The sequence below is a fragment of the Paenarthrobacter sp. JL.01a genome (genome assembly GCF_025452095.1).
In the GTDB taxonomy this organism is placed as follows: domain Bacteria; phylum Actinomycetota; class Actinomycetes; order Actinomycetales; family Micrococcaceae; genus Arthrobacter.
This window is the reverse complement of the sequence record NZ_CP104877.1, coordinates 2918577-3033919: the sequence shown is the minus strand read 5'-3', so window position 1 is coordinate 3033919 and position 115343 is coordinate 2918577. Positions and strand designations below refer to the sequence as shown.

Below are 115343 nucleotides of genomic sequence, written 5' to 3'. Positions count from 1 at the left end.
ACCATGTCTGTGGTGAACACCGTTGATGCCGTAGTGACCACAGGCCGGCTGCCCGGGGTTTTCATCACCCTTCTGTTGGTGGCGCTGCTCATCCAGATCATCAAGCTCCTGCGGGCCAAGCGTGTCTGAGTCCGTCAGGAAGCACTGCTTCCTGACCATTGAGCAGGGCGCCGAGGAACTCAACGTTTCAGTAATCCGTCCACGCGTAGTCGATCCATCGCCAGCAGCAAGGACGCAGGGTCCCGGGCGTCTCGCAGGTCCACCGGACGCCGCCCATCAAGGGTGGGGGAGGGTACCATCATCCACGGCGCGAAATAGTTGTGTGGGATCCGCAGTTCCAGCGCCCGTTCGAAGAGGCCAGTCACCACGGGATTCAGAGAGACGTCGGGTTGGCCGGCACTAGCTGAGGGATTGCAGTCGCCTCTGCGCGGCCATCGGCTCCCGCCACAGCGTAAACGTGCGCAGCTCCGCACCGACGGTTTGGAGGGCAGTCTGTACTGCCAATGTTCGATGCTGACCAGATCTCCGGTGCCGATCACGGCCCGGTTCCGGGCTTCCCACCATACGTCCCGGGTGTACCAGCGTCCTCTGCCTCATGAAGCTCTTGAAACCCGCCGCCGTGAGCTGGTCGCCCTGGCCTATCGTTTCGGGCTGAGCCGCCCGCATATCTTCAGCTCTGCTGCCCGGTGCGTCGACCAGCTCGGCAATGGTTTCGACATTCTGGTTGCACGATCCCCTGGCGTCGGACTGCTCGGGATCGCTGCTTTCGCAGCTGTGGCCAGCGACTCGATGGGCGTTGAACTTGATGTGGTTGCTGAGGGTGCGTTTCCTCCGGATTACGTGGAGAGCCCTCGGTTCTGCTAATCCAACAGATTCGACGGGCTCAACTTTGACCCAAACCTTCCCTGTCCTGCTGTCAGACAGCGTATGCTACCACCGAGTAACGTTTGACTTGAAATTCCCGGCGTTTTAGGCATGTAGAGGTTGCGGAACGGTTACAGTTTGGCCAGCATGGTCCAACATCCGGACGCAATGTGGGTAGGCTTACACTCACATGTAGGCAACGTCACAGTAGGAAACTGTGCCTGCCTGGGGGAAACCACCAACCTTCCCCTGATCAACTTCCCGACTCATAGGAGGCGGAATGCGTTTTTCGCGCACTTCCAAAGCTCTAGGCGTAGCGGCGGTCATCGCCCTCGCAATGACCGGTTGCGGCGGCGGCAGCAACAATGACTCCGGTGCATCCGGAGGAAATCCCAACAAGGTCATCATCGCTGACGGTTCTGAGCCGCAGCGGCCGCTGATGCCGGCGGACATCAACGAGGTTGGCGGCGGAAAGATCGCGACGCTGATCTTCTCGGGCCTCGTCAGCTACGACCCCTCCGGCAAGCCGGTCAACGAACTGGCTGAGTCCATTGAGGCGCCTGACGCCAAGAACTTCACAATCAAGATCAAGAAGGACCAGAAATTCACCAACGGCGAAGCCATCACGGCCAAGACGTTTGTTGACTCCTGGAACTACGGTGCGGCAGCAAAGAACGCTCAGTTGAGTGCGACATTCTTTGAGAGCATCAAGGGCTACGACGAGACCAGCGCCAAGGGTTCAACCGTCGACACCATGTCCGGTCTGAAGGTTGTGGACGACACCACCTTCACCGTTGAGCTCAAGCAGCCCGAGTCCGACTGGCCGCTGCGACTTGGCTACACGGCCTTCATGCCGGTCCCTGCCGCAGCACTTGCAGACCCGAAGACCTACGGCGAAAAGCCGGTAGGCAACGGCCCGTACAAGATGGCAGAGAACGGTTGGCAGCACAACGTGCAAATCCAGCTCGTTCCCAATGCTGACTACAACGGTCCGCGCAAGGCCAAGAACGGTGGCGTGACGTTCAAGATCTTCCAGAACGATGACGCCGCGTACCAGGACCTCCTGGGCAACAACCTGGACATCCTCCAGACGATCCCGACGAGCGCCCTCGCCAACTTCAAGACGGACCTCGGTGATCGCTTCATCGAGAAGCCGTACGCCGGCAACCAGACCATCGCCATCCCGGAATACCTCCCGGAGTGGAGCGGTGAAGCCGGTAAGTTGCGCCGCCAGGCCATCTCCATGGCAATGAACCGTGAAGAGATCACGAAGGTGATCTTCAGCGGTGGCCGTCAGCCGGCGAAGGACTTCACGGCTCCCGTCCTGGATGGCTACAGCGACAGCATCCCGGGCTCGGACAACCTCAAGTTCGACGCCGCCAAGGCCAAGGACCTTTGGGCCAAGGCTGACGCCATCCAGAAGTGGGACCCGAACACCGTCTTCACCATCGCGTACAACGCTGACAAGGGTGGTCACAAGGCATGGGTTGAGGCTGTTACCAACCAGCTGAAGAACAACCTCGGCATCAAGGCAGAGGGTCTTCCGTTTGCTACCTTCAAGGAAGCCCGTGACCTCGCCACTTCCGGAAAGCTGACCGGTGCGATCCGTGCGGGTTGGCAGGCCGACTACCCGTCGCTGTACAACTTCCTGGGCCCGATCTACAAGACCGGTGCCGGCTCGAACGATGCCCGTTATGAGAACCCGACCTTCGACAAGGCCATCTCTGACGGTCTCTCCGCTCCTTCAGTTGCTGAGGGTAACAAGGCAATGAACAAGGCGCAGGAAATCCTCCTCCAGGATCTGCCGGCCATCCCGCTGTGGTACCAGGTGTCGCAGGGCGGCTGGAGCACAGGCGTCACGAATGTTGACTACGGCTGGGACGGCGTCCCGCTCTACTACAACATCACTGGCAAGTAAATGACGATCGGCGGCGGGGGCGCTCATTGAGCGCTGCCGCCGCCTTATCGCGTTTCACATCAATGACGCCCAACTCCGGTTGGGCGTCCTTGTGCAGACATCTTCGGATCTTGGCCGGGGCAGCCTGCACATCGATCGAAAAGGTTCTTCGATGAACAACTCCGCTGCACCCCTGGATCGGGTGCCCGCTGTTCGGGAGGTATCGCGCTAATGGCCACATACATCCTGAAACGATTCCTCCAGCTGATTCCCGTTTTCCTTGGAGCAACCCTCCTTGTGTACTTCCTGGTGTTCAGCCTCCCGGGTGACCCCATTGCTGCGCTCTTTGGGGATAAACCCGTCAACGAAGCAGTCGCGGCCAAGCTCAGGGCCCAATACAACCTTGACCAGCCGTTTATTGTGCAATACCTGCTCTACCTCAAGAGCATCTTTACTTTTGATCTTGGCCAGGACTTCTCCGGCCGACCCATTGCCGCGGTACTTGGTGAGGTGTTCCCGGTAACGGCCCGCTTGGCGATCATGGCGCTCATCTTTGAAGGCGTCTTCGGTATCGCTTTTGGTCTTGTTGCCGGACTCCGCAAGGGCAAGCTTTTTGACGGGACTGTATTGATCGCCTCCCTGATCGTCATCGGTATTCCGATCTTCGTTCTCGGCTTCCTTCTTCAGTTCTTCATCGGCGTCCAATTGGGGTGGGCTAAGCCCACCGTCAGTTCAGCTGCGACCGTACAAGACCTCATTCTTCCGGCGATCGTGCTGGGCCTGGCATCTTTCGCCTATGTCCTGCGCCTCACCAGGACCAGCGTCATCGAGAACATGAATGCCGATTACGTTCGGACAGCCACGGCCAAGGGGCTTTCACGCTTTAGGGTCGTCAACGTCCATATCCTGAGGAACTCCTTGATTCCGGTCGTCACGTTCCTCGGGGCCGATCTTGGCGCCCTTATGGGTGGCGCGATCGTAACTGAGGGCATCTTCAACGTCCCGGGCGTCGGCAACAGGTTGTACCGCGCAGTTCTTTCCGGGGAAGGACCTACCGTGGTATCAATCGTCACAGTTCTGGTCCTTGTTTACTGTGTCTCGAACCTGATTGTTGACCTTCTGTATGCCTGGCTTGACCCGAGGATCCGCTATGACTCCTGATAACAACCTGACGGGGCAGGACACAGCCCCGCGTCACATCGAGCACTTCGTTGCTGACCTCGAAGAGACGCCGCTGCAAGCCACCGACAAGGTGAAGGAGGACCAGGCGCCCTCCAGCCTCTGGGGTGAGGCATGGAAGAACCTGCGTAGGCAGCCGCTCTTTATCATCTCGGCCATCATGATCCTGGCTGTTGTTGTGGTCTCCCTGTTCCCCGGCCTGTTCTCACCGATCGACCCCTCTGGTGAAGCCTGCCAGCTTGCCAACTCTAACGGCGGACCGGTCAGTGGACATCCCTTGGGCTTCAACAAACAGGGTTGCGATGTCTATGCCCGTGTGATTTTCGGAACACGATCCTCTGTCACCGTCGGCCTGTTCACAACACTCGGAGTTGTCATTTTCGGTGGAACCATCGGTGCCCTTGCCGGCTACTACGGTGGCTGGGCTGATGCCCTTCTGGCCCGCCTGACGGACATCTTCTTTGCCCTGCCGCTGATCCTCGGCGCGATCGTCATGATGCAGCTCCCTGTATTCCGGGCCAACCGGACTGTATGGACGCTGATCCTCATTCTGATCACTTTCGGGTGGCCACAAATTGCCCGCATCACCAGGGGCGCCGTCATCGAGGTACGAAACGCGGACTTCGTGATGGCAGCCAGGTCGTTGGGCGTTTCGCGCTTCCGGTCATTGCTCCGCCACGTTCTGCCCAACTCCTTGGCTCCAATCATTGTGGTGGCCACCATCTCGCTGGGTACCTTTATCGTGGCTGAATCCACCCTGTCATTCCTGGGTATCGGTCTGCCCCCGAGTGTTATGTCGTGGGGTAATGACATCCAGGCAGCACAGGCATCGTTGAGGTCCAACCCCATGCCGTTGCTGTACCCGGCTATTGCACTTTCGATCACAGTCTTGAGTTTCATCATGCTGGGCGACGCCCTTCGTGATGCCCTCGACCCGAAAGCGCGCAAACGATGAAAGGCCAAGCGATGAACACATCGGTTCACATCAAGGAAGAACCAGCTGGCTCTGAACGTCCGTTGCTGGAGATCAAGAATCTGGCCATCAACTTCGCCACAAGCAACGGTGAGGTCAACGCCGTCAGGAACGCGCATTTCACCGTCATGCCAGGGGAGACGGTGGCGATTGTAGGAGAGTCCGGCTCCGGTAAATCCACCTCCGCCCTCGCCGCTATCGGGTTGCTTCCGGGCAATGGTCGGGTAGCCGCCGGAGAGATCCTCTTCGACGGCGAAGATATCGCCCACGCCAGCGAAAAGCGCATGATCGAGCTCCGCGGCAATTCCATTGGCATGGTGCCCCAGGATCCGATGTCCAACCTCAACCCAGTGTGGAAAATCGGGTTCCAGGTCAAGGAGACACTGAAGGCCAACGGTCTTCCCTCCGGGCCGGAAGACATCGCCAAAGTGCTGTCTGAGGCGGGGTTGCCTGACGCAGCGCGTCGGGCCAAGCAGTACCCGCACGAGTTTTCCGGCGGTATGCGCCAGCGCGCCCTCATCGCCATTGGCTTGTCCTGCCAGCCGCGCCTGCTGATCGCGGACGAGCCGACGTCGGCCCTCGACGTCACGGTCCAGCGCCAAATTCTGGATCACCTGGACAAGATGACGTCCGAGCTGGGGACCGCTGTCCTGCTTATCACCCACGACCTCGGCCTGGCGGCCGAGCGGGCTGACAAAGTCGTGGTGATGTACAAAGGCCAGGTCGTCGAGTCCGGACCTTCCCTGGAGCTGCTGCGTAATCCGAGGCACCCGTACACCAAGCGTTTGGTGTCTTCGGCGCCTTCCCTCGCATCGCGTCGTATCCAGGTTGCCAAGGAACAGGGCGTTGAGTCCGATGAACTCCTGGCACCCAGCGAGCCGGTGATCGTGGAATCAGCGCTCCCGGAGGAAGTGCTGAAGGTTGAGGAACTGACCAAGGTCTTCAAGCTCCGTGGCGGCATTGGCAAGACGACGGACTTCAAGGCTGTGGACTCGGTGTCGTTTTCCGTACGGCGTGGCACAACCACGGCAATCGTGGGCGAGTCGGGATCCGGAAAGTCGACCGTGGCCCAGATGGTGCTCAACCTGTTGGAGCCCACCTCGGGCAAGATCATTTTCGATGGTGTGGACACATCCACGTTGAACAGCAAGGACCTGTTCAAGTTCCGTCGCCGGGTGCAGCCGATTTTCCAAGACCCTTACGGCTCCTTGGACCCGATGTACAACATCTTCAGGACCATTGAAGAGCCGTTGCGGACCCACAAAATCGGTACCAAGGCCAGCCGTGAAAAGAAAGTGCGCGAGCTGCTGGACCAAGTTGCTTTGCCACAGTCCACAATGCGGCGGTACCCGAACGAACTCTCGGGTGGCCAGCGTCAGCGTATTGCAATCGCACGCGCCTTGGCCTTGGATCCTGAAGTCATCATCTGTGACGAGGCCGTGTCCGCGCTCGATGTCCTGGTCCAAGCCCAAGTCCTGAACCTCCTCGCAGAACTTCAGGACAACCTTGGGTTGACCTACCTGTTTATCACCCACGACCTCGCTGTGGTCCGGCAGATCGCAGACCACGTGTGCGTCATGCAAAAGGGCAAGCTCGTTGAAACGGGCAGCACGGACGATGTCTTCGACAACCCCCGCGAGGCCTACACGCAGGCCCTGCTGGACGCGATTCCCGGTGGTTCGCTGCTGCTGCCTCCCGAGGTGGCCTGACCGGCGTCGTAATTTCAAAGCAAGAGCCGGTGGTTCCCTTCAAAGGGAACCACCGGTTCTTGCCGTTAAGCTACTTGGCTGCCGAAGAGCTGTCGGGGCGCGCAGTGAGCCCCAAGGCCGTCAGCTCGCGGGCCAGTGCTACGCCGAGCTTTGCGTGCCCGGTAGGCCTGAGGTGGACGCCGTCCTGGAGGTCTCCGATGGCGTCGTAGCGGGTCAACCAGTCGCCGGCACTGACGAACGGAATGCCATGTTTGGCCGCGATCCGTCCCAGGAGTGCGTCCACTTCGGTCCGGCGTCCGCCGCCGTTGCTGACCCCGCGGGCCAAAGTGCCGATCATGGCCAGCCGGGAACCTGGGTAGCGGGTTTTCAGGGCAGCGAGCAAGCGCTCTGCGTTGCTGGTGATCTGTGCGTCCGTGGCCCGCTGGGTGGCATCGTTTCCGCCGCCTTCCACCACAATCAAGGGCGGCTCGCCGTAGGGGAGTACCCAGTCGCCGCGTTGCAGTGCGTCGATGTAGTTGCCCGTCTTGCCGTTGGTGGCCACATATCCGGTGCCACCCATTCCCACCACGTGCAGCTTGTACCCCAATGCGGCGATTCCTTGTTGTGGCCAGGAACCCGCAGGCATCGCTTGAGAATCTCCGATCAGCACTGCGGTGTGGCGTACATCGGCCAGCACCAGCTCGTTGCGGTTGTTCACGGGATTCTTGTAGAGGGAGCCAGCGGGCAGGTTCAGAGCGCTCGGTTCGGGCGCCACCCTGAGTGGTTTATCGGAGGCCGCCGTCTTGGCAGGCGCGGGCGCGACGGATGGAGCAGGGGCACTGGTTGGCGCTGGTCCGCAACCGACCGCGAGGACGCCGACGGCGATCAACGGTGCGATCATGCGGAACACGGCCGAAGATTGACGCATTGATTGGTCTCCGTGGGGCACTGGTTCTGCTGCAATCATCAGGCACTGGCGCGCGAAAATCCAGCATCTTGACTTGTGTTTACGAACACGTGGCCTCCTGTGACTGATGCCACAATCCAGCTACCAATAGCTTGCTTTTTAGGCTCATAAATGCATCTGCGTTTAGACTGGATGCAGGTGCCCTGTGTCCCGGGGTCTTTTCGCTGTGTGTTCCGATCAAGTCGATCAGGTATGCGCGCGGATACAAACAGCTGACTTCACCACTGAAACGAGTCATAAACGCATGTCTGAAACCATCACCAACACTGCGTCGCGGAGCGATCTGCGCAACGTCGCGATCGTCGCACACGTTGACCACGGTAAGACCACCCTGGTCGACGCCATGCTCAAGCAGACCAACTCCTTCGCTTCCCACGGTGAGGTTGAGGACCGCGTCATGGACTCCGGTGACCTGGAGCGCGAAAAGGGCATCACCATCCTTGCGAAGAACACCACGGTTGCCTACAACGGCCCGTCCTCCAACGGCGAGACCATCACCATCAACGTGATCGACACCCCCGGCCACGCCGACTTCGGTGGCGAGGTCGAGCGCGGCCTGTCCATGGTTGACGGCGTTGTGCTGCTGGTTGACTCCTCCGAGGGCCCCCTGCCGCAGACCCGCTTCGTGCTCCGCAAGGCCCTTGCTGCGCACCTGCCCGTCATCCTGCTGGTCAACAAGACCGACCGTCCCGACGCACGCATCGACGAGGTCGTCCACGAGTCCATGGACCTGCTCCTGGGCCTCGCCTCGGACCTCGCGGACGAAGTTCCGGACCTGGACCTGGACAAGGTCCTCGAAGTTCCCGTCGTGTACGCCGCCGCCAAGGTTGGCCGCGCGTCCCTCGAGCAGCCGGCCAACGGCTCGGCACCGGAGAACGAGGACCTCGAGCCCCTCTTCAAGACCATCATCGAGCACATCCCTGCTCCCACGTACAACCCGGACGGCGTGCTGCAGGCACACGTGACCAACCTTGACGCATCGCCGTTCCTTGGCCGCCTCGCCCTGCTCCGCATCTACAACGGCACCCTCCGCAAGGGCCAGACCGTTGCCTGGGCCCGCGCGAACGGTGAACTCAAGAACGTCAAGATCACCGAACTCCTGGCCACCAAGGCACTGACCCGCGTTCCTGCCGAAGAAGCCGGTCCCGGTGAAATCGTCGCAGTCGCCGGTATCGAGGACATCACCATTGGTGAAACCCTCACCGATGCCGAGAACCCGCAGCCGCTGCCGCTCATCACGGTTGACGATCCCGCGATCTCCATGACCATCGGTATCAACACCTCGCCGCTGGCCGGCAAGGTCAAGGGCGCCAAGGTCACCGCCCGCCAGGTGAAGGACCGCCTGGACAAGGAACTGATCGGTAACGTCTCCATCAAGGTGCTCCCCACCGAGCGTCCTGACGCGTGGGAAGTCCAGGGTCGTGGCGAGCTCGCCCTGGCCATCCTTGTTGAGCAGATGCGTCGCGAAGGCTTCGAACTGACCGTCGGCAAGCCGCAGGTTGTTACCAAGACCATCGACGGCAAGCTCCACGAGCCGATGGAACACATGACCATCGACGTTCCGGAAGAGTACCTCGGCGCCGTCACCCAGCTCATGGCAGCCCGCAAGGGCCGCATGACCAACATGGCCAACCACGGTACCGGCTGGTGCCGCATGGAATTCATCGTTCCTGCCCGTGGCCTGATCGGTTTCCGCACCCGCTTCCTGACGGACACCCGTGGTGCCGGTATCGCAGCCTCCATCTCCGAAGGCTACGAGCCATGGGCCGGTCCCATCGAATACCGCACCAACGGTTCGATGGTTGCCGACCGCGCCGGTGTTGTGACCCCGTTCGCCATGATCAACCTCCAGGAGCGCGGTTCCTTCTTCGTGAAGCCCACGTCCGAGGTTTACGAAGGCATGATCGTTGGCGAGAACTCCCGCGCCGACGACATGGACGTCAACATCACCAAGGAAAAGAAGCTCACCAACATGCGTGCTGCTTCCTCTGACTCCTTCGAGAACCTGACGCCGCCGCGCGAGCTGACCCTCGAAGAGTCCCTCGAATTCGCCCGCGAAGACGAGTGCGTTGAGGTGACCCCGGAAGACATCCGTATCCGCAAGGTCATCCTCGACTCCAACGAGCGCGCCAAGGCCAACCGCGCCCGCGCCAAGGCCTAGTCCTAACTGGTTCTGAACCAGCCCGGAACAGCTGCATGAAGAGGGGAGCCGCCGGTACCGTCCGTAGCATTGCTGCGGCCGTACCGGCGGCTCTTTTCGTTGCTGCGGCAGGTACGGCACTGCACCGGCAGTCGGGTGTCTGGTCCGGCGTCGAAATTTTCTGGGGAGTTGCTGCCGCGCTGCTGCTGCTCGCCTCAGTGCAGCTGTGGCTGGCGGCGTGGTTCCGCTCCATCCTCCCGACGGCGGTGGCAGGCGTGGTGGCCTATGCCGCCGTCGGCGTCTTGTCGTCTGCGGGACCCGGGAAGCAACTGGTGCTCGGCGATACGCCGGGGACGGTGTGGATTTACGGTATCGGCGCAGTGACGCTGGTCATGCTCGTGGCCGCCAGCCGGCTCCGGTCTACCGGGCCTGCCGCCTCGGCGGTGGCGGCGGAACCTCCTTCGCCGCGATGACCATCGCCAGGGGGATTTCGACGTCGGTTGTACGGGTCCGTACGGTGCAAACGGTGTCGTTGCTGGCAAGCAGGTAGCCCAGCGCGTCGGTGAGCCCGTCGTCGATCCTGTACCGCACCACCACCCTTATGCCCGGCGTTGCGTTGAGCAGGAATTGGCGTGGAGGCAAATGTGGCGGGTTCACCGTTTCATACTAAGACGCGGGCTAGGTTGGCGTGATCGCACTGTTGGATAATAGGCTCGGAAGTTGAGTGCCCGGCATGAAGCCGGCCGTATTACCCGGCCATCGCCGGGACAAATCGTGGAGAGGTCTGGGACGTGACGTACGTAATCGCGCAGCCGTGTGTGGATGTCAAGGACAAGGCATGTATTGAAGAATGCCCTGTCGACTGCATTTACGAAGGTGAGCGTTCCCTCTACATCCACCCCGACGAATGCGTCGACTGTGGTGCGTGCGAACCTGTGTGCCCCGTGGAAGCCATCTACTACGAAGATGACACCCCCGAAGAGTGGGCCGACTACTACAAGGCCAACGTCGAATTCTTTGACGACCTCGGTTCCCCGGGTGGCGCAGCGAAGATCGGCAACACCGGCAAGGACCACCCGTTCATTGCCGCACTGCCGCCGCAGAACCAAGACCACTAAGGACGGTTGCCTCCTTGATTTCCGCGGCCCCCGCCTTTGGCCTTAACCTGCCCGACTACCCGTGGGAGGCCATGGCTCCGTACGTGGCGACGGCGTCCAAGCACCCGGGTGGGGCAGTGAACCTCTCCATCGGAACCCCTGTGGACGCGACGCCGGGACTCATCCGTGATGCCCTGGCGGCGGCATCGGATGCCCACGGCTACCCTACGGTTCACGGCACTGAGCCATTGCGCCAAGCCGTCGTCGACTGGTTTGCAAGCCGTCGCGGAGTGCCGGGCCTGGATCCCAAGGATGTGCTGCCAACGGTCGGGTCCAAGGAACTGGTGGCCTGGCTGCCGTTCCTGTTGGGGCTGAGCGCCGGCGATGTCGTGGTCCGCCCCACTGTCGCCTACCCGACGTACGACATCGGTGCCTCCCTGGCAGGAGCTACGGCGGTTGCAGCTGACGATCTGGATGAGCTTGACCCGGCTACCCGTGCAAAGGTCCGCTTGATCTGGATCAACTCGCCGGGCAACCCCACGGGCAGCGTGCGCGACATCGATTCGCTGCGCCGGATCGTGGGCCAGGCCCGCGAACTGGGTGCAGTGGTCGCTTCGGACGAATGCTACGCGGAACTGGGCTGGGGCGAATGGGATGCCCAGCGCGGAGGGGAAGCCGTCCCCAGCATCCTGGATCCCCGGGTCACCGGTGGCTCCACCGAAGGCCTGCTGAGTGTCTACTCGCTGAGCAAGCAATCCAACCTTGCCGGCTACCGTGCGGCCTTCGTTGCCGGCGACTCGGCGATCATCGCCAACATGGTCAACAGCCGCAAGCATGCGGGCATGATCGTTCCGTACCCGATCCAGGAAGCCATGCGCGTCGCTTTGGGCGACGCCGGCCACGTCCTGGCCCAGAAGGAGCTGTACAGGGGCCGGCGTGAGCGTCTTGTTCCGGCATTGGAGCAGTTCGGGCTTCAGATCCATGAGTCGAAGGCCGGGCTTTACCTGTGGTCCACGGCCGGCGAAGCCACCTGGGACACGGTTGCGCGCTTCGCTGACCTCGGTATCGTGGTTGGGCCTGGCGTCTTCTACGGAGACGCCGGCAATGGGTTTATCCGCGTCGCACTGACCGGCACCGACGAACGCATTGATGCCGCTGTGGAAAGGCTTGTCGCCAACGCATAACAATGCTGTGACTTGCCCCACTTATGGCGTCATTCCGCCAGTAACCGGAGGCTACGGATTAGTTCCGCAGGGTTACTGGCGGTAGCTTTTAACTGACTATCAATGGTGGCCTTCTCTAAGAATGCACTCCGGGCGTTGGAGCCCTGCAACAGCAGGCCTTGCAACGGCGGCACCAGAAGGTGGTTGGACAAGCGTTCGATAGAGGCCCAAAGGCCTCATGAAGGGGACTCCATGACTGAGACCACCAGCGCGACACTGCGCCATGCCGGCGGCGAACTCGAACTGCCGCGCATCAAGGTTGTAGAAGGAAACGAAGGTTACGACGTTTCCAAGCTGCTGAAGCAGACGGGCGCCGTTGCCTATGACCCCGGCTTCATGAACACAGCGGCCACCACCTCGGCCATTACCTACATCGACGGCGACGCAGGCATCCTGCGCTACCGCGGTTACCCCATCGAGCAGCTCGCACAGCACTCGAGCTTCCTCGAAGTTTCCTACCTGCTGATCTACGGCAACCTTCCCACCCCCACGGAGCTGGAAGAGTTCGATCAGCGCATCCGCCGCCACACGCTCCTGCACGAGGAACTCAAGGGCTTCTTCGGCGGCTTCCCGCGCGATGCCCACCCGATGCCGGTTCTTTCTTCGGCCGTCTCGGCGTTGTCCACCTTCTACCAGGACTCGCTGGATCCGTTCAATGCCGAGCACGTGGAAGTTTCCACCATCCGCCTGATGGCCAAGCTGCCCGTCATCGCGGCGTACGCGCACAAGAAGTCCATCGGCCAGCCCATGCTGTACCCGGACAACTCCATGAACCTGGTGGAGAACTTCCTGCGCCTGAGCTTCGGCCTTCCGGCTGAGCAGTATGAAATGGATCCGGTAGTCGTCAAGGCTCTGGACCTGCTGCTCATCCTGCACGCCGACCACGAGCAGAACTGTTCGACGTCCACCGTTCGCCTGGTGGGCTCGTCCAACGCGAACCTCTTCGCTTCGGTTTCGGCCGGCATCAACGCCCTCTTCGGTCCCGCCCATGGTGGAGCCAACGAGGCCGTCCTGAAGATGCTCCGCCAGATCCAGGCCGACGGCATCAAGCCCGAGGACTACATGGAGAAGGTCAAGAACAAGGAAGACGGCGTCCGCCTCATGGGCTTCGGGCACCGCGTCTACAAGAACTACGACCCCCGTGCCAAGATCATCAAGGCAACGGCCCACGAGGTCCTGGGCAAGCTCGGCGGCAACGACGAACTGCTGGACATCGCCATGCGCCTCGAAGAGAAGGCTCTCGCGGACGACTACTTCATCCAGCGCAAGCTGTACCCGAACGTCGACTTCTACACCGGCCTCATCTACAAGGCGATGGGCTTCCCGGAGAAGATGTTCACCGTTCTCTTCGCCATCGGCCGCCTCCCGGGCTGGATTGCCCAGTGGCGCGAAATGATCAACGACCCCCAGACCAAGATCGGCCGCCCGCGGCAGCTCTACACAGGGGAGCCGGAGCGCAACTACCCGGCCAACTAGTCCGGCAATAACGACGGCGGCCGCCCACCTCGCGCAAGGTGGGCGGCCGCCGTCGTCGTTGGTTCAGGAAGCGTTGTAGCCGTAGGGGTTGTTCTTCTGCCAGCGCCAGTGGTCCTCGCACATCTGGTCCACTGTTTTGGTGGTCGACCAACCGAGGTCAGCCAAGGCAGAGGAGGCGTCGGCCCAGAAAGCGGGGAGGTCGCCTGCACGGCGGCCGGTGATCTCGTAGGGAATCGGCTGGCCCACGGCCTTCTCGAAGGACCGGAGAACCTCCAGCACGGAAGAGCCACGGCCGGAGCCCAGGTTCCACCGGCGGACGCCAGCGCGGTTGGCGATGTAGCTCAGGGCTGCTACGTGGCCCTCGGCAAGGTCCACCACGTGGATGTAGTCACGTTGTGCCGTGCCGTCCGGGGTGTCGTAGTCACCGCCGAAGACCATCAGCTTTTCGCGGCGTCCAACGGCTACCTGGGCGATGAACGGAACGAGGTTGTTCGGAATGCCCTGGGGATCCTCGCCGATACGGCCGGATGGGTGCGCGCCAACGGGGTTGAAGTAGCGCAGCAGTGCTATGTGCCAGCGGTCGTCCGCGTTGCCCAGGTCGGAGAGGATGTCCTCGATCTGTTCCTTGGTGCGGCCGTAGGGGTTGTTGGCGCCGATCTCCATCTTCTCGATGTAGGGGATCGGGTTGTGCTCGCCGTACACGGTTGCCGAAGAGCTGAAGACGATGGAGCGCACATCGTGCTTGTCCATGGCGCGGAGCAGGTTCAGGGTGCCCACGATGTTGTTGTAGTAGTACGCGAGGGGTTCCTGGACGGACTCGCCAACGGCCTTCAAACCCGCGAAGTGGATGACGGCGTCGATCTGGTGTTGGTCGAACACGGCCTCAACGGCAGGCTCGTCCACCAGGTCGACCTTGTGGAAGGCAGCAGTCTTGCCGGTCAGCTCGGACACGCGGCGGAGTGACTCCTCGCTGGAGTTCACCAGGTTGTCCAGCACGACGACGTCGTGGCCGGCTTCCAGAAGGGACAAGACGGTGTGGGAACCGATGTAGCCGGTGCCACCCGTGACAAGAATTTTCATGGTCCCTACGCTATCGGAAATCGAGGGCACGCCGCTCCGTGTTGAGCGGCGTGGAAGCACGTTCGTGCTAAAAACGATTAGTGCCCAAAATTGTTGATGCCGAAGCCCGGCGCCAGGAAGTCGTCCAAGCCGTATTCAGGATCATCGCCAGCGATGGCTTGGAGCGGGCCTCCCTCAGGGAGGTAGCGGATGAAGCCGGGTTGGCCGTGGGCTCAGTCCGTCACTATTTTGCCAGCAGCGATGAACTGCTCATCTTCTCTTTCGGAACGGTGATAGACCGCATCGCCGGGCGGCTCGAAGCAGCGCTGGCCGTGGTGGAGGAAGAAGGACCCGGCAGCCCGGGTCAGCACGCTGCCGTCCTGAATCTCCTGGGCCAGTTCCTGCCCCTGGATGAGGAACTTGCCGTCGATGCCTGTGTATGGATGGCCTTCCGGCACGCTGCGCGAATCAAACCCGTCCTGGCCCCGGAAGCTGAGCGGAGCCACAGGACGGTGGCGGCGATCGTGGGTCGACTGATCCTGCTCCTGAACCCCGGCCAGGCTGACCACCAGCAGTCGCTGGTTACCGAAGCTGAAAGGCTTCTGGCGACCATGGATGGGCTGTGCATGCACGCCCTGCTGCAACCTGAATGGATGACAGCCGAGGTGTGCAGTGATGTCCTCACGGCCCACCTGAGGTCGTTGTCGGGGCTTGCAGTGCCATAGCCGCCGGCATGGGACCCCTGCACCGGCATGGGACAGGGCCGCTGATCAGGAATAGACTGGGTGGTGTCGGTATCCTGCTGCGGAAGGTCTAGGGATGCACGTATCAGACGGCCAGGGTTGGCGTATCACCATGGACACGTCCGGACCGATGCTCATCGCACTGTACTTGCGCGACGTCGCGGGCCTGGACGGTGCGGGAAGGCCCAGCCTCTCCCATGCAGACCCCAAAGTACGGCACGCAGACCACAGCCACCTCACCTCCGATGTCGGCGGCATCAATGCCCTCAAGACCGAGTGGGAGGCATGGTGGGAACGGTTGTTGAAGTCCTATCCCAACCCGGTGTCGGAGCTGGCGCCCCCAAGCTTCAAGGCGTTCGGGAACTCCCCGGCGCTGCAAAGGGTGCTGCAGGCGCACTTCGGCTCGGCCTTGGGATGGGCGACGGACAGGATCGACGAATACGCCCGCCTGGAAGCCGAACGCGCGGCGAGCGGTACAACCGAGCTCCTCAGCGAGATGGTGGAGGACCGGCTGTTGGAGGTTGGGCGAAGTTCGCGGGACTTCGATCTCACCATCATCGAATTGCCGCTGAACGAACCCCGCGCGTGGTACCTCGAACCCAACACCATGATCATGAGCCACCGCCTGATGTCCCAGCCGGATGCCTTCCGCAGCTACGTCCAACCCGTCGTGGAGCTCCTCGCCTGACGGAGTTTTTGTACAGCTAATGCCCTTAAGAGAGCTTCTTAAGGGCATTAGCTGTACAAAAACTCAGGTGGGGGGAGCGGAGACCGTGATCGTGACCGTCTCCGAGGGAGCGGCCGCTGCATGCCAGCCATCGCGCTTCTCCCGGTTCCACGTCTGGCCCGCCACATCCACTTGGGTGATGGCCAAGGCCTTCGCATTTGCCACCGCCCAATGGGCCACGGCCCACGCCTGGGTTCCGGTCACTTCCAGCTGCACCGAGCGGCCCTGGACTGAGGCAGGCTGGGTGCCGAACGCCGTCGTGAGTTCATCGACGACGACGGCAGGGTCACCCGCCGCTTCGGGCATGCGCAGTTCGCAGTTCAGCGAGGATTCCGAATGCCCGGTCAGTGCTGAGGCGAAGGCCCGGCCCATCGGCTCATGCTGGGCGTACGCGCGGGGAAAGGCCGAGCGCTGGACTGCCTGCGCCGCCTGGGTGATTTCCATGGTCTCGTAGCCCGGGATTTTGACCAGTCCGTCGTAGAACGCGTTGGTGGCGTAAACGGGGTCCATGACCTGTGCTTCGGTGCCCCAGCCCTGCGACGGCCTTTGTTGGAACAGTCCACGGGAGTCCGGACCGGCTTCGTCACCGTAGTTGATGTTGCGCAGCCGGGATTCCTGCATGGCGGTGGCCAAGGCGATGCTCGCCGCCCTGGGCGGCAGCCCACGCTTGACGGAGATTGCCGTGATGAGCGATGCGTTGGCGGCTTGGTCCGTGGCGAGCTCGTGGCTTTCAGAACCGACGACGGCGGTGCAGCGCTCCGTGACCAGGGTCTCGGAGCGCTGCAGTACAGCCACGATCGCGTAGATGGCCCCTGCAACAAGGGCCAAGGCCAGCACCGCTACGATGGCGCGGCGGAACCGGCGCACTGCTGTCCTCCTGCTAGTTGGCGTGAAGTGCCTCGTTCAACTCCACGGTCTGGCCCTTGCGCGGAAGGACTTCCACGCCACCAGTGGTGGAGTTGCGGCGGAACAGCAGGTTGGGAACGCCGGAGAGTTCCACGGCCTTGATGATCTGGCTGGTGTCTTCGCCGTTCTCGTCCTTGGGGCCCGGCACGCGGACGCGGGTTCCGGCGGTGACGTAGAGGCCGGCTTCGACCACGGAGTCGTCACCGATGCTGATGCCCACACCGGAGTTCGCGCCGAGCAGTACACGCTCACCCAGGGCGATCTTCTCCTTGCCGCCACCGGAAAGGGTGCCCATGATGGACGCGCCGCCACCGACGTCGGTACCGTCGCCGGCCACGACACCGGCGGAGATGCGGCCTTCAACCATGGAGGTGCCCAGGGTTCCTGCGTTGAAGTTCACGAAGCCTTCGTGCATCACCGTGGTGCCTTCGGCCAGGTGGGCACCGAGGCGGACGCGGTCGGCGTCGGCGATGCGCACGCCCGTGGGAACCACGTAGTCGACCATGCGCGGGAACTTGTCCACGCCGTAGACCACCACGTTGCCGCGCTTGCGCAGGCGGGCGCGGGTCAACTCGAAGCCCTCAACCGCGGCGGGGCCAAAGTTGGTCCAGACCACGTTGGGGAGCTTTCCGAAAACGCCGTCCAGGTTGATGCTGTTCGGCTTGACCAAGCGGTGGGAGAGCAGGTGCAGGCGAAGGTAGGCGTCGGCAGTGTCCGCCGGGGCGGCGTCGAGGTCGATCTGTGCGAAGACCACCTTCTGCTCGGTACCGCGGTCGGCATCCTTGCTTTCCTCCGCCAGCGCCGTGAGCGCGGGGTCGGCGTTTTCGACGTCGCGCAGGGTCTCGGCTGCAACGCCGAGGGCCGGTGCCGGGAACCAGACGTCCAGGACCGTTGCTTCCCCTGAGGCCGAAGTGGCTATGGTGGCGAGGCCGAATCCGTAAGCTGATCGATCATTGGCGGGCGCGGTTGCAGGCGCAGCGGCGGAAGCAGTTTCAGTCATGGCCCAAGTCTATCCAGCAGGCAGAGGTGGGCTAAAACCGGTCTCACGCCGCAGAAGTCGCATTTGTTGGCATTAAGCTGAACGTGTGACCCCGAACCCTGCCCCCGCCCCCTTGACCTGCGCCAGGACGTTGCCCTCCTGACGGCCGCGATCATCGACTTCAACAGTGTCTCCGGCAACGAGACCGAACTGGCCGACGCCGTCGAGGCCGCCTTGCGGGCCATTCCTGCGTACGCGGTGGTCCGTGACGGAGACGCCATCATTGCCCGGACGGAACTTGGGCTGCCTGAGCGCGTCATCCTGGCCGGCCACCTGGACACCGTCCCCCTGCCGACGGTCGAGGGATCGTTGGGCACCGTCCCGGCAACCTGGGAATCGGGAACCCCGGGGGAGGGCGTGCTCTACGGACGCGGCACCACGGACATGAAGGGCGGCGTCGCGGTTCAGCTCGCGCTGGCAGCAACCCTGTTCGACGGCGGTCGGCAGCCGGATAAGGACGTCACCTTCGTGTTTTACGACCACGAAGAAGTGGAAGCGGTCAAGAGCGGATTGGGCAGGCTGGTCCGCAACCACGGGGAGCTGCTGACGGGCGACTTCGCGATTCTGCTGGAACCGACGCACGGCACGGTGGAAGGCGGGTGCAACGGAACCAGCCGCTTCGAGGCCACGACTTTCGGTGAAACAGCCCACTCGGCGCGTGCATGGATGGGCGTCAACGCGATCCACGCCGCTGCCCCGATCCTTGAGCGCTTGGCTGCCTACGAGCCCAAGACCATCAACGTTGATGGCCTGGACTACCGTGAAAGCCTCAACGCGGTGAAGATCAACGGCGGCACCGCGGGCAACGTCATCCCGGACCGTTGCGTGGTGGAGATCAACTACCGCTTCGCCCCTGACAAGACCCCCGACGAAGCCGAAGCCCACGTCCGCGAACTCCTTGAAGGCTTCGACGTCGTCCGCACAGACGCCGCTGCAGGCGCGCGGCCGGGACTCAACCACCCTGCTGCCGCGTCCTTTGTTGCCGCCGTCGGTGCGGAGCCCAAGCCGAAATACGGTTGGACCGACGTCGCGCGTTTCAGTGAGCTGGGCATCCCGGCGGTGAACTTCGGCCCCGGCGATCCGCTGCTGGCGCACAAGGACAACGAACACGTCGACGCCGATGCCATCCGTGAGTGCCTGCGTGCACTCCGGACGTGGCTGGCGCCGTCGGCCTGACCCTGACAAAAAGAAGGCCCGCAGCCAATTTTGGCTGCGGGCCTTCTCTATGGGTCGACTTACTTCTTGTCGGTGCCGGAAGCGTCCCGGTGGTCCGGACCCAGAACCACATTTTGGGCAACTGGATCATTGCCGGTGCCCTCAAGGCCTGTGCGGATAGTGGCCGATGCCACGCCTCCGGCAGCCTTCTTGGAGCCGCGGCGTTCGATCAGGATCGCGATGCGGGAAACCGTCAGGTTGATCAGGATGTAGATCGCAGCACCGACGAAGAACGCCGGAAACAGGAAGTTCGGCCCGAGGAAGTCGGCCATGATCTGGATCTTCCTCAGCAGTTCCTCGTAGCCCACGATGTAGCCGAGCGAGGTGTCCTTCAGGAGTACAACCAGCTGGGCTACCAGCGAGGGAAGCATGCGCCGGACTGCCTGCGGGAATTCGATGGACATCCGGGACTGGAAGCTGCGCAGACCGATGGCCAGCCCGGCTTCGCGCTGTCCCTTTGGCAGCGACTGGATACCAGCACGGAGGATCTCCGCGAAGATGGCGGCGTTGTAGAGAACCAGGCCAACCACGACTGCCTGGAACTGCCCCGTGGCGAACACCAGCAGGACGAACAACATCATGAGGACCACGGGCATGCCGCGGAGGAACTCAAGCACCACCTGGGTAGGAATGCGGACCCAGGGAATCAGCGAGATGCGCAGCAGGCAAAGGCCGATTCCCAGCGGGAAGGCGATGATCGCCGCCACCGCAGCAGCAGCAAGGGTGGAGAGGATGCCTTGGCCAATCAGGTTCCAGACATCCGGAGCCATGGGGCCGTAGAAGATTTCCCAGCGGTCGGCGTCGAAGATGCCTTGCTGGGCCAGGGTCATCACGGCGATGGCCAGGACGCCGAGGATGATCAGGATTCCGGCAGCGGAACCAATGAGCGAGTAAAGGCGGGCCTTGGGCCCGGGGACGTCGTACAGGACCGAGGTCATCGGGCAATCGCCACCTTTCGTTCGACAAAGTGCGCCAGGAGGCCAAGGGGAACCGTGATGAGGAGGTAGAAGAATGCCACCCCAAGAAGGATCCAGAGGACCTGGTTGCCGTAGTCATTCGAGAGCTGGCGACCGTAGCCGAAGAGCTCCAGGACGAAGAACGCGCCGGCTACCGAGGAGTTCTTGACCAAAGCGATCAGGATGTTGATCAACGGCGGGACCACCGTCCGAACGGCCTGGGGCAGGACGATGAAGCCCAGGACCTGGGTGAAGGTCATCCCGACGCTGCGGGCAGCTTCGGCCTGGCCAACGGGGACGCTGTTGACGCCGGAACGGACTGCTTCAGCGATGAAGGCGGCGGTGTAGCTGCTCAGGGCGATGATGGCGGCCACTTCGAACTGTTCGAATTTGACGCCCAGCCGCGGGAGAACGATGGCTGCGAAGAAGAAAATGATAGTCAGGGGGGTGTTACGGGCTACTTCAACATAGAACATGCTGAAGCCGCGGAGTGCTGCCACGGGGGAGACCCTCATGGCCGCCAGGAGTGTGCCGACAACGAGGGCAATGATTCCTGAAATTACGGAGAGATAAAGGGTTCGGAGAAATCCGTCCCAGTATTCGGGGAGGCTTGCTATGACGGCGTCCATGGCTTCCTTTGGCTGCAGCTAATCAGGGAACAGGGTCCTGGATTCATCAACTGCCGCCGTCCGGATGGGCGGCGGCAGTTGATTGGTCCCGACTAGTAGCGGTTGATCGCAGGAAGTTCAGGAGCGGTCTTGATGACCTTGCCTGCGGTGGCTTCCCATGCCTTCTTGTAGGTGCCGTCCTTTGCGAATCCCTCAAGCTGGTCGTTGATCCAGTTGCGGAAGACGGTGTCGTCCTTCTTCAGGCCGATGCCGTAGGGCTCCTTGGTGAAGGTCTGGTCCGAGGCGAGCTTGAAGGCGTCCGGTTCCTTGTCGACGTAGCCGGCGAGGATGACGTTGTCGGTGGTCACGGCGACAACCTGCTTGTTGCGCAGCGGCTCCAGGCAGGCGGTGTACGTGGCGGCCGGAACGACCTCGGCGCCGTATTTCTCGGCAATGGTCTTGGCCGGGGTAGAGCCGGTCACGGAGCACACCTTCTTGCCCTTGACGTCTTCGGGCTTGGTGATGGAGTTATCGTCCTTGTTCACCAGCAATGCCTGGCCTGCTTCGTAGTACGGGCCTGCGAAGGAGACCTTTTCCTTGCGGGCGTCGTTGATGGTGTAGGTGGCGATGACCAGGTCTACACGGCCCTGCTCGATGAAGGACTCGCGGTTCTGGGAGACGGTCTCCACCCATTCGATCTTGTCGGCAGCGATGCCCAGCTTGGCGGCGATGGCCTTGCCGATTTCAACGTCGAAACCGACCGGCTTTCCGTCCAGGCCCTTCTGTCCAAAGAGCGGCTGGTCGAACTTGGTACCGATCTTGATCGTCTTGGCCTCGCTCAGCTTCGCCATGGTGGTGCCGGCTTCGAAGCTCGCGGAAGCAACGGGGGGAGTGGTGGAGCTTCCGCCGCCACCACATGCGCTCAGCGACAGGGCAATAGCAGCAGAAGCGGCCACCAGGAGCGACTTCCTCCGGGTAATAAGAGACTTCATGATGTTCCTTTCATTGGATGGCCGCCTTACGGCCGGGGTGCGGGCGGTAAGGAGCTAGTGGGTCAAAAGCTTGGACAGGAAGTCCTTGGCACGGTCGCTCTTCGGGTTGGTGAAGAACTCCTCCGGGCTCGCGTCCTCCACGATCTGTCCGTCGGCCATGAACACCACACGGTCAGCGGCCTTGCGGGCAAAGCCCATCTCGTGGGTCACCACGATCATGGTCATGCCTTCCTTGGCCAGCTGGATCATGACGTCCAGGACTTCGTTGATCATTTCCGGGTCCAACGCGGACGTGGGCTCGTCGAACAGCATCACCTTGGGCTTCATGGCAAGTGCGCGTGCAATCGCCACACGCTGCTGCTGTCCGCCGGAGAGCTGCGCGGGAAGCTTCGGGGCCTGGTGTCCGACGCCGACGCGCTCAAGGAGCGCCATGGCTTCCTTGTCCGCGGTTCCCTTGGCTACCTTCTTGACCTTGATGGGCCCGAGGGTGACGTTCTCAAGAATCGTCTTGTGGGCAAACAGGTTGAAGGACTGGAAGACCATTCCGACGTCGGCCCGCAGGTGGGCGAGATCCTTGCCTTCTTCGGGAAGCTTCTTCCCATCGATGGCGATGTCGCCGTCGTCGATTGTTTCCAAACGGTTGATCGCACGGCACAGGGTGGACTTACCGGAACCGGAAGGTCCGATAACTACCACGACTTCACCCTTCCGGACCTGGAGGTTGATGTCCTTGAGGACGTGCAGTTGACCGTAGTGCTTGTTGACGCCATTCAGGGAGACGAGGGCATCGCCGGACGCTTGAGTAGTCATACGAAGAATCTAGCGAACAAAGAAGCAAATATGACCACGGTCACGGCAACTTCGTGAAGATCGTGACTGAACAGAAACCTGCTCCCCAGGCATATACCAGACTGCAATGCAAGAAGCGGGTCGCTGCGATGGAGCCGGCGCCAGGAGGCGCTAGCCTTGGGCAATGAGCATCAGCCAGCACTCAATTCCCAACCCGGATGCCAACGGCAACGGCAGGACCACCCATGTTCCCCTGCCTTCGGAGATCGCACCCGCCAAGCACAAGGGCTCCTTGGAGCTTCGACGCAAACAGGCGGATACGGGAATGTCGGACCAGCATCTGCTGGATACCAGCGGTGCCGGACAGTTCATCCACACAGATCCCTGGCGCGTGCTCAGGATCCAAAGCGAGTTCGTGGAGGGCTTCGGGGCCCTGGCCGACCTCGGCCCCGCCGTCAGTGTCTTCGGTTCGGCCCGCACCAAGCCTGGCAGCGAGTACTACGAAATGGCCGTTGAAGTGGGCCGCAAACTGGCAGAGTCCGGGGTGGCGGTCATTACCGGCGGTGGACCGGGTTCCATGGAGGCAGCGAACAAGGGCGCTGTCGAAGGAAACGGAGTCTCCGTGGGGCTGGGCATCGAGCTGCCCTTCGAGCAGGGGCTCAACCAATGGGTGGACCTTGGCATCAACTTCAGGTACTTCTTCGCGCGCAAGACCATGTTCGTCAAGTATGCGCAAGGATTCGTCGTGCTTCCCGGCGGGCTCGGAACCCTTGACGAACTCTTTGAAGCCATGGTGCTTGTCCAGACCCGCAAGGTGACCTCGTTCCCCATCGTTCTCCTCGGCGTTCGGTTCTGGGGCCCCATGATCGAGTGGATCCGGGAAACACTGGTTGCCGAAGGCATGGTGTCAGAAAAGGACCTCGACCTGATCCAACTGGTGGACGACCCCGCAGATGCCGTCCACCGCGTGCTCCACGGTGCGCCTCTTCCCACACCAACAGGTGAGCAGCGCCCCGAGTAGCAGCGTGTTTCTGGCACGATGGACACTGTGAGCTTCTTTCTGGTATTCCTCGCAATCGTCCTGGTTGGTGCGGCACTGTTCTTCGGCGCCGGACTGGTCCGGGGGCGCACGATGGGCGCGGGTCTTGACGACCCCCCTCCCAACCTGCCCCCGGTGCTGCTGCCTGCGGAGGCGCTGCCGTCCGACGTCGATTCCGTACGTTTTGCGCTCGGGCTGCGCGGCTACCGGATGGACCAGGTGGACCAGGTCCTCGATGACCTCAGGGACCAGCTGCGGGCCAAGGACCTCGAAATCGCGAGACTTGGGGCGTTGGCGGAGCAAAGGTCCGGAGACGACGAAACCGGCCGGACTCCACAGTGACCGTGCAGGCTCCGGCCCGGCAGGGCGAAGGACCTGCGGCGCGGCTTTCACGGGCTGTGTCGGCTGCCGGATCAAGGATGGCCACGTGGCCTTGGTGGCTGCAGGTTTCGCTGATCTTTATCGCCGCCCGGTTGGTCAGCGCCTGCATCTTCATGGCGGCAGCACTTCAACAAAGCACCAGCCCCTGGTTCCCGCCCGCCCCTGATTACTGGAACTTCATCACCATCTGGGATGGCCGCTGGTACCAACAAGCTGCCGATAGCGGCTATCCCTCGGTCCTGCCTGTGGACGCCAACGGCGTGGTCAAGGAGAACGCCTGGGCCTTCTACGCTCTCTTCCCGCTCCTGGGGCGCGGCGTAGCGGCCATGACAGGGTTGGGCACCTTGCAGGCCCTCACGGCCATCGCAATGGTGGCCGGGTTGGGTGCAGCCCTGGTGATCTACAAACTCTTCCGGGAATTCGCAGGCAAGCGGACGGCCATGTGGGGCGTCGTTTTCGTTTCCACGTTCCCGGTGTCGCCCATCCTCCAAGTCCCTTATGCCGAGTCGCTGAACCTGCTGCTGCTTGCCGCATCGCTTCTCCTGGTGGTCAGGCGCCGCTACCTGACAGCCATTCCGGTAGTCCTGGTGATGTGCCTGTCCAGGCCCACGGGCGTACCTTTCGCTGCCATGGTCGGTTTGCTGCTGCTCTGGCGCCTCTGGGAAAGGTTCGGGCGTCCCTCCACTGCAAGTACCCCGTCCACCCGGAGCCTCGTATCCCTGGGCGCGCTGGTGGTGGCAACGGGAATCGGTGCCCTCGCCTGGCCTGCCATAGCCTGGGCCGTTACCGGCGATCCTGCTGCTTACACACGGACCGAAACCGCCTGGCGTGGACATGACCTGGTGCCCTTCAAGCCGTGGTTCGATACGGGCCGGATGTTGTTCGGCCCGGTGCTCGGCGTCCTGGCTCCCTTCGTTTTCACCGCCCTCTTCGTGCTGGTCATGGTGTCCGCTCCGGTCAAGAGGCTCGGTCCGGAACTGCGGCTGTGGTGCGCCTGCTACATGGGCTACCTCCTGGTTTTCCTGCACCCGCAGACCAGTACCTTCCGGATGCTCCTGCCGCTCTTCCCGTTGGCGCTCGGGGCTGCGGCCCTGTCAAAGTCCAAGGCCTACAGGGGAACTGTCGTGGTGATGTTCGTCCTCCTCCAGATTGTCTGGGTCGTCTGGCTGTGGGCGTGGGCCCAGCTGCCCGGAGGTGGCGACTATCCGCCCTGACGTGGACCTTTGTCCGTCACCGCCAATTTCTACAAAGCCCGGACAAACAGGCCGCTGATTTCGCTACGGGCGGGTAAGTACGGGATAATGGACCCAAGAGCAGGGACAAAGCACCTAACAGTGCCCGGCCATGGCGGCCTCCAAGCAGTGCCGCCGGCTGCAATTGCGACGCGGAACCAGCCCGGCCGGGTTGGCGTGACTTGGGACAAATGGAGGGGATTTTCCTAATGGCGGCTATGAAACCACGTACTGGCGACGGCCCTATGGAAGTTACCAAAGAGGGACGCAGCCTCATCATGCGTGTGCCGCTCGAAGGTGGAGGCCGGCTTGTGGTCGAGCTCAATGCCGCCGAAGCGGAGAACCTCAAGGAATGCCTCGTAGGTGTGACCGAATAGAGTTAGGAAGCAGGGCCCGGCATCAGCCGGAGCCCTGCTTTTTGTTTAACCCTCGACGACGACTGCGGGCGCCTACTTCTTGACGGCCACCAGAAGCCCATCGCCGGTGGGCAGCATGGCCGAGGCAAGTCGTTCGTCGTCGCGGATGGCCTTGCCGATCTGGCGCAGCACCACAGTGGTGGAGTCGCGCGCTGCCGGGTTGGAAACCCGGTCCTTGTCCAAAGCATCGTTGATGACCAGCGTGCCCCCGGACTTGAGCAGGCGGATGGCCTGCTCCACGTATTTTGGAAAGTTCGGCTTGTCGGCGTCGATGAACACCAGGTCATAGGCCGCATCCGTGAGCCTCGGCAGGACGTCTGCCGCGCGGCCGGAAATGGTTCGCGTGCGGTTGGCGGGGCTGCCCGATTCGAGGAACGCCTCGCGCGCTGCCTTGAGGTGCTCAACGTCGACATCGATGGTGGTCAGCACAGCCTGAGGCCCCAGCCCGCGAAGCAGGCAGACACCTGAAACCCCGGCTCCGGAGCCAACCTCCACCACAGTCTGTGCCTTGGACGCTGCAGCGAGCACCGTCAGGACCGCGCCAACGCCGGGGCTGATGGGCGTCACACCCAACTCGAACGAACGCTCGCGGGCGCGCAACATCACGTCATCCTCAGCCGGCAGATCTTCTGCGTAGGACCAGCTGCTTGACTTGTCGGCACTCATGAAGGGATTCGCTTTCCGCGGGTAGGGGTGTTTGTATCAGACTACTGTGTCCGCCCCGGTAAACCGGCTGTTCGGAGGCGGCTCCTGTCCTGTGTCAGGCCGGCTTTTCAGCCGTGCGGGAAAAACAAGGTCCAGTCAGGTAATTCCCAGACAAACTTGGGATGATATTGCTCCGGTCATCCACGAGGTGGGCGGCGCCGAATAAACGGTGAACCAAAGTTTGAGGGGAGTGGACGATGCCGGCATCCCATGCTGCGCCAGTCCTTGCATCAGAAGGCCCTGAGGCCGCCACCGACTGGGTCATGCCCAGCTGGGAGGAAGTGGTGTCCAACCACTCCGCCAAGGTATACCGCCTCGCCTACCGCCTGACCGGCAACAAGTTCGACGCCGAGGACCTCACCCAGGAGGTCTTCGTCCGGGTCTTCCGTTCGCTGGAGAACTTCAAACCGGGAACACTGGACGGCTGGCTGCACCGCATCACCACCAACTTGTTCCTGGACCAGGCCCGCCGAAAGAGCCGGATCCGTTTCGACGCGCTGGCTGAGGATGCCGAATCCCGCCTGCCCGGCCGCGAACCCGGTCCTGAGCAGAGCTTTGAGCACAACAACCTCGACCTTGACGTCCAACGCGCCTTGGAGGAGCTGCCGCCCGACTTCCGCGCCGCCGTCGTGCTGTGCGACCTTGAGGGACTGTCCTATGACGAAGTCGCAGAGGCGCTGGGCGTGAAGCTCGGGACCGTCAGGTCCCGGATCCACCGTGGCCGCACCATGTTGCGCGAGAAGCTGGCCCACCGCGACCCGCGTCCGGCCGAGGCCCGCAAGCCGCGCCTTAAGATGCCTCGCATCGCCAGCATCCTTTAGGTCGTCAATGCCCCGACGTCCTGATCGCCCGGGAACTTTGTCCCGGCGTAAGTTGGCTTCGCTGCGCCACTCCCGGAACCCGGAGCATGTGCAGATCTGCGACAAGTGCCGTGCTTTGCTTCGCCAGGAGCGGCAGTACATTGAACGCCTGCGCGGCGCAGCCGTGCCTGAAGCCAGCGAGGACCTCACCGCAAGGTTGCTCCAGCACACCGAACGCCTTGCCAACCATTCCCCCCAGCCATTCGAAGCCCCGCCGTCCCGGAAGGGAATCCGGCGCGGGCTGCGGATCACTGCCGTCGCCGCCGGCACCTTGGCGGTGTCGGCCGGCGCCCTTGCCGGTTCGGCTTACATCGTGGCCGGGGAGGAGGAGCCGCAGGCTTTTGTGCAGACCAACGACGCCGGACTCCTCGCCGGTGCCTGGACGGGCGGCCCATCGGAGTCCGCGGTTGCACCGGCTTTCCAGGCCGGAAGCACCATCACCTTGAGTGCCGCCCAGCTGGTTGCACTCAGGGAAGAAGGATGGGCCTGCCCTGAGCTGGCCGGAGCAGGATTCAAGGTGGTCTCTGCCCAAGCGAGGATGGTCGATGACCACCCGGCCGTGGAGCTCCAGCTGGAAAGGAACGGCCACTTCGCAACCCTCGTGGAGGAGCACCGTGCCGGCGGGCGGAACTCACCGGCGGCGTCGACTCCGGCGCAGCTCTCCGTCACCCAGGGAAGCCCATGGAAGGCCGTCTACTCCACGCCGGCCGCCGTGATCACTTACGCGTCCGATCTCCCCGCCGAGTCCGCGGACGACGCCGTTCCGGAAATAGTCCGCGCAGGGGAGTCCTTGGCGGACGGTGCGGGCGCCGGGGGATCCGAGGCCTGGTACCCCAGGCTGCTCCGCGGCCTTCAGACCCTCCTTCGCCCCGCCGGTTTATGAGCGGCACCACAGACAAGGTAATCTTCGTAGCGTGCTTGGAATCAACGGCCCGGAGTTCATCCTCCTTCTGATTATCGGCGTACTCGTCATCGGTCCCAGCCGTTTGCCCGAATACACTCAAAAGCTCGCCAACCTGGTCAAGGAAGTGCGCCGGATGGCTTCCGGCGCCCGCGAGCAGATCAAGGAAGAAGTCGGCATCGACATCGATGAAGTCGACTGGAAGAAATACGACCCCCGTCAGTACGATCCCCGTCGCATCATCAAAGACGCCCTGCTGGACGATGACACCAAGCCGGTCAGCGCAGGTGCTCCGGCGGTGGCGGCCACCGCCGCTGTTGCCGCTGCCGACGCCAAGCCCAAGGCCCCCGCGAGGATCATAGAGCGGCTTGCCGAGGGCGAACCTGCTCCGTTCGACACAGAAGCTACCTAGTCCCGGCACTCCCCGCTGGAAGGGCGTCCCTTAGCCCTGGCGGGGCTCGATGCCCAGCGACAACCCCGATAGCCCCCGAGGCCGCGAGGCCAAGATTGCGGCTATCTGTGCCATGGCCTTGGCCGCAGCGGAGTCGGGAGCTGCCAGTACCACAGGCGTTCCCGCATCGCCTCCCTCGCGTAGCCGGATGTCCAGGGGGATCTGCCCCAACAGCGGAACGTCGCTGCCAACGGCGGCGCTCAACCGCTCAGCCAGGATGGCACCGCCGCCGCTTCCAAACAGTTCCATGCGATCGCCGTCGGGCATCTCCAGAAACGACATGTTCTCTATCACGCCAGCCACCTTCTGGCCGGTTTGCGTGGCAATCGTTCCCGCACGTTCGGCGACATCGGCGGCTGCCGCCTGCGGCGTGGTGACCACCAGGATCTCGGCATTGGGCAGCAGTTGGGCCACGGAGATCGCGATGTCGCCCGTGCCTGGAGGCAGGTCGAGGAAGAGGGCATCGAGATCGCCAAAATAGACATCGGTGAGGAACTGTTCCAAGGCCCGGTGCAGCATGGGGCCACGCCAGGCAACCGGCTGGTTCCCAGCAACGAACATGCCGATGGAAATGACTTTCACCCCGTAGGCCACAGGGGGCAGGATCATGTCATCCACCTGGGTCGGCTTCTGGGTGATGCCCATCAGTGCCGGCACGGAAAAACCGTGCACATCGGCGTCAACGATGCCCACCCTGAGTCCCTGGGCAGCCAAGGCAGTGGCGAGGTTGACCGTAACCGAGGACTTGCCTACACCGCCCTTTCCGCTGGCGACCGCGTAGACCTTGGTCAGTGAACCGGGCTTGGTGAAAGGAATACCACGTTGTCCGCCCGGACCCCTGAGTTGTTCCTTCAGCGCCTCCCGTTGGGCAGGCGTCATCACCTTCAGCTCCACGTCCACGCCGGCGACGCCGTCGACCCGCATCAAAGCTGTGGTGGCGTCCTGGGTGATGGTCTCCCGCAGCGGACAACCGGCGATGGTCAGCAGGACGGCGACGTGCACCGTGCCGTTGTCATCGGCGGACACCGATTCCACCATGCCCAGTTCCGTGATGGGGCGGCGGAGTTCGGGATCAATTACCGTTGCCAGGGCAGCTTGCAGTGCCTCGGCGGTAGCGGTGCTCATAAGGTTCAGGACCGGCTTTCAGGGGTGTCAGGGGAAGGCTTGGCGGTGGAGTGTTGCGGACCCGAGGAACGGGGCGGACGCACCTTGGGAATTTGCTGCGTGCGCGGTCCCCGGGATTTGTCCCGCTTCTCCTTCAGTTTCTCTTTGACCTTCTCGCCGGGCGATTCCGCGCCCTCCGAAGAGCTTTCACTCTCACGGAGCTCTTCCTGGGCATCGATGATGTCTTCCAGGAGGCTGCGCAGTTCGGCACGGACGTAGTCACGGGTGGCGACTTCACGCAGGGCAATGCGAAGCGAAGCCAGCTCCCGGGTCAGGTACTCGGTGTCGGAGAGGTTCCGTTCTGCGCGCTGGCGGTCCTGCTGGAGCGAGACGCGGTCACGGTCGTCCTGGCGGTTCTGGGCGAGCAGGAGCAGGGGAGCCGCGTACGAGGCCTGAAGGGACAGCATCAACGTCAGGAGTGTGAAGCCCAGTTCCATGCGGTCGAACTGCCACTCCGTGGGCGCAAACGTGTTCCAAGCGAGCCAGAACACACAGAAAATCGTCATGTAGACAAGGAACTGCGGCGTTCCCATGAAGCGGGCAAAGCCCTCTGTTGCGTTGCCGAAAGCGTCCGGGTTCGGTGAGAACTTGGGGAGGATCCGTTGACGGCCACTCAGTGGCGTATCGAGGCTGCTGCCCTGGCGTGCTGTGTTCCTGGGGGGTCGGGTGGCGTTGTTCTCAGCCAATGCGGCCTCCAAGTTTCCTTATAGGGGCGTCGTCCTCGTGGGCGCGCCAGTCATCCGGCAACAGGTGATCCAGCACGTCATCAACAGTCACCGCCCCCACGAGGCGGCCGTCGTCGTCCACTACTGGAAGCGAGTTCAGGTTGTACGTAGCCAGGGTCCGGGCCACCTCGCTGATGTGGGCCTGGTCCGAGACCGGTTCCAGGTTTTTATCCACGAGGTTGCCCAAGGGTTCCGGTGGAGGGAACCGCAGCAGCTGCTGTATGTGCACGACCCCCAGGAAGCGGCCCGTGGGCGTTTCCAGGGGCGGGCGGGCAATGAAAATGGATGACGCCAGGGCCGGCGAGAGTTCCTCGCGGCGGACGTGGGCCAGTGCTTCGGCGACGGTGGCCTCCGGTGGCAGGATCACCGGGACCGGCGTCATCAGGCCACCTGCGGTGTCTTCGTCATATTCCAGGAGGCGGCGTACGTCTTCGGCCTCCTGGGGTTCCATCAACTGCAGGAGTTCCTCTGCCTGCGCGGATGGCAGCTCGGCCAGGAGGTCGGCGGCGTCGTCCGGGTCCATCTCCTCAAGGACGTCGGCGGCGCGTTCGACATCCAGCGCGGAAAGAATGGTGACCTGGTCATCCTCCGGAAGTTCCTGGAGGACGTCGGCGAGCCGTTCGTCCTGAAGCTCGCTGGCTACCTCGAAGCGCCGCTTGTCGCTCATTTCCTGCAGGGCTTCGGCGAAGTCGGCAGGTTTGAGGTCTTCGTGGGTGGCAACGAACTGGGTAGCCGCCTGGGGCTCGTTATGGCCTCCGGTTTGGGCGTCGGCCCAGTCGATGATCAGGGTCTCATTGCGCCGGAGCCTGCTCAAGGGGGACAAGGAATGTCCGCGGCGCACGAACAGCTTGCTCACGAACCAGTCCTTGGAGCGGTGCTGGTCCATGGCGATGTCTTCGATGGTTGCGTCCCCGCTGCCATCGGCCAGCGTGACGCGACGGTCGAACATCTCCGCCACCACCAGCGTTTCCGCGCCGCGCTGTTCGAAGCGGCGCAGGTTGACCAACCCGGTGCAGATGATCTGCGTCTGGTCGATGGAGGTGATGCGGGTCATGGGAACGAAGACGCGTTTCTTGCCAGGGACTTCGACGACGATGCCGACGACGTGTGGCGCACCGCGGGTCCCGCGGGAGAGCACCACGACGTCCCGCAACCGGCCAAGACGATCGCCCAAGGGGTCGAAGACGTCCAAGCCCAGAAGGCGCGCCACAAAGACGCGAGAAGGATGTGTGCTCATGTTTACAGGCTACCGAGTCTGCTCTCTTTTAGCTGAATTCCAGCCGCTTCACATGTCCATGGGCCACAATGGGGCTATGTCTAACATTTTTGGTGGTCCCAAAGCTATCGAGGAATCCCGCAGCGTGCCCCAAGGCGACACCGTGGGCTCATACACCTCTTATTTGGATGCCCAGAAGGCGGTGGACTATCTCGCTGACCAGCAGTTCCCGGTTCAGCTGGTGTCGATCGTTGGCAACGACCTCAAAATGGTGGAGCGTGTCACCGGCCGCCTGAGCTACCCGAGGGTGGCGTTGTCCGGGGCCCTGAGCGGCATGTGGTTCGGCCTCTTCGTCGGCGTCATGCTGTCCTTCTTCACCCCCGCGGGCGGTCCGTTCTCCATCATCACTTCGGTCTTGATGGGTGCGGCATTCTTCATGCTCTTCGGCATCGTCACCTACGCCACCCAGCGCGGCAAGCGCGACTTCACCTCCACCAGCCAGGTGGTGGCCACGAACTATGACGTCATCGTGGCCCGGGAAGCGTCCCACGAGGCACGCCGGCTGCTCCAGCAGCTGCCGATGAACCCGTCACAGGCACATCAAAACAGCTACGCCCCGCAGAACCAGCCGTTCCAGCAACCGGGCCAAGCCCCCGAGCGCCCCACCACGTGGAATGACCCCTACGGTCAACGCGGTCCCGAATCCGGCCAGGACACTGCCAGCGGCCAGGGCGCTTCTGCCGCCGCCCAACATCCGGTGCAGAACCCCACTCCGGCAGCCGTCCGTTACCCGGACCTTCCCGACGGCCGTCCGCAGTACGGGGTGCGGGTGACTGAGGGACAGGGACAAGCTGACGCCCCGCAGGACGACGCGCAGCAGGCCGGTCCTGAAGGCACGCACAAGCAATAGCGCAGTAGACAAAGGGAAGGCCACCGGACTACCGGTGGCCTTCCCTTTTTGCTGCCGTGATGGGCCTGCCTGAAGCGGCAGCTTAGCCCTGGGCGTCCTGGTAGATACCCGCCATCCAGGACTCGACGTCGTCCGCCTTGCGCGGCAGGGCGGCGCTGAGGTTGACGGGACCGTCCGCGGTCATAAGGATGTCGTCCTCGATCCGGACACCGATCCCACGGTATTCCTCCGGGATCGCCAGGTCCTCGTCCTTGAAGTACAGGCCGGGTTCGATCGTGAAGACCATACCCTCGGTAAGGATTCCGTCGAGGTAGAGCTCACGCTTGGCCTGGGCACAGTCGTGGACGTCCAGGCCCAGGTGGTGGCTGGTTCCATGCGGCATCCAGCGCCGGTGCTGCTGGCCTTCGGGGCTGATGGCTTCCTCGACGGAGACGGGCAGCAGGCCCCACTCGGCCAGGCGTTCGGCCAGGACGGTCGTGGCCGCTGTGTGGATGTCGCGGAACTTTACGCCAGGCTGTGCCGCGGCAAAGCCGGCGTCGGCGGCGTCCAGTACTGCCTCGTAGACCTTGCGCTGGACGTCGGTGAAGGTACCGGTCGCCGGCATCGTCCGGGTGACGTCAGCCGTGTAGAGGGAGTCGGCTTCCACACCCGCGTCGAGGAGGAGAAGCTCCCCGGCGTTGACTGTTCCCGAGTTTCGCGTCCAGTGCAGGACCGTTGCGTTGTTACCTGCGGCTGCGATGGTGTCGTAGCCGAGCTCGTTGCCTTCTTCACGGGCCCGTGCGAAGAACGCGCCTTCAACAACACGCTCGCCGCGGGGGTGGGTGAGGGCGCGGGGAAGGGCGCGGACGACGTCGGCGAAGCCCTCAACGGTGGCAGCCACCGCGATCTTCATTTGCTCGATTTCCCATTCGTCCTTGATCAGGCGCAGCTCGGAGAGGGCTTCACTGAGCTTCTCGTCCAGGGCATCGAGTTCGCCGAGGTCCAGGTTTTCGGGATCCTTGGCCGTGTTGTAGCGGGCCGTATCCACCAGTGCATCGATGTTTTCGTCGACCTTGCGGACGAGGCGGATGGAGATGCCACCGATTTCCGGGGCACCAACATTCTTGGTGATGGCCATTTCCAGTTCGGCGATGTGCGCGGTGGGCAGCCCCAGGCGGGCTTCGAATTCAGCGAGCGTAGGACGGGCGCCAATCCAGAACTCGCCGGCCCGGGAATCGGCGTAGAACTGTTCGGTATCGCGGCCCGCGAGCGGACGGAAGTAGAGCGTGGCAGTGTGGTGACCGCCGTCGTCGCCCTTTCCTTCGGCAACCGGCTCAAGAATCAGGACGGCGTCGGGCTCGTGGTCCAGGCCCAGTCCGGTCAGGTGTGCGAAGCCGGAGTGGGGACGGAAGCGGTAGTCGCAGTCGTTCGAGCGGACCTTCAGCGGCCCGGCCGGGATAACAAGCCGTTCGCCCTTGAACAGTTCGGAGATGGTACGACGGCGGCGTGCGGCGTGGTCTGCAACAGCATCCCGGGCAGGGGTCACCTGCGGGGCGGGAGCCCAGTTGCTGGCCATGAATGCCTTGAAGGCATCAGACGTGGGCCTCTGTGAGCGGTTGTTGACGCGCTCCTGCAGCGGCTGGGAATTGGAGGAGTCCAGGTTTTGGGTGTTTTCGGCATCGTTCACCGTTACATCGTCCCACCAGTTCCTTGAGGAGGCCAACGGCGCAACCGGCCAAACAGGCGCTCATCCCATAGGCTGGGAAAGTGAGGATAGACCTGCATGCGCACTCGAATGTTTCCGATGGGACTGAGACACCGACCGGCGTGATTGTTTCCGCCGTGGCCGCGGGGCTCGACGCCGTCGCCCTGACCGACCACGACTCCACGGATGGCTGGGAATCGGCAGCCGCCGCGGCAAGGGAACATGGCATTGCATTCGTCCCGGGCATGGAGATCTCCTGTCGGACGGACAAGGGGATCAGCGTCCATCTGCTCAGCTACCTCCACGATCCCGGCCATGCCGGGCTGCTGGAGGAAATCACCAAGTCCAAGGACGCCCGCCTCACACGTGCCGAGCACATGGTCACGTTGTTGTCCGAAGATTATCCATTGACATGGGATGACGTCATCCACCACGTAGCTCCCGGCGCGACCGTGGGCCGGCCACACATTGCCGATGCCTTGGTGGCGGCGGGGGTCGTGGCCGACCGCACCGAGGCTTTCACCACCATCCTGACCTCACATTCGCGGTACTTCGTGCAGCACTATGCACCCGACCCCGCCCTCGCCGTCGAGCTTGTCCGCGCAGCGGGAGGCGTACCTGTCTTCGCCCATCCGGTGGCGTCCTCCAGGGGACGCACCGTGGGAGAAGCGACGTACCGGGACATGATCGACGCCGGCTTGCTGGGCGTGGAAGTTGAACACCGGGACAACCCGGAAGAGGGCCGGAGGTTCCTGCGTGCCCTGGCCGCCGAACACGGTCTGCTGATGACCGGTTCCTCCGACTACCACGGGACCGGCAAACCGAACCTGCTGGGGGAGAACCTGACCACCCCGGAAGTACTGGCGCGGATCGAAGAGCTGGCGACTGGCAGCACGGTGGTCCGGTGAAGAGGACCCGCCCGGGGAGAGGGGCCCGCTGATGGACCTGCAACTGCTGGCCTCGGTGATCGTTACCCTGTTCGTCATCATGGATCCGCCGGGAACGGTGCCGATCTTCATGTCCCTGACGGCCCAGTTGTCGGCGAAGGACCGGAACCGTTCAGCTTTTCAGGCACTCTTGGTCGCTACCGGCGTGATTGTCCTGTTTGCGATCTTCGGCCAGTCGATCCTGAACTACATGCATATCTCGTTGGCTGCCTTGCAGGGCGCGGGCGGTTTGCTTCTGGTGCTTATCGCCTTGCAGCTGCTGACAGGCAACACCAGCGGCGAGGAGAACGCGGCCAAGTACAAGAATGTCGCCTTTGTGCCCCTGGGAACGCCGCTCATGGCCGGGCCCGGTGCGATCGTTGCGGTGATGGTGTTCGTGCAGCAGTCCACTGAACTGTCAGACTACCTCGCCGTGGGGACCGGTATCGCGGTGGTTTTGGCCTCGCTCTACCTCGCGATGCGCTTCGCAGGCGTGGTCCAACGCGTCCTCGGTGAGAACGGCGTGGAGCTGGTCACCCGGATCGCAGGTTTGTTGTTGTCCGCCATTGCCGTGCAGATGATTGCGGACTCCGTGACGGCGTTCGTGAAGGGCGCGGCCTAAGCAGGCCCTTGCCCGATCACCGGCGATCAGTGCCGCTTGGTCAGGCTTGGAGGCCGGTCGGCAACAGCTCGTGGAATCCGGCCTTGCTGCCCAGGCGTTTCCGCATGACCTCGATGGCTTGTTCGTTCTGGTCCACGCACACAAAACGGCGGCCCAGCTTGGCGGCCACGGCGCCGAGGGTTCCCGAGCCCGCGAAGAAGTCCAGGCACCAGTCGTCCTTGCGGCTCGAAGCGGAGACGATCCTGCGCACCAGTCCTTCGGGTTTCTGGGTGGGGTAGCCGGTCTTTTCGCGCCCGGTGGGGGAGACGATGGTGTGCCACCAAACGTCGGTAGGCAGCTTTCCACGCTCGCGCTTGGCTGGGGTCACCAGGCCCGGAGCCATGTAGGGCTCGCGGTCCACTTCCTCGTTGTCGAAGTGGTACTTGGCGGGGTTCTTGACGTAGACAAGGATGTTGTCGTGCTTGGTGGGCCAGCGGTTCTTGGCCCGGGCGCCGTAGTCATAGGCCCAGATGATCTCGTTCAGGAAGCACTCCCTGCCGAAGATCGCGTCCAGCATCACTTTGGCGTAGTGGACCTCGCGGTAATCGAGGTGCAGGTACAAGGTGCCGTCGTCGGCCAGCAGCCGCCACGCTTCCACGAGCTTGGGCTCGAGGAAGGACCAGTAGTCGCTGAAAGCGTCGTCGTAGCTGTGCAGGGCACCCTTGATGGTGTCATAGGAGCGGCCCTTGAACCCCACGCGGTCGCCGTCGCCGTCGGCGTTGCGGACCATGCGGGTCTCCTGGCGCCGCTGGACCCGGCCCGTGTTGAAGGGCGGGTCCACGTAAATGAGTGTGAAGGCGCCGTCCGGCAGCGTTGGAAGGAATTCCGCGTTATCCGCGTGCACCACCATGTTGCCGCCGTCCGGCGCCCAAACAGTTTCAGCCATTGAAGGTTTTAGGCCTCGGCGTTGCCCGGCTGGGCCGAAGCCGACTCGCCTGAAACAACTTCGCCATTGCGGCGGCGCGTACGGGTACGACGTGCGCGTGCGGGCTTTTCGGCATTGCCCGCGGTCGCAGTGCGGGATTCCGTGGCACCTGCGGCCGGAGCTGCTTCGCCTTCAGAGGTACGACGGCGACGCGTCCGGTTGCGTCCGCCGTCGCCCTTGCTTTCGCCCGAGTCGGTGGACTTGCGGCCGCGGCCGCCGTCGCGCTTGCCGTCACGGCCGCCGTCGCGGCCGGAACCGCCGGAGCGTGAGTTCTTCTTGCCGGTCTCGCCCAGGTCCTCCAGGACCTCGGCCTCGACGCCGGCGAGGACACGCTTGTTACGGGGCAGGCGGCCCTTGGTGCCCTCGGGGATGTCGAGGTCGGTGTAGAGGTGCGGTGATGACGAGTAGGTCTCGACAGGTTCCGGAACGTTAAGTCCAAGAGCCTTGTTGATCAGGGCCCAGCGCGGGACATCATCCCAGTCAACGAAAGTCACGGCAGTGCCCTTGTTGCCTGCACGGCCGGTACGGCCAACACGGTGCAGGTAGATCTTCTCGTCCTCGACGCATTGGTAGTTGATGACGTGGGTGACGTCCTCGACGTCGATACCGCGGGCGGCGACGTCGGTCGCCACCAGAACGTCCACCTTGTTGTTGCGGAAGGCACGCAGGGCCTGTTCGCGGGCGCCCTGTCCCAGGTCACCGTGGATGGCAGCGGCGGCGAAGCCACGGTCCACCAGTTCTTCGGCAACCTTTGCAGCGGTGCGCTTGGTCTTGGTGAAGATTACGGTGCGTCCGCGGCCCTTGGCTTGGAGGATGCGGGCCACAACTTCGGTCTTGTCCATGCTGTGTGCACGGTAGATGAGCTGGCGGATGTCGCGCTTGGTCAGGCCTTCATCGTTCGGGTCGGCGGCCCGGATGTGGGTGGGCTGCGTCATGTAGCGGCGTGCCATGGCGATGACCGGTCCAGGCATGGTGGCCGAGAACAAGAGGGTCTGGCGTACTGCGGGAGTGCCGGCAATCAGGGTCTCGACGTCGGGAAGGAAGCCGAGATCCAGCATTTCGTCGGCCTCATCAAGGATGACCATCTTGACGTTCTTCAAGCTCAGGTGCTTCTGCTTGTAGAGGTCGATCAAGCGGCCGGGGGTGCCAACGACGATTTCGACGCCCTTCTGCAGGGCTTCGATCTGGGGCTCGTAGGCACGGCCGCCGTAAATGGTGGCAATGCGCGCATTGCGCTTCCGGGACGCAGCCTGGAGGTCGTTGGCCACCTGCACGGCAAGTTCACGGGTGGGGACGATGACCAAGGCCTGCGGGGCGCCGGGGACAGCGAGTTTCTCGTAGCCGGCATCGTCCCTGCCGATGACGCGCTGCAACGCGGGAATGCCGAAGCCAAGTGTCTTGCCGGTACCCGTCTTGGCCTGGCCGATGATGTCGTGGCCGCTCAAAGCGACGGGAAGGGTCATCGCCTGGATGGGGAAGGGGTGGGTAATCCCGGCGTCAGCCAGTGATTCGACGATGTCGGCACGGACGTTGTAGTCCGCAAACGACTTCTCTTCGATCTCGTGGGGCGTCTCATCCGAGATGATCGTTTCCTCGGGTTCGATGGTTTCAGTTCCGGTGGAGTCCGTCAGGACTTCATGGATGTGCAATTCACTCACAGGGAGTTTCCTTATTCATTTGGGCATTGGCGCTGCATGCTCAACGGGACGGCATAGCCGTACCGGAGCAGAACGGGCGCGCAAGCAAGTCCAGTGGAAGCCGATCGCGGGCTATCTAAGTACTGGCACTGGTGACCAGTTGGTACATCTCAAGATCGCGTAGGGGCGGGCTTGTTGAGTTCAAAAATTAACTGAATCAACGACCGGGCATCCATTACTACACACCCAGTCTATCCTCTGGGAGCCATAAAGCCCGGATCGTGCGGCAGAGCGCGTCAGTCCAGGAGCTCAAACCTGATCTCCCGGGTGGCAATTTCCGCTTTCACGAGGCGGACCCTGACCTTGGTGCCGGACTCCAGTTCCCCGTCACACCGTGCCGTGACAGCGGGCTCAGCGATCTGCACCACGCCGTAGGGGCCGCCGTTGCCGTTGCCGTTGCTGTTATTGCCGTTCCCGTTCGATGGCTTGGAGCCGGAGATCACCACGGCGTCGAACTCCTGGCCCACATGTCCCGCCACCAGCGCGGCCTCCACCGTGTCCAGTGCCGCACGTTCCAACCGCCCTGCCAATTGATCGGAAGCGCCCATGATCTCGGGCAAGGACGGCAGGGCCTCGCGCGCCCAGCGGGGGATTTCCTTGTTGTTGCACAGTGCTTCGCAGATCACCAGGACAAAGCGGTCGATGAGCCGCCTCAGCGGAGCGGTGGTGTGGGCGTAGGGGGCACCGATGGCTGCCTGGATCACCGTTTCGGGGACTTCGCCATCAAAAGGCGTATAGCCGGCGCCCCGGAACAGCGTCCCGGCGGAGTGCAGGATGGCCAGCTGTTTCGGATCGGAAGCGTCCAGTGTCCGCAGATACTCACCGTAGGAGACCTTGCCGTCCCAGGGCTTGCCCAGGGCTGCAGTTTGCCGCCTGAAGTGCTGCAGTGATCTTTCATCGGGGGCAGGCATGGTCCGCAGGATGCCGATCTTGCCATCGAGCATGAGCTGGGCCGCTGCCATCCCTGTCATGAGGGAGATCTGCGCATTCCAGTCCTCCACCGGCAGTGAGGGCGCTGCGATGATGCGGTACCCGCCGTCGGTCACCTGGACGATTTCCTGCTCGGGCATATTGAGGCTTGCCCCACCGCGAAGCCGCTCCAACTCGACCCTTTTGAGTCCAACTTCCTTGAGGAGCTCAAGTACGGGCGGCGCCGTTCCGTCGTCGATCTGTTGCTGGGCGCCGGCGTAACTGAGTTTGGCGCGGCTGCGGACCGTGGCACGCGCAACGGAAACGTTCACCACTTCCGCCCTTGCATCCAGGTCGAAGTCCCAGACGAAGGCCCCGCAGTCCTGGTTGGCCAGCAGGCTTCCGGCGTTCTCGCTGATGATCTCGGGGTGTAGGGGAATACGCCCGTCTGGAGCGTAAAGAGTTTGGCCCCTATGCCTCGTTTCCGCATCCAAGGCCCCTCCGGGAGCCACGAAGGATGGAACATCGGCGATCGCGTAAAGGACTTTGTACCCTTCGGCGGCACGCTCAATGAACAGGGCCTGGTCGAGGTCGGTGGACGTCGCAGGGTCGATCGTCACGAACGGAATGTCCTTCAGGTCCCGGTCGGGAAGGTGAAGGGATTCGACGGCGTCGCGCGCCTCCTGCACGGCCTCAACTGGGTACTCGCCGGGCAGCTCCAGCTCCGTCCTCAGGGCCGCGAGGGCTGCGGCGAGCTGGTCCGATGAATCGTCGACGTTGGGCGCTATCCGGTGATGTGACACGAAAATCAGCGTAGCCCGAAACAGGCCGATAGTCTTGGACGCCCACCGGCAAAAAGCCCGCAGCCGCCAAGCGGCCGCGGGCGTGTTGCCGGCGGTACCCTGCTGAGCTGCCGCTAAGCGGCGTCGAGGGCTTCGAGCAGCGACTTGGCTGCCGCCGTCGGGTCTTCCGCTTCGGTAATGGCGCGGACGACGACGATGCGGCTGGCTCCGGCGGCAACTACTTCTTCGACGTTGCCGAGGTCGATTCCCCCGATTGCGAACCAGGGCAAATCAACGGCCCCGCCGGTGGTCTCCTCCGCGCGCCTGATCGCCTCTGCGGCATATGTGACCAAGCCGGTTCCCACGGCTTCACGGCCGGGCTTGGTGGGGGTCGCCCACACGGGGCCGACACAGAAGTAATCCAGTCCCGCGTCGCCCGGTGAGGCCGTGATGGCCGCATTGACCTGCTCGGGAGTGTGGGTGGACAAGCCAATGACGGCAGGGGCGGGGAGGAAGGTGCGGGCGATCTCAAGAGGCAGGTCCTTTTGGCCCACATGGAACACCGGAGCCCCGGAAACACTGGCGATATCGGCCCGGTCGTTCACTGCCCACAGCCGCCCATGCCGTTCCGCGACGCTGCGCAGGACGGCCAGCAACTCCAACTCCTCGGCCGCTTCGATCGTCTTGTCGCGGAGCTGGATGATGTCCACGCCGCCCTGGAAGGCTGCATCCACGAAGTCTTCAAAATCGCCTTGTCGTTTGCGCGCGTCAGTGCACAGGTAGAGGCGGGCCGAGGCGAGGGATTCATGCTGGGTCATGGAAACCACAGTAGTTCCTCTAAACTGGGCACGTACCGCGGGAGCCGCGACGACCGTCATTGTGACCGTCCGGCTGAGAGGGCTTAAGAGCCGACCGCTTGACCTGATCCGGCTAGTACCGGCGTAGGGAAGGAATCAGATGGCAGAAGCCATTCACGCAGATGTCGCTGTCATTGGCGGAGGCGTCATCGGCCTGGGCATTGCCCATCAAGTGCGGAAGCTGGGCCGCTCCGTGGTCCTTATCGATCCGGCGCCCGCCAGCGGCGCTACGTTCGCCGCCGCCGGCATGCTGGCACCTGTGAGCGAACTCCATTACCAGGAAGAAGACCTCCTGGAGCTCATGCTCGAGTCTTCCCGATTGTGGCCATCGTTCGTGGGTGGCCTACCTCAGCCAGTGGAGGCCACTGGATACAGCACGACGCCGACCCTCGCCGTGGGTGCCGACGCTGCGGACCGCCGGGCGCTAGCAGACCTTCGCACGGTTCAGCTCGCGGCGGGCCTGGAGGTCGAACCGCTTTCCTTGCGTGAAGCAAGGAACCGCGAACCACTGCTGAGCCCGCAAATTTCCTGTGCCTTCGACATTCCCGCCGATCATCAGGTGGATCCACGGAAGCTGGCCGGGCATCTGCTGGCCGGGCTGGCTGCGCACGCACCAAACGATGGCAGTTGGGTGCAGGGGGCCAGGGACGGGTTCGCCATTGACGCCTCCGCCCGCGGGTTGCTGTGGGACGGAGACCGTGTTTCCGGCGTCGAGCTTGAAAACGGCGGCACCGTCCATGCCGCCGAAACGGTCGTGGCCAATGGACTCGGAGCTACTCACTTGGAGGGCCTTCCTGAGGGGCTCAGCCTTCCGGTCAGGCCGGTCTACGGAGACATCCTCCGGCTGCGCGTCCCCGCCCACTTAAGTCCCTTGGTAACAGCGACGGTCCGGGGCATGGTCCGCGGAGTGCCTGTCTACATTGTTCCGAGGGAAGACGGAACCGTGGTGATCGGCGCTACGCAACGCGAGGACAGTTTGTCTGCGACCTCCAACGCCGTCTCTGCCGGTGGTGTCTACCAACTCCTGCGTGACGCCCAGGTCCTGGTGCCTGCAGTTGCCGAACTGGAACTCCTTGAGGCGACTGCCCGGGCGCGTCCCGGAACTCCGGACAATGCCCCGCTGCTCGGTCGCGTAGGCAACTCCACGGGGGAAGTCGAAGGCCTGGTGATCGCCACGGGATTCTTCCGGCACGGAGTCCTCCTTACTCCTGTCGCCGCCGCGATCGTTGGACAACTGATCTCCGGTTCCAGCGACCCGCGCTGGTCCATCTTCCGCCCTGACCGCTTCAATGCAACGCGGGGTCACTTATGGCCCATGGAAACCCCTTCAGGGGGCCATAAGTGACCCCGCGTTGCTTTCTCCACAGCAAGGAAACAGTATGAACATCAAGCTCAACGGCGCCGTGCACGAAGTGCTCGATGGCGCCTCCGTCAGCAGTGTGGTCACCGCCGTCACCGGCCGTGCCCTGGATCACCGGGGTCAGGCGGCCGACGGCGGGAAGCTGGGTGTCGCCGTCGCCCGCAACTCCGAGGTGGTACCGCGGAGCCAATGGGCGGTCACCGCGCTGGCCGAAGGCGACGAACTCGAACTCGTGACCGCAGTACAGGGAGGCTGAACGATGACGCAGGCAAACACGGAAATCCGCACGGACGCTTTGGTGATTGACGGCGTCGAACTGGGCTCCAGGCTGATCATGGGCACCGGAGGTGCGCCCAGCCTGGACGGGCTCGGAGCCGCACTCCTGGCATCCGGAACCGAGCTCACCACCGTGGCCATGCGGCGCTATTCGACCGCTGAAACGGGTTCGCTGTTCCAGCTGCTGGTGGACAACAACATCCGGGTGCTGCCGAATACGGCCGGCTGTTTCACGGCGAAGGACGCCGTGATGACGGCGGAACTGGCACGCGAGGCGCTGGAGACCGACTGGGTCAAGCTGGAAGTCATCGCGGACGAGCACACGCTGCTCCCTGACGCTGTTGAACTGGTGGACGCCACCGAGCAATTGGTGAACCGCGGCTTCAAGGTGTTCGCCTACACCAATGACGATCCCGTGCTGGCCCTGCGCCTGGAGAACCTGGGTGCCACGGCCGTCATGCCGCTCGGCTCGCCCATTGGAACCGGGCTGGGCATCCTCAATCCGCACAACATTGAACTCATCGTGTCCCGTGCCTCCGTCCCTGTGGTGCTGGACGCCGGTATCGGCACTGCCTCCGACGCCGCCCTCGCCATGGAGCTGGGCTGTGACGCCGTGCTGCTGGCCACGGCCGTGACCCGGGCGCAGAACCCGGTGCAGATGGGGCAGGCCTTCAAACACGCCGTCATCGGCGGCCGGCTTGCCAAGCAGGCAGGCCGGATTCCACGGCGTGAGCACGCCCTGGCGTCCTCAGCGATGGAGGGCCGGGCGGAGTTCCTCTAACCGGGCATTAAACAAGGATGACCATCACCTGGAGGTGATGGTCATCCTTGTTTAATGCCTAGAGCCTGTTTCGCGCCTAGAGACGCAGCGCCCTGGTCAGGGCCTCAGTGTCGTGCTTGTTACGTGTACGTCCGAGATAGACCACCACGGCCGCTGCTGCTGCGGTGCCGAGCACCATCGGCAGGACCCATGGGATCCAAGTTGCGCCCGGCTGGTACCCAAGCCCTGCGCTGATGAAAGCTACCCAGCTCAGGGCACCGACCGCGGCTGAAACACCGGCCGGCAACGCAATTCCATAGCTGCTGTGCCGCTTGTCGTTGGCCCACACAATAAAGCCAGTGGCAACGGTAACCAGGACCACGATGACGAGGGAAAGCATGGGAACTCCTTAGCGGCAGATGGGCGGATCAGTGTCAGAGTGCGCCGAAACCGACCCGGCGGACTTCCTCGGCGCCGATCTCCACATAGCCCAGCACGTTTCCCGGAACGATGATCTGGCGGCCCTTCTCGTCCGTCAGACGCAGTTCCGAGCCCTTGGACACGGCTTCGGCCACGATCTTGGCTACGGCGTCGGCATCCAGGGCGGATTCGAGCACAATTTCACGGCCAACGTTTTGAATGCCGATCTTTACTTCCACAGCAAGGCCTCCAAGCCAATCAAGTATTAAGTCAGTCCTCTATTTGTAGCCTAGGACTCTTTGGGGAATCGACTGATTCCGCGCCAAGCTAAACGATAGATCAGATCACTGGCTACATCGAGGTCAAGGTTTCCGTCCGTTTCCAGCCAGTACCGGGCACTGACCTGGGCCATTCCTGCCAGGCCGCGGCCCAGGAGCTGGGCTTCGAGGGGCGGAAGTTTGGTGTCCTCGGCGATCACGTGCGCAACGGCGTCGGCGAAGGTCTTGTTGAACGTCTCAAGACGGGAGCTGACGTCGGGATCATTGATGAGGTCGGACTCAAACACCAGCCGGTGCGCTTGGTCGTCGTCGGCGATGAAGCGGTAATAGGCGCGCATGACCGCCTTGACGCGTTCCTTGTTGTCCGTTGTTGAGTTCAGGGCACCCAGCATCAGGTCCGTCAAGGTGGCGAGGTGGCTGTCCAGCAGGGCCATGTAGAGTTCCCGCTTTGACGGGAAGTGTTGGTACAGCACGGGTTTGCTGACGTGCGCGGTTTCGGCGATTTCATCCATCGCTGCGCCATGGAATCCATTGGAAACGAACACTTCCAAGGCGGCGTTCAGCAGCTGTGCACGGCGCTCGTCCCTGGGCAGCCTTGGTGAACGGGGTGCAACGGCCCGTTCCTGCTTTGCGGGTGCCTCATCGTTTGCCCGTGTGCCGTCAGCCACAGTCTGCCGCCTTTCCTTTGCAGTTATGACCACTCTACCGGTGGGTAATATGACCCGGCGGCATCGGCAGGCATACATTGGGGTATGGCCTCAATTGTTGCTGCCCATTCCGCCGCGCCCACAGTCCTGCCACCCCTCGTCGAACCGGCCGCCGGGCTCTCGCCGGCCGAGGTGGAGCGGTACTCACGGCATCTCATCATTCCCGAAATCGGAGCCGTGGGCCAACGCAGGCTCAAGAATGCGAAGGTTCTTGTCATCGGCGCCGGCGGCCTGGGCTCGCCCGCGTTGCTGTACCTGGCGGCAGCCGGTGTGGGAACGCTGGGAATCGTGGACGACGACGACGTCGACCTCAGCAACCTGCAGCGCCAGGTCATCCACGGCGTCAAGGATGTGGGCAAGCCCAAGATCGAATCGGCTCGTGATGCCATCGCGGAACTGAACCCGCTGGTGAATGTGGTCCTCCACAACCTCCGGCTGGATTCTTCCAACGCCCTGGAGCTGTTCGCGCAATACGACCTCATCCTGGACGGCGCGGACAACTTCGCCACCCGCTATTTGGTCAACGATGCCGCTGCCATCCTCGGCAAGCCATATGTCTGGGGTTCCATCTTCCGCTTCGACGGCCAGGTCAGCGTGTTCTGGGCCAAGCACGGCCCGAGCTACCGGGATCTCTACCCCGAAGCCCCTCCGGCAGGTTCGGTGCCGTCATGCGGTGAGGGCGGCGTCTTTGGCATGCTGTGCGCAGCGGTGGGTTCGCTCATGGTGACCGAAGCCGTGAAGCTGATTACCGGCGTCGGGCGTTCCCTGCTGGGGCGTGTGGCGCTGTTCGACGCCCTGGGCGGCAGCTGGCGGGAGATCAAGGTTTCCAAGGACCCGGAAGCGGAGCCCATCACGGAACTGACCGATTATGAGGCCTTCTGCGGAGTAACGCCAGCGGCTGAAACGGACCAGGACCACACGGTGACCGCGACGGAGCTGGCCCGGATGCTTGCAGAGCGGGAATCGGGGGAGCGGGACTTCGAGCTGGTGGATGTCCGCGAATCCGGCGAGCACAGCATCGTGAGCATCGACGGTTCCCTCCTGATTCCGCAGGGCCGCATACTGTCCGGCGAAGCCTGGGTTGAGCTGCCTCAGGACAGGGACATCGTGTTCCACTGCAAGGCGGGAACGCGCTCGGCAGCCGTACTGGAGGCGGCGCGGAAGGCCGGCTACAGCCGCGTCAAACACCTCGACGGCGGCATCCTCGCCTGGGTGCGGCAAGTGGAGCCAGGTAAGCCCGTTTACTGATTCATTGCCTGTTTTCAGGCTTGTCTGGGAAGCTCAAGCATGAGCGAAGAATGGACTGAAACAGAACAACGCCCCATCGGCTCCGGGTTCGGGCACGGCTCCACAGCCATGGAGGTCATTGACGGCATCAACCTGCGGGGCAAGACGGCGATCGTCACTGGTGGCTACTCCGGTTTGGGGCTGGAGACCGTGCGGGCCTTGGTGTCGGCAGGGGCAGAAGTGACGGTACCTGCGCGCCGGCTTGAGCACGCCCGTTTCGTCCTTGCGGATGCCGGTCTGTCCGAATCCGTCCGGGTGGAACAGTTGGACCTGGCCGACCAAGAGAGCGTGAAAGAGTTCGCGGCGCGTTACCTCGAGGATCACGACACACTGGACATCCTGATCAACAACGCCGCCATCATGGCCAGCCCTGAACAACGCGTTGGACCAGGATGGGAAGCCCAGTTCGCCACCAACCATCTGGGGCACTACACGCTGGTCAACGCACTGTGGCCGGCACTGCAGGCGGCAGGGAATGCACGGGTCGTCTCATTGTCATCGACCGGACACAAGCTCTCTCCGATCCGCTTCGACGACATCAACTTCACCACCGGCTATGACAAGTGGAAGGCCTATGGCCAGGCAAAGACCGCCAACGCCCTGTTTGCCGTTGAGCTCGACCATTTGGGCAGGGAATCGGGCGTGCGCGCGTTCGCCGTCCACCCGGGCGGGATCATGACAGAGTTGCAGCGGCATCTTCCCAAAGAGGAAATGGTGGCCGCAGGCTGGATGGACGCCGCGGGCAACGTCCGCGAAGGATTCAAGACTCCCGAACAAGGAGCCGCGACGTCGGTGTGGGCAGCGACCTCACCGGCCCTCAACGGCAAGGGCGGCGTCTACTGCGAGGATTGCGATATCGCCAAGCCCACGGACAAGGAGTCGCCGTTGGCACGCTACCAGGGAGTTGACGCCCACGCTGTCGACAAAGAGGACGCGGCAAGGCTGTGGGCGTTGTCGGCGGAACTGACTGGGGTGAACGCCTTGGCCTAGGTCCGGGAGAGCCTAGGCGCTTTCAGAACGGAGTTGCTGGTGGTCCACGGGGCATTCCGGGGCCGCGGCAGGTGCCTGCGGTTGCTCCACCTGGATCCCATAGAGTGCCTCGAGGGCGGCGACGTAGTCGTCCTGCTGGCCATTGGCGGCAAGCTCGCGGGCCCGGACGGTGGGGATGTGGAGCAGCTGCTTGACCATGCGGCGAAGCGCGAACTCCACTTCCTCGGCGGCGGCCGTGCAGCCATGACGGGCGCGGACCTTCTCCATCTCGGCGTCGAGGACGTTCATGGTGTGGCGGCGCAGGGCCACGATGGCTGTATCCACGGAACGGGCTTCGCGTTCGGACTCAAAAGAGGCAGCAGCGCCGGTGACAATCGCACTGGCCTGGGACAGCGATTCCGCCTGTTCCTGGGGCGCGGCGAGGCGTACCGACTCGAGGGTCAGAAGTTCCACGCCGTCGAGTTCTCCTACCGCGGGATCGAAGTCGTGGGTCAGTGCGAGGTCGATGGCGATCAACGGCTTGCCCGACTTGGCCCGGACACGTGCAAGATCGGCGGCTTCCACGCGGTTGTCCGAACCGCTGCAGCCGATCATGACGTCCGCTTCGGCAACAGCGGTGGGGAGGGTGTCGGCGTCGAGCGCCGTTCCGCCGCGCGTGGCGACGAAGGCTTCCGCCCGTCCCGAGGACGAATAGACGGAGATGTCCGTGCAACCGCGTTCGCGAAGGAGGGACATGGTGGCGCCGGCGTAGGCGCCGGTTCCGAAGACGACGACCTTCTTGGTGGACCAGTCTTCGTTTTCTGCAAGGTCGGTGGCGAGGTCCAGGGCAACTGAGACGATGGACAGCCCACGCGAGCCGAGCGCTGTTTGGGCGCCGACGTCCTTGGCGGTTTTGGAGGCCGCCTGGAAGAGACGGACGAGGCCGGAGCTGGCGGTCCCTTCCTGCTGGGCCGTGATCAATGCGCGGCGGACCTGGCCGGCAATTTCGCGCTCACCTACCACGGCAGAGTCGAGGCCGGAACTCACCGCGAAGAGATGGCGGGTGACTTCGGGGCCGGTGTGGGTAGCGAAGGAGCGGGAGACAAGCTGTTCGTTGAGGCCGCTCAGCTCGCTGATCCGGGAAATAAGGGCGGAGCGGGCCGCTTCAAGGTCGTCACCGTTGGCCGTTTCGCCGTACACCTCGTAGCGGTTGCAGGTGGCGAGGACCACTGCTCCGGACACCACGGGGGATTCGGTGAGGGCCGAAGAGGCAAGCCCTGAGGAACCGTTGCTCAACTGAGCGACGGTTTCGAGGTCGATGTCGGCGTGTGTAGCCACCAATGAGAAAAGAACCACAGCACCCCCATCATAGCTTTTTCGTAGGCCGGTAGAACAATATGCCACCGTGGGTCTGCCCACGGAGTCCGGTGATCCGCGCCACAGCGCCGCAGGCGGAGCGTTACGTGACAGCTTGTCGTTATCTTTTGTCCCGGATTTTCGGCACAATCAAAGGCATGACTTCTAGCTCGGCAGCATCCAAGAGTACGGCCTCCAACTCCCCGGCGGGTAGCCTCGACGCCAACCACCCGCTGAAGGACGGCCGCACTTCGGACTCACCGCTGATCACCGCTTACCGCGGCGGCACACCGTCCCGCAGGCCTGTGTGGTTCATGCGCCAGGCCGGCCGCTCGCTGCCCGAGTACCTCAAGGTCCGCGAGGGCGTTGCCATGCTGGACTCGTGCTTGCGCCCCGAGCTGGCATCTGAGATTACGCTTCAGCCCGTCCGCCGGCACGACGTCGATGCCGCCATTTTCTTCTCGGACATTGTCATTCCCCTCAAGCTGGCAGGTGTCGGCGTCGACATCGTTCCGGGCGTCGGTCCCGTCCTGGACAAGCCGGTCCGGACTGCCGAGGACGTGGCGGCGCTTCCGACGCTGACCTGGGAGGCCCTCGAACCAATCCGCGAAGCTGTCCGACTCACGGTTGCCGAACTTGGCACCACCCCGTTGATCGGATTCGCCGGAGCACCGTTCACGCTGGCCGCCTACATGGTGGAGGGCAAACCATCACGCGACCACCTGGGCCCGCGGACCATGATGCATGCCGACCCCGAGACCTGGACCGCTTTGGCCAACTGGGCTGCCGATGCCTCCGGTTTGTTCCTCCAGGCCCAGCTCGAAGCAGGCGCATCCGCAGGCCAACTCTTTGACTCCTGGGCCGGCTCTCTGGGCCTGGCCGACTACACCAAGTACGTGGCACCTGCCTCCACCCGCGCCCTGGACCACGTCCGCGGACTGGGCGCTCCGCTGGTCCACTTCGGCACGGGCACCTCCGAGCTCCTGGTTGCGATGCGCGACGTCGGAGTGGATGTCGTCGGCGTCGACTACCGCTTGCCGCTGGATGAAGCCAACCGGCGTCTGGGCGGCACGGTGCCGTTGCAGGGCAACATCGATCCCGCGCTGCTTTCGGCCCCCTGGGAAGTGTTGGAGGCGCATGTCCGCGAAGTCATCGCCGCCGGCTCCGCCGCCCCGGGCCACGTGCTCAACCTTGGCCATGGAGTACCGCCGGAAACCGATCCCACAGTGCTCACGCGCGTTGTGGAACTCATCCACTCGATCCCCGCCAAGTAGGGGCGCATGCGCGGCGGACACGCAACGCACAAGCCAGGCACCACAGCAGTGGTGGTGGGCGGTGGCATCTCGGGACTTCTGGCCGCGCGGGAACTGGCCATGGCGGGGGCAACTGTCACTGTGCTGGAAGCAACCGGTTCCTGGGGAGGGTGCGTCGGGAGCCATGTGGTTGCCGGTTTGCGCCTGGACAGCGGCGCGGAGTCCTTTGCCACGCGGTCCCCGGCCGTAGCCGACCTCGCCGCTGAACTCGGCCTGGGGGAGCAGATCGTTGCTCCCCACCCCGGCGGTGCATGGGTCCAGTTGCCCGATGGCCCGCAGGAACTGCCCAAAACCGGTGTCCTGGGCATTCCCGCGAACCCATGGGACCCCGAAGTGAGGCGTTCACTCGGGTTCGTAGGGGCATTGCGTGCATCCATTGATCGTTGGCTGCCGGCAACCGTCGGGACTTCCTCCGACGTCACGAGTGTCTCGTCGTTGGTCCGCGCCCGGATGGGGAAGAAGGTGCTGGACCGGCTCGTATCGCCGGTGGTCGGTGGTGTCCATTCGGCCGATCCCGGCCTTCTGGACGTGGACATGGTCGCACCCGGACTGCGTGCCGGCATCCGCAAGCACGGTTCGCTTGCCGCTGCCGTAGCAGCACAGCGGAAAGCCGGCGCCGGACCGGCGAAGGCGGGTTCCGCCGTCGCCGGCTTGAACGGTGGCATGAACACATTGGTCACCGCCCTGGTAGCGGATCTCCGGGACCGCGGCGCAGAGCTGTTGACGGACAAGCGTGCCGAAGACGTAGTGAAGACCCGGGACGGCTGGCGGGTCGCCGCCGGCGGTTCAACGTACGACGCCGGACGGTTGGTGGTTGCGCTGGACGGTCCGGCCGCCGTCGGGCTGCTGGAGAAGTCCGTGCCTGCCTTGGCTGGCTTGCGTCCCGCGCCCGGACCCCTGGTGAGCCTGGTGACGCTCGTGGTGGACCTGCCTGAGCTGGACAGCCGGCCACGTGGCACCGGAATCCTGGTGGCACCGCAAACCCCTGGCATCACAGCCAAGGCACTGACCCACGCCACGGCCAAATGGGACTGGTTGGCTGAGGAAGCCGGTCCCGGGACGCATGTGGTGCGCCTGTCGTATGGTCGTCGCGAAGAAGCCGGTGGGGGAGCAGATGTGGTCCTGGACGACAACGCACTCCTGGCCGCAGCGCTGGAGGATGCGTCGAAGCTGCTGACGGTGCCGGTGTCCGGCAGTGACGTTGTCGACTGGGATGTCGTCCGGTGGGCGGGAGCCTTGCCCTTCGCCGCCGTCGGTCATAAACAGCGCGTAGCCGAAGTCAGGAAGGTGTGTGCCGCTGCCGAGGGCTTGGTGGTGGTGGGCGGTTGGTTGGCTGGAAACGGCTTGGCGGCCGTCGTTGCTGACACGCGGCGGCAACTCGCCCAGGGAAGCGGCGAGGAAGCAACGATTCCGTGATTTACATCACTTCTACGCAATGTAGAACTGATCCGTTTCGACTTAGGGGCCGGCACGGGGCAAACTTGAACCATGAGCCACACTTCTGTCGAATCTGTCACTAAAACTGCTGAAACCGAAGAGCAGTTCTTTACGCTCTGGACTGTTTTCAAGCGCTCTGCCGACGTCCTGCGCAGCGGCGATGCTGCCCAGGAATTCGAAGCCCTGGTAGAAAAGCTCGCTGCTGACGGAGTGGTCCTGCGCGGCAGCTACGATGTCTCGGCGATGCGCTCCGACGCCGACATCATGGTGTGGCTCCATGGGGCCAAGCCGGAGGACCTGCAGGCAGCGGTCCGCTCCATCCGCCGAAGCAAGCTCTTCGCCGGAACCGAAATCGTCTGGTCCGCCATGGGTGTGCACCGCGAAGCGGAGTTCGCCAAGAGCCACGTCCCGGCTTACGCCCGCGGGGTTGAACCCAGCACCTGGCTCTGTGTCTACCCCTTCGTCCGCTCCTACGAGTGGTACATCCTGCCCGCTGAAGAGCGTGGCGCCATGCTCCGCGAGCACGGCATGCTGGGCCGGGAGTTCCCGCAGGTCATCTCCAACACCGTCTCCTCCTTCGCATTGGGCGACTGGGAATGGATCCTGGGCCTTGAGGCTCCCGAGCTCGTGGACCTGGTGGATCTCATGCGCCACCTCCGCGCCACCGACGCCCGCAACCACGTCCGTGAAGAAATTCCCTTCTACACCGGCCGCCGGGTCACCGCAGCCGAGATTGCCGAGGTCCTCGCGTGAGCGCACCGATCGTCTCCACCGAACTGAACGAAGTGACCGAACGTGGCCGCCAGGCGCCCCAAAACTACGATGCCGTGCTCCTGGCGTCCTTCGGTGGTCCTGAAGGCCAGGAAGACGTCATTCCGTTCCTGCGCAACGTCACCCGTGGCCGTGGAATCCCGGACGAACGCCTCGAAGAGGTCTCGCACCACTACCGCGCTTTTGGCGGCATCAGCCCCATCAACCAGCAGAACCGTGAACTGAAGGCCGCGATCGAGGCCGAACTTGCCACGCGCGGCATCGACCTGCCGGTCCTGTGGGGCAACCGCAACTGGGACCCTTACATCGCGCCGGTCCTCCAGGACGCTTACGACGCCGGCCACCGCCGCATCCTGATGCTCACCACCAGCATCTACTCCTGCTACTCCAGCTGCCGCCAGTACCGCGAGGACATCGGCATCGCGCTGACCGAAACCGGTTTGGACGGCAAGCTCCAGGTGGACAAGATCCGCCAGTACTTCGACCACCCGGGCGTGGTCCAGCCGTTCCTCGAGGGAACTGCCGCCGGCCTGGAAGAGATCCGGGCCAAGCTTGCAGCTGCAGGCGAAGCTGACCCGGACTCCAAGATCCGGGTCCTGTTCGCCACGCACTCCATCCCGACGCGGGACGCTGAAGCCGCGGGCCGTTCGGAAGACGAGCCCCGCGAATTCGCCGAAGGCTCCGCCTATGCAGCCCAGCACCTTGCCAACGCGCAGGCCATCATGGACGTCGTGGCGCCGAACGTCGCGTGGGACCTTGTGTACCAGTCGCGCTCGGGTGCTCCGCACATTCCGTGGCTCGAACCGGACATCAACGACCACCTTGAAGAAATCGCCCCGCAGGGTGTTCGCGGTGTGGTCATTGTTCCCCTTGGCTTCGTCAGCGACCACATGGAAGTTGCCTGGGACCTCGACACCGAGGCACTGGAGACCTGCAAGAACCTCGACATTGCAGCAACCCGCGTCCCGACGCCGGGCACGCACGCGGCTTTTGTTGCCGGACTCGTGGACCTCATCTGTGAGCGGACTGTCGATAACAACATCGCAGACCGTCCCCACGTCACGGACCTCGGCCCTTGGTACGACGTCTGCCGCCCGAACTGCTGCGAGAACTTCCGGGGCGCCAAGCCCGTCATTGCCGAAGTTGGAACCACCGTGGGAACCCGCCACGATGCCTACCCCGCCTCGGAGGCAGCCAAGTGACAGTCCGCATCGGAACCCGGGCGAGCAAGCTTGCCCTGACGCAGACCCAGCAAACAGCAGACAAGCTGGCTGCGGTGGGTGGCTTCCCGGTGGAGCTGGTGCACATCAAGACCGAGGGCGACGTCAAAACCGGGTCCCTCTCCCAAATGGGCGGAACCGGTGTGTTTGTTGCCGCGCTCAGGGATGCGTTGCTGGCGGAGAACTGCGATGTCGCTGTGCACTCGCTTAAGGACCTCCCCACGGGTTCAGCGCTTGGACTCTCCATCGCCGCCACCCCCACCCGTGTGGACGTCCGGGACGTTCTGTGCGCGCGAGAGGGCATGACGCTGGCCCAGCTGCCCGCGGGCGCCAAAGTCGGCACCGGTTCACCCCGGCGTGCGGCGCAACTCCGTGCGGCCCGCCCGGACATCGAGGTACTGGATATCCGCGGCAACGTCGATACCCGCCTCGGCCGTGTCCCCGGGCTTCCCGGAAACGCGACCGACGAGGTTGTCCCCGGCAAGTCGTGCGACCTCGACGCCGTGGTGCTTGCCGCGGCCGGCTTGGAACGGATCGACCGTCTGGATTCCGTCAGCGAGTTCTTCGGCACCGACGTGATGCTGCCGGCGCCGGGACAGGGAGCTTTGGCCATTGAGTGCCGTACCGAGGACGCGCCCGCGCAGGGTTCGACCGGCGAGGGCTCCCACGGCGTGCTGGCACAGGCGCTTGCAGCACTGAACGACGACGACACGCGCCTTGCCGTGACGGCTGAACGTGCGGTGCTGGCCCGGCTTGAGGCCGGATGCGCGGCTCCCGTGGGTGCCTACGCTTTCCGCAAGGGCAGCATGTTGCACCTGGAGGCCGTAGTGTGCGCAGTGGATGGGACCAAGACGGTCCGCGAGAAGAAAGCCACCGACGGATTGACCGAAGTGGGAGCCACGCTGCTGGGCATCGAAGTTGCCGAACTTCTGCTGGCCGCGGGCGCCGCGGAGATCGCGGACCTTGCAGCGTCCTGAGCAAGCGGATGCCGGGCATGCCACTGCCCGGCACGCCAGGTCCGGGCAAGCCAGGACACGCTTGGCCGGTCGGCGGATCCTGATCACCAGGAGCGCCGACCGGGCCCGTCCGCTGGCAAGCCTCCTCAGCGGTTTGGGGGCCGAGCCTCTGGTCCTGCCCTTGATCGATTTCGAAAGGGCGCAGGACCAGCCCGCCCTTGATGCAGGACTGGACAGGCTCTTCGCAGGGGACTTTGACTGGCTGGTCATCAGCAGCATCACCACCGTAAGGGTCCTGGTGGAGAAAGCCGCCGAACGCGGCGTCCCCCTGCCCGACCTGCTGTCCGCCGGAACCAAAGTGGCCACCATTGGAGCATCCTCGCGCCATGTCCTGGAATCCCTTGGCTTCAGCGTTGACTTGGTTCCATCCGGCGCCCAGTCCGCTGAAGGCTTGGTGGAGGTCTGGGAGCAAGCACCTTCGCGGGTGTTCCTGCCGCAGGCCGATATCGCAGCACCCGGCCTGAGGGACGGTTTGTCTACAAAGGGTGCCGACGTGACCGCAGTCGTTGCCTATCACACTGTCGATTACCCGGCCCGTGAGGAAATGCGCCTCGGCGCCCGGTTGCCTGCCGCCGTCGTCAATTCCGGGGACGGGACTCCATCGGTCCTTGACCCCGCCGAGGCCCGGAAGGCGTTCGACGCCGGGACCATGGACGCCGTGGTGGCCGCCTCACCCAGTGCCGCACGGCGGCTGGCGGCCATCTTCCCGACGCTGGGCGGGAGCCGCTTCATCGCGATCGGACGTCCGACGGCGGCTGAAGCTTCCCGGCTCGGCATCACCGTGGCAGCGACCGCCAAAGAACCAACACCGGACGGCATTGTGGCCGCCCTGGAATCTGTTTTCGCCAACGAAGGGAATCCGCAATGAGCTTTCCGAACCATCGTCCCCGCCGCTTGCGCACCACTCCCGCCATGCGCAGGCTCACTGCTGAGAACAGGTTGGCTCCCGCCGACCTGATCCTCCCGGCCTTCATCCGTGAGGGCCTCACGGAGCCAAGTCCCATCAGTTCCATGCCCGGCGTCGTCCAGCACACCACCGACTCTTTGAAGCGGGCAGCCGCCGAAGCCGTCGGGCTTGGCGTGGGCGGCATCATGCTGTTCGGTGTGCCTGCGGTCCGCGATGCCCGGGGCACTGCGTCCCTTGACCCGGACGGCGTCCTGAACAAAGCCATCCGGGACGTCAAAGCCGAAGTTGGGGACGACCTTGTCATCATGGGCGACGTTTGCCTCGACGAGTTCACCGATCACGGGCACTGCGGAGTGCTGGACGCCGAGGGCTACGTCGACAACGACGCAACTTTGGAGATCTACGCCCAAATGGCTGTGGCGCAGGCCGATGCGGGTGCCCATGTGCTGGGGCCATCGGGCATGATGGACGGGCAGATTGCCGTCATCCGCCAGGCCCTGGAGGAATCCGGCCACAAGAACACCGCAGTCCTGGCGTACGCCGCCAAGTACGCTTCAGCGTTCTACGGCCCGTTCCGCGAGGCTGTCGATTCGCAGCTCAAGGGTGACCGGCGCACCTACCAGATGGATGCCGCCAACCGCCGCGAAGCCATCCTCGAGGTTGAACTCGACCTCGAAGAAGGTGCGGACATGGTGATGGTCAAGCCGGCCATGAGCTACCTCGACATCCTGGCCGATGTAGCTGCCATGAGCCCTGTCCCGGTCTCGGCCTACCAAATCTCGGGTGAGTACGCCATGATCGAAGCAGCTGCCGCCAATGGTTGGATCGACCGGCGCGGTGCCATCACCGAATCGGTGCTCGGGATCAAGCGTGCCGGAGCCGATACCGTCCTGACCTATTGGGCCTCCGAACTGGCAGGCTGGCTGAAGGAGTCCTGATGACATCCGTTCCCTCCGATCCCACGGCACCCGTTCCCGCCGACCAGATCCTCCTCGGGCTGAACACCTTCGGTGATGCCGGGCTCGACGCCGAGGGGAACCCCAAGGAGCACGCGCAAGTCCTGCGTGAGCTGCTGGAGGAAGCGAAGCTGGCCGACGCCGTCGGAATCCATGCGTTTGGCGTAGGAGAGCACCACCGCCGCGACTTTGCGGTTTCCGCGCCCGAGGTCTTCCTGGCGGCGGCGGCAGCCGTGACCTCGCGGATCCGGCTTGGCTCGGCTGTGACTGTCTTGAGTTCCGATGATCCAATCCGTGTGTTCCAGCGGTTCGCCACCGTTGACGCGATCTCCAATGGCCGGGCTGAAGTGATGCTCGGGCGGGGATCGTTCATCGAGTCCTTCCCGCTGTTCGGCCTGGACCTGGCGGACTACGAGGTCCTCTTTGAAGAGAAGCTGGAACTCTTTGACAAGGTGCGGGCGCAAATGCCGGTGCATTGGGAGGGACGCACACGGCCGAACGTCAGCGGCCTGCAGGTATATCCGAAACTCCAGCACCATCTGCTTCCGGCCTGGATCGGAGTGGGCGGAACACCGGAATCGGTGCTGCGCTGCGCTGAATACGGCTATCCCATCATCTTCGCGATCATCGGGGGAGAGCCACGGCGCTTTGCCCCCTTGGTCAACCTATACCGCGAAGCGATGGCCAAGTACGGTCACCCGATGCGCCCGATTGCAACGCACTCTCCCGGATTCATCGCCGACACCGACGAAGCTGCCCGCGAGGAACTTTTCCCGCACTGGCTTGAACAACGCAACAGGATCGGTGCCGAGCGTGGCTGGGGACCGGGCAACCGCGGCGAATTCGATGCCATGTGCGGTCCTGAAGGTGCCCTCTACGTAGGTTCGCCCGAGACCGTTGCGCAGAAGATCGCGCTGCTGAAGCGGAACCTTGGAGTGGACCGCTTTGACCTCAAGTACAGCAACGGCACGTTGCCCCACCAATCCATGATGCGTTGCATCGAGCTTTACGGCACCGAGGTGGCTCCGCGGGTTGCCAAACTGCTGGCTTCGGCCTGACGCCCCTCGCTACTGCCAGGCGGCAGGCCCGCCCTGGAAACACTGAAAGAATAGGTACCATGACGTCAAACACCCCTGTGTCCGATCAGCTTTTCGACCGCGCACGGTCCCTGATGCCCGGCGGCGTGAACTCGCCGGTGCGCGCCTTCGGTTCCGTGGGCGGAAACCCGAAATTCATGGTCTCCGCCAAGGGCGCCTACCTCACCGACGCTGACGGCCAGGAATACGTGGACCTTGTGTGTTCATGGGGGCCGGCGCTCCTCGGCCACGCGCACCCGGCCGTGCTCGATGCCGTGCACGCAGCCGTTGACCGGGGCCTTTCCTTCGGCGCCTCCACCCCTGATGAAGCAAACCTTGCGGAGATCGTCAAGGAACGCGTCTCCGCCGTCGAACGCCTGCGGATGGTCTCCACCGGTACTGAAGCGACCATGACGGCTGTGCGCTTGGCCCGCGGATACACCGGCCGGAACCTGATTATCAAATTCGCCGGCTGCTACCACGGCCACCTGGACGGATTGCTTGCCGCTGCAGGCTCCGGCGTCGCCACCTTGGCGTTGCCCGGATCGGCAGGGGTTACGGAAGCTACCGCGGCCGAGACTTTGGTGCTGCCCTACAACGACCTCGACGCCGTTGAGGCCGCCTTCGCTGCCCACGGCAAGAACATCGCTGCCGTCATCACCGAAGCAGCCCCTGCCAACATGGGCGTCGTCACCCCGGGGGAGGGCTTCAACGCCGGACTGTCCCGCATCACCAAGGAACACGGTGCCCTCCTGATCCTCGACGAGGTCCTGACCGGATTCCGCACCGGCTATGCGGGCTACTGGGGCCTGACTGGCCGCCAGGAAGGCTGGGCTCCGGACCTGCTCACCTTCGGCAAAGTCATCGGCGGCGGAATGCCGACGGCGGCACTTGGCGGCCGCGCCGACGTCATGGACTACCTTGCTCCTGTTGGTCCCGTCTACCAGGCAGGTACGCTGTCCGGGAACCCGGTGGCCATGGCTGCCGGCGTCGCGACGCTGAGCCACGCAACGCCCGACGTTTACGCCTACGTGGATGCCCGTTCGCTGGAGCTCTCCGCAGCCCTGTCCTCCGCCCTTGATGCCGAAGGCGTGGACCACTCCATCCAGCGGGCAGGGAACCTGTTCTCGGTTGCCTTCGGGACATCCGCCAACGGCGTCCACAATTACGACGACGCCCAGGGCCAGGAAAGCTTCCGCTACGCACCGTTCTTCCACTCCATGCTGGATTCCGGTGTCTACCTTCCGCCGTCTGTCTTCGAGGCCTGGTTCCTGTCCGCAGCCCACGACGACGCTGCCATGAACCGCATCATCGAGGCCCTCCCGGCTGCCGCCAAGGCCGCGGCTTCGGCCTAGCGTATTGTCTTCTGCCCAGGACGGCGACACTGCCCGGTGTCGCTGTCCTGGGCATTGTTGTCTTTGACCAGGGTAGGCTCGTAGGTGGAAACCCAACCCCCAACGAACACACGGTTTACCATGCGCAAGTCCAACACCATTGCATCCCTCAGCGTGAGCATCGCCGCCGCTGGAGCCTTGATCGCCATGGCGTCAGGGTGTTCTGCCGGGACGGCATCCGGCGGCCCGTCCTCTGCGGAAGGAACATCGCCGGCAGCGTCGCCGTCGCAGCCCACTGCGTCCGCCGCGCCTGCGAGCACCCCTCCTTCCGCTACCGCGCCTTCGACACCTTCGGTACCTGCACCTGCACCCGCCTCCTCCAATGCGTCCGCGGCCGGGCAACAGCTCGCCGCCCTGAGTCTTGAGCAGCGCGTTGGGCAGCTGTTCATGGTGGCGGCAAAAGCGACCGGCGCCGAGCCGGCCACCATGGAGGCGCTGAAGAAGTACCACATCGGAAATGTGTATCTCAGCGGCCGAAGCAAGGCGGGAACGACTACTACTGCCACGGTTGTTTCGTCGTTGACCGGGACGGTTTCGCCTGCCACAACCGGTGGTGTGCCGCTGTTCGTCGCCACAGACCAGGAAGGAGGACTTGTCCAGGTTCTCTCCGGACCTGGGTTCTCCACGATCCCCGCCGCGCTGGTCCAGGCATCATCCGGAGCTGCCAAACTCCGTTCGGACGCCGCCGTTTGGGGCAAGGAACTCCGCAGCGTCGGCGTAAACGTCAACCTTGCGCCGGTGCTTGATACTGTGACCAGTCCGCAGTTTGCGCCTTCCAACGGCCCCATCGGCCACTTCCAACGTGAGTACGGCTTTGCACCCGATACGGTCTCGGAACTTGGGAATGCCTTCGCCGCAGGGATGAAGGATGCCGGCGTGGCCCCGGTGGTCAAGCACTTCCCCGGGTTGGGGCGCGTGGTGCCCAACACCGATGTCACCAGTCACGTGCGCGATACCGCCACCACCCGGACGGATCCCGCACTGGAGCCCTTCAAAGCGGCCATCACGTCGGGGGCTCAGTGGGTCATGGTCTCCAATGCCTACTACGACAAAATCGATCCGGCCAACATTGCCCCCTTTTCCCCCGCGATCATGGACACCATGCTGAGGGGAGATGCCGGATTCACCGGCATTATCCTCTCCGATGACGTCTGCAGCGCCGCACAATTGGAGGCGTGGTCCGATGCCGACCGTGCAGTGAACTTCTTCACTGCCGGGGGAACCATGCTGGTCTGCGCTGATGCCACCAGTATTCCCGCGATGCACCAGGCAGTGGTGAAGAAGGCCTTGGCAGATCCGGTCTTCCGTGCCAAGGTCGATGCCGCGGCCCTCACGGTGCTGCGGGTCAAGAACGGACAGTAGACGCGAGAAAGCCCCGCCTCCCACGGTGGCCATTCACATGGCCGTCCTGGAAGGGCGGGGCTTCTTTGCAGCCTTGGACCGCGTCCGCATGAGGCCCGGTACTGCCTAGAGAACGTCCGAGAGGAAGCCCTGAAGGCGTTCCGTCTGCGGGTTGGTGAACAGCTGCTCCGGGGGACCGGATTCAACCACCACGCCTGCGTCCATGAAGGTCACGACGTCTGAGACGTTGCGGGAGAAGCCCATTTCGTGGGTTACCACCACCATGGTCATGCCGCCCTGGGCAAGATCGGTCATGAGGGCGAGAACGCCCTTGACCAGTTCAGGGTCCAGGGCCGAGGTTGCTTCATCGAAGAACATGACCTCGGGCTTCATGGCCAGCGCCCGGGCGATGGCGACACGTTGCTGCTGCCCTCCGGAGAGGTTTGCCGGACGCGAATCGGCCTTGTGCTTCAGGCCCACCAGGTCGAGCTGCGCCAAGGCCTCTTCGCGGGCTTGATCCTTGGACATGCCGCGGAGCTTGCGCAACGCCAAAGAAATGTTGTCGGCCACGGTCTTGTGTGGGAACAGGTTGAACTGCTGGAACACCATGCCGATGCGGCGGCGGAGTTCGTCAGGGTTGTCCTTCAGGACGGACTTGCCGTCGAGCAGGATGTCGCCCTGGTCCGGTTCGATGAGCCGGTTCATCACGCGCAGAAGGGTCGACTTGCCCGAGCCCGAGGGACCGATGACCGATGCCGTGGTGCCCTTTTCGACGTGCAGGTCGATGCCGCGCAACACATGGTTGCTGCCAAACGACAAGTGGATGTTCTTGGCGGTCAGCGAACCTGAAGCGAATTCACTCATGCCTGGGCTCCTTTTCCTACCACTGCTGCTGCTTCATCCGGTTCCTTCTTCTCAGGGCGGCCGGCGCGCATGCGGGCGTCAATGAAGTTCACGAAGTGCGTGAGCGGGATCGTCATTGCCAGGTAGAAGATGGCTGCTGCGACGTACGGTGACAGGTTGCCGCTGTTGGCCGCTGCGTCCTTGCCGATCTGGAAGATTTCGCGCTCAGTCGCCAGCAGGCCGAGCATGAAGACCAGGGATGATTCCTTGATCAATGCAATGAACTGGTTGACCAAGGCCGGCAGCACACGGCGGATGCCCTGGGGCACCACTACGAGCCGCATGGACGAGGCATAGCTGAACCCCAGCGCGCGGGTGGCCTCGAGCTGGCCCTTGTCCACGCTCTGGATACCGGACCGGAAGATCTCGCCAATGTATGCACCGGACATCAAGGACAGCGCTGCGATGGCCATGGGGTACGGACTCGTGGAGCCCGTGAGTTCACGAATGATCGGGCCGAAACCGAAACCGATCACCAGGATGGTCAGCACGGGAGGGAGCCCGCGGAGAATGTCCGTGTAGATTCGGGCTACCCACCGTGCTGCCGCGTTCCGGGAAATCCCCATCAGGGCAAGCAGCATGCCGAGGGCGGTCCCAATGATGCCGGAGACCACAGCCAGGACGATCGTGTTGGGCAGGCCGACCGCGAACATCTTGGGGATGACTTGGCCCATCGCCTCCCAGTCAAAGAAGGTATCGGCTAATTGATTGAGGATATCCATGGAACGCCTTGGTTACTTGGCCGGGAGCTGGACGGCCTTGCTGCCCGGCTTCCACCCCTGGGGAGTCTGCTCGGCAGCCGTCGGACGGTCCTTGTACCACTCGGCGGTGAGCTTGGCCCACGTGCCGTCAGCGATGACAGCGTCCAGACCGGAGTTCAGGGCGTCGATCAGCGGCTTGTTGTCCTTGTTCACGGCGTAGGCGGTGAAGTTCTGGGTGTTGACAACCTTCTCGGCGATCTTGGTGTTGTCGCCTTCCTTGACCTGGCCTTCGGCCTGCTGGGACGGGGCAACCCAAGCGTCGATCTGGCCGTTCTTTACGTTGCCGTAGACGGTGTTGTAATCGGGGAAACGTACCGGCTCAATCTTGAGGGTGTTCGACATGTAGTCATCCTGGACCGTACCCTGGACGACGCCGATGCGGAGGCCTTCCTTGATGTCGCCGAAGCCAGTGATCTTGGAATCGCTCTTGGTCACTACGGCCATGTAGCCGAAGTCGTAGCCGTTGGTGAAGCCAACCGTCTTGCGACGGGCGTCGGTGGTGGAGATCGAGGAGGATCCGACGTCGAACTGCTTGTTGCCCACCTGGGACAGCAACGCGGAGAAATCAGTGGAAGCGAACTCGACCTTGAGGCCCAGCTTGTCACCGATGGCGCGCAGGAGCTCGTTGTCGTAGCCGGTGAACTTGCCGGAAGGATCGATGAAGATGTTCGGCGGGGCATCGGACAGGGTGCCGACGCGGATTGTGCCGTCGGTGATGAGGCCCAGCTTGGACTTGTCGATCTTGTCCAGGGGAGTGACGTCAGCGGTGGTGAAGCTGTCCAGCGACTTCTGGTCGCTTCCGGCGAGTGCGTCAGTGGGTGTTCCGCTGGGCTGGGAGCTTCCTCCGCCGCAGGCTGCCAGGGAAATCACCAAGGCTGCGGCCACAGGGGCAACAGACAGCCACTTAGGGGCTTTGAATTTCATGAAGAAATCACTTTCATCGGGTCACGGAGACGTTTCGCGGTGGGCGGGGAAACGGCAGCACTACAACGGTTGGCTGTCCTAGCAGACTTCAACCCGCCAAACTTAATTATGTCACCAGCCCATTGGCTCCCGGTGAATCGAATAAACGGTTGCTCACACTCGATTTTTCCGAAGTATCTTCCCCTGAAAGGCATTCATTGGGTGCAGGGTTCCGGCGGTCGCGTCTGTGATGGAATCCCCGCCTGAAGGCGCGGACAATCGGAGTTCCCGAAAATCTTGTGACTTGCGTCGCAGCAATTCCTTACCAGATGAGACCTAGAAGCCGCCGCGGCTCGCGTCGACGGGAGGAAGTACCGGCCATTCACCTTCGATGACGGCGGTGGGCTTGCTGCGGCGCAAATACTGCTGGAAATCGGCAGCCTGGGACGCCGCCCAGTCTACTTGGAGCTGGTGGAGCGTGGAGGCGGGCATCTGGAGCTTGGGGAACTTGCCTGCCATGGCATCGAGGACCCGGAGTGTGGCAAGGGCATCCGCGGCAGAGGTATGTGCGTTGGTCAGATCGACGCCGTACTCCTCGCACAGGGCAGTCAGTGTCCGCTTGCCCTTGCGGTACCGGTCCACCTGCTTGTTCATGACGTACGGATCCAGGACGGGGAAGCGGCTCAGCTGCGGAATGCCATAGCGGGCGGATTCAGCGGCCAAGACGGTGAAATCGTAACTGGCGTTGAAAGCGATAACCGGAGTTCCGGCGTCGAACAGTTCCTGCAGTACCCCGGCGACCTCGCCGGTGACTTCCGCCGCCGGCCGGCCTTCAGCCCTCGCCTTTTCCGTGGTGACTCCGTGTACTTCGCTGGCTTCGGCGGGGATCTCCACGCCCGGATCCGCCAACCATTCGTGCTCCGCGATGAGTTCCCCCCGGGCGTCCACCACGGTGATGGAAGCGGTGACGATCCGGGCGGAGCGGGAGTTCTTCCCGGTGGTCTCAAGGTCGAATGCGGCGCGGGAGAGGGTGTTCCAGGAGCTCATGCTTTTCACGCTACCGGCTGGCTCCGACACTATTGGGTACGACACTCCTGCCGTTAGGCTGAACACATGCGGATGGAGTACGTGACGGCGGTCCTGGCTGTCGTAGACCTCGTTCCGCCAGGTTCAGCGGTGTCCTACGGCGACATCGCCGAGCTCCTCGGTTCAGGCGGACCCCGGCAGGTTGGCGCCGTCATGAGTCACTACGGAAGTGCCGTTGCGTGGTGGCGCGTCCTGCGCGCAAGCGGTGAAGCACCTGCTGGCCATGAGGCCGACGCGCTGCGGCACTATCTGGAAGAAGCCACTGCGCTGCATGGTGCGTACCAGGCCTTCATGCTGACCGGCGAAGGCCGCTGGCGCGTGGACCTTGCCCTGGCCCGGTGGGCCCCCACGGACGACGATTTTGACCGACTTGATGTGATCTCCGACCAGTTGGAGCGTCAACTCCATATATTGTCGGTGCCCGATGATGAAATGACTGTGTGACCGCGACTCCTGCAAAAATACGCCAAGCATCCGCAGCCCTTCGGCTGCTGCCGCCGCGCGAAACCCATTACGCGGCCCCGATCCTCTCGCCCGACCAGGACGCTGTGGTCTCGCTGCCCCAGGGGAGCGGACCTATCCTCGTTCCCGGAGGCCCGGGAACCGGCAAATCCACCGTCCTCGTGGAGTCTGCTGTCCGCCGTGTCCGCGATGGCCTGAACCCTGAACAAATACTCATTCTTGCCCCGGGGCGCCACGCCGCGGCGGCCTTGCGGGACACCTTTACGGGTCGCTTGGACCGCAGCCTCAGTACGACGCCGGCCCGCACCTGGGCGTCGTACGCTTTCGATATCATCCGGCGCGCCAAAGCCGAAGGTGTCCTGCCGCTCGCGCGGCCGCCGAAACTGCTGTCCGGACCGGAGCAGGACCTCATCATCAAGGAGCTCCTGGAGGGCCACGCCCGTCCGGGCTTCCAGTTGCCATGGCCGGAGGACCTTGCCGCAGCCCTTCCCACGCGCGGTTTCCGCCATGAGATCCGCCAGCTGTTCGACCGCATCATCGAATCCGGACGCACAGCCGACGACCTCGTCGGCTTGGCCTACGAATGCGGCAGGCCCGACTGGATGGCTGCTGCCGAACTCTACAGCGAGTACAGGGACGTTCTTGACCTGCGCATGCCGGAGGCTTTCGACCCCGCCGGGATCATCACCACGGCGCGGCAGATATTCCAGGAGTCACCGGCTTTCCTGGCGGAAGAACGTAAACGCATCCAACTGTTCCTGGTGGACGACGCCCAGGAATCCAATCCGGCGGTTTTCGAACTCCTGGCCGACGTGGCTGAAGGCAAGGACGCCGTGGTGACCTACTCGCCGGATACGGTCGTCCAGGGTTTCCGTGGCGCACGGCCGGATCTTGTAGCGGAGTTGCCGTCCCTGCTGGGTGGTCCGGAGCGCGTGGTCCTGGAACGTCCCTTGTCCGTTACGCACCGCCACGCTCCTGCAATCGCTGAGGCCTGGACCCGGGTGGCGGCACGCATCTCCCAGCGTTCGGGAGGACAGCTGGCCCGGCAAATGGAACAACCTGCCCACTGCGGTGATTCCAGCCCGACACCGGTGGCCCGCGGCCGGGTGGAAGGCCATGTGCTGCCCTCCGCCGTCCATGAAATGCGCTATGTCGCCCAGCGGATCCTTGAAGCCCAGTTGCGGGAAGGCCGTGGTTTCAGCGACATCGCGGTGATCGTCCGCAATGGCGGGCAGATCTCGCAGCTGCAGCGTTACCTCGGCGGGCAGGGCATACCAGTGCGTGTTCCCGTGGCAGACTCTGCGGTTCGCGACGAAGTCGCCGTGCGTCCCCTCCTTGAGGCGTTTGCCGTCGTGCTGGATCCGGCAAAGCTGACTCCCGAGACCGCTGTCTCCCTCCTGACCTCACGCATCGGCGGGGCCACCGCCATCGAGCTGCGACGCCTCCGGCAGTCGCTCCGGCGAGAGGAACTGCTCGGTGGTGGCGGCCGGTCCAGTGACTCACTGCTGGTCGAGGCGCTGCTGGAACCCGGGGCATTGGCCTCACTGGGAATAGAGGGGAGCGCGGCGCGCAGGCTTGCCCGCATGATTGCGGCCGGCACCGCAGCGGCCGCGGAGCCCGGGGCCAACGCCGAGTCCGTCCTCTGGGCGTTGTGGCAGGCAACGGGTTTGTCCTCGCGATGGGCAGAAGCAGCTTTGGAAGGCGGTGCCGGCGGGGCCCGCGCTGATCGGGACCTTGATGCCATGATGGCGCTGTTCCACACCGCAGAGCGGTACGTGGACCAGCTCCCTGGCTCCGGTCCCGAGCAGTTCCTGGACTATCTGTTGAACCAGGAGCTGCCCATGGACACGTTGGCAGCCCGCGCGCAGCTTGAGGACTGCGTGGAAATCATGACGCCGGCCAGCGCTGCCGGACGGGAATGGCCGGTGGTAATTGTCGCTGGCCTGCAGGAAGGCGTCTGGCCAAATACCCGCCTGCGCGGTGAACTGCTGGGCAGCACTGTGTACGCGGACGCGGTGGAACACGGCGTGGAGTATGCCTTGGGCCGGGGGCCGCTCAGCAGGCTCCGGGACATTCGCTACGACGAACTCCGGAGTTTCTCCACTGCGGTATCCCGCGCACACGAAGTCCTGGTCTGCACTGCTGTTTCCTCCGAGGATGAGCAACCGTCTGCGTTCCTCGACTACGTGGCTCCCTTGGACCAGGGGGAGTACAAGCGCGGCTATACCCCCGTGGACCGCCCCATGACGCTGCGCGCCCTGGTGGCTGAACTCCGTCAGCATGTCCAGTTGGATGATTCTTCGGGCCAGGATCTCCAAACCACCGAAGAGGCTGCGAGGATTCTGGCCAGGCTTGCCAGTACGGAGCCTCCGGTGCCGGGGGCAAACCCGGATACGTGGTGGGGACTGGCGCCCCTGAGTTCCACCGAGCCAGTGGTGCCGCCCGGAGGTACAGTGTCGGTTTCACCATCCAAGGTCGAGGCCGTGCACAAATCCCCGCTGGACTGGTTTGTCCAGGCCGCCGGGGGTGAGGCCGCCACAGACTTCGCCCGAAGCCTGGGCACGTTGGTCCACAGCATCGCACAGGACCTGCCTGAAGCCTCGGGTGCAGAGTACGTGGCCGAGCTGGTCCGCCGCTGGCCCACGTTGGGCATGAAAGACAATTGGGAGGGGAAGCTGGACTACCAGCGGGCTGAGTTGATGGTCCGAAAGCTGGCCCAGTATGTCATCATCATGCGCAGCGAGGGTAGGAGCCTGTTGGCGGTTGAGCACGACTTCGACGTCGAGCTTCCCGATGTTCACCTGGAAACAGGCGCCGGAGATGCTGATTCCGAATCTCCCCGGCGCCATGCCGTCCTGCGCGGACAGGTTGACCGCTTGGAGATCGACTCTGAGGGAAGACTGGTTATTGTCGATCTCAAAACCGGCAAGAGGCAACCCGGCAAGGCGGAGGTCGCCAACCATCCCCAGTTGGGGGCCTACCAGGCCGCGGTTTTGAAGGGGGCGTTCCAGGATGCCTTGCCCGCTCGGCAAGACGCAGGCGATGAGCCCGTCGCAGCCCCTGTCCCTGGCGGTGCGGTGTTGGCCCAGCTCGGAACCAAGACCAAGAGTCCTGCCGTTCAGCAGCAGGATCCTTTGGACCCGGAGGACAACTGGGCCGAAGGCCTCGTCAATGAGGCTGCCGTATTGATGGCCGGGGCAACGTTCGAAGCAAGGCACGACCCCGGCAAGGGAAGCCACGGCGGGCATGGTTGCCGGCTGCCGGACATTTGCCCGCTGTGCGCCCGAGGAAAGCAGGTCACCGAATGAGTACCGAAGTTCTTGACGGATTTGGAGGCCTTTCTTCGTCGGTCGTTGCGGCGGATCTGCCGGAACCCCGCTTCAGTCCTTCGGAACTGGCGGGCATCCTGGGCGAGAAAAACCGTCCTACCGCCGAACAGTCCGACATCATTGCTTCTCCTTTGACGCCGCGCCTGGTCATTGCGGGGGCTGGTTCGGGCAAGACTGCCACGATGGCCGACCGGGTGGTGTGGCTTGTGGCCAACGGCTGGGTTCGCCCGGAAGAAGTGCTGGGCGTAACGTTCACGCGCAAGGCCGCAGGAGAGCTGGCCAGCCGCATCCGGAGCAAGCTTGCAACGCTGCAGCGCGTGGCCGCGGAGGACGACGGCAGTATTGGATTCCCGGAGGGACTGCTTGGTGCCGATGACCTGGAGCCCAGGGTGTCCACCTACCATTCCTACGCCAGCGGAATCGTGTCCGACTACGGGCTGCGGTTGGGGATCGAGCGCGACGTCGTATTGCTGGGCGGCGCGCAGTCCTGGCAGTTGGCCAGCGAGGTGGTGGAGGCCTACGACGGCGATTACGAGCACTTCACCGCGGCCAAGTCCACGCTGGTCAACGGCGTCATCCAGCTGGCAGGGGAGTGCGCCGAACATCTCCAGGACCCAGCGTTGGTCCGTGAATGGGTACTTGAACGCGTCCAGGGCTTTGAACAGCTTCCCTATGCGGCGGGCGCCAAGAAGAATCCCACGCAGGCCGTGGGAGATCTGGCCGCCATGCTTCGGACGCGCGCCAGCGTGGCGGACATGGTGGTCCGCTACCAGGAAGCCAAGCGCCAGCGCGGTGTCCTGGACTTCGGGGACCTTGTTGCCTTGGCTGCCCGGATTGCGCGGGACATTCCCTTGGCTGCTGCCACCGAACGCGCCCGCTACAAGGTTGTGCTTCTGGACGAGTTCCAGGACACCTCCCATGCCCAGCTGGTTCTGTTTTCCAGGCTTTTCGGCCAAGGCCACGCTGTCACCGCCGTCGGCGACCCGAACCAATCCATTTACGGATTCCGCGGTGCCTCCGCCGGGCAACTCTTCCATTTCGTGCAGGAGTTCCCGGTTGTCCACGCAGACGGCGGACAGGGTCTGGCCTCTTATTCGGTGGCCCCTACCTCGTACCTGACCACAGCGTGGCGGAACGGGCGAAACATCCTCCAGGCTGCCAACACCATCGCGGCACCCTTGAACAAAGCAGCTGCGATCGACGGGGCGCCGGGGGAGAAGGGGGACCCGGGGAACGTCGCCGTCCCGCCGTTGGTACCCAGCCCGGCCGCTGTGGACGGCAGTGTGGTGATTGGCCGTTTCGGAACGGACGAGGGCGAAGCCGCAGCGATCGTCCGGGATGTCCGGCGATACCAGCGGACAGTGTTCGAGGAAGAACAAGACGGCACTCCCGTGAAGCCAACCATGGCCGTTCTATGCCGCCGAAGGGCTCAGATGGAGTGTCTCCGGCGGGAATTCGAACTGCAGGGAATCGCTTACGAGATCGTCGGGCTCGGTGGTTTGCTGGACACACCCGAGGTGGTGGACCTCGTGGCTACCCTGCGGGTGCTGGCCGATCCGGGACGCTCCGATGCCCTGATGAGGTTGCTCGCCGGCGCGCGCTGGCGGATCGGGCCGGCGGACCTGATGGCCTTCAGCGACTGGTCGAGGTTCCTGGCGCGCCGACGGACGGCTCCGGACTCTCAGGGCGAAGCGCTCGACGCCAACGAAGAGCCGTCAGCCGTCGTGGTCGAAAGCGACATCACCGATGCCGCGAGTTTGGTTGAGGCCCTGGACTACCTGCCGAAGCCGGGCTGGACGTCCGGGCACGGCCGGAGCCTCAGCCACACCGCACTGCAGCGGCTGAACAGTTTGGCCGCAGAGCTGCGTTCTCTCCGGAGCTTTATCGGAGACGACCTCACTACGCTGCTGGGTGAGGTGGAGCGGGCCATGCTGCTTGACATTGAAGTCGCTGCCAAGCCGGGGATCAGCATCCATCAGGCGCGTCGCAACCTGGATGCCTTCCAGGACGCTGCTGCAGGATTCCTTCAAACTTCCCAGCGGATTGATCTTCTTGCGTTCCTGTCCTGGCTTGAGGCGGCAGCATCGGAGGAAGGCGGCCTGGACATCGCCCCGGCGGAAACCAACCGCGAGGCCGTGCAATTGCTGACCGTGCACGCGTCCAAAGGCCTCGAATGGGACGTTGTCTTCGTGCCCGGACTCAATGATGGCTCCTTCCCCAGCAACAGGGATTCCCGATGGAGCACCGGGGCCGCCGCACTGCCGTGGCCCCTGCGGGGAGACCGCGCCGATCTCCCACAATGGGATCTGGACCAGCCTGACCAGAAGGGCTGGCTGGACGCGGAGAAGGAATTCAAATCAGAGGTCCAGCACCACGGTGAAGCGGAGGAACGCCGGCTCGCCTACGTTGCCTACACCCGGGCCAAGTTCGTTCTGTGGACCTCGAGCGCGGCTTGGAATGGCTCCCGCTCGGGTATGGCCGGGATGTCTCCGTTCCTGTCGGAGTTGGCGCCTCTTGTGGACGCTGGCCAGCACCTCGAAGGACACGGTCTTGGCCTGCCCGGCGCCGTGGTGCACCCGGAATCCGTGGCTGAGGAATCCCTACCCGATACCAGCCCTCTCACGGCAGTCCTGGAGGTGGCCCAATTTCCCTACGACCCCCTTGACGGGCCTTCGGACCCCCGGACCGGAACGCGTCTGAGGCTGGCACCTGGTCGTCGCGAGGCGATGGACAGGGCTGCAGCAATGGTCCGTAGCTACATGGAAGATCCCGGGCTTCAAACGCTGTCTTCCTCCCAAGAGCCCTCCTCCCTGAACGGTACAGCCGGGCGATGGTCACAAGAGGCCGAACTGCTGCTGGAACGGCAACGGCTGCGGAAAAACATCCACGACGTCCACTTGCCAAGCCATATCTCCGCATCGCTTTTCGTTGATCTCGGAGACAACCCGGCCGCTGTCCTGTCCCAACTCCGCAGGCCCGTTCCGAGGGAACCTGGGATCTCCGCGCGGAAGGGTACGGCGTTCCACGCTTGGGTGGAGGAGTACTTCGGTACCACCGGGATGCTGGACCTTGACGAAGCACCTGGCTCGGACTCCCACATTGACGAGGCCTACGGCCTGGACGACATGGTGGCCGCGTTCAAGCAATCCGAGTGGGCCCAGCGCGCCCCGGCTTTCGTCGAAGTGCCGGTGGAGACCCGTATTGGCGATGTCGTGGTCCGCGGCCGGATAGATGCGGTGTTCCGCGACGCCGATGGCCGATGGCAGCTTATTGACTGGAAGACAGGGCGCCGTCCCGCCGGCAGGCAATTGGCAATCCGGGCAGTGCAGCTCGCCGTTTACCGGTTGGCGTGGTCACGGCTGAAGGACGTGCCCCTCGATGACGTCAGTGCAGCGTTCTACTACGTAGCGGAGGATGCTGTGGTTCGCCCGCACGATCTAGGCACCGCCGAGGACCTGGAGAGGATCGTTGCCACCGCCCTGAAGGACGGCTGATGGCTTAGACGTTAACGGGCGACGGATGCCTACGAGCGCTCGCCCGCGCGGAGAGGCGTCACGTTGACCACACTGATGGCCGCCGTTGACGTATCGTCGTGTTCAACGGCGGCTTCATCGCGGTCCGTCGGTGCCGAATCCTTCGGCTTCGCCGGAGCATCGGCGTCCGTCGAAGGTTCCGCAGAAGGCTCAGCGGCAGGTATCGCTGCCACCGAAACGGCGGGACCGGCGTCGGGAATTGGTACCACGCTCACCGCAGGCCGGTTCTCGACGGCGGTTGCGGCCTGATGCTCTGCACGCTCCTTCATTGCCGCTTCGGCTTCTTCGTCGCGGCGCGCCTGCTCCTCGATGTCATTGGCCAGGGCCTGAAGCATGGATTCGGCCTCCGCCGTCATGCTCTGGTGTCCGGCTGCCATGGCCTTGACCAAGTACTGGGCCAACGCGAATTCTGCCAGCAGTGCTGCGCGCCGAAGCAAATGGGTGTCCGGGGTGTCCCGTCGGGCCTCGGTGTAATGGGCGAGTACTGACTCCACGAAGGACGTTTCGTTGGATGCCACGAGCCAAGCAAAATCGTCGGCCGGATCACCAATACGCAGATCCGTCCAGCCGGTTACAGCGGTCACGGAATCGTCCTGGACCATCAGGTTGTCCTCATGGAGATCGCCATGGACCACCGAGGTATTGAACCGCCACAGGGCTACGTCCTCCAGAGCGTGTTCCCATCGACGCAACAGCGTGGCAGGAATCTTGCCCGTAGTCGCGGCCTGGTCCAGTTCGTTGAGCTTGCGCTGCCGGAACTCGTTGGCCGAGTAGCTGGGAAGGTCGGCATTGGTGACCAGGGTCAGGGGCAGGTCATGGATCGCTGCCAATGCTGCGCCGATTTCCTTGGCCAACGCCGGGCTGCTGGCCGAAAGCTCCTCGATGGACAGCACGGATCCCTGAAGGTGGGCATACACGAAGGTCGTGAGCGCGCCTTGCCGCACGGTGCCGGCGATCGTGGGCACATGGAAGGGCAATTCAGCACGGATGGCTGGAGCGAAGGCGCGGAGCACCATGAACTCGGTCTCCAGCCGCGTGCTCGCTTCAGGATGGCGCGGCGAACGGACGCGCCAGCGTTTACCTTCCCCGTCAAGCAGCGACGCGGAATCGAAGTCGGCGTCGTCGTCGGGGGAATAGGCTGTAGCCGTCGGCGCCAAACCAGGCACCGCCGCAGTTGCTATAGCGGCCAGTTCGAGCGGTGTTCTTCTCACCACTCCACGGTAGATTGAGTGCGGCCTGTGGCCATGATGCAGTGCGGCGAGTCTCCAGATCTGCAGCAAATCCGCAGTGGAAGAGAGCAAAACGGGCCCGTGCCCGGCCTCCGCGTCCTGCTGTCCACAAGCGGGGATTCTTCCAAATGTTTTTTGTCGGTGCGAGTCAGTACGGTAGATACATGAGTCATACCGAGTCGCCGGCGCTTGCCAACCACCTGATGGACACAGTTCTTCCCGTCCGCCCTGCCATGGTGGATCGCGGTTCGGTTGTCCGCATGAAGCCGGGCATGGTGGAAGACGCCATCGCCTCCGGCACGGCCAAAGCCATGGTGATTTCCCAGCGCAAGGCGTTGGTCACTGCCGAAGGTCTCTGGTTCGGCGACGCCACCGCCCTTTGGGCGGCCCTGAAGCAGTCCGACGCCGGGGCTGCCGCCATCTACCTGGGGACCACCCTGGCGTCCTCGACGTTGCCGGAAGGCACCCAAGTCCTGCTGTTCACCACCGCCGAACCGCCTGCCGCTGGCACAGCCACGATCCCTTCCGATGTCCAGTGGGCCGGTTTCCGGGAGGTCGCTGCCAGCCTGGACGCCATGGACACCGCGTTGTATATCGAAGCCAGCGCCATCTCCAACTGGCATGCCACCCACACGCACTGTCCGCAGTGCGGGAGTCCCACCGACGTCGAAGCGGGCGGCTGGGTCCGGCGCTGCCCCCGGGACAACTCGGAGCATTACCCGCGGACCGATCCCGCGATCATCGTCACCGTCGTTGGCCCGGATGGCCGTCTGCTCTTGGGTGGCGGGGGACCGGTTGATGCCAGGAACTACTCCACCCTGGCCGGATTCGTTGAGCCCGGTGAGTCACTGGAACAAGCGGTGGTCCGGGAAATCGGGGAAGAAGTGGGTGTGCGCGTCACGGCCTGCCAGTACCTGGGCTCCCAGTCGTGGCCATTTCCTGCCTCGCTCATGTTGGGATTCACCGCCACTACGGACGACACCGTTGCCAGGCCCGACGGCGTGGAAGTGACCCGCGCGCGGTGGTTCAGCCGGGATGAGCTGCAGGAAGCCGTGCTCAGTGGCGAAATCACTATTTCCACCCGGCTTTCGATTGCCCGTTCTTTGATCGAGCATTGGTACGGCGGCGTCATCGAAGACCTCCAGCCGTGACGGAGGGGTTATTCAACAACGAGGGCTCGCTTGAGGAGCGCATCCTCGGCGGCCTGGATGACGAGCAACGCGAGGTGGCCAGCACCCTGACGGGTCCCATGTGCGTCTTGGCCGGCGCTGGTACTGGAAAGACCCGTGCCATCACCCATCGCATCGCCTATGGGGTCCATTCCGGGGTCTACAGCCCCCAGCGCTTGCTTGCCGTGACGTTCACCGCCCGGGCTGCTGCCGAGATGCGCAGCAGGCTCCGTGATCTGGGGGTACCGAACGTGCAGGCGCGTACGTTCCATGCCGCGGCCCTGCGCCAGTTGCAGTTTTTCTGGCCCCAGGCCATCGGCGGTACGCTTCCGAATCTGTTGGACCACAAGGCCAACATGATCGCTGAGGCGTCACGCAGGCTCCGCCTCAGTACGGACCGTGCCTCCATCAGGGACTTGGCGGCGGAGATCGAGTGGGCCAAGGTGTCCATGCTGACGCCCGCCAATTACCTTGAGAACGCCCAGGGTCGCGGGACGCCCGGGGGATTCGACCTTACCGCTGTTTCAAGGGTGTTCCAGGCCTATGAGGACATCAAGACAGACCGCAACGTCATCGACTTCGAGGACGTCTTGCTCATCACCGTGGGGATTCTCCAGGAAGACCCGAAAGTGGCGGCCACTGTTCGTGAGCAGTACCGGCACTTCGTGGTGGACGAGTACCAGGACGTTTCGCCCCTTCAGCAACGGCTCCTGCATCTGTGGCTCGGTGGCCGCGATGAACTGTGCGTCGTGGGGGATGCGAGCCAGACCATCTACTCTTTCACTGGTGCTTCTCCACAGCACCTGCTGGGTTTCAAAGCCCAATACCCTGCAGCCAACGTCGTCAAACTCGTCCGCGATTACCGGTCCACGCCACAAGTGGTGAAGCTGGCCAACCACCTTCTGGGATCCAGGCGAAGCGGCGGACCCGTTGCCGATGCTGCGTGGGCACCGCCCCTCAAGCTTGTGGCCCAACGTCCCTCCGGTCCCGAGCCGCGGTTCATGGAATGCCCTGATGACGAAGCCGAGGCCGCTGTTGTGGCGGGCCGTATCCAGGAGCTGCTAGACGCCGGCGTCCAGGCGAGCGAGATCGCGATCCTCTTCCGCACCAACGGTCAGTCCGAGGCCTATGAACAGGCGCTGGCCTCAGCCGGCATCGGCTACCAGCTCCGCGGCGGAGAGCGGTTCTTCGCCCGCAAGGAAGTCCGTGACGCCATCCTGCAACTTCGCGCGGCCACCCGGGCCGTGGCGGAGGGACCACAGGAGCCCCTGGGACAAATCGTCCGGGACATCGTCGCCTCCTTGGGCTACACCGATGCTGCCCCGCACAACGGGGGAGCGCTGCGCGAGCGGTGGGAATCGTTGGCAGCACTGGTCGCCCTCGCCGATGAGCTGTCCGTCAGCCGCGGTGAGTCCTTCACGTTGGCGGAGTTCGTCAACGAGCTCCAGGAACGGTCGGTGGCCCAACATGCCCCCACGGTCCAGGGAGTCACACTTGCTTCCCTGCACTCAGCAAAGGGCCTGGAATGGGACGCGGTGTTCCTGGTAGGCCTCAGCGAAGGCCTGATGCCGATCTCCTTTGCGGATTCACCGGAAGACGTGGACGAGGAACGCCGGCTCCTCTACGTAGGCATTACCCGGGCGCGTGAACATCTGAGCCTGTCCTGGTCCACCGCTCGCACGCCTGGCGGGAGAGCCAACCGTAAGCCCTCTCGGTTCCTTGACGGGCTTCGCCCCGACTCCGTGGCGTCGGCAAACGCGCGCAGCGCGTCCGGTCCGACGCGACGCAAAGCTGCAGCACCGGCGTCGTGCAGGGTGTGCGGCAGCATGCTCGTCACCGGCGCCGAGCGGAAGGTGGGCCGCTGCAACCAGTGCCCTCCCTCCTACGAGGAACAGACCTTCGACGCCCTGCGGCAGTGGCGCAAAGAGGAAGCAAAGTCAGCCGACGTCCCGGCCTACGTGGTGTTTACTGACGCGACCCTGACGGCGATCGCCGAAGCCAAGCCCACCTCCCTTGAGGAATTGGCGGGCTTGGCCGGTATTGGCCCGTCCAAGCTTGAGCGCTACGGGGAGGCTGTTTTGGCGGTCCTGGCAGAAAGCGCTGTTCTCTGATGGCCGGCGCCCGGGCGGGGGAGAGCGGCGTACCCCAGGTTACGCACGACGGCGCTCCGGTGGTTGTGCGCCGATCTTCCCGGCGACGTCGAACTGTCGCCGCTTTTTGGGAAGACGGTAACGCGGTGGTGGCTATTCCCGCGAGCTTCACTGCGTCGCAGGAACGCGAATGGGTCCGCCGCATGCTCGCGAAACTCAAGAAACAGGCAGAGCAGGGATCAGGCAGGAGCAAGCGCCGTCCGGCCACCGATGAGGTGCTTGCTGAACATGCCGCGCATCTTTCCCGCACCTACCTCGGTGGACGGGCAGTTCCCACCTCAGTCCGCTGGGTTGGCAACCAGAACTCACGCTGGGGCTCGGCGACGCCCGCCGACGGCAGCATCAGGCTTTCCGACAAGCTCCAGCCCATGCCCCAATGGGTGATCGATTACGTCCTGGTGCATGAACTCGCGCACCTGCTGGTAGCCGGGCACAACGCCCAATTTTGGTCGCTGGTTGCTGCCTACCCCGAGACCGAGCGGGCCAAGGCGTTCCTTGAGGGCGTGGCCTACGCATCCTCAAGGGGACTCTCCGGCGCGCCGGACGACGGTGACTTGGACGCTGACGCGGATCACGCCGGTTAAAGCGCAACGGCCACCGTTCATGGTGGCCGTTGCGCTACTGGCAGTAGTTACTTGTTGGGCGGCTGGGGATCGTTCCCGTCCGGGCCGGAGCTGTCCGTTGAAGATTCCGGACCTTCAGCCTCGCCGGCCTCGTCGTAGCCGCCGTTCAGCAGTTTCTGAAGGGCGTCGTCAACCTCGCTGTCGCTTGCTTCGGCCAGACGCCGACGTTCGGAGAAGCCCTTGGGGTCGTCCAGGTCTTCGGCAGTGGGGAGCAGGTCCGGGTGGTGCCATATGGCATCGCGCCCGGCGATGCCGCGCTCTTCCTTGAGGGTGGCCCACAAGGTGGCAGCCTCCCTGAGCCTGCGCGGGCGCAGTTCCAATCCCACCAAGGAGGAGAAGGCGTGCTCCGCAGGTCCTCCGGTGGCCCGCCGGCGCCGAACGGTCTCGCGCAGGGCCGTTGCCGAGGGCAACACCTTGGCGGTGGCTTCAGCGGTCAGTTCGTCAACCCAGCCCTCCACCAAGGCAAGGGCAGTTTCAAGTTTCTCCAGTGCCGCCGTCTGGACCGGAGTGCGTTCCGGCGTGAAGACGCCCTGGGACAATGCGGCCTGGATGCCTTCGGGGTTGCTCGGATCGAGGTCGCGGGCCAGGTCCTCAATACGGGACATGTCGATATGGATGCCGCGGGCGTAAGCCTCGATGGCGCCCAGGAGATGGCCGCGCAACCACGGGACCTGCACGAACAAGCGGGCATGCGCGGCTTCACGGACAGCCAGGAACAGCCGTACGTCGTTCTCCGGAAGGCTGAGTCCTTCGCCGAATTTGGCGACGTTGGCCGGCAAAAGCGCCATCTCGAGGTCGGCCAGGGGCACCCCAATGTCAGTGGAGCTGACGACCTCGGCGGACAGGGCTCCAATGGCCTGACCCAACTGCATGCCGAAGATTGCTCCACCCATGTTCTGCAACATCGACGAGGCGCCACCCATCATGGATTTCATTTCCTCGGGCATTTGCTGGGTGAGGGCATTGGACAACGCGTTGGCGATGCTGTTGGCCACCGGTTCGGTGAGGCGCTTCCAGGTCCCCAGCGTTGCTTCGACCCACTCAGCGCGTGACCAGGCACGCCCGATCAGCCCGGTTGCCGAGAGATCGGTGACGGGGTCGAGCCAGAGTTCTGCGAGCCTCAGGGCTTCGTCGATTTCGCGGGCCTGCGTGGCGTTGACTGAAGGGTCGCTGCCGGCCGCCGCAACCCGCCGCGCATTCTCGTGGGCAAGCTGCCAGTTGACGGGGCCCTCGGACGTTGAGCTCATCATGGCCTGAACCTGGGCGAACATCTGCTGCAACAGCTGGGGGTCGTTCGGCAGGCCGGCAGCCTTGGCCAGTTCAGCGGGATCGATGTTGCCCATGCCCTGTCCACCCATGAGGTTCTGCAGCATTTCTGCCAGCGGATCCTTGGGGTTCTCGTCGTCGTTGGACGGGTTGTTAGGGTTGGAAGTCATGGTGCCGCCGATCGTCGAACTGGCTGGTGATCTCTTTCACCGTACCGCGCAGCCGGAACGCTGTCTGCCCGGACGCGGCGTCGTTCGCTGTAGGCAAAGCAGTACAGCAACGCCGCACCGCGTAGTGTTGATGCTTGGTATGTGCTGTCGCCGCCAGCGGAGGCAGCAAGCCACAGAACCGGTCAGCCCATGCCGGAAAAAGAGAGGCCTCAATGCTTACTTCGCCCAGCCCCGAGGGCTCCTTCACCTCGCGCCGGAGCCAGGATCCGCGCCAGACCCCCGACGCCGATCCCTCCCAGCTGCCTCCGGCACCTGCACGCGATGGCCGCTACATGATCATGGTGATCTCGGGCTTGCTGGCACTGGCACTTGGCATCGGGGCGGCAGCGTTGCCTGTTCCTTACGTGATCGAATCCGCCGGTCCCACTTTCAATACCTTGGGCAAGGACGGCGACAAGGCGGTCATCAGCATCTCCGGCCATGAGTCGTTTCCCGCCAAAGGCAACCTGGACCTCACCACAGTGGTCATGACTGGCGGCCCCAAGACTCCCGCCACGATTTTTGATGTTTTCCGTGCATGGCTGGACAACTCGAAGGCGGTTTATCCCGAGGAACTCATCTACCCCAAGGGCACCACCGCCGAGCAGACGGTCCAACAGGGTGAAATCGACATGCAGACATCCCAGGAGAATGCGGTGGCTGCAGCGTTACGGCAACTGGAGATCCCGTTTGAGCAGCGCCTCGATGTCGCTGGCCTGTCCGACCCGTCCCCGTCGGCAGGCAAGATCAAGGAGGGCGACCGCCTGAAGACCATCAATGGCAAGGCCATCACCTCCATGGCAGTGGTGCAGGCGGAACTTGCCGCCGGCGCCGGCGCCCCGGTCGCCGTCGTAGTGGAACGCAACGGCGCCTTGGTAACGGAAACTGTCACCCCCACCAAGAACCAGGCCGACCGCTACGTTCTCGGCGTGTTGTTGTCGAGCGATTTCACTTTTCCTTTCGACGTCAGTATCTCCCTGGATAACGTGGGAGGACCGAGCGCGGGCATGATGTTCGCTCTGGGAATCGTGGACAACCTGACTCCGGGGGATCTCACGGGTGGCAAGCACGTCGCCGGCACGGGCACCATCACCGCGGACGGTGCCGTCGGAGCGATTGGCGGCATTGCCCAGAAGATGATTGGTGCCCGGCAGCATGGGGCCACGATGTTCCTGGCCCCGGCCGCCAATTGTTCAGATGTTGCAGGCCATGTTCCGGATGGTCTCCAGGTGGTCAAAGTTGAAACGTTGGCAGATGCCACCGCCGCAGTGGAGCGGCTGGGGTCCGGTCAGGACACGTCTGGCCTTCCCACCTGCACAAACAACTAGACTGGCGGTGGAACTTAGCTCCACCGCCACTCGTGGCATATATGACGGCCTCCGCCATAGCCCAGCGGCAGAGAATGTCAAGTACTCGCACACCGACTGTTCACTGACACCAATGAGGTACAGAGTTTGTCCCGTCCCGCCAGCACCAACCCGCCCGGAAGATCACCGCTGAGACGAGGTTCCCTGACTCCGACGCTCATCGTCGTGGCCGTGGCCGTCGTCGGGTTCATTTTCTTCGCCAATGTCTGGACTGACGTCCTCTGGTACCAGCAGCTTGGTTTCTTCGAAGTGTATCTTCGGGAAAACCTTGCCAGGATCATCACGTTCCTGGTCGGTTTCGCCATGATGTTCGCCGCCGTCTTCTTCGCCATCAGGATTGCCTACCGGGCACGTCCCGTCTACGCTCCCGATGCCGAGTCCCGGGACAACCTGAACCGCTACCAGGCCCAGCTTGAGCCGGTACGCAGGGTAGTCATGATCGGCTTGCCCATCCTCTTTGGGCTCTTCGCGGGCAGTGCCGCAGCCAGCCAGTGGCAGAAGGCCCTGTTGTTCTTCAACCAGCAGCCCTTCGGCCAATCGGATCCCCTGTTCAACCTCGACATCAGCTTCTACCTGATGTCGTTGCCGTTCCTCGGGTTCGTCACCGGCTTCCTGATCAGCATTACCGTAGTGGCCGGCATCGCAGGCATCCTCACCCATTACCTGTATGGCAGCATCCGCCTCATGGAGCGGGGCATCTTTACCAGCCGTGCAGCGCAGATCCACATCGCGGTCACCGGCGCACTCTTCCTCATCCTGTTGGGCATCAACTTCTGGCTGGACAGGTACACCACCGTCCAGAGCAACTCGGGTCGCTGGGCCGGTGCTCTCTACACGGACGTCAATGCGGTCGTCCCCACCAAGGCGATCCTTGCCGTGGCCGCCGCCTTGGTAGCCATCTTGTTCATTGTTGCCGCGGTGATCGGCCGCTGGCGTTTGCCGGTCATCGGCACCGCGATGCTGGTCATCACGGCCATCCTCGCCGGCGGTGTCTACCCGTGGGTCATCCAGCAGTTCCAGGTGCGTCCCTCGGAGAACACCCTTGAGCGGGAATTCATCAACCGCAACATCAATATGACGCGTTCGGCGTACGGCCTGGACAAGATTGATGTCTCTGCCTACAACGCGACGACGACCGCTACGGCAGGTGCCTTGGCTGCGGATGCGCAGACGGCGGCAAACATCAGGCTTCTGGACCCGAACCTCATCTCTTCTGCGTTTGCCCAGCTTGAGCAATTCCGTCCCTACTACCAGTTCCCCCAGACCCTCAACGTGGACCGCTACACGGTGGACGGCAAGGTCCAGGACACCGTGATCGCTGTCCGCGAGCTGAACCCGGATGGCCTAAGCGCCAACCAGCAGACCTGGGTCAACCGCCACATCGTCTACACACACGGCTATGGTGTGGTGGCTGCGAAGGGCAATAAGTTCACCGCCGACGGCAAGCCGGAGTTCCTCCAGTCCGGTATTCCGTCCAACGGCGTGCTGGGTAACGACACCACCTATGAACCGCGCATCTACTTCGGCGAGAACTCCCCGGAATACTCGATTGTTGGTGCCCCGGATGGTGCGCCCAACCGTGAACAGGATCGCCCTGCAAGCCGTGAAGGCGGGGGAGAAACCCAGTACACCTTCAACGGCAATGGTGGACCGAACGTCGGCAACTGGCTGAACCGGATCCTGTACTCCATCAAGTTCCAGTCCTCGGATCTGCTGCTTTCCGACGGCGTCAATGCTGAGTCCCAGATTCTCTATGACCGGAACCCGCGCGAACGCGTGCAGAAACTTGCGCCGTACCTGACGGTCGATGGCAATGCCTATCCGGCAGTGGTTGACGGTCGCGTGAAGTGGATCGTCGACGGGTACACCACCAGCCAGTACTTCCCGTACTCCCAGCCACAGCAGCTGCAGAATGCCACAGCCGATTCCCAGACCAGTGCAGGGCGGACAGTGGCCCTGCCGAACAGCTCCGTGAACTACATCAGGAACTCGGTGAAGGCCACGGTTGACGCTTACGACGGTTCGGTAAACCTTTACGCCTGGGACGACCAGGACCCCATCCTGAAGGCGTGGCAGAAGGTCTTCCCGACCACCATCAAGCCCTACTCCGAAATGTCGGGCGATCTGATGAGCCACGTCCGGTACCCGGAGGATCTGTTCAAGGTCCAGCGTGAGTTGCTTGGCCGCTACCACGTGACGGATCCGGACAGCTTCTACCAGAACAACGACGCCTGGAGCGTTCCCAACGACCCCACCGTCTCCGAGGCCGTGAAGCAGCCGCCGTTCTACATGTCGCTGCAAATGCCGGATCAGGAGAAGCCCGCCTTCCAGCTGACGTCCTCGTTCATTCCGCAAACCGTGAACGGTAATGCCAGGAACATCCTCTATGGCTTCCTCGCGGCAGATTCCGACGCCGGCAACGTCAAGGGAGTGAAGGCGGACAGCTACGGAAAACTGCGGCTCCTTCAACTCCCGACCGATACCCAGGTTCCTGGTCCCGGCCAGGCCCAGAACAAGTTCAACTCCGACCCCACGGTTTCGCAGGCGTTGAACCTCCTGCGCCAGGGTGCCTCGGACGTCCTGAACGGCAACCTGCTTACCCTGCCTGTTGGTGGCGGTCTGTTGTACGTCCAGCCGGTCTACCTGAAGTCGACCGGTGAGACGTCGTACCCCACTCTGCAGCGCGTCCTTGTAGCTTTTGGTGACAAGATCGGCTTCGCGCCGACCCTTGACGCGGCCCTGGACCAACTGTTCGGCGGCAACTCGGGAGCGACCGCGGGGGACTCGGCCAACAACGGCCAGACGCCCACTACGCCTCCGGGAACGACTACCCCGCCTGCGGGTCCGACCGATGCCAAGGCCGACCTCAAGGCGGCCCTGGACGCGGCCAATAAGGCCATCGTGGATGGGCAGGCAGCACTCGCCAAGGGTGACTTCGCCGGGTACGGCGACCAGCAGAGCAAGTTGTCCGATGCCCTGAAGAAGGCGTTGGATGCTGAGGCCCGCTTGGGGACAACCTCGACGCCGACCACCTCTCCGAGCGCGACGCCGACGCCCTCGCCGAGCCGCTAGAGGTCTGCGCCTGACTGAAGGCCGGCACCCGCTCCAATGGGAGCAAGGTGCCGGCCTTTTGCATGGGGGAGATGCACATCACGTTGCCAGGATTTGGTCTGTCATTCACCGGACGGTAATGTTGTTCTTGCGACGCGGGGTGGAGCAGTTCGGTAGCTCGCTGGGCTCATAACCCAGAGGTCACAGGTTCAAATCCTGTCCCCGCAACTGGAGAAAAGGTCCGGATCAGTAATTTCTGATCCGGACCTTTTGTTTTCCCCGGATGTATCCCTCTATCACGTCCCGCCCGGTTGGCGGTGTCGCTCTATCACGTCCCGCCCGGTTGGCGGTGTCGCTCTCTCACGTCCCGCCTGGTTGGCGGCGTCGCTCTCTCACGTCCCGCCTGGTTGGCGGCGTCGCTCTCTCACGTCCCGCCTGGTTGGCGGCGTCGCTCTCTCACGTCCCGCCTGCTTGGGCGCGTCGCTCTCTCACGTCCCGCACCCAGAGCGGCCTGCTGTGATCTCCGGCACCTTGGGCCCCGTATGGTCGGGGCCATCCCCGCGCGTGCGGTACAGTTGATTCTGCGACGCGGGGTGGAGCAGTTCGGTAGCTCGCTGGGCTCATAACCCAGAGGTCACAGGTTCAAATCCTGTCCCCGCAACTGGAGAAAAGATCCGGATCAGTAAAACTGGTCCGGATCTTTTGCTTAACCTGTAACTCTTTTGCTTGGCCTGTAACGGAAAATGTCGCCGGAGCAGCGGTGCTAGCATCTATTCCGAATTCGCTGACGCAGGAAGATTCCGATGGGACGGCCCAATGGTCAATGACGACACCACTCAAAGCCCGGACCGCCATGTCCTCCAGCGGGACAGTCCAATAGCGGTTTATCAGCAAGTGGCCGACGTACTGACGGACTTGGTGAGCCGCCTGGAACCGGGCTCCCGCATTCCCACCGAGGAAGCCCTCATGGATGACTACGGCATCAGCCGAACGACAGTGAGGAAGGCCATCGAGACCCTTGTAGGGAAGGGGCTGTTGGTGCGCAGGCAGGGCAAAGGCACATTTGTGATGGCGCAGCGTCCCGTGAAGATGCTGAACCGCTTGGCCCCGTTCATGGAGACGTTTACTGCGGCTGGAATGAAGACCGTCAAGGGCCTCATTGAATACAAATGGATGGAAAAGGACAAGACGGTTCCGGCCAAGCTGGTTTCGGATGACAACCTTGTGCTGGTGATCCGGCGTTCTTACTCCAGCGCCGGCTGGCCTTACGCCATCGCGGAGATCTTCATCCCCTCGCACATAGGACGCCATATCAGCCTGGCTGACGCTGAGCGGAACTCCATCTACCAGGTCATCCAGGACCGGACCCTGAAGCCCCTGCACCGTGCCGAAATTACCGTCACCATGCACGCGCCTCCCGAGCACCTGGCCGACGCCCTGAACGTCCGTGCATTCGCCATGGTGCCCCGCCTGGAACGCACCACTCTGGGCCCACATGGGGAGGTCCTTGAGTGCACAGTGACCTATTTCCACCCGAAGGGATTCGAGATCCGCGCAGAAGTGGCAACCGATGCCAGCCCGGGGGAGGAAGCCCAACAGAACGGCGCGGGGCAGATGGCGAGAACTTAGAGAAGAAGTGGGCAGGATCCGATTGGATCCTGCCCACTTCCGTTGGCGGCATGCAGGGCCTGAACCCTGAAGCCGTTGTTAGAGCTTGTCGAAGTCTGCTTCGTCGACGGTCGCTTCGGATGAAGCCGGGGCACCTGCGCCGATGGCAGGCTTGGAGCCACCGGACTTCAGGGCTGCAAGGCGGGCCTCAATCTCCGTCTGCTCACCGAGGTCTTCCAATTGGTTGAACTGGGCGTCGAGGCTGGAAGCAGCCAACTCCTGCTGGCCGAGCACCTTGGCCTCTTCGCGACGGATCTTCTCTTCAAAACGGCCCACTTCGCTGGTGGGATCCATGATGTCGATGCTCTTTAGGGCGTCGTGGACCTGGGACTGTGCTGCAGCCGTCTTGGAACGTGCCACCAGTTCGTTGCGCTTGGCCGTCAGCTGGTTGAGCTTGTTCTTCATCTGGTCGAGGCCGGCCTTGAGCTTTTCCACGACCTCCGTCTGGGAGGCGATGCTCGGCTCCGCAGTACGGGCTTCGGACTCGGCGGTCATCTGGCGCTGAATGGCAACCTTGGCCAGGTTGTCGAACTTCTGCGCATCAGCGGCATCGCCGGCCGCGCGGTACTCATCGGCCTTCCTGGACGCCGCGAGGGCCTTGTTGCCCCAGTCCTGGGCGTTCTTGATGTCCTCGTTGTAATCAGCCTGCAGCATGCGAAGGTTGCCAATGGTCTGTGCAACGGCGGACTCGGCCTCGGCAATGTTGTTCGTGTAGTCGCGGACCATCTGGTCCAGCATTTTCTGCGGGTCCTCTGCCTGGTCAAGCAAGGCGTTGATGTTGGCCTTTGCCAGCTGTGAGATCCGACCGAAAATGGACTGCTTAACCATGGTGTTGCCTTTCGTCCTGCTCAGTGATGCTCACTGAAATCAGTGATCAGTTGTTGTACCGCTTCTTCGCGGGGCACGGACCCCGCTTAGTTTTTAGAGCCTAGAAGTCGCCACCGCCGCCGCCATCGCCACCCCAGCCGCCGCCGTCGAATCCGCCGCCGGAGTCGCCTCCGCCTCCGAAGAAACCGCCGTCACCGCCGCCGTCGTTGTGGCCTCCGCCCCAGCCGCCTCCACCGCCATTGAGGATGGAGTTGATGAGAATTCCGCCGAGGATGGCGCCGCCGAGGCCGCCGCCACCACCTCCGCCGCCAAACATGCCGCCGCGGCCGTAGCCTTGGTTGGCATAGCCGAACTGGTCGACATCGGACTGCGCAAGTTGGGCTGCCTGTGCCGCCAGGGAGTGTGCCTGCTGGGCGTAGGTCAGAGCCGTGACGGGGTCGTTGCGGGAGATCGACAGGGCATAGTCCAGATTGCGCTGGGCTTCGGCCAGCCTGGTGCGGGCGTCGGTGCCGACGCCGCCGCGGCGTGCCGTGATGTAGTCGGACGTGGCGCTGATCTGGGCCTGCGCAGCCATGATGGTTTGCTGCAGCGAAGCCTGGGCGCGACGGGCCTGTTCCTGCTGGTCGCGGATGCCGGACAGCGACTGGTCGAGCGCCTGGTGGGCGGACTCGACCCGGCTCAGGGTGGCGATGGGATCGATTTTTCCGCTCTGGATTTCGTTCTTCACCTGCCCCAGGGCGGCTTCCACTCCGGCCACCGGACCGGCAAGTTCGGGGTGCTGCCCGGACTGGATCATGGCCCGTGCCTGGGCGAGATCCTGGCTGGTTTCGGCGACAGCGCCGTCGAGAGCGGTGCGCGCCTCATCCAGGCTGCCCGCCGTCTTGGAGATCGCCTCCATCAGGATGTTGGTCTGGTGCAGGCTTTCTTCCGCCGCGCGAACGGCCACAGCGGCCATGCTGTTCTCGCCGGAGCTGAGCTTTTCCTGTGCAGTGGCTGCTGCGTTCCGTACAAAGGCGAGGCGTTCCTTCGCCTGCAGAATGTTGTCGGAGACCTGGGTCAACGCCGACTCGGCGTATTTGGCACGCAGACCTTCAAGTGATTGCTCCGCGCTTGCGATTTTGGCGTCAGCTTCCTGGGCCCCCGTGGCCACTGCAGAGAGAGCCTGTGGGGCGTTCTTCTCCAATTCGCGCAGGGAATCGAAATCCGCCTTTTGATCGCGCAGTGAAGTGAGTGCGGCTTCGGAGCGGCGGATGATCTCGCCGAGCCAGCTGCGCTGCTGTTCTTCCGTATCCGGAATATGGTCATCGAGCTGTTGCTGCAGCTTGAAGGACTCGGTCATGTGACCCTTGGCCTCTTCCAAGGCCTTGGTGAAGTTACCGACCGCCGCATCGCCGTATTGCGCCTGCGCAAAACCCAGTTCCTGTTCGCTGGACCTGATGGCGTCATCGGCTTCTATCAGCAGGGATCCGCTCTTCTGCCGCAGTTCGGGAATGCTCATCCCTGCGAGGGGGTCCAGTTGTTCGCCCTGCGGCCCGTAGCCGGCACTGACTTCCTTGGTACCGGCCTTTTTGCGCCGGTTCCGGAGGTAGAGGTAGGTGCCCGCACCGCCGGCCGCTACGACGCCAACGCCAACCAGAACGCCTACGCCGGCACTGCCGTTGGGAACAGTTCCGCTGCCGCCGCCAGCGGCATCGCCAATGGCTGCAGCTGCGTCAATGGCAGCTTGGGCGTAGTTGCCTGCCCGGAGTTGGGGATCGATGGCCTTGCTGGTGATGTTGTCCCGTTGGGCGTTGGTGATCTTGCTGTTGGTGGGCTTGCTCAGCTGGTACTGCCGCGTTTCCGTCGCAACGGCCAGGACGAGTGCGTTTGAACCCAGTTGCGCCTTCTCGGCTACGTCCTGGGTCCATTGAACGCGATCGGTCGGGTTCTCGAACCGCTTGACGAAGACAGCGTGCAAGGTCATCGCATGGTCCTTGCCGAGCTTCTGGATGGCCTCTTCGACTTTGGCCTTGTCGCCGCCAAGAACGCCCGCGGAGTCCACGATTTTTGTGGTGGGGTCGAGTGTCACGGGGCTCTCCGCCCAAGCCGCGCCGGCCGGGAGGGCCAACATTCCAGCCACGCCAATGACAGCGAGTACGCGTTTAACTATTGACCGCATGTGCAACCCTTCAGCACGTCTGCGACTGGAACAAGGCGTACCAATCGTCACAGAATGCTCAGCGCCCCCACGCATGGTGTAAAGCCGCAGGTCGCTGTGGCAATTCCTCTTGATTCTATGGTGCACCCCAAGGCCCGTCCACAGGGGTGAATATGCCACCAGCGAAATATAGGAGAAACATCGTTTGTTGTGTCGTTGAGGGGTTCCGGGCCGACGTTATGTGCCGCGCTTAAAGCTTTCAGGAAGCTCCCAGCGAACGTCCGATTTTGTTCCAGTTACTGGGTACATAGTTAGTAAGGACGAGGACGAAAGGAAGACCCATGACGGAGAACCCAGCGCAGGGCAGTGCACCGGAAAACCGGGAGCCATCCCAGCCCCATGCGACATCCGGCCAGCACAACGATGCCTCCCGGCACAGCGACGACTCACAGCAGCCGCAGCAGCCCGCCTGGAACTCAGGTCAGAAGCAGGGCGACGAAACTGCGGCGCAGCCGGTTGCGCCGTCGCAACCCACCACGCCCCTGCCGGCTTACCAGCCACAAGCCCAGACACAGCCACAGGCCCAGACCCCGGGACAATCACAGCCCCAGCCGTCCTACTACGGCAACCAGCAGCACGACCCGGCCCAGCGCCCCGGCTACCCGCAGCACCAGCCTTTCTACGGCGGCGCCGCGAATCCGTCAGGCAACAACCCCGGCTCCCAGTTCCACTCGAATCAGAGCCAGCACGCTCCGGGAGTGCAGACTGGCAGCCATTCGACAGTAGCCACCAAGCGCAAGCCCGCCTTTGGCGTGGGCACCCTGGTGGCCAGCATGCTCGCGGCAGGCCTGATTGGCGGCGGAGTCGTGGCCGGCAGCAACGCGTTGTGGGATCACCCGGCACCCGCGGCTTCCACCGGCGGCCAGTCGAGCACCGTCATCGTGAACAACAAGGACGATGTCAACGTCATCACGGCGGCGGCAGCGAAGGCCTCGCCCAGCGTGGTGACCATCAAAGCGACCAGCGGCAACGAGGGCGGCACGGGCTCGGGCATCATCCTGGATGACCAGGGCCACATCCTGACCAACACCCACGTGGTGACCTTGGACGGAGCTACGTCCAGTGCCGCCATCGAGGTCCGTACCAATGACGGCAAAGTCCTGAAGGCAACGGTTGTGGGAACAGATCCGTTGTCCGACCTCGCTGTCATCAAGGTCAGCGATGCTTCGGGCTTGGTGCCTGCCACCTTGGGCGACTCCTCCAAGATCAACGTGGGGGACACCGCCGTCGCCATCGGTTCACCGCTGGGCTTGACCGGTACGGTCACTGACGGCATCGTCTCCACGCTGAACCGGACCATCAGCGTGGCGTCGTCGGCAGCCCCCAAGGAGGGCACGGACAACTCCCAGGGAGGCGGCCAGGGCTTCGAGTTCGCGCCCCCGAACGGTGGCCAGAACCAGCGCTCAGCCAATGAAGGCTCCATTGCCATCAATGTCATCCAGACTGACGCGGCCATCAACCCAGGTAACTCGGGCGGTGCCTTGGTCAACAGCAGGGGCGAGATCATCGGAGTCAACGTCGCCATTGCCTCCGCAGGGAGCGGTTCCTCCGATTCCTCAAGCGGCAACATCGGCGTGGGCTTCAGCATCCCGATCAACCACGCCAAGCGTGTGGCGCAGGAGATCATCGATTCCGGCAAGGCCAGCCACGGGCAGTTCGGCGTTTCGGTGCGGGCGAAGTCCGGCACCAGCAGTGACTCCGGATTCTCGGTAGGGGCCGAGGTCGCCTCGGTGACCTCAGGTTCTGCCGCAGCCAAGGCCGGCATCAAGGTGGGCGATGTCGTCACCAAGTTCGGTGACTACGCCGTCAGCGATCCCAACCAGCTGACCGCAGCGGTCCGGGAGCAGCCGGCAGGCGCCAAGGTGAAGGTGACCATCCAGCGCGGCGGCCAGAACCAGGAAATCGAGGTAACCCTCGACGCCGCCCAGCAGTAGCGCCCACGGGATAAACCACGACGGCGGCCGTCACCTCAACAGGTGAGGGCCGCCGTCGTGCCGTCCCCGGCTTGGTTCGCGGAAGCGCAACAGGGGTTAACGCTGGGAGTGGTTTTCTGCGGGCAATATGCTTAGCTAGGACGAGCCCACGCGCTGGGCAATTCACGGCCACGCTGTTGCGGTTGGCCGTCCACAAGCATGGAAGGCTGCTTCGAAGACAGTGGAAGAGACATTGAAGATTGTCGTTCTGGTCAAGCACGTCCCGGACGCGCAGTTCGACCGGCACATCACGGGCCCTGCCAACACATCCGATCGTGACGAAAGCATCTTGTCCGAACTGGACGAGTATGCCCTCGAGGCGGCGCTGCAGCTGGCCGAGGAACGCGGCGGCCCGAAGGCGGGCAACGAGGTTATCGCCCTGAGTATGGGACCGTCCGGGGCCGTCAACGCGGTCAAGAAGTCGCTGCAGATCGGCGCATACTCGGGATTCCACCTCAGCGATGACGCTTTGGCTGGCTCCGATGCTGCCGCTACTTCGCTGGCGCTCGCCGCCGCGATCCGGCACATTTCCGCCGATGGCCGCCCCGTGGACCTGGTCCTGACGGGCATGGCGTCCACCGATGGTGAGACGTCGCTGATCCCGGCCCAGCTGGCCGAGCGCTTGTCGCTCCCGCAGGTGACCTTTGCTTCCAGCCTCGAGGTGGCCGGTGGCCAGGTGACGGCACGTCGCGACGCAGGCCCGTACTCGGAGACTGTGGAGGCGCCGCTTCCTGCCGTTGTCTCGGTGACCGACCAGATCAACGAGCCGCGCTATCCCAACTTCAAGGGAATCCTGGCAGCGAAAAAGAAGAAGATCACGCCCCTAACACTGTCCGACATCGGGCTGGATGCCTCGCAGGTGGGCTTGGCCGGGTCATGGACCGTCGTGGAGTCCGCTGAAGCGCGGCCGCCGCGCACTGCCGGCACCATCATTACCGACGAAGGCGACGCCGGCATCAAGCTGGTCGACTTCCTTGCCGCCCAGAAGCTGCTCTAAAGGGGACCCCAACCATGGCAAATGCACTTGTTTTCATTGATAACCCGGGCGCCGCTCTGAAGAAGAGCAGCCTGGAGCTTCTCACCATCGCCCGCTCACTGGGGGAGACCGCCGTCGCTTTCACAGGTGAGTTGAACGACGACGTCGCCGCCACCCTCGGTGCCTACGGCGCCACGACGGTCTACCGTCCGTCGACGGATGACCTCGAGAACTACCTGGTGGGCCCGAAAGCCGCCTACTTGGCTGCCGCTGCAGCAGAGTCCGGAGCCACGACAGTCCTGCTCGACAACTCGCCTGAGGGCAAGGAGATCGCGGGCAGGCTTGGCATCAAGCTGAACGCCGGCGTCATCACCGACGTCGTAGGCGTGGAGCCGGACGGCACCGCACACAAGTCGGTTCTGGCCGGCTCCTACAACACCTCGGCGAAGGCCACGACTCCTGTGACCGTCCTCTCGGTCAAGGCGAACAATGTCGAGCCCGCACCGGCCGGTGAGGCTTCTGTTCCTGCAATCACCACGGTCGACGTTCCGGCTGACGCTGTTGCTGGTTCGGCCCGGATTTCGGCACGTGCCGAGAAGCCGGTGAGCGGTAGGCCGGACCTTAGCGAAGCCAGGATCGTTGTGGCCGGTGGCCGCGGCGTCGATGGTGACTTTGGTCCTTTGGAAGAGCTTGCCGATGCCCTCGGTGCTGCGGTGGGTGCCTCCCGTGCCGCCACCGACGCCGGCTGGATCGGCCACGACGCGCAGGTCGGCCAGACCGGTGTCACCGTCTCGCCGCAGCTGTACATCTCCGCTGGTATCTCCGGAGCCATCCAGCAAAAGGCCGGCATGCAGACGTCCAAGGTGATCGTCGCCGTCAACAAGGACGCTGAATCGCCGGTGTTCGAGATCGCTGACTACGGCATTATCGGTGACCTGTTCAAGGTCATCCCGCAGGCCACAGCCGAAATCAAGAAGCGGAAAGGCTGATCTCCTTGCCTACTGGCGTTTCGTCAGCAAAGAGCCCGTTCGATGCCTCCACGGAGCGCGTCGAGCGGGTGCTTTGTTTTACTGCCCACCCGGATGACATCGACTTCGGTGCGGCGGGGACCATCGCGGCGTGGACCGCGGCCGGCGTCCAGGTCAGCTACTGCATCATGACCGACGGCGATGCCGGCGGCTTTGACCCCGCGGACCGGGCCGGAATCATTGAGCTCCGTGCCCAAGAGCAGCAACGGGCGGCCGCGCTTGTTGGCGTCACTGACATCCATTACCTCCACGAGCGCGACGGGTACCTGGAACCGTCACACGGCGTCATCAAACAGGTGGTGAAACTTATCCGTGAGATCCGCCCGGACATCGTGCTGACGATGCATCCTGAGCGCAATTGGGACCGGCTCCAGAAGAGCCACCCGGACCACCTCGCGGCGGGTGAGGCCGTCACGCGGGCTGTCTATCCTGCCGTGGAGAACCCGTTTGCCTACCCCGAGCTGGCTGAGGCCGGGCTTGGAGCCTACAAGCTGCCGTGGCTGTGGTTCATCTCCAGCCCGGAGGCCAGGGAGAACCACTTCGTGGACGTTTCTGCCCATGTGGATGCCAAGCTCGAGGCTATCCGGGTCCATGCCAGCCAGCACCCCGATGTCGCAGGCATGGAGCGGGTAGTCCGGGGCATGATGCTGGCCAATGGAGAGCGAGGCGGCCTCCCGGAAGGAGCCAGCGCGGAGGCCTTCCATGTGGTTTCCGTGAATGGTTCCAGCACCATCGCCGGCTTCTGACGTTGCCCTCATGTAACGCGTGTCATATGCTTGACCTCGGTTAAATCATATTTATTTGAGGAAGGCAGACTTTGATGGCGAAGACTGCGCAACAACCCGTGCTGGTGATTATGGGAGTCTCCGGCTCAGGAAAGTCCACCGTGGCCGGCGTGCTTGCCGGCAAATTGGGATGGGATCTGGCCGAAGGCGACGATCTGCACCCTGAAGCAAACGTGGCCAAGATGCACTCCGGGCAGGCGCTCACTGACGAGGACCGTTGGCCGTGGCTTGAAATCATCTCCGGCTGGATCCGGGAACACGTCGACGCCGGTGTCCCCGCGATCATCACATGCTCGGCCCTGAAGAAAAAGTACCGTGACGTCCTCCGTGCCGAAGGCGTCGTCTTTGTGTTCCTGCAAGGCAGCAAGGACAAGATCTCGGACCGGCTGGCTTCCCGGCACGGCCATTTCATGCCGCCGTCCCTGCTCGAATCGCAGTTTGAAGCACTCGAGGAACCCACAGAGGACGAGAATTACATTTCCCTCTGTGTTTCCGCTTCACCGGCGGAAGAAGCAGACGAGGTCATTGAACGCCTCGGACTTCGCCCTGTGGCCGGGGACGCCGAAGCAGGCACCCTGTGATCGCCCTGCAGGCGGTTTCGGAAGTCCAGGCCTGGTCCGGACACGACACCCAGCTCCTGGTGGTCGCCGCACTGGGCATTGCCCTGATCGTGGTCCTCATCGCCAAGCTGAAGATCCACCCGTTCCTGGCCCTGGTCCTTGGCTCCGCCTTTGTTGGATTGGCCTCCGGCGTTGAACTGGGCAAAGTCATCACCAACTTCGAAGACGGTGTGGGAGGCGTCCTCAAAGAGGTTGGGCTCCTGATCGCCCTCGGCGCCATGCTGGGAAAGCTGCTTGCGGACTCCGGTGGGGCCAACCGTGTGGTGGACACCCTGCTGGCCAAGGCGAGCGGTAACAAGCTGGTCTGGATGATCACCTTGGTGGCCGTCATTATCGGGTTGCCGATGTTCTTCGAAATCGGTCTCGTGCTGCTGCTCCCGGTCATTGTGCTGGTAACGCAGCGGTCCAAGATGAAGCTCATGAGGATCGCGATCCCGGCGCTGGCCGGCCTCTCCGTGCTCCACGGACTGGTGCCCCCGCACCCGGGACCTTTGATCGCCATCAGTGCAGTCAAGGCCGAACTGGGTACGACGCTCGGTTTGGGCATCCTGGTGGCAATCCCCACTGTCATCATCTGTGGCCCGCTGTTTTCCAGGCTGGCGGCCCGGTGGGTTCCCGTTGACGCCCCCGCCATCGCGGGAGGCATCGACACCCGGCACTCGGCGGACCTCAGCGAGGTCAAGCGTCAACCGTCGTTCGTGGTCACGCTGCTGACCATCATCTTCCCCGTCGTCCTGATGCTTCTGAAAGCCTTGGGCGGCATCATCTGGCCAAACGCCGAAACTGCCCCTGGAATCCGGATCTTCTTCGACTTTGTGGGCCAGCCCCTGGTGGCCATGACGCTCGCCGTCCTGGTGGCCATCGTGACCTTCGGGTACGCGGTGGGTTTCACGGGCAGCAGGATCACGGCCAAGCTCGGTGAAAGCCTCGGCCCGATCGCAGCAATTCTCCTGATCGTGGGTGCCGGCGGCGGTTTCAAGCAGACCCTGATCGGCGCCGGCGTTGGCGACGCGGTGAAGAAATGGGCCGAAGGCGCCAACATGTCCGTCCTCGTGCTGGGCTTCATCGTGGCCGTAGCGCTGCGTTTGGCCACTGGCTCGGCCACGGTCGCAACGGTTACCGCGGCTGGAATTGTTGCGCCCCTGGCCAGCAGCCTCAGCCCGACGCACGCCGCATTGCTGGCGTTGGCCATCGGTGCGGGGTCGTTGTTCCTCTCGCACGTCAACGATGCCGGCTTCTGGCTGGTGAAGGAATTGTTCGGGCTCACTGTGGGGCAGACCTTCAAGACGTGGTCCGTGATGGAGACGCTGATTTCCGTGGTCGGCTTCGGCTTCGTCATGCTCCTGTCGCTCGTGTTGTAGCTACAGGAACCGCACGACAAACAACGACGGCGGCCGTCCCGAAAGGTGGGACGGCCGCCGTCGTGCGTTAATCCCCCCGGCTTAGGCGCTGAGGGCCACCACCAGGACCGGCGCGCTGGTAGGGGCGCGCGATCCGCCGGCCGGCTCGACCGTTATGGCCACCGACGAGGCCGACGACAGGCCCTTCACCACGGCCGGCTTGGACAGGGTCTGGGCGTCCATGGTGCCTTGGGGAACCGGCGCTGAGCCGTCCTTGGGCAGCGTCCACAGCTGGTAGACCTTGCCTTCCGGGGCGGGTGCAACGCCGTCCATCAGGACCACGAACGAATCCTTGGCCGAGGATGCGGAAATCGTGGCAGTACCGCCGCCGGGAACGGACGCTGACTGCTTCTGCACGTCCTGGGCCTGGAGCACCTGGTTGACGGGATCGTTCTGCTCCGCGACGTAGGCACCCACGCCAATGCCACCAAGGGCAATGACGGCTGCCGCTGCGGCGCCGATGATCCAGCGGCGCGCGCCGGACTGCCGACGCTCTTCGCGTTTGGCCCTGGCGGCCGCGAGCTCATCGACGGCGGCAGCCTCCGCCGCCGGCGCGGCCGGATCTGCTGCAGCCGGGGCGGCCGTCTCCTTGGCGATGCGTTCCATGATGTTGTCGAAGAGGCCTGCCGGAGGTTCCTCCTCGGCGGTGAAGCTCACAGCCAATGTCTCGCGCGCCGCGCGCACCCGTTCAAGGAATTCGGCACGTTCCGGGGCGTCCTTGATGTAGTGGTCGATCGCGTCCCGTTCTTCGTCGCTGAGCGCGTCCAAGGCATAGATTTCGGCCAGTTCGAGGATCCGGCCCTCAGCCAGGTCTGTGGCGATGTCGTTGGCAAACATTCTGCGGATAAAGCCTCCACCGGTATTTTCGGTCATGTCAGCCCACCCCCAGGCAGGTCTTCAGGCGCAGCAGTCCATCGCGGATGCGCGACTTGATGGTTGGGACTGCGGCGCCAAGGTGTTCAGCCACTTCACGGTAGGTGAGGCCACCGTAGTAAGCCAGGCGGACGGATTCACGCTGGGTGTCCGTCAGGGTACCAAGGCAGCGGCTCACTGCCTCGGCCTCCAGGTTGGTATCTGCTTCCTCCGCAACGAGGTCCCGGTCCAGGTCCTGGCTCGCGGCACCGTACCTGGCTTCCCGGTCGGTTGCGGCCTGGACTGCCCGGACTCGGTCAATGGCCCGGCGATGTGCGATGGTCATGAGCCAAGCCAAAGGAGTTCCAGCGGCTCGATCAAAGTTTGCTGCGCCTTGCCAGACCTGGATGTAGACCTCCTGGGTGGCATCCTCGCTGAAATCGGGATCAATGAGTACGCGCCTGGCCATGCCAAAGACGCGCCGGGAGGTCAGTGCGTAGAATTCGGCAAACGCCTGCTGGTCTCCTGCTGCCATGAGTTCCAGCAGGCTGGTCAACTGCGTGTTGAGGTCGCTGGCAGTGCCGGTGGCTTCGAAGACCGGGGGGCCGGGGTTGTTGGGGGTGTCCATTACTGTCCAGCATATGTTGTCCCGTTTGAAACCGTCAGCATCGAGGAGCGGCGTCGCCAGCGCGGCGGCATGGCCGCGTGTCGTTGTGGCCCTTGTCTGCAACGCGCTCACGGAGGCTCCCTCCAAGAATGTCCTGTGCGGGGTTGTCCCTGCATAAGTCATTCGGTGCTGCGGCCGCCGTGGATGGGTTACAGTTTGGCGCCGGCGAACCCGTTCTGCCGCCAGGCTTCGAACACTGCGATCGAAGCGGCATTTGCGAGGTTGAGCGAGCGCAGGGATGGCCTCATGGGGAGGCGAACGCGTGCGGTGACGTGCGGATCCTGCTTCAGCCACTGGGGAAGGCCTACAGATTCCGGTCCGAACATCAGCACATCGCCTGCGCGGTATTCGATATCCGTGTAGGACGTCTCGCCGTCGGAGGTGTAGGCGAAGACCCTCTCCGGTTGCAGGGCTTCCCAGGCAGCCTCGATGTCTTTGTGCACTGTCACCACGGCGAGGTCGTGGTAATCAAGGCCGGCCCTGCGAAGCTTGGCGTCGGAGAAATCGAAACCAAGGGGCTCCACCAGGTGCAGCTCGGCGCCCGTGATGGCGGCGAGGCGGATGGCGTTGCCGGTATTGCCCGGGATTTCTGGAGTGTGGAAAAGGATGCGGAACACCGTCCCATCTTAGTCAGCCGCGTGTTGGGCGTCCGACCAGGACCGTGCCGACTAGTGCATGCCCCGAAGAAGCCTGGCCAGCACCGGTACCACCACCGTGTTGGGCGCGGGTCCTGAACTGAGGAATTGCTTGAGGCCCCGGACGAGCCCAGCGCCGTTGACGATTTCAACGGCGCTGCCCGCATTGCCCTTTCCGTACTGGTCGATGACGGGTTCATGCAGGTTGCCGTCCGGTCCGTGCAGGACTACCCAGCCGGTGACGTTCAGTTCCGGGAAGATCTCCTGCATGTGGCGGACAATGTGGGCCAGTTGCGGGGGAGCGACCGAACGGCCGCCATGGCGCAGTGAGTGGCCATCCCAGGCGTACGCGCCTTTGGGCAGCAGCATGGAACCGACCAAGGCCAGCCTGTAGCCGGACAGGACGGCGTGGTCGATGTGGTTGTTGTCCGAGGGCGAGCGCAGGCCGTTGATCAGGCGAGCTGCCGGGATGGCCGGCAGGACCTGGCGGCTGATGAGCTGGACCGTGCGCATTTCGCGTTGGATGCGGGCCTCTGCTCCGAAGATTCCGCGTTTGCGGGGGAGTCCGTGGACTTGCAGGGCCGCTTCCGCCGCGGGGATCAGCGGGACTTCGTTGGGGTCGTCAAAGGCAGGAACGTAGACTGGCGGATCCCCGGCAGTATTGCGTTGCGTATGTGGTCGCTTGACGTTGGTTGTCGCCGAGGATGCCGGCGAAGCAGCTCCGGTGTAGTCACCCGGGCGCGCCTGGGTGCGTCCGGTTGCTCCGCTGGCGTAACGGCGGTCGTATTCGGCCCGGCGCTGGGGGTCGATGAGTGTCTCGTACGCCAGAGTCACGCGCCGGAACATCTCGGCCTCGCCCCCGTGATCGGGGTGTGCTTTCCGGGCAGCCTTGCGGTAGGCCACTTTGATCTCCTTGTCTGTCGCGGTGACGGCGACATGGAGAACCTGATAGTGCGAACTGCTGCCCTCGGCCAAGCACGGGCCCTTCTCTGAGTTGACGGCCGCCCCCATCAGGGCGGTATTGGCAAGTTTATCCAGCCACTATGTGAACGCAGGCACCCGGGGCCGTGGTTCCCGACTGGCATAATTCGGGCTGTGAATCCTCCGAAACATCCACGGGCCCCCCACGCGCAGGGCAAGATTCTGCTGGCCATCAACCCTGCGGCCTCCTTCGGGCGTTCCAGTGGAGTGGGGGACCGGGCCGCCGCGTATTTTCGCGCCGCCGGCCGGGCCGTCGTCGTCCTCGAAGCTGATGACTATGAAGCGCTGGAGGCGCTGGTGCGGGAGGCGCTGTCTGCCGGTCCGGGGATGGATGCGCTGGTGGTGGCCGGTGGCGATGGCATGGTCCATTTGGGGGTGAACGCGCTCGCCGGACTGCAGGTACCGCTTGGCATCATTCCCACTGGCACGGGCAACGACGTGGCGAGGTTGCTGGGTCTTCCATTGAACAGTCCAGCTGAAGCGTGCCAGCGGATTCTCGACGCATTGGTCACCGGCGGGCGGAGGATCGACGTCGGCAGGGTCCGGGCGGACGGGCGTACCACCCACTTCGCAGGGGTACTGTCAGCTGGCTTCGATGCCGCTGTGAACGAGCGCGCCAACTCGTGGCGTTGGCCTCGGGGGAAAAGCCGCTACAACCTGGCGATGCTGCGGGAGCTCGGTTCTTTCAGGCGCACTGAATACACGGTGGTTGCCGACGACGTGCGGTGGAACCAGCGTGCGCTCCTGATTTCGGTCGCAAACGGGCAATCAATCGGCGGTGGCATGCGGATCACCCCGGACGCGTTGCCCGATGACGGGTGGCTGGATCTCTTTGTGGTGAAGCCGTTGTCACGGCTGAAGTTCCTGTCCATCTTCCCCAAGGTCTTCGCGGGCAAGCACACAGGCAGGCCGGAGGTGGAGATCCGCCGTGTCCGCACGGTGCGCTTGGAAGCCGCGGGCGTGGTGGCGTATGCCGATGGTGAACGCGTTGCTCCCTTGCCCGTTGATATCGATCTCCTGCCACTGGCCTTGCGGGTTCTTGCGTAGTTTGTTTCGGCTGGCCGGAGGTTCGGTTGCGTACGGTTAGACTCAGACCCGGCAGGCGGCAGGACAAACAGGGGGAGAAACAGGTGGCGTTCAGTGTTCGACGGCGGCTGGCGGGGGCGGCTGCCTTGGGAACCGTCGGTGTTGTGCTGGCTGCCTGCAGCGTGAATGTTCCCGACCCAACGGCGCCCAAGCCCTCGCCGTCGGAATCAACCCTCGCGACCCCTACCATTACGCCCGGGCATGATGCCGAGGCCGTGGCTGCGAAGGACCTGCCGTTGGCGGCCGGTGGCACCCTGGCTCCCGGTGATCCCGTGACTGTGGCCGGCAAGCTGGAAGAAGTGCCGGGCTGGTCCTTGGTGCACTCCGGCTTGCAGGGCGAGGTCCTGTACAGGAAAACCGACGGATGCACGCTCGCCGCCCGCGTTAGCGTGAACCAAAGTCCACTGGTTGTGGCCGGTGACGATACTGCTTCCACCAAGGCCCTGTTTCACTACCTGAATTCGGCAATCGACGTGGAGACGCTGAAGCCGGCGTCGTTGCCGTGGGGCCAGGATTCGGACAAGCCCAAGCACAGCGTGGAGTTCCTGTCCTTGGAGTCATCCGGGGCTTCGGGCAGCAAGCCGGTGGTGGTGTTTGCCAGGCTGTTCAGTGCCCCTGCGTCCTCGGTCTATATCTCCCTGGCGTGCCCAAGTGACGCTGTCCTGGCAACGGCCCGGGCCGATGTCCAAGCCAAGCTCGCGGTGATTCCGCCGTCCTGAACCCCTTGCCGGGGATTCGGCGTATCACTAAAGCAATGGATCTTGTTTTTAGAGTTATCCTGTGGGCATGAGCGCATCCGGTCTTCCGTGGACCAGAAGAATCGCGGCAGTAGCCTCCTTGGGCGACGACCACCGTCGCCGTCTTTTTGAATACGTCCTTGCGGCTCCGGAACCGGTAGGGCGGGACGAGGCTGCGGCTGCCATGGATCTTCCACGCAGCACTGCATCGTTCCACCTGGAGCGGTTGGCCCGGGAGGGCATCCTGAGGGTTGAATTCAGGAAGGCCGCGCACAAGGCGGGGCCTGGCTCAGGCCGGCCGGCGAAGCTCTACAGCCCCGAAGTCCAGGAAGTGTCCGCCTCCATCCCCGAACGGAACTATGACCTCGCCGGCCATCTCATGGCCGGGGCGATCTCACGCTCCACTGCGGAGGGCATTCCCGTAGGCGCAGCTCTCATTGATGTTGCCCGCGGCAAGGGCCGTGAGTCAGGCAAGCCCGGAGACTTGCCCGGTGCGTTGCGCGACCTTGGATACGAGCCGTCGGCTGATGGCTTGGGAGGGTACCGTCTGCGCAACTGTCCATTCCACCGTTTGTCGCAAGACCATGAGGACGTCGTCTGCACCATGAATGGAGCCTTCCTCTCGGGCGTGGCTTCGGCGTCCGGGCTGTCGGAGGATTGCGTGATACTTGACCCGGGTGCGGGACATTGCTGTGCGCGCATCGGCACTGTGCAGGAGATCACGGAGTCCTGAGCCCCAGGCGTCGGTAGAATGGCAAGGTGCCTGTATACCTTGACCACGCCGCTACGACGCCCCTCTCGGCCGCAGCGCTTGCCGTCATGACGCGCGAGTTGGCGAAGACGGGAAACCCGTCATCCCTGCACGGTGCCGGCCGGCGAGCCAGGCGGGCCGTCGAGGACGCTCGGGAAACCCTGGCCGCCGCCGCAGGCGCCCACCCCTCAGAGGTCATCTTCACTTCGGGTGGAACGGAAGCTGACAACCTCGCCGTCAAGGGACTCTACTGGGCCCGCCGCGACGAAAACCCGCGCCGGACCCGCATACTCTGCTCCGCCGTCGAACATCACGCGGTCATGGACACCGTCGAATGGCTTGAGCGCCATGAAGGCGCGGACGTCACCTGGCTTCCGGTCGACAGTGAAGGTGCGGTCCGGCTTGACGTCGTTGAAGCCGAGATTTCGCGCGATCCCGAATCGATCGCACTGATAACGGTGATGTGGGCCAACAACGAGGTCGGCACCATCCAGCCCGTGGCGGAGATCGTGGAACTGGCCAAGCCACACGGCATCCCGGTCCACTCCGACGCCGTGCAGGCTTTCGGCTCCATACCCGTCGATTTCCGTGCCTCCGGCCTTGCTGCCATGTCCGTATCCGGGCACAAGCTGGGCGGACCCGTGGGCGTGGGCGCGCTCTTCCTCGGCCGGGCGGTCAAGCTGACCCCTGTCCAGCACGGCGGCGGACAGGAACGCGATGTCCGCTCCGGAACGTTGGATACGCCCGCGGTTGCCGCGTTCGCTGCAGCCGCGGAAGCAGTCACTGCGAAGCTGCCCGAGGAACGGGAACGACTGACCGCCCTGCGTGAACAACTCATCAGTGGAGTCCTTGAAACGGTTCCCGATGCAGTGCTGCGCGGCGCCCGCGGGGAGCGGCGGCTTCCCGGCAACGCACACTTCACCTTCGGCGGCTGTGAAGGGGACTCCCTGCTGTTCCTGCTGGACCTGGCCGGCGTCGAATCCTCGACGGGCTCGGCATGCACCGCTGGTGTGCCGCGGCCATCGCACGTCCTGCTGGCCATGGGTATGGATGAGGACACTGCCCGTGGTGCGCAGCGCTTTACTCTGGGGCATACGTCCACCCAAGCTGATGTCGATGCGCTGCTGAAAGCACTTCCCGAGGCCTGTGCCAGAGCGCGGCAGGCCGGTATGGCAGGGCATGAATCCTCCATCCAGACAGCGGCAACTGTTGCCCGGCGGGGTGTCGCGTAACCTGCCTCTATGGCTGGTTGTCGTCTGGCAGCAGTTCTTCCAGGGGTACGCCAGGGTCAGTGAGGCGGCCGACATCCACTGCGACGCGACCGGAAATGAGCGCCTTGATGGGTTTCTGGACACGCCGCTGGTTGATGCTCATTCCAGCAACAACCCTGTCTTGCTGAAGCCAAAAGGCAATAAAGCTGCCCTCCTCCATGGAGCCACGGACCACCGGTGATGCACCCGAAGCCAGCGACGGGTAGCCGGAATACTCCATGCTTACGGTGAACTGGTCCGTGTAGAAGTACGGAACTACATCCAGCACGGCATCCTTCCCCAGCATGGATTTGGCAGCCACTTTCCCGCCATTGAGCGCGTTGGCCCAATGTTCGCTGCGATGGTGCTCGCCGGTATAGGGGTGCAAGGCGTTGGCTGCATCCCCTGCCGCCAATACGTCCGGGGCACTGGTGTGCAGGCCGGCGTCCACCAGGATCCCGTTGCTCAGTTCCAGCCCGGCATCCTCTGCGAGCGCCGTATCCGGGACGACGCCCACGGCGATGATCACGACGTCGGCGGGCAGGGTTTCGCCGGAATCGGTACGGACCGCTGTGGCCCGCCCCTGCCGGCCTTCAATGGCGGCCGCGCTCGCAGGCAGGCGGAAGCTGACGCCCTGTTCTTCATGCACCCGCCGGAAGTAACCGCCAAGCTCGGGTCCTATGGCCGCACTCAGCGGGATGTCTTCGAGGCCGAGCAGGGTCACGTCGTTTCCATAGGTGCGCGCAGCGGCAGCGAGTTCCATGCCGATCCAACCGGATCCGACCATGACCACCTTGCGGCCCCCGTCGGCCAGTAGTGACCTGAGTTTCAGGCTGTCCTGGAAGGTCCGGAAGGTCATGACGCCCTCCAGCTCCGCCCCGGGCAGGGGGATCCTGCGGGGCTGGGCTCCTGGGGCGAGCAGCAGTTTGCTGTACGGAAGCGCCCGGTCATCGGCCAGCCTGACGCTGTGGCTGCCCGGATCAAGTCCGGTGGCCCTGACGTCAAGGAGGAGTTCGACGTCGTTCTCCCTGTACCAGTCCCCAGGGACCACCTCCACGGATTCTTCGTCCGCTTTTCCGAGGAGGAATTCCTTGGAGAGAGGAGGGCGGATGTAGGGGGGCCGCGCTTCAGCGGCGAGGAGGGTAAGCGCCCCATCGTAGCCTTCGGCCCTCAGGGTCTTGGCGGCGGTGGCGCCTGCCAGTCCACCGCCGACGATGACGATTGCTTCGTGTGCCATGTCTGCTCGATTCTAAAACCAATAATCTTGACTTTAGAATTCTCCGGTGGGTCCGTCAAGGGGATTTCCGGTGGACGTGGTATCGCACGCTAGAATGAATGGGCGACCGCGGCCGTCAGAAGCCGTTGAACGCCCAATCCCTTCCTACAGAAAGCCAGCATGCGAGTACTTGCAGCAATGAGCGGCGGAGTGGACTCCGCCGTTGCCGCCGCCCGGGCCCTCGAGGCCGGGCACGACGTCGTGGGGGTCCACCTCGCGTTGTCCCGCATGCCGGGCACCCTGCGCACCGGAAGCCGCGGTTGCTGCACCATCGAGGACTCCCGTGATGCATGGCGTGCCTGCGATGTTCTCGGAATTCCCTACTACGTCTGGGACTTTTCCGAGCGCTTCAAGGAAGACGTCGTCCAGGACTTCATCGACGAATACGCCGCCGGACGCACACCCAACCCCTGCATGCGATGCAACGAGCGCATCAAGTTCGCCGCCTTGCTTGAAAAGGCGATCGCGCTTGGCTTCGACGCCGTCTGCACGGGCCACTACGCCAAGGTAATCGAAGACGCCGACGGCAACCGTGAACTCCACCGCGCTGCCGACTGGGCGAAGGACCAGAGCTACGTCCTGGGCGTGCTGACCCACGAGCAGCTCAAGCACTCCATGTTCCCGCTGGCGGACACCCCTTCCAAGGCCGAGGTCCGCGCAGAGGCCGAGCGGCGTGGCCTGTCAGTGGCGAACAAGCCCGACAGCCACGACATCTGCTTCATTTCCGACGGCGACACCCGCGGCTGGCTGGCCGAAAAGATCGAGATGACCACCGGCGACATCGTCGACGAGACCGGAGCCAAGGTCGGCGAGCACCCGGGTGCCAACGCGTTCACTGTGGGGCAGCGGCGTGGCTTGAAGTTGGGAACCCCTGCCGCCGATGGCAAGCCCCGGTTCGTCCTTGAAATCCGTCCCAAGGAAAACAAGGTTGTTGTGGGTCCGGAAGCCCTCCTGGCGATCGATGAGATCCGCGGCATCAAGGTTTCCTGGGCCGGCCTGCCCATCTCCGAAGTTGCCACGGGTGAAGAATTCGATTGCTACGCCCAGGTCCGTGCCCACGGCGATCCCGTGCCGGCAGTCGCCCGCGTCGAAGCGGTCGAGGACGAGTCCGGCGTGGAACGGGCACAGCTGGTGGTTACTTTGAAGGATCCGTTGCGCGGTGTGGCCCCCGGCCAGACCGTCGTCCTCTACCAGGGCAGCCGGGTTTTGGGACAGGCAACCATCGACGCCGCGCGCTCACTTCAGCGGGTAGCCCTCTAGGAGCCATTGCCTCCGTCATCAGCCACCTCCATACTGGGCTAAGCAGCGCTTCCGCTGCGGTGTGTGGGGTCCGCACTCGGGGTGGCGATGACTGTGGCATTTCCAAAGAAGGGCCCGGGAGATATCAAAGCCGGGCAAATGGTCTCGGTGACGATCCTCGCCGAGGGTCCAATCGGCGCAGGCGGTGGGCCACCCCTAACGGCGCAGGTCCGCATTCCCGTTGAACGGTTGCGGCGCGGTCCTACCGGCCACCGCTATGCGATCCACATCCGGAAATGGCGGGGGACCACTGTCTCGCCTGTAACCCTGACGCAGCAGGGCGATCCCTGGCGGTTGATTTCCGAGCCACCACCTGCCGGCCTGCGCGAACTCCTGGACGACACCCGTTTCCTGGCCCAGCACGTTTACGGCGTGGCCATGAGCACCTTGGACATCTTTGAATCCACGCTCGGCAGGCGCATGCCGTGGAATCCCGAGGGGCGGGTGGTGCTCAAAGCCCGCGACCTCGTGACGGCCACCGATACCGGCTACGAGCGCGGAACCAACATCATCCGCTTCGGTTCGGTGGACCGTATGGGGTACAAGGTTCCCACGGCCTTGTACCGTGACATCGTTGCCCATGAGGTGACCCACGCGATCCTGGATGGATACCGGCCGGCGTGGGCGGACCAGATGGCCACCATGGAACAACTGGCAATGCACGAGGCACTGGCCGACCTCGTGGCCATCCTCTCCGTGTTCTCCTCCAAGGATGTGGTCTACCGCCAACTCGAAGCCGCAGCCGAGGGGTTGGGGCCAGCACAGCCCACCGATGACTCCGTCCTCATGCGCTCCCTCTTCGACTTCGCCCGGGACCTCTTTGCCCGCGGGCCGTTGCGCGAACCGTTCGTCGGGGCAGTGCCCGCAGGATGGCAAGTGTTGCCTGAGCCCCACGCGCGCGGTGCCGTGGTGGTAGGTGCAGTGCTCCGCTCGGTCCAACGCCTATGGTCCGAACGGAACGCCCGTTACGGGGAAGGCCGCAGTTTGCAGCAGCTGGCCGAGTCGGGCTCGATCGTGGCTACCAGGATCCTCAGGATGGTGATCCGCGGACTGTCCTACATGCCGCCGGTGGATGTTTCGTGGCGTGATCTCCTGCGCGGCATCATCGCTGCCGACCTCGACATGGTGCCCGATGACGTCCACGGCTACCGTGAAGCGCTCCAGGAGGAATTTTCCGCCATTGGCATCCGCCGGGTCTCACTGAACAACATCAGCGGCGTGGACTACTACCAAGGACTCCGATATCCCATCCGCCTCTCGGCCCTCGGATCAGACCCCCAGGAAGTGCAGCGCTTCGTCTGGGAGAACCCCCGGCTCCTGGAAGCGGCCCGGTTGGAGCGGCGCACGCCACTGAGCTCAACCCGGGTCCGAACCTCCGAGCGTGTCTCACCGGACGGGTTCATCATTTCCGAGATCGGGGCTTCCTTCATCCAGACTGTCCGGATGAGCCGGAGGGAAGCGTATGTGCGCCTCGGGGTCAAGACCGGGAGGGACTACATCGACGTGCGCGGGGGAGGACTGTTGAGGTTCGACGCCGGTGGCCGCCTGGTCTACGCCGCGCTCAAGCCAGTGATGGACAGGGACCGCCAGGGCCAGCTGTTCGGTTCGGACGAACACCACGAAGCCGAAGAAGCTGCCTCGTCAGGGGTGCGGGACAAGTTCCACGGCACCGGCGATTAGCCGCTGGTTTTCAGGTTCCCCATGCAGCTTTGCGGGCAGTCCTTGACGCCTCCAGCTGCGCTACCTGGTCGAAGCCGCCGGCTTTGAGTCCCTTGCTGACCTGCTTGAGCAAATCGGCGCGGGCCAAGGTTCCATCACTGCGCAGGTTCTTGACCAGGTTGAAGGTGAAAGCCCCGTTGTAGCGGCCATCCATCAGGGCATCGGCCGCGGTTTGGTCGGATCTGCAAGCGGCCATGAGGACGGGCGTCGACAACTTTGCCGTTTTCATCAAATCCCGCAAAGTCCGCGTTTCCAGGTCGTCATGGGCCATGACCGCACGTGGTGTCGGCGCCGGGAGGAAGCGGGGACGGCGCCCGGGAATCAGGTCCAGCGACTTCAAGCCCGTGCCGCTGTGGCAAGTATCAAGCACCACCTCCATCAGGACGCCATCGGGAAGGCGGCCGAAAACTGCGGCAAGTTCGTCGTCGGAAATGACCGTGCCGGCGTCCCAGGCGTCACCTGAACTGTTGATGTCGTAGCACGCGAACGCCTCATCAAGGCTGTCCTCTTCGTCCCCGTTGGTGTCGGGAATCTGCGTGCCGTGGCTTGAGAAGGTGAAGACGAGTTGTTGCACAGTGCCGGCAACAGCTGCGTCCACCAGGGAGTTGAGCTCGGCCAGAACAGCTTTCTTGGTGGCCTTGGCATCCCTCAACACGGTGATCTGCGATGCCGGGAAACCGTAGCTGTCGCCGAGCAAGGCTGCCAGGTCTTCGGCGTCGTTCACGCAGCCTTGGAGCCAGCTGGACTGTGGAAGGTACTTGAATTTATTGATCCCCACACACAGAGCTGCCTTGTCCATGAGCCTGACTTTCGAAGTGTGTTCCAGCGGTTGAGCACCCGGAATACACCATATTCCCGACGCACCTGTCCGGCAATGCTCCGTACTTCCCGGGGGAAGCTACTGGAAAGTAAATTTTGTGTCTCAAATCAGAAATTTGGGGGTTCGGGGGCTTCGAAGTCTGGTTGAATCGAGGCACTAAGAGTGTGCTCCGTCACAAATATCCCACGGCGGAGCACCTAATCCATCGAACAGAAGGTTCACCAGATGGCACTGAACAAGAAGGCCCTGCATGGCGCTATCGCGCTGGCGGGCATCTCCGCACTCGCCTTGACGGCATGTACGGGCCCCTCCGGCGGCGGATCCTCATCCGCCCCGGCTGCCGCAGGCCCCGTTGCCTACGGCACAACGGACAAGGTCACGTCATTGGACCCGGCAGGCTCCTACGACAACGGTTCATTCATGGTGATGAACCAGATCTACTCCTTCCTCCTCAACTCCAAGCCCGGCAGCGCGGAACCGGTACCGGACCTCGCCGAATCGTCGTCCTTTACGGCACCGTCGGAATACACGGTCAAGCTCAAGCCGGGGCTCAAGTGGGCCAACGGCCACACCCTGGATTCCAAGGACGTGAAGTTCTCCTTTGACCGCCAGGTGGCCATTAACGACCCCGCCGGGCCGGCATCCCTGCTGACGAACATCGATAGCGTCAGCGCCCCCGATGCGACCACCGTGGTGTTCAAGCTCAAGAACGCCAACGACCAGACGTTCAGCCAGATCCTCAGCAGCCCTGCCGCCCCGATCGTCGATGACGAGGTCTTCCCGGCAGACAAGATCCTTTCCGATGACGAGATCATCAAGGCGAACGCTTTCTACGGCCAGTACACCATTGACAGCTACAAGAAGAACGAGCTCATCAGCTTTAAGGCTTTCGCCGATTACAAGGGCGTCCTGGGCAAGCCTGCCAACGATGCAGCCACCATCAAGTACTACGCCAGCCCCACCAACCTCAAGCTCGAAATCCAGCAGGGCGCCATCGACGTCGCATTCCGCAGCCTGAGCGCCACGGACATCGATGACCTCCGCAAGGATTCCAAAGTCAAGGTGCTGACCGGTCCCGGTGGCGAGATCCGCTACATCACCTTCAACTTTGACACCATGCCCTTTGGAACCAAGGCCGCGGGCGCGGACCCGGCCAAGGCGCTGGCGGTCCGCCAGGCCGTGGCCAACCTCGTCGATCGCCAGGCGATCGCCGACCAGGTGTACAAGGGCACTTACCTGCCCCTGTACTCCAACGTCCCCAACGGATTCCTCGGAGCCAACGAGTCCTTCAAGGACGCCTACGGTGATGCCGGCAAGCCGAGCGCGGACAAGGCCAAGAAGGTTCTCTCTGATGCCGGAATCACTGACAAGGTTGCCCTGAACCTGCAGTACAACCCGGACCACTACGGCGGATCCTCCGGTGACGAGTACGCCATGATCAAAGAGCAGCTGGAAAAGTCCGGTCTCTTCACGGTCAACCTGCAGTCCACCGAATGGGTTACCTACAGCAAGGCAAGCCGTGCGGACGAGTACCCGGTGTTCCAGTTTGGTTGGTTCCCGGACTTCAGCGATGCCGACAACTACCTCACACCTTTCTTCCCCGAGGGCGGCTTCCTCAAGAACCACTACAACAACCCGACGGTCAACGACCTCATCTCCAAGCAGCTGACCGAAGCCGACAAGACCAAGCGTGAATCGGACATCAAGGACGTCCAGAACGCGCTGGCAAAGGACATCTCCACCTTGCCCCTGCTCCAGGGCGCCCAGGTGGCCGTCGTCGGAAGCGGCGTGAACGGCGTCGACAAGACGCTGGACCCGTCCTTCAAGTTCCGTCTCGGGACAGTGTCCAAGTAACAGATGTCCACGTAACCACGGACTCTGCGATGGGGGAGGCGGGCCACTGATCCAGTGTCCCGCCTCCCTTGCTGACCACCATCGTGGCCGGCGCACATCAGCCAAGCCCGCGCAACCCATGGGCAGGAAATACAGGTAACAATGACAACAGTTATAGAAGTACCCGAGGCTGAGCCCGGGATACTTGCTCCCAAGAGCAAAAGCAAAGGCGGGGGAGGCCTCGGCAGGTACATCGTGATCAGGTTCTTCCTGATCATCCCCACCGTCTTCATCCTGGTCACGCTTGTGTTCTTCCTGATGAGGGTCATCGGCGACCCCATCACGGCGGCACAAGGCGGCCGGCTTCCCCCGGATGTCCTGGCCCAAAGAATCCACGACGCCGGTTATGACCGGCCGGTGCTGGTGCAGTATTTCGAATATCTTGGCCAGCTGATCACCGGTAACTTCGGCACCACCATTACGGACCGACGGCCTGTGACCGAAGTCTTCACCACCTTTGGTGCGGCCACCCTGGAACTGAGCCTCAACGCCGTCGTCGTGGCCCTCATGGTGGGTATCCCGCTGGGCCTCATCGCCGCTTACCGCCGCGACAAAGCTGCGGATGCATCGCTGCGTTTCTTTGCCATCCTTTGCTACGCCACCCCGCCGTTCTTCTCGGGCCTCCTGCTGAAGCTCACCTTCTCCACCTGGCTGGGTTGGCTGCCTGTCGCCGGCCGGGCGTCCACTCGGACTGAACTGGCCATGGGCAGCCTGGCAGCGCCGTCGGGCATCTACTGGCTGGACGCCCTGCGCAGCGGCAACATGACCGCTTTCGGCGACATCGTGTCCCATGCCATCCTTCCCGCAGCGACCCTGGGCCTCCTCACGGCAGGTGTGTTCCTGCGCCTGGTCCGGACCAATGTCATCGGTACCCTCGGCAAGGACTACGTCGAGGCCGGCAGGTCCAGGGGCGTGAGCGAGTTCCGACTCGTTACCAAGCACGCCTACAAGCCGGCACTCATCCCCGTCATCACGGTCATGGGCCTGCAGATCGCGCTGATGCTCGGTGGCGCTGTGCTGACCGAGACAACCTTCGAGTGGAAGGGACTCGGCTACCAGATGGTGCAGTACCTCAACGCCCGCGACTTCGTCGCCGTGCAGGGCATCGTGGTCCTGCTGGCCATCATCGTGGCCGTCACCAACTTCATCGTGGACATCATCGCCGCGCTCATTGACCCCCGAGTGAGGTACTGACCATGAGCACCCCAACACTCACCGCGCCCAAGCAGCCGCTGTTCTTGCGGCTCCCGGTGATCTCACACCTGAGGAAAAGCGTCGGCCTCCAGCGGGGCATGCTGATTGTGGGCGTCGTCCTGAGCGGACTGTTCATTCTTACGAGCATCTTTGCGCCATTGCTGGCACCTTACGGCTATTCCCAGCTCAGCGACGCCTCAGGATCCTTCCCCACACAGGAACCGCCCGGCGGCAAGCATCTGCTCGGCACCACCGTCGGCGGCTACGACGTCCTGTCGCGGGTTATCTGGGGTTCCCAGACCGCGGTGACCGTCATTGTGGTCTCCGTTGCGATGTCTTTGTTCCTCGGCGTGGCCCTGGGCCTGCTCAGCGGGTACTTCGGCGGATGGCTCGACCGGATCCTCGTTGTAGTGGCGGACGCCATCTATGCCTTCCCCACCCTGCTCCTGGCGATTGTTATCTCCATTGTCATCAGCCGCGGACAATCCAGCTTCTGGGGCGGAATTTTCGCCTGTGCGTTCTCCATCACCGTGGTCTTCGTGCCGCAATACTTCCGGGTGATCCGCGCTGAGACCATCCGGCTCAAGGCGGAGCCGTTCGTTGAATCGGCCAAGGTGCTTGGCGCATCCAGCATGCGCATCATTGCCCGCCACATTTTCAAGAACGCGACCCGGACCCTGCCGCTCATGTTCACCCTCAATGCCTCTGAAGCGATCCTCACGCTGGCAGGCCTGGGCTTCCTGGGCTTCGGCATCGAGCCCACCTCTGCCGCGGAATGGGGTTTCGACCTCAACAAAGCGCTGGCAGACACGTCCTCGGGTATCTGGTGGACCGGCGTCTTCCCCGGTATCGCGATAGTACTCACGGTCCTGGGTCTCACGCTGGTAGGCGAGAGCATCAATGACCTTAACGACCCCCGGATCCGCGGACGCAAGCGTGCAGGCGGAGCCGCTGGCACTCCGGCATCACCAGGAACGCCGGCCGCACCGGCAGAGGCAGGTAAGCCATGACCACCAACCTTGGACATGTTTCGGACCAGGCCCCCACAGGGCAGCCGGTCCTCACCATCGACCGGCTCCAGGTCACCTTCGCCACGGACGGCGGAGATGTCCACGCCGTCAAGGACGTGAGCCTGGAGGTGAACCCCGGCGAGGTAGTTGCAATCGTGGGGGAGTCCGGTTCCGGCAAGACGGTCACGGCAAAGACCATACTCGGCTTGCTCCCGGAAACAGCCATCAGCTCCGGTGCCGTGGTGATCAAGGGAAACAACGTGATCAGCGTCAGTAAGTCAATGCTGCGCTCCATTCGCGGCCGTGACGTCGCCATGGTCTTCCAGGAACCGTCCACCGCATTGAACCCCGTTTTCACCGTTGGCTGGCAGATTGCCGAAGGCATCAGGGCCCACGCCAGCGATGGTCGTCGGATTTCCGCCAAGGAAGCAAAACAGCGGGCCACCGAAGCTCTTCGCAAAGTGGGCATCCCCGACCCCGAAACCCGGGTCAACTACTACCCGCATCAGTTCTCCGGTGGCCAGAAACAACGCGTGGTCATTGCTGCCGCGCTCGCCCTGGATCCGGGCCTGATCGTGGCCGACGAGCCCACCACCGCCCTTGACGTCACGGTTCAGGCTGAGATCCTCCAGCTGCTGCGGGAACTCAGGGACAACTACGGCACCTCGATCGTGCTCATCACCCACAACATGGGCGTGGTGGCCGACCTCGCGGACAGGGTGGTGGTGATGTACCAGGGCGACGTGGTGGAAGAAGCCCCTGCCAAGGTCCTCTTCGCCGAACCGCGCCAGGAGTACACACGCAAGCTCCTCGCAGCAGTGCCACACCTGGGCCGCCACTCTGCTTCTGAAGGTGCCCGCGGAAGGTTGCACCAGGACGGCAAAGTGTTGGTGGAAGCCAGGAATCTCACCATCGAATACCCGGGCCGTTTCGGCAGCCACGGATTCAAGGCCGTGGACAACGTGAGTTTCACCATTTCGGAGAACGAGGTCTTTGGCCTGGTTGGGGAATCGGGCTCTGGCAAGTCCACCATCGGACGGGCCATTGCCGGCTTGAACCGTACGACCGGGGGAAGCCTCAAGGTCCTGGGCTACGAGATGCTCGACTTCAAGGAACGCTCTTTCCGGCCCTTGCGCAAGGAGATCGGCTTCGTCTTCCAGGATCCGGCAGCGTCCTTCAACCCGCATCTGACCATCGGGGAATGCGTCGCCGAGCCGCTCATTATCCACACCAAGCCGAGCGCGGCTGAGGCGAGGAAGAAGGTCGGCGAGCTGCTCGAATCAGTCCAGTTGCCGGCGTCGTATGCGCAGCGGTACCCGCACGAGCTCTCCGGCGGACAGCGTCAGCGGGCCTCCCTCGCACGGTCCCTGGCGTTGAACCCCCGGCTGCTCATCGCCGACGAGCCGACATCGGCGCTGGATGTATCGGTGCAGGCGAAAGTCCTGGACCTGTTCAAAGACATCCAGGAACAGTTCGGCTTCGCGGCCCTGTTCATCAGCCACGACCTCGCGGTGGTGGACATGTTGTCCCACTGGGTAGGTGTCCTCTACAAGGGGCATTTGGTGGAGCAAGGGATCGGCAATCAGGTGATGGGCTCGCCGCAGCACGATTACACCAAGCGGCTGATTGCCTCCTTGCCGGTTCCGGACCCGGAAGAACAAGCACGACGGCGGGAAGCGCACCGTTCGCTGTTGGGCAGCTGAGTCACAAGCCGCAACCAGGAAGGCACGTTCCCGCACGGGGACGTGCCTTCCTGGTTGCGCGGAACGCTACTCGGAGACGATGGCGATGTTGAACATCTTTCCCTGCGGCTGCTGCATGAAAATCCGCAGCCACAGCGGCAGCCACATCTCCATGGCCCGGGCGGCATCCAGGCCGCCGATGTCCCTGATGTGTTCCGGTTCCCACCCGAATTCCTGCAACAGAGCCGAAACGGTGGACCTGGCCCCGGCGTCGTTGCCTGCCATGAAGATGTCGTGCGGAGCCGGGAGCCGCCCCGGATCCACCATCACCGGCGCGGTCACCGTATTCAGCGACTTCACCACCCGGACCTCCGGGTAGGTCCGTTGGATGGTCTCGGCGATGCTGTCCGTATTGCAGACTGTCAAGGTTGGGGGAAAGCCGCTTGAGCCGTCCAGCGGGTTGGAGACATCCAAAAGGACCTTGCCGTTGAGGTTTTCTTCGCCGGCCTCGGCAAGGACGGCAAGGCTGACCGTTCCCGGTGTTGCATTGATGATCAGGCTGGCTCCCGAACACGCCTCTGCGAAGGACCCGGCATGGCCGAGGGGACCTGCCGCATCAGCCCAGTGGCTTGCCTTCGGGTTGCCGGACTCCCGGGAACCCATGGTCACTTCATGGCCCAGTGAAACCAGCTTGCCCGCCAAGGCATGGCCCACCATTCCTGTGCCCAGAACCGCGATTTTCATGAAAGCTCCTTTGCCGGGACTGCAATGATGCTGCCATTGTGCACCGCTTCATTCGCGGAAAACACTGCGCCCCACCCAATAGACTGGGATGCATGACCGAGCAGAACAACGCCTTTCCCCATGATGCCGATTCCTTCAACCCGGCCGCCAGCTCCCTGGCCGGCCACGTTGACCGCACAGTCATGGATGAGCTGTTGTCCATCCGGTCCAGCATCGACAACATTGATGCGACCCTCGTGTTCCTCCTCGCGGAACGTTTCAAGGCCACCCAGAAAGTGGGAGTGCTCAAGGCGACCCACAAACTGCCGGCCGGGGACCCCGGTCGCGAGGCGGCGCAGATTGCCCGGCTTCGCCGCCTTGCGGAGGATGCCAACTTGGACCCGGCCTTCGCCGAGAAATTCCTGAACTTCATCATCAGTGAAGTGATCCGCCACCACGAGGCAATTGCCGAGGATCACCAGATTTCCAGCCAGCAGGCCTGATCCATGTCTTCAGTGACTGAGCTGCGCGCAAGTGCGACTACGTTGGGGCCATGGCCCGGCACTGATCCCGCCGAAGCCATCCGGACGATCCGGGGCGAGCTGGGGGATCCCCACCTTCCTTTCCTCCCGGAGCTGCCGGCCCGCGGGGTGGGGTCGGACGCCGCCGGCCGGACGGGCTCGCTGCTGGTGGACCTGGACATCGATGTCCAGCCTTATGGCTGGCGCCTCGTTGACAGGCCGGGCAAGGATTCGCGCCGTGCCGCTTCGGCATTGGCAACAGACATCAACATATTGGCCGACGTGGCCGGGGCCGAAGATGTGTCTGCGACTGAGCTCAAGCTGAGGCTGATGGGACCGTTGTCCCTGGCCGCGAGCCTTCACCTGCACAACGGTGAACGTGCGCTCCTTGACCATGGCGCAAGACGGGACATCGCGGAGTCTTTGGCCGCGGGCGTGGGGGAACACCTGCGCAAAGTCTCAGCCGCCGTGCCCGGTGCGCGGATAGTGGTGCAAGTGGACGAGCCGGATATCGCTGCGGTGATGGCGGGAACCATTCCGACGGCGAGCGGCTACCGGACGCTTCGATCCATCCGCGGCGAGGAAGTCACTGGAGCCTGGCGGCAGGTGATCGACGCCCTGAAAGCCTCGGGCGCCGTCGAAACCGTCATCTCCGTGCCTGAAATCGAAGCTCCGATCGATCGTATCCTCGCCGCTGGTGCCGACGGCGTCGCGGTTCCGCTCAGGGCGCTGACCACGCGTCAATGGGAGCAGTTGGCCGGTGCCGTGGAAAGCGGCAAGAGGCTGTGGGTCGGTGCGTTGCCTACCGGGGACCCGGGGGCAACGCTTCCCAGGACCGCTGCGATAGTGGAAAGCATCTGGAAGCCCTGGCGCCAGCTCGGCCTTCAGGCGTCTGGCCTCTCGGGGCTCCGGGTCACCCCGTCCACCGGTCTTGAGGACTTCACTCCTGCCGCTGCGAAGTCCGTGCTGACCAAGCTGACCCACGTCGCCGACGGCCTGGACCAGATGGCGCAGGGCTAGCAAAGGCGGAGCGCTAGATCCGCTGTTCCCAACGGTCCGGTTTGGCATAGCGCGGAAGGGCCGTGCCCGGTGCGGCTCCCGGCAAGTACGGAGCGAGCCGGTAGTCGAATCTTCCGGCGTACACCAGTACCAGCCCGATCTGCGGCTGTATCACCTTCACCTGGATGCGGTGCTTGCCCTCGGCCTCGTCCCACCATTGTTCGGCATAGGCCTTGGCATCCAGTGCTGCTGGCAGTGGGATGCGCAGTGGGCCAAGGAACAAGCGGCTCGCTTGCGAAACACCGCGAAGCCGGCCCTCGGCAGTGACGCTGACATCGAGGTCCGTGACCAGGCGGCGGTAGCGGCCAACATGGTCCACCAGCCGCGCCCGCCCGCCATGGTCCTGCCGCGACGGCAAGATGGCGCTGGTGGTGTCATGGAACAGCCGTGTGCCGGTGGGGAAATAGATCTCTCGCCTGGCCGTCAGTGCCGGGCGGCCGAAGGGATCGATGTGGGCGTGGTTTTCAATCCGGAAGGGGATTCCCTCGCCGTATTCCGGAAAGAAGGCCTCTTCGCTCCCTGTGAGGGCGAGCAGCGGCCGCAGCCATTTCTGGCGGCAACCCACTACATCGAACACGCCCTGGCCAATTCCGTAGACCCCGGAACCGGCCGCCAGGGAAAAGTAGTCCTGGAGCTCCGGCGCCAGCTTACCGAAGTCTTCGCGGAGAGCCATCTGGTAGATAGGGATATTCATGGACATCCTTTCCGAGGTGGGAATCAGAGGCGGCCGGCAGCTTTTAGCCGGATGTAGGTATCAGCCAGCAGGGGTGGAACGTCCAGCGGCTCGGCGTCCACCACTTCGGCTCCCAGCTGCCGGAGCTGGGCAGTGACTGCGGCACGCTCAAGAAGTGCGCGCTCTGCCGCGGCAGCCCGGAAGACCTGGCTGGCAGTGGTCCGTTCGGCCTTCATCGCCGCAAGCAGGGGATCGCGGACCGAAACCACAATCACCACGTGCTGGCGGGACAGTTGCGCCACTGTGGGGAGCAGGCCCTCTTCGGGGGCGCCGCCGTCGAGCGCCGTCAACAGCACCACCAGCGAGCGGTGGGCTGAGACGGCCCGGACCTGGCCGGGGATCTGCTGCCAATCCAGTTCTATGAGCTCCGCTTCCAGGGGAGCCACGGCCTGGACAAGTTGGCCCAGCAAGTTGCCTTTCGACGCCGACTCCACCCGGGCACGCAGCCTCCGGTCGTAGGCGAGGAAGTCGACCCGGTCTCCGCCGCGCTCTGCCAGCACCGCCAGCAGCAACGCTGCCTCGATTCCGGTATCGAGCCGCGGTTCGTCATCGACCCGGGCGGCCGCTGTACGGGACGTATCAAGCACGACGACGACGCGACGGTCGCGTTCCGGGCGCCAGGTCCGGACCACCACGGAGGTGCGGCGGGCCGTCGCGCGCCAATCGATGGACCGGACGTCATCGCCGCGGACGTAGTCGCGCAATGAGTCGAACTCGGTGCCGGCACCCCGGATCTGCACCGCAGCCTTGCCATCCAGTTCCCTGAGCTTCCGGAGCTTGGAGGGAAGATGGCGTTTTGAATGGAAGGGAGGCAGGACCCGCACGTGCCCGGGGAGCGGCCGTGTCCGCTGCCTGGCCGCCAATCCAAAGGGACCCAGGGACCGGATGGTGATGTGCGGGCTGTGCAGGTCGCCCCGCCTCCTGGGTATCAGCGTCACAGTCATCCGACGGCGCTCGCCGGAGGGCACTGTCAACCGCTGAACAGCATTGGTGGCTCCGGCCGATGGCTGCCATGCATCCCTGATTATGGCCCTCAGTTTCCGCCCGGTGGCATTGTTCACCGCTACTACGGACTCCGCGGTGCCCGACAAAGTGACATTTCCCGGTTGCCGGCGC

105 protein-coding genes, 2 tRNA genes and 1 riboswitch (2 of these 108 cut by a window edge) are annotated in these 115343 nt (G+C 63.6%); of the genes, 68 read left to right on the top strand and 39 right to left on the bottom strand.

The window, feature by feature from the left end:
* From N5P29_RS14220 to N5P29_RS14195, 6 genes are all read left to right on the top strand, one after another.
* On the top strand, positions 1-129 hold the final stretch of the coding sequence (locus N5P29_RS14220; protein ID WP_262275521.1) for a hypothetical protein. Its footprint begins 333 nt before the window's first position; the window shows 129 of its 462 coding nt (coding positions 334-462); the start codon falls outside the window, past its left edge; it ends in the stop codon at positions 127-129.
* Between the two features lie 444 nt (positions 130-573).
* On the top strand, positions 574-864 hold the full coding sequence (locus tag N5P29_RS14215) for a nucleotidyltransferase (protein WP_262275520.1): 291 nt from the start codon (positions 574-576) through the stop codon (positions 862-864).
* Positions 865-1144: 280 nt separating this feature from the next.
* On the top strand, positions 1145-2782 hold the full coding sequence (locus N5P29_RS14210; RefSeq protein WP_262275519.1) for a peptide ABC transporter substrate-binding protein: 1638 nt from the start codon (positions 1145-1147) through the stop codon (positions 2780-2782).
* Positions 2783-2992: 210 nt separating this feature from the next.
* Positions 2993-3922: an ABC transporter permease gene (locus N5P29_RS14205; protein ID WP_262275518.1), complete on the top strand. Its 930-nt coding sequence runs from the start codon at positions 2993-2995 to the stop codon at positions 3920-3922.
* Positions 3912-4895 carry an ABC transporter permease gene (locus tag N5P29_RS14200; protein WP_262275517.1) on the top strand — a complete coding sequence of 328 codons (984 nt, stop codon included), beginning with the start codon at positions 3912-3914 and terminating at the stop codon, positions 4893-4895. The genes N5P29_RS14205 and N5P29_RS14200 overlap by 11 nt, the downstream gene beginning before the upstream one ends.
* A gap of 11 nt (positions 4896-4906) precedes the next feature.
* On the top strand, positions 4907-6622 hold the full coding sequence (locus N5P29_RS14195; RefSeq protein ID WP_262275516.1) for an ABC transporter ATP-binding protein: 1716 nt from the start codon (positions 4907-4909) through the stop codon (positions 6620-6622).
* A gap of 70 nt (positions 6623-6692) precedes the next feature.
* On the opposite strand, the gene N5P29_RS14190 is transcribed toward N5P29_RS14195, so the two are convergent.
* Positions 6693-7529: an SGNH/GDSL hydrolase family protein gene (locus N5P29_RS14190; protein ID WP_262275515.1), complete on the bottom strand. Its 837-nt coding sequence runs from the start codon at positions 7527-7529 to the stop codon at positions 6693-6695.
* Positions 7530-7812: 283 nt separating this feature from the next.
* Between N5P29_RS14190 and typA the strand changes: the two genes are divergently transcribed.
* Both typA and N5P29_RS14180 read left to right on the top strand, forming a co-directional pair.
* Positions 7813-9729, top strand: a complete 1917-nt coding sequence (typA, locus tag N5P29_RS14185) for a translational GTPase TypA (RefSeq protein WP_262275514.1) — start codon at positions 7813-7815, stop codon at positions 9727-9729.
* A gap of 35 nt (positions 9730-9764) precedes the next feature.
* Positions 9765-10181 (top strand): hypothetical protein, encoded by a 417-nt coding sequence (locus N5P29_RS14180; RefSeq protein ID WP_262275513.1) that lies wholly within the window; start codon positions 9765-9767, stop codon positions 10179-10181.
* On the opposite strand, the gene N5P29_RS14175 is transcribed toward N5P29_RS14180, so the two are convergent.
* On the bottom strand, positions 10129-10365 hold the full coding sequence (locus tag N5P29_RS14175; RefSeq protein ID WP_262275512.1) for a putative acetyltransferase: 237 nt from the start codon (positions 10363-10365) through the stop codon (positions 10129-10131). The two genes, N5P29_RS14180 and N5P29_RS14175, sit on opposite strands and share 53 nt — an antisense overlap.
* A gap of 134 nt (positions 10366-10499) precedes the next feature.
* Between N5P29_RS14175 and fdxA the strand changes: the two genes are divergently transcribed.
* The 3 genes from fdxA (at position 10500) to N5P29_RS14160 (ending at position 13504) form a co-directional block, all read left to right on the top strand.
* Positions 10500-10826 carry a ferredoxin gene (gene fdxA / locus N5P29_RS14170; RefSeq protein ID WP_018776555.1) on the top strand — a complete coding sequence of 109 codons (327 nt, stop codon included), beginning with the start codon at positions 10500-10502 and terminating at the stop codon, positions 10824-10826.
* A 14-nt stretch (positions 10827-10840) separates the two neighbouring features.
* A complete protein-coding gene (gene dapC / locus N5P29_RS14165; protein WP_315973352.1) occupies positions 10841-11989 on the top strand; it encodes a succinyldiaminopimelate transaminase in 1149 nt (382 codons plus the stop codon).
* Positions 11990-12220: 231 nt separating this feature from the next.
* Positions 12221-13504: a citrate synthase gene (locus N5P29_RS14160; protein ID WP_018776553.1), complete on the top strand. Its 1284-nt coding sequence runs from the start codon at positions 12221-12223 to the stop codon at positions 13502-13504.
* 63 nt (positions 13505-13567) lie between these two features.
* On the opposite strand, the gene galE is transcribed toward N5P29_RS14160, so the two are convergent.
* Positions 13568-14584: a UDP-glucose 4-epimerase GalE gene (gene galE, locus N5P29_RS14155; protein ID WP_262275511.1), complete on the bottom strand. Its 1017-nt coding sequence runs from the start codon at positions 14582-14584 to the stop codon at positions 13568-13570.
* 80 nt (positions 14585-14664) lie between these two features.
* On the opposite strand from galE, the gene N5P29_RS14150 reads away from it, so the two are divergent.
* Together N5P29_RS14150 and N5P29_RS14145 are read left to right on the top strand one after the other, a co-directional pair.
* Positions 14665-15288, top strand: coding sequence for a TetR/AcrR family transcriptional regulator (locus tag N5P29_RS14150; protein ID WP_262275510.1), 624 nt, complete (start codon positions 14665-14667; stop codon positions 15286-15288).
* A gap of 94 nt (positions 15289-15382) precedes the next feature.
* Positions 15383-15994, top strand: coding sequence for a hypothetical protein (locus N5P29_RS14145; RefSeq protein WP_262275509.1), 612 nt, complete (start codon positions 15383-15385; stop codon positions 15992-15994).
* A gap of 63 nt (positions 15995-16057) precedes the next feature.
* On the opposite strand, the gene N5P29_RS14140 is transcribed toward N5P29_RS14145, so the two are convergent.
* The gene (locus N5P29_RS14140) at positions 16058-16900 is read right to left on the bottom strand and encodes a transglycosylase SLT domain-containing protein (RefSeq protein ID WP_262275508.1); all 843 of its coding nucleotides are present in this window, start codon (positions 16898-16900) and stop codon (positions 16058-16060) included.
* A gap of 13 nt (positions 16901-16913) precedes the next feature.
* Positions 16914-17939, bottom strand: a complete 1026-nt coding sequence (gene dapD, locus N5P29_RS14135; protein WP_262275507.1) for a 2,3,4,5-tetrahydropyridine-2,6-dicarboxylate N-succinyltransferase — start codon at positions 17937-17939, stop codon at positions 16914-16916.
* 117 nt (positions 17940-18056) lie between these two features.
* On the opposite strand from dapD, the gene dapE reads away from it, so the two are divergent.
* On the top strand, positions 18057-19154 hold the full coding sequence (gene dapE / locus N5P29_RS14130) for a succinyl-diaminopimelate desuccinylase (protein WP_262278592.1): 1098 nt from the start codon (positions 18057-18059) through the stop codon (positions 19152-19154).
* Positions 19155-19213: 59 nt separating this feature from the next.
* On the opposite strand, the gene N5P29_RS14125 is transcribed toward dapE, so the two are convergent.
* From N5P29_RS14125 to N5P29_RS14110, 4 genes are all read right to left on the bottom strand, one after another.
* Entirely contained in the window at positions 19214-20131 is a 918-nt protein-coding gene (locus N5P29_RS14125; RefSeq protein ID WP_262275506.1) for an amino acid ABC transporter permease, read from the bottom strand.
* Positions 20128-20778, bottom strand: coding sequence for an amino acid ABC transporter permease (locus N5P29_RS14120; RefSeq protein ID WP_262275505.1), 651 nt, complete (start codon positions 20776-20778; stop codon positions 20128-20130). The genes N5P29_RS14125 and N5P29_RS14120 overlap by 4 nt, the downstream gene beginning before the upstream one ends.
* Before the next feature lie 92 nt (positions 20779-20870).
* Positions 20871-21749 carry a glutamate ABC transporter substrate-binding protein gene (locus N5P29_RS14115; RefSeq protein ID WP_262275504.1) on the bottom strand — a complete coding sequence of 293 codons (879 nt, stop codon included), beginning with the start codon at positions 21747-21749 and terminating at the stop codon, positions 20871-20873.
* 54 nt (positions 21750-21803) lie between these two features.
* Entirely contained in the window at positions 21804-22559 is a 756-nt protein-coding gene (locus tag N5P29_RS14110) for an amino acid ABC transporter ATP-binding protein (RefSeq protein WP_144659707.1), read from the bottom strand.
* 163 nt (positions 22560-22722) lie between these two features.
* Between N5P29_RS14110 and N5P29_RS14105 the strand changes: the two genes are divergently transcribed.
* The 4 genes from N5P29_RS14105 (at position 22723) to N5P29_RS14090 (ending at position 25567) form a co-directional block, all read left to right on the top strand.
* Positions 22723-23559 (top strand): LOG family protein, encoded by an 837-nt coding sequence (locus N5P29_RS14105; protein ID WP_186313518.1) that lies wholly within the window; start codon positions 22723-22725, stop codon positions 23557-23559.
* A gap of 18 nt (positions 23560-23577) precedes the next feature.
* On the top strand, positions 23578-23919 hold the full coding sequence (locus tag N5P29_RS14100; RefSeq protein WP_262275503.1) for a DivIVA domain-containing protein: 342 nt from the start codon (positions 23578-23580) through the stop codon (positions 23917-23919).
* A gap of 77 nt (positions 23920-23996) precedes the next feature.
* On the top strand, positions 23997-25172 hold the full coding sequence (locus N5P29_RS14095) for a putative hexosyltransferase (RefSeq protein ID WP_262278591.1): 1176 nt from the start codon (positions 23997-23999) through the stop codon (positions 25170-25172).
* A 227-nt stretch (positions 25173-25399) separates the two neighbouring features.
* On the top strand, positions 25400-25567 hold the full coding sequence (locus tag N5P29_RS14090) for a DUF3117 domain-containing protein (protein WP_064721643.1): 168 nt from the start codon (positions 25400-25402) through the stop codon (positions 25565-25567).
* A 72-nt stretch (positions 25568-25639) separates the two neighbouring features.
* Here N5P29_RS14090 and N5P29_RS14085 read toward each other — a convergent pair whose 3' ends face one another.
* Positions 25640-26272 carry an O-methyltransferase gene (locus N5P29_RS14085; protein WP_262275502.1) on the bottom strand — a complete coding sequence of 211 codons (633 nt, stop codon included), beginning with the start codon at positions 26270-26272 and terminating at the stop codon, positions 25640-25642.
* A gap of 236 nt (positions 26273-26508) precedes the next feature.
* Between N5P29_RS14085 and sigE the strand changes: the two genes are divergently transcribed.
* Genes sigE through N5P29_RS14070 form a run of 3 tightly spaced genes read left to right on the top strand, consistent with a single transcriptional unit; the run spans position 26509 to position 28484 of the window.
* A complete protein-coding gene (gene sigE, locus N5P29_RS14080) occupies positions 26509-27132 on the top strand; it encodes an RNA polymerase sigma factor SigE (RefSeq protein ID WP_144659710.1) in 624 nt (207 codons plus the stop codon).
* Positions 27133-27139: 7 nt separating this feature from the next.
* Entirely contained in the window at positions 27140-28054 is a 915-nt protein-coding gene (locus N5P29_RS14075) for a hypothetical protein (RefSeq protein WP_262275501.1), read from the top strand.
* Positions 28055-28085: 31 nt separating this feature from the next.
* Positions 28086-28484: a twin-arginine translocase TatA/TatE family subunit gene (locus tag N5P29_RS14070; protein ID WP_262275500.1), complete on the top strand. Its 399-nt coding sequence runs from the start codon at positions 28086-28088 to the stop codon at positions 28482-28484.
* 30 nt (positions 28485-28514) lie between these two features.
* Here N5P29_RS14070 and N5P29_RS14065 read toward each other — a convergent pair whose 3' ends face one another.
* From N5P29_RS14065 to N5P29_RS14055, 3 genes are read right to left on the bottom strand one after another with little or no spacing between them, the layout of a single operon-like run.
* The gene (locus N5P29_RS14065) at positions 28515-29648 is read right to left on the bottom strand and encodes an Mrp/NBP35 family ATP-binding protein (RefSeq protein ID WP_262275499.1); all 1134 of its coding nucleotides are present in this window, start codon (positions 29646-29648) and stop codon (positions 28515-28517) included.
* Positions 29649-29653: 5 nt separating this feature from the next.
* Entirely contained in the window at positions 29654-30385 is a 732-nt protein-coding gene (locus N5P29_RS14060; protein WP_262275498.1) for a DUF1003 domain-containing protein, read from the bottom strand.
* The gene (locus N5P29_RS14055; protein WP_144659714.1) at positions 30366-31649 is read right to left on the bottom strand and encodes a magnesium transporter MgtE N-terminal domain-containing protein; all 1284 of its coding nucleotides are present in this window, start codon (positions 31647-31649) and stop codon (positions 30366-30368) included. Before N5P29_RS14055 ends, N5P29_RS14060 begins: the two co-directional genes overlap by 20 nt.
* A gap of 76 nt (positions 31650-31725) precedes the next feature.
* Here N5P29_RS14055 and N5P29_RS14050 point away from each other — a divergent pair, with 76 nt between their 5' ends.
* A complete protein-coding gene (locus N5P29_RS14050) occupies positions 31726-32538 on the top strand; it encodes a YflT domain-containing protein (RefSeq protein WP_262275497.1) in 813 nt (270 codons plus the stop codon).
* An 82-nt stretch (positions 32539-32620) separates the two neighbouring features.
* Here the strand turns inward: N5P29_RS14050 and N5P29_RS14045 are convergent, their stop codons facing one another.
* On the bottom strand, positions 32621-34204 hold the full coding sequence (locus N5P29_RS14045; protein ID WP_262275496.1) for an aminopeptidase P family protein: 1584 nt from the start codon (positions 34202-34204) through the stop codon (positions 32621-32623).
* Between the two features lie 80 nt (positions 34205-34284).
* Between N5P29_RS14045 and N5P29_RS14040 the strand changes: the two genes are divergently transcribed.
* Both N5P29_RS14040 and N5P29_RS14035 read left to right on the top strand, forming a co-directional pair.
* Positions 34285-35130, top strand: a complete 846-nt coding sequence (locus tag N5P29_RS14040; RefSeq protein ID WP_262275495.1) for a PHP domain-containing protein — start codon at positions 34285-34287, stop codon at positions 35128-35130.
* Positions 35131-35161: 31 nt separating this feature from the next.
* Positions 35162-35770 (top strand): MarC family protein, encoded by a 609-nt coding sequence (locus tag N5P29_RS14035; protein WP_144659717.1) that lies wholly within the window; start codon positions 35162-35164, stop codon positions 35768-35770.
* Between the two features lie 40 nt (positions 35771-35810).
* Here the strand turns inward: N5P29_RS14035 and N5P29_RS14030 are convergent, their stop codons facing one another.
* The 4 genes from N5P29_RS14030 to thiE all read right to left on the bottom strand — a co-directional run bounded on the left by N5P29_RS14030 (position 35811) and on the right by thiE (position 40940).
* Entirely contained in the window at positions 35811-36695 is an 885-nt protein-coding gene (locus tag N5P29_RS14030) for a DNA-methyltransferase (protein WP_262275494.1), read from the bottom strand.
* Positions 36696-36703: 8 nt separating this feature from the next.
* The gene (locus tag N5P29_RS14025; RefSeq protein ID WP_262275493.1) at positions 36704-38392 is read right to left on the bottom strand and encodes a DEAD/DEAH box helicase; all 1689 of its coding nucleotides are present in this window, start codon (positions 38390-38392) and stop codon (positions 36704-36706) included.
* Between the two features lie 275 nt (positions 38393-38667).
* On the bottom strand, positions 38668-40143 hold the full coding sequence (locus tag N5P29_RS14020; RefSeq protein WP_262275492.1) for an RNB domain-containing ribonuclease: 1476 nt from the start codon (positions 40141-40143) through the stop codon (positions 38668-38670).
* 113 nt (positions 40144-40256) lie between these two features.
* Positions 40257-40940 (bottom strand): thiamine phosphate synthase, encoded by a 684-nt coding sequence (thiE, locus tag N5P29_RS14015; protein WP_090826001.1) that lies wholly within the window; start codon positions 40938-40940, stop codon positions 40257-40259.
* Positions 40941-40967: 27 nt separating this feature from the next.
* A riboswitch (TPP riboswitch) is annotated at positions 40968-41088 on the top strand.
* Between thiE and thiO the strand changes: the two genes are divergently transcribed.
* The 3 genes from thiO to N5P29_RS14000 all read left to right on the top strand — a co-directional run bounded on the left by thiO (position 41080) and on the right by N5P29_RS14000 (position 43396).
* Positions 41080-42324, top strand: a complete 1245-nt coding sequence (thiO, locus tag N5P29_RS14010) for a glycine oxidase ThiO (RefSeq protein ID WP_262275491.1) — start codon at positions 41080-41082, stop codon at positions 42322-42324. (Overlaps the previous riboswitch by 9 nt.)
* Positions 42325-42358: 34 nt before the next feature.
* Positions 42359-42595: a sulfur carrier protein ThiS gene (thiS, locus tag N5P29_RS14005; protein ID WP_262275490.1), complete on the top strand. Its 237-nt coding sequence runs from the start codon at positions 42359-42361 to the stop codon at positions 42593-42595.
* 3 nt (positions 42596-42598) lie between these two features.
* Positions 42599-43396 carry a thiazole synthase gene (locus N5P29_RS14000; protein ID WP_315973351.1) on the top strand — a complete coding sequence of 266 codons (798 nt, stop codon included), beginning with the start codon at positions 42599-42601 and terminating at the stop codon, positions 43394-43396.
* 76 nt (positions 43397-43472) lie between these two features.
* Here the strand turns inward: N5P29_RS14000 and N5P29_RS13995 are convergent, their stop codons facing one another.
* From N5P29_RS13995 to N5P29_RS13985, 3 genes are read right to left on the bottom strand one after another with little or no spacing between them, the layout of a single operon-like run.
* Positions 43473-43775, bottom strand: coding sequence for a hypothetical protein (locus N5P29_RS13995; protein WP_262275489.1), 303 nt, complete (start codon positions 43773-43775; stop codon positions 43473-43475).
* Positions 43776-43809: 34 nt separating this feature from the next.
* The gene (locus N5P29_RS13990) at positions 43810-44034 is read right to left on the bottom strand and encodes a DUF3107 domain-containing protein (RefSeq protein ID WP_144659727.1); all 225 of its coding nucleotides are present in this window, start codon (positions 44032-44034) and stop codon (positions 43810-43812) included.
* A gap of 50 nt (positions 44035-44084) precedes the next feature.
* Complete coding sequence (locus tag N5P29_RS13985) at positions 44085-44819, bottom strand: TetR/AcrR family transcriptional regulator (RefSeq protein ID WP_144659728.1); 735 nt, start codon at positions 44817-44819, stop codon at positions 44085-44087.
* Between the two features lie 6 nt (positions 44820-44825).
* On the opposite strand from N5P29_RS13985, the gene moeB reads away from it, so the two are divergent.
* Entirely contained in the window at positions 44826-46028 is a 1203-nt protein-coding gene (moeB, locus tag N5P29_RS13980) for a molybdopterin-synthase adenylyltransferase MoeB (protein WP_262275488.1), read from the top strand.
* A gap of 39 nt (positions 46029-46067) precedes the next feature.
* The gene (locus tag N5P29_RS13975; RefSeq protein ID WP_262275487.1) at positions 46068-47057 is read left to right on the top strand and encodes an SDR family NAD(P)-dependent oxidoreductase; all 990 of its coding nucleotides are present in this window, start codon (positions 46068-46070) and stop codon (positions 47055-47057) included.
* Between the two features lie 12 nt (positions 47058-47069).
* Here N5P29_RS13975 and N5P29_RS13970 read toward each other — a convergent pair whose 3' ends face one another.
* Complete coding sequence (locus N5P29_RS13970) at positions 47070-48392, bottom strand: glutamyl-tRNA reductase (protein WP_262275486.1); 1323 nt, start codon at positions 48390-48392, stop codon at positions 47070-47072.
* A gap of 158 nt (positions 48393-48550) precedes the next feature.
* Between N5P29_RS13970 and hemE the strand changes: the two genes are divergently transcribed.
* From hemE to N5P29_RS13920, 10 genes are all read left to right on the top strand, one after another.
* Positions 48551-49666 (top strand): uroporphyrinogen decarboxylase, encoded by a 1116-nt coding sequence (gene hemE / locus N5P29_RS13965; RefSeq protein WP_262275485.1) that lies wholly within the window; start codon positions 48551-48553, stop codon positions 49664-49666.
* 6 nt (positions 49667-49672) lie between these two features.
* The gene (hemG, locus tag N5P29_RS13960; RefSeq protein WP_262275484.1) at positions 49673-51121 is read left to right on the top strand and encodes a protoporphyrinogen oxidase; all 1449 of its coding nucleotides are present in this window, start codon (positions 49673-49675) and stop codon (positions 51119-51121) included.
* A gap of 72 nt (positions 51122-51193) precedes the next feature.
* Complete coding sequence (gene hemQ / locus N5P29_RS13955; RefSeq protein ID WP_144659734.1) at positions 51194-51895, top strand: hydrogen peroxide-dependent heme synthase; 702 nt, start codon at positions 51194-51196, stop codon at positions 51893-51895.
* Positions 51892-53115, top strand: a complete 1224-nt coding sequence (locus tag N5P29_RS13950; RefSeq protein ID WP_262275483.1) for a ferrochelatase — start codon at positions 51892-51894, stop codon at positions 53113-53115. Before hemQ ends, N5P29_RS13950 begins: the two co-directional genes overlap by 4 nt.
* Entirely contained in the window at positions 53112-54110 is a 999-nt protein-coding gene (gene hemC, locus N5P29_RS13945; protein WP_262275482.1) for a hydroxymethylbilane synthase, read from the top strand. Before N5P29_RS13950 ends, hemC begins: the two co-directional genes overlap by 4 nt.
* A 61-nt stretch (positions 54111-54171) precedes the next feature.
* Complete coding sequence (locus N5P29_RS13940; protein ID WP_410007924.1) at positions 54172-55017, top strand: uroporphyrinogen-III synthase; 846 nt, start codon at positions 54172-54174, stop codon at positions 55015-55017.
* Positions 55014-55994, top strand: a complete 981-nt coding sequence (hemB, locus tag N5P29_RS13935) for a porphobilinogen synthase (protein ID WP_262275480.1) — start codon at positions 55014-55016, stop codon at positions 55992-55994. The genes N5P29_RS13940 and hemB overlap by 4 nt, the downstream gene beginning before the upstream one ends.
* The gene (locus tag N5P29_RS13930) at positions 55994-57070 is read left to right on the top strand and encodes an LLM class flavin-dependent oxidoreductase (RefSeq protein ID WP_262275479.1); all 1077 of its coding nucleotides are present in this window, start codon (positions 55994-55996) and stop codon (positions 57068-57070) included. The genes hemB and N5P29_RS13930 overlap by 1 nt, the downstream gene beginning before the upstream one ends.
* 59 nt (positions 57071-57129) lie before the next feature.
* The gene (gene hemL, locus N5P29_RS13925; protein WP_262275478.1) at positions 57130-58443 is read left to right on the top strand and encodes a glutamate-1-semialdehyde 2,1-aminomutase; all 1314 of its coding nucleotides are present in this window, start codon (positions 57130-57132) and stop codon (positions 58441-58443) included.
* 120 nt (positions 58444-58563) lie between these two features.
* The gene (locus tag N5P29_RS13920; protein WP_262275477.1) at positions 58564-59844 is read left to right on the top strand and encodes a glycoside hydrolase family 3 N-terminal domain-containing protein; all 1281 of its coding nucleotides are present in this window, start codon (positions 58564-58566) and stop codon (positions 59842-59844) included.
* Between the two features lie 105 nt (positions 59845-59949).
* Here N5P29_RS13920 and N5P29_RS13915 read toward each other — a convergent pair whose 3' ends face one another.
* The 4 genes from N5P29_RS13915 to N5P29_RS13900 form a co-directional block, all read right to left on the bottom strand.
* A complete protein-coding gene (locus N5P29_RS13915; RefSeq protein WP_262275476.1) occupies positions 59950-60687 on the bottom strand; it encodes an amino acid ABC transporter ATP-binding protein in 738 nt (245 codons plus the stop codon).
* Positions 60684-61448, bottom strand: a complete 765-nt coding sequence (locus tag N5P29_RS13910) for an amino acid ABC transporter permease (protein WP_262275475.1) — start codon at positions 61446-61448, stop codon at positions 60684-60686. Before N5P29_RS13910 ends, N5P29_RS13915 begins: the two co-directional genes overlap by 4 nt.
* A 12-nt stretch (positions 61449-61460) precedes the next feature.
* A complete protein-coding gene (locus N5P29_RS13905; RefSeq protein ID WP_262275474.1) occupies positions 61461-62411 on the bottom strand; it encodes an ABC transporter substrate-binding protein in 951 nt (316 codons plus the stop codon).
* 315 nt (positions 62412-62726) lie between these two features.
* Positions 62727-63437 (bottom strand): 3'-5' exonuclease, encoded by a 711-nt coding sequence (locus tag N5P29_RS13900; protein WP_262275473.1) that lies wholly within the window; start codon positions 63435-63437, stop codon positions 62727-62729.
* Positions 63438-63503: 66 nt separating this feature from the next.
* Between N5P29_RS13900 and N5P29_RS13895 the strand changes: the two genes are divergently transcribed.
* From N5P29_RS13895 to N5P29_RS13885, 3 genes are read left to right on the top strand one after another with little or no spacing between them, the layout of a single operon-like run.
* On the top strand, positions 63504-63920 hold the full coding sequence (locus N5P29_RS13895; RefSeq protein ID WP_262275472.1) for an MGMT family protein: 417 nt from the start codon (positions 63504-63506) through the stop codon (positions 63918-63920).
* A complete protein-coding gene (locus N5P29_RS13890) occupies positions 63917-67246 on the top strand; it encodes an ATP-dependent helicase (RefSeq protein WP_262275471.1) in 3330 nt (1109 codons plus the stop codon). Before N5P29_RS13895 ends, N5P29_RS13890 begins: the two co-directional genes overlap by 4 nt.
* Positions 67243-70761 (top strand): ATP-dependent helicase, encoded by a 3519-nt coding sequence (locus tag N5P29_RS13885; RefSeq protein WP_262275470.1) that lies wholly within the window; start codon positions 67243-67245, stop codon positions 70759-70761. Before N5P29_RS13890 ends, N5P29_RS13885 begins: the two co-directional genes overlap by 4 nt.
* A gap of 29 nt (positions 70762-70790) precedes the next feature.
* Here N5P29_RS13885 and N5P29_RS13880 read toward each other — a convergent pair whose 3' ends face one another.
* Entirely contained in the window at positions 70791-72011 is a 1221-nt protein-coding gene (locus N5P29_RS13880; RefSeq protein WP_262275469.1) for a macrolide 2'-phosphotransferase, read from the bottom strand.
* Between the two features lie 182 nt (positions 72012-72193).
* Between N5P29_RS13880 and nudC the strand changes: the two genes are divergently transcribed.
* The 3 genes from nudC to N5P29_RS13865 are packed head-to-tail and all read left to right on the top strand — an operon-like array spanning position 72194 to position 75932.
* On the top strand, positions 72194-73180 hold the full coding sequence (gene nudC, locus N5P29_RS13875) for an NAD(+) diphosphatase (protein WP_262275468.1): 987 nt from the start codon (positions 72194-72196) through the stop codon (positions 73178-73180).
* The gene (locus N5P29_RS13870) at positions 73177-75309 is read left to right on the top strand and encodes an ATP-dependent DNA helicase UvrD2 (protein WP_262275467.1); all 2133 of its coding nucleotides are present in this window, start codon (positions 73177-73179) and stop codon (positions 75307-75309) included. Before nudC ends, N5P29_RS13870 begins: the two co-directional genes overlap by 4 nt.
* Positions 75309-75932, top strand: a complete 624-nt coding sequence (locus N5P29_RS13865; RefSeq protein WP_262275466.1) for a M48 metallopeptidase family protein — start codon at positions 75309-75311, stop codon at positions 75930-75932. The genes N5P29_RS13870 and N5P29_RS13865 overlap by 1 nt, the downstream gene beginning before the upstream one ends.
* Positions 75933-75979: 47 nt before the next feature.
* Here the strand turns inward: N5P29_RS13865 and N5P29_RS13860 are convergent, their stop codons facing one another.
* The gene (locus N5P29_RS13860; RefSeq protein ID WP_262275465.1) at positions 75980-77407 is read right to left on the bottom strand and encodes a zinc-dependent metalloprotease; all 1428 of its coding nucleotides are present in this window, start codon (positions 77405-77407) and stop codon (positions 75980-75982) included.
* Positions 77408-77619: 212 nt separating this feature from the next.
* Between N5P29_RS13860 and N5P29_RS13855 the strand changes: the two genes are divergently transcribed.
* The 5 genes from N5P29_RS13855 to N5P29_RS13835 all read left to right on the top strand — a co-directional run bounded on the left by N5P29_RS13855 (position 77620) and on the right by N5P29_RS13835 (position 83493).
* Positions 77620-78774, top strand: a complete 1155-nt coding sequence (locus N5P29_RS13855) for a YlbL family protein (RefSeq protein ID WP_262275464.1) — start codon at positions 77620-77622, stop codon at positions 78772-78774.
* Positions 78775-78900: 126 nt separating this feature from the next.
* Positions 78901-81885, top strand: coding sequence for a UPF0182 family membrane protein (locus N5P29_RS13850; protein ID WP_262275463.1), 2985 nt, complete (start codon positions 78901-78903; stop codon positions 81883-81885).
* Between the two features lie 133 nt (positions 81886-82018).
* Positions 82019-82092, top strand: a tRNA-Met gene (locus N5P29_RS13845).
* A 359-nt stretch (positions 82093-82451) separates the two neighbouring features.
* Positions 82452-82525: transfer RNA gene (locus N5P29_RS13840), tRNA-Met, on the top strand.
* Positions 82526-82680: 155 nt separating this feature from the next.
* Positions 82681-83493 carry a GntR family transcriptional regulator gene (locus N5P29_RS13835; RefSeq protein WP_262275462.1) on the top strand — a complete coding sequence of 271 codons (813 nt, stop codon included), beginning with the start codon at positions 82681-82683 and terminating at the stop codon, positions 83491-83493.
* Positions 83494-83571: 78 nt separating this feature from the next.
* Here N5P29_RS13835 and N5P29_RS13830 read toward each other — a convergent pair whose 3' ends face one another.
* On the bottom strand, positions 83572-84360 hold the full coding sequence (locus N5P29_RS13830) for a PspA/IM30 family protein (RefSeq protein ID WP_144659754.1): 789 nt from the start codon (positions 84358-84360) through the stop codon (positions 83572-83574).
* A gap of 100 nt (positions 84361-84460) precedes the next feature.
* The gene (locus N5P29_RS13825; protein ID WP_262275461.1) at positions 84461-86518 is read right to left on the bottom strand and encodes a TPM domain-containing protein; all 2058 of its coding nucleotides are present in this window, start codon (positions 86516-86518) and stop codon (positions 84461-84463) included.
* A gap of 320 nt (positions 86519-86838) precedes the next feature.
* Here N5P29_RS13825 and N5P29_RS13820 point away from each other — a divergent pair, with 320 nt between their 5' ends.
* From N5P29_RS13820 to N5P29_RS13795, 6 genes are all read left to right on the top strand, one after another.
* A complete protein-coding gene (locus tag N5P29_RS13820; protein ID WP_262275460.1) occupies positions 86839-88491 on the top strand; it encodes a S1C family serine protease in 1653 nt (550 codons plus the stop codon).
* Between the two features lie 232 nt (positions 88492-88723).
* Positions 88724-89527, top strand: coding sequence for an electron transfer flavoprotein subunit beta/FixA family protein (locus N5P29_RS13815; protein ID WP_262275459.1), 804 nt, complete (start codon positions 88724-88726; stop codon positions 89525-89527).
* Positions 89528-89541: 14 nt separating this feature from the next.
* On the top strand, positions 89542-90495 hold the full coding sequence (locus tag N5P29_RS13810; RefSeq protein ID WP_262275458.1) for an electron transfer flavoprotein subunit alpha/FixB family protein: 954 nt from the start codon (positions 89542-89544) through the stop codon (positions 90493-90495).
* A gap of 5 nt (positions 90496-90500) precedes the next feature.
* On the top strand, positions 90501-91280 hold the full coding sequence (locus tag N5P29_RS13805; protein ID WP_262275457.1) for a PIG-L deacetylase family protein: 780 nt from the start codon (positions 90501-90503) through the stop codon (positions 91278-91280).
* A gap of 74 nt (positions 91281-91354) precedes the next feature.
* Entirely contained in the window at positions 91355-91900 is a 546-nt protein-coding gene (locus tag N5P29_RS13800; protein ID WP_144659760.1) for a gluconokinase, read from the top strand.
* Positions 91897-93300 (top strand): GntT/GntP/DsdX family permease, encoded by a 1404-nt coding sequence (locus tag N5P29_RS13795; RefSeq protein ID WP_262275456.1) that lies wholly within the window; start codon positions 91897-91899, stop codon positions 93298-93300. The genes N5P29_RS13800 and N5P29_RS13795 overlap by 4 nt, the downstream gene beginning before the upstream one ends.
* 81 nt (positions 93301-93381) lie before the next feature.
* Here N5P29_RS13795 and N5P29_RS13790 read toward each other — a convergent pair whose 3' ends face one another.
* The 4 genes from N5P29_RS13790 to N5P29_RS13775 form a co-directional block, all read right to left on the bottom strand.
* Positions 93382-94212, bottom strand: a complete 831-nt coding sequence (locus N5P29_RS13790) for an anti-sigma factor (protein WP_262275455.1) — start codon at positions 94210-94212, stop codon at positions 93382-93384.
* A 1-nt stretch (position 94213) separates the two neighbouring features.
* On the bottom strand, positions 94214-94819 hold the full coding sequence (sigK, locus tag N5P29_RS13785; protein WP_262278589.1) for an ECF RNA polymerase sigma factor SigK: 606 nt from the start codon (positions 94817-94819) through the stop codon (positions 94214-94216).
* A gap of 188 nt (positions 94820-95007) precedes the next feature.
* Entirely contained in the window at positions 95008-95475 is a 468-nt protein-coding gene (locus N5P29_RS13780; protein WP_262275454.1) for a tRNA (cytidine(34)-2'-O)-methyltransferase, read from the bottom strand.
* A 51-nt stretch (positions 95476-95526) separates the two neighbouring features.
* Complete coding sequence (locus N5P29_RS13775) at positions 95527-96468, bottom strand: J domain-containing protein (RefSeq protein ID WP_262275453.1); 942 nt, start codon at positions 96466-96468, stop codon at positions 95527-95529.
* A gap of 120 nt (positions 96469-96588) precedes the next feature.
* Between N5P29_RS13775 and N5P29_RS13770 the strand changes: the two genes are divergently transcribed.
* The 4 genes from N5P29_RS13770 (at position 96589) to N5P29_RS13755 (ending at position 100280) form a co-directional block, all read left to right on the top strand.
* Entirely contained in the window at positions 96589-97521 is a 933-nt protein-coding gene (locus tag N5P29_RS13770; protein ID WP_262275452.1) for a diacylglycerol/lipid kinase family protein, read from the top strand.
* An 83-nt stretch (positions 97522-97604) separates the two neighbouring features.
* Complete coding sequence (locus N5P29_RS13765; protein WP_262275451.1) at positions 97605-98279, top strand: hypothetical protein; 675 nt, start codon at positions 97605-97607, stop codon at positions 98277-98279.
* A 67-nt stretch (positions 98280-98346) separates the two neighbouring features.
* Positions 98347-99030 (top strand): helix-turn-helix transcriptional regulator, encoded by a 684-nt coding sequence (locus N5P29_RS13760; RefSeq protein WP_262275450.1) that lies wholly within the window; start codon positions 98347-98349, stop codon positions 99028-99030.
* A gap of 26 nt (positions 99031-99056) precedes the next feature.
* Positions 99057-100280: a cysteine desulfurase family protein gene (locus tag N5P29_RS13755; RefSeq protein WP_262275449.1), complete on the top strand. Its 1224-nt coding sequence runs from the start codon at positions 99057-99059 to the stop codon at positions 100278-100280.
* Positions 100281-100287: 7 nt separating this feature from the next.
* Here N5P29_RS13755 and N5P29_RS13750 read toward each other — a convergent pair whose 3' ends face one another.
* Positions 100288-101535 carry an NAD(P)/FAD-dependent oxidoreductase gene (locus N5P29_RS13750; RefSeq protein WP_262275448.1) on the bottom strand — a complete coding sequence of 416 codons (1248 nt, stop codon included), beginning with the start codon at positions 101533-101535 and terminating at the stop codon, positions 100288-100290.
* A gap of 177 nt (positions 101536-101712) precedes the next feature.
* On the opposite strand from N5P29_RS13750, the gene mnmA reads away from it, so the two are divergent.
* Together mnmA and N5P29_RS13740 are read left to right on the top strand one after the other, a co-directional pair.
* Complete coding sequence (gene mnmA / locus N5P29_RS13745; protein WP_262278588.1) at positions 101713-102834, top strand: tRNA 2-thiouridine(34) synthase MnmA; 1122 nt, start codon at positions 101713-101715, stop codon at positions 102832-102834.
* A gap of 93 nt (positions 102835-102927) precedes the next feature.
* Positions 102928-104553: a gluzincin family metallopeptidase gene (locus N5P29_RS13740; RefSeq protein ID WP_262275447.1), complete on the top strand. Its 1626-nt coding sequence runs from the start codon at positions 102928-102930 to the stop codon at positions 104551-104553.
* A 10-nt stretch (positions 104554-104563) separates the two neighbouring features.
* Here the strand turns inward: N5P29_RS13740 and N5P29_RS13735 are convergent, their stop codons facing one another.
* Positions 104564-105391, bottom strand: coding sequence for a caspase family protein (locus N5P29_RS13735; RefSeq protein ID WP_262275446.1), 828 nt, complete (start codon positions 105389-105391; stop codon positions 104564-104566).
* Positions 105392-105637: 246 nt separating this feature from the next.
* Between N5P29_RS13735 and N5P29_RS13730 the strand changes: the two genes are divergently transcribed.
* The 4 genes from N5P29_RS13730 (at position 105638) to N5P29_RS13715 (ending at position 111212) form a co-directional block, all read left to right on the top strand.
* Positions 105638-107266, top strand: a complete 1629-nt coding sequence (locus tag N5P29_RS13730; RefSeq protein WP_262275445.1) for an ABC transporter substrate-binding protein — start codon at positions 105638-105640, stop codon at positions 107264-107266.
* Between the two features lie 141 nt (positions 107267-107407).
* Positions 107408-108499 (top strand): ABC transporter permease, encoded by a 1092-nt coding sequence (locus tag N5P29_RS13725; RefSeq protein WP_144659774.1) that lies wholly within the window; start codon positions 107408-107410, stop codon positions 108497-108499.
* Between the two features lie 2 nt (positions 108500-108501).
* Positions 108502-109509 carry an ABC transporter permease gene (locus N5P29_RS13720; protein WP_262275444.1) on the top strand — a complete coding sequence of 336 codons (1008 nt, stop codon included), beginning with the start codon at positions 108502-108504 and terminating at the stop codon, positions 109507-109509.
* Positions 109506-111212: an ABC transporter ATP-binding protein gene (locus tag N5P29_RS13715; RefSeq protein ID WP_262275443.1), complete on the top strand. Its 1707-nt coding sequence runs from the start codon at positions 109506-109508 to the stop codon at positions 111210-111212. Before N5P29_RS13720 ends, N5P29_RS13715 begins: the two co-directional genes overlap by 4 nt.
* Positions 111213-111278: 66 nt before the next feature.
* Here the strand turns inward: N5P29_RS13715 and N5P29_RS13710 are convergent, their stop codons facing one another.
* Positions 111279-111935: an NADPH-dependent F420 reductase gene (locus N5P29_RS13710; RefSeq protein ID WP_262275442.1), complete on the bottom strand. Its 657-nt coding sequence runs from the start codon at positions 111933-111935 to the stop codon at positions 111279-111281.
* Positions 111936-112027: 92 nt separating this feature from the next.
* Between N5P29_RS13710 and N5P29_RS13705 the strand changes: the two genes are divergently transcribed.
* Positions 112028-112417, top strand: a complete 390-nt coding sequence (locus N5P29_RS13705; protein ID WP_262275441.1) for a chorismate mutase — start codon at positions 112028-112030, stop codon at positions 112415-112417.
* A 3-nt stretch (positions 112418-112420) separates the two neighbouring features.
* Entirely contained in the window at positions 112421-113455 is a 1035-nt protein-coding gene (locus tag N5P29_RS13700; protein ID WP_262275440.1) for a uroporphyrinogen decarboxylase/cobalamine-independent methonine synthase family protein, read from the top strand.
* A gap of 13 nt (positions 113456-113468) precedes the next feature.
* Here N5P29_RS13700 and N5P29_RS13695 read toward each other — a convergent pair whose 3' ends face one another.
* Positions 113469-114188: a DUF4166 domain-containing protein gene (locus N5P29_RS13695; protein WP_262275439.1), complete on the bottom strand. Its 720-nt coding sequence runs from the start codon at positions 114186-114188 to the stop codon at positions 113469-113471.
* Positions 114189-114211: 23 nt separating this feature from the next.
* Positions 114212-115343 carry the 3' portion of a DUF58 domain-containing protein gene (locus N5P29_RS13690; RefSeq protein ID WP_262275438.1) on the bottom strand. Its footprint extends 161 nt past the window's final position, so only the last 1132 of its 1293 coding nucleotides appear in the window; its start codon lies beyond the right edge, outside the window — the gene reads right to left on this strand; the stop codon is at positions 114212-114214.

Coding starts and splice junctions, on each gene's coding strand:
- N5P29_RS14210 (WP_262275519.1), top strand. CDS start 1,145: ATGCGTTTTTCGCGCACTTCCAAAGCTCTAGGCGTAGCGGCGGTCATC.
- N5P29_RS14205 (WP_262275518.1), top strand. CDS start 2,993: ATGGCCACATACATCCTGAAACGATTCCTCCAGCTGATTCCCGTTTTC.
- N5P29_RS14200 (WP_262275517.1), top strand. CDS start 3,912: ATGACTCCTGATAACAACCTGACGGGGCAGGACACAGCCCCGCGTCAC.
- N5P29_RS14195 (WP_262275516.1), top strand. CDS start 4,907: ATGAACACATCGGTTCACATCAAGGAAGAACCAGCTGGCTCTGAACGT.
- N5P29_RS14190 (WP_262275515.1), bottom strand. CDS start 7,529: ATGCGTCAATCTTCGGCCGTGTTCCGCATGATCGCACCGTTGATCGCC.
- typA (WP_262275514.1), top strand. CDS start 7,813: ATGTCTGAAACCATCACCAACACTGCGTCGCGGAGCGATCTGCGCAAC.
- N5P29_RS14180 (WP_262275513.1), top strand. CDS start 9,765: ATGAAGAGGGGAGCCGCCGGTACCGTCCGTAGCATTGCTGCGGCCGTA.
- N5P29_RS14160 (WP_018776553.1), top strand. CDS start 12,221: ATGACTGAGACCACCAGCGCGACACTGCGCCATGCCGGCGGCGAACTC.
- galE (WP_262275511.1), bottom strand. CDS start 14,584: ATGAAAATTCTTGTCACGGGTGGCACCGGCTACATCGGTTCCCACACC.
- N5P29_RS14145 (WP_262275509.1), top strand. CDS start 15,383: ATGCACGTATCAGACGGCCAGGGTTGGCGTATCACCATGGACACGTCC.
- dapD (WP_262275507.1), bottom strand. CDS start 17,939: ATGACTGAAACTGCTTCCGCCGCTGCGCCTGCAACCGCGCCCGCCAAT.
- N5P29_RS14125 (WP_262275506.1), bottom strand. CDS start 20,131: ATGACCTCGGTCCTGTACGACGTCCCCGGGCCCAAGGCCCGCCTTTAC.
- N5P29_RS14120 (WP_262275505.1), bottom strand. CDS start 20,778: ATGGACGCCGTCATAGCAAGCCTCCCCGAATACTGGGACGGATTTCTC.
- N5P29_RS14115 (WP_262275504.1), bottom strand. CDS start 21,749: ATGAAGTCTCTTATTACCCGGAGGAAGTCGCTCCTGGTGGCCGCTTCT.
- N5P29_RS14110 (WP_144659707.1), bottom strand. CDS start 22,559: ATGACTACTCAAGCGTCCGGCGATGCCCTCGTCTCCCTGAATGGCGTC.
- N5P29_RS14105 (WP_186313518.1), top strand. CDS start 22,723: ATGAGCATCAGCCAGCACTCAATTCCCAACCCGGATGCCAACGGCAAC.
- N5P29_RS14100 (WP_262275503.1), top strand. CDS start 23,578: ATGGACACTGTGAGCTTCTTTCTGGTATTCCTCGCAATCGTCCTGGTT.
- N5P29_RS14095 (WP_262278591.1), top strand. CDS start 23,997: ATGGCCACGTGGCCTTGGTGGCTGCAGGTTTCGCTGATCTTTATCGCC.
- N5P29_RS14090 (WP_064721643.1), top strand. CDS start 25,400: ATGGCGGCTATGAAACCACGTACTGGCGACGGCCCTATGGAAGTTACC.
- N5P29_RS14085 (WP_262275502.1), bottom strand. CDS start 26,272: ATGAGTGCCGACAAGTCAAGCAGCTGGTCCTACGCAGAAGATCTGCCG.
- sigE (WP_144659710.1), top strand. CDS start 26,509: ATGCCGGCATCCCATGCTGCGCCAGTCCTTGCATCAGAAGGCCCTGAG.
- N5P29_RS14075 (WP_262275501.1), top strand. CDS start 27,140: ATGCCCCGACGTCCTGATCGCCCGGGAACTTTGTCCCGGCGTAAGTTG.
- N5P29_RS14065 (WP_262275499.1), bottom strand. CDS start 29,648: ATGAGCACCGCTACCGCCGAGGCACTGCAAGCTGCCCTGGCAACGGTA.
- N5P29_RS14055 (WP_144659714.1), bottom strand. CDS start 31,649: ATGAGCACACATCCTTCTCGCGTCTTTGTGGCGCGCCTTCTGGGCTTG.
- N5P29_RS14050 (WP_262275497.1), top strand. CDS start 31,726: ATGTCTAACATTTTTGGTGGTCCCAAAGCTATCGAGGAATCCCGCAGC.
- N5P29_RS14035 (WP_144659717.1), top strand. CDS start 35,162: ATGGACCTGCAACTGCTGGCCTCGGTGATCGTTACCCTGTTCGTCATC.
- N5P29_RS14030 (WP_262275494.1), bottom strand. CDS start 36,695: ATGGCTGAAACTGTTTGGGCGCCGGACGGCGGCAACATGGTGGTGCAC.
- thiE (WP_090826001.1), bottom strand. CDS start 40,940: ATGACCCAGCATGAATCCCTCGCCTCGGCCCGCCTCTACCTGTGCACT.
- thiO (WP_262275491.1), top strand. CDS start 41,080: ATGGCAGAAGCCATTCACGCAGATGTCGCTGTCATTGGCGGAGGCGTC.
- thiS (WP_262275490.1), top strand. CDS start 42,359: ATGAACATCAAGCTCAACGGCGCCGTGCACGAAGTGCTCGATGGCGCC.
- N5P29_RS14000 (WP_315973351.1), top strand. CDS start 42,599: ATGACGCAGGCAAACACGGAAATCCGCACGGACGCTTTGGTGATTGAC.
- N5P29_RS13995 (WP_262275489.1), bottom strand. CDS start 43,775: ATGCTTTCCCTCGTCATCGTGGTCCTGGTTACCGTTGCCACTGGCTTT.
- N5P29_RS13985 (WP_144659728.1), bottom strand. CDS start 44,819: ATGTATGCCTGCCGATGCCGCCGGGTCATATTACCCACCGGTAGAGTG.
- moeB (WP_262275488.1), top strand. CDS start 44,826: ATGGCCTCAATTGTTGCTGCCCATTCCGCCGCGCCCACAGTCCTGCCA.
- N5P29_RS13975 (WP_262275487.1), top strand. CDS start 46,068: ATGAGCGAAGAATGGACTGAAACAGAACAACGCCCCATCGGCTCCGGG.
- hemE (WP_262275485.1), top strand. CDS start 48,551: ATGACTTCTAGCTCGGCAGCATCCAAGAGTACGGCCTCCAACTCCCCG.
- hemG (WP_262275484.1), top strand. CDS start 49,673: ATGCGCGGCGGACACGCAACGCACAAGCCAGGCACCACAGCAGTGGTG.
- hemQ (WP_144659734.1), top strand. CDS start 51,194: ATGAGCCACACTTCTGTCGAATCTGTCACTAAAACTGCTGAAACCGAA.
- hemB (WP_262275480.1), top strand. CDS start 55,014: ATGAGCTTTCCGAACCATCGTCCCCGCCGCTTGCGCACCACTCCCGCC.
- N5P29_RS13930 (WP_262275479.1), top strand. CDS start 55,994: ATGACATCCGTTCCCTCCGATCCCACGGCACCCGTTCCCGCCGACCAG.
- hemL (WP_262275478.1), top strand. CDS start 57,130: ATGACGTCAAACACCCCTGTGTCCGATCAGCTTTTCGACCGCGCACGG.
- N5P29_RS13920 (WP_262275477.1), top strand. CDS start 58,564: ATGCGCAAGTCCAACACCATTGCATCCCTCAGCGTGAGCATCGCCGCC.
- N5P29_RS13915 (WP_262275476.1), bottom strand. CDS start 60,687: ATGAGTGAATTCGCTTCAGGTTCGCTGACCGCCAAGAACATCCACTTG.
- N5P29_RS13910 (WP_262275475.1), bottom strand. CDS start 61,448: ATGGATATCCTCAATCAATTAGCCGATACCTTCTTTGACTGGGAGGCG.
- N5P29_RS13905 (WP_262275474.1), bottom strand. CDS start 62,411: ATGAAATTCAAAGCCCCTAAGTGGCTGTCTGTTGCCCCTGTGGCCGCA.
- N5P29_RS13900 (WP_262275473.1), bottom strand. CDS start 63,437: ATGAGCTCCTGGAACACCCTCTCCCGCGCCGCATTCGACCTTGAGACC.
- N5P29_RS13895 (WP_262275472.1), top strand. CDS start 63,504: ATGCGGATGGAGTACGTGACGGCGGTCCTGGCTGTCGTAGACCTCGTT.
- N5P29_RS13885 (WP_262275470.1), top strand. CDS start 67,243: ATGAGTACCGAAGTTCTTGACGGATTTGGAGGCCTTTCTTCGTCGGTC.
- nudC (WP_262275468.1), top strand. CDS start 72,194: ATGAGTCATACCGAGTCGCCGGCGCTTGCCAACCACCTGATGGACACA.
- N5P29_RS13865 (WP_262275466.1), top strand. CDS start 75,309: ATGGCCGGCGCCCGGGCGGGGGAGAGCGGCGTACCCCAGGTTACGCAC.
- N5P29_RS13860 (WP_262275465.1), bottom strand. CDS start 77,407: ATGACTTCCAACCCTAACAACCCGTCCAACGACGACGAGAACCCCAAG.
- N5P29_RS13855 (WP_262275464.1), top strand. CDS start 77,620: ATGCTTACTTCGCCCAGCCCCGAGGGCTCCTTCACCTCGCGCCGGAGC.
- N5P29_RS13835 (WP_262275462.1), top strand. CDS start 82,681: ATGGTCAATGACGACACCACTCAAAGCCCGGACCGCCATGTCCTCCAG.
- N5P29_RS13830 (WP_144659754.1), bottom strand. CDS start 84,360: ATGGTTAAGCAGTCCATTTTCGGTCGGATCTCACAGCTGGCAAAGGCC.
- N5P29_RS13825 (WP_262275461.1), bottom strand. CDS start 86,518: ATGCGGTCAATAGTTAAACGCGTACTCGCTGTCATTGGCGTGGCTGGA.
- N5P29_RS13820 (WP_262275460.1), top strand. CDS start 86,839: ATGACGGAGAACCCAGCGCAGGGCAGTGCACCGGAAAACCGGGAGCCA.
- N5P29_RS13810 (WP_262275458.1), top strand. CDS start 89,542: ATGGCAAATGCACTTGTTTTCATTGATAACCCGGGCGCCGCTCTGAAG.
- N5P29_RS13800 (WP_144659760.1), top strand. CDS start 91,355: ATGGCGAAGACTGCGCAACAACCCGTGCTGGTGATTATGGGAGTCTCC.
- N5P29_RS13790 (WP_262275455.1), bottom strand. CDS start 94,212: ATGACCGAAAATACCGGTGGAGGCTTTATCCGCAGAATGTTTGCCAAC.
- sigK (WP_262278589.1), bottom strand. CDS start 94,819: ATGGACACCCCCAACAACCCCGGCCCCCCGGTCTTCGAAGCCACCGGC.
- N5P29_RS13760 (WP_262275450.1), top strand. CDS start 98,347: ATGAGCGCATCCGGTCTTCCGTGGACCAGAAGAATCGCGGCAGTAGCC.
- N5P29_RS13750 (WP_262275448.1), bottom strand. CDS start 101,535: ATGGCACACGAAGCAATCGTCATCGTCGGCGGTGGACTGGCAGGCGCC.
- mnmA (WP_262278588.1), top strand. CDS start 101,713: ATGAGCGGCGGAGTGGACTCCGCCGTTGCCGCCGCCCGGGCCCTCGAG.
- N5P29_RS13735 (WP_262275446.1), bottom strand. CDS start 105,391: ATGGACAAGGCAGCTCTGTGTGTGGGGATCAATAAATTCAAGTACCTT.
- N5P29_RS13730 (WP_262275445.1), top strand. CDS start 105,638: ATGGCACTGAACAAGAAGGCCCTGCATGGCGCTATCGCGCTGGCGGGC.
- N5P29_RS13725 (WP_144659774.1), top strand. CDS start 107,408: ATGACAACAGTTATAGAAGTACCCGAGGCTGAGCCCGGGATACTTGCT.
- N5P29_RS13720 (WP_262275444.1), top strand. CDS start 108,502: ATGAGCACCCCAACACTCACCGCGCCCAAGCAGCCGCTGTTCTTGCGG.
- N5P29_RS13715 (WP_262275443.1), top strand. CDS start 109,506: ATGACCACCAACCTTGGACATGTTTCGGACCAGGCCCCCACAGGGCAG.
- N5P29_RS13710 (WP_262275442.1), bottom strand. CDS start 111,935: ATGAAAATCGCGGTTCTGGGCACAGGAATGGTGGGCCATGCCTTGGCG.
- N5P29_RS13705 (WP_262275441.1), top strand. CDS start 112,028: ATGACCGAGCAGAACAACGCCTTTCCCCATGATGCCGATTCCTTCAAC.
- N5P29_RS13700 (WP_262275440.1), top strand. CDS start 112,421: ATGTCTTCAGTGACTGAGCTGCGCGCAAGTGCGACTACGTTGGGGCCA.
- N5P29_RS13695 (WP_262275439.1), bottom strand. CDS start 114,188: ATGAATATCCCTATCTACCAGATGGCTCTCCGCGAAGACTTCGGTAAG.